General features: G+C 48.5%; 76 protein-coding genes, 1 tRNA gene and 2 pseudogenes. 62 read left to right on the plus strand and 17 right to left on the minus strand.

The genetic code is table 11. The features are described 5' to 3' along the window. From QNM19_RS15605 to QNM19_RS15630, 6 genes are all read left to right on the plus strand, one after another. A partial coding sequence (locus tag QNM19_RS15605) for a non-ribosomal peptide synthetase (RefSeq protein ID WP_284026905.1) occupies window positions 1-8,927 on the plus strand: 8,927 nt, incomplete at its 5' end. A 328-nt stretch (window positions 8,928-9,255) separates the two neighbouring features. Further along, window positions 9,256-16,692 (plus strand): non-ribosomal peptide synthetase, encoded by a 7,437-nt coding sequence (locus QNM19_RS15610; protein ID WP_284026906.1) that lies wholly within the window; start codon window positions 9,256-9,258, stop codon window positions 16,690-16,692. Then, window positions 16,670-17,641 (plus strand): TauD/TfdA family dioxygenase, encoded by a 972-nt coding sequence (locus tag QNM19_RS15615; RefSeq protein ID WP_049863392.1) that lies wholly within the window; start codon window positions 16,670-16,672, stop codon window positions 17,639-17,641. Before QNM19_RS15610 ends, QNM19_RS15615 begins: the two co-directional genes overlap by 23 nt. A gap of 98 nt (window positions 17,642-17,739) precedes the next feature. Then, complete coding sequence (locus tag QNM19_RS15620) at window positions 17,740-18,999, plus strand: efflux RND transporter periplasmic adaptor subunit (protein WP_010386721.1); 1,260 nt, start codon at window positions 17,740-17,742, stop codon at window positions 18,997-18,999. Between the two features lie 9 nt (window positions 19,000-19,008). Then, a complete protein-coding gene (locus QNM19_RS15625; protein WP_049863393.1) occupies window positions 19,009-19,716 on the plus strand; it encodes an ABC transporter ATP-binding protein in 708 nt (235 codons plus the stop codon). A gap of 11 nt (window positions 19,717-19,727) precedes the next feature. Next, the gene (locus QNM19_RS15630; protein WP_049863394.1) at window positions 19,728-22,136 is read left to right on the plus strand and encodes an ABC transporter permease; all 2,409 of its coding nucleotides are present in this window, start codon (window positions 19,728-19,730) and stop codon (window positions 22,134-22,136) included. Window positions 22,137-22,200: 64 nt separating this feature from the next. On the opposite strand, the gene QNM19_RS15635 is transcribed toward QNM19_RS15630, so the two are convergent. The 6 genes from QNM19_RS15635 to pspF all read right to left on the minus strand — a co-directional run bounded on the left by QNM19_RS15635 (window position 22,201) and on the right by pspF (window position 28,605). Next, window positions 22,201-22,962, minus strand: coding sequence for an ATP-binding cassette domain-containing protein (locus QNM19_RS15635; RefSeq protein WP_049863395.1), 762 nt, complete (start codon window positions 22,960-22,962; stop codon window positions 22,201-22,203). Further along, window positions 22,947-23,954 (minus strand): peptide ABC transporter ATP-binding protein, encoded by a 1,008-nt coding sequence (locus tag QNM19_RS15640; protein WP_049863396.1) that lies wholly within the window; start codon window positions 23,952-23,954, stop codon window positions 22,947-22,949. The genes QNM19_RS15635 and QNM19_RS15640 overlap by 16 nt, the downstream gene beginning before the upstream one ends. After that, window positions 23,954-24,847, minus strand: a complete 894-nt coding sequence (locus QNM19_RS15645; protein ID WP_049863397.1) for an ABC transporter permease subunit — start codon at window positions 24,845-24,847, stop codon at window positions 23,954-23,956. The genes QNM19_RS15640 and QNM19_RS15645 overlap by 1 nt, the downstream gene beginning before the upstream one ends. Next, a complete protein-coding gene (locus tag QNM19_RS15650) occupies window positions 24,834-25,868 on the minus strand; it encodes an ABC transporter permease (RefSeq protein ID WP_010386728.1) in 1,035 nt (344 codons plus the stop codon). The genes QNM19_RS15645 and QNM19_RS15650 overlap by 14 nt, the downstream gene beginning before the upstream one ends. A gap of 2 nt (window positions 25,869-25,870) precedes the next feature. Next, window positions 25,871-27,469, minus strand: coding sequence for an ABC transporter substrate-binding protein (locus QNM19_RS15655; protein WP_049863401.1), 1,599 nt, complete (start codon window positions 27,467-27,469; stop codon window positions 25,871-25,873). 71 nt (window positions 27,470-27,540) lie between these two features. Next, a complete protein-coding gene (pspF, locus tag QNM19_RS15660) occupies window positions 27,541-28,605 on the minus strand; it encodes a phage shock protein operon transcriptional activator (RefSeq protein WP_049863398.1) in 1,065 nt (354 codons plus the stop codon). A 181-nt stretch (window positions 28,606-28,786) separates the two neighbouring features. Between pspF and pspA the strand changes: the two genes are divergently transcribed. From pspA to QNM19_RS15700, 8 genes are all read left to right on the plus strand, one after another. Beyond that, a complete protein-coding gene (gene pspA, locus QNM19_RS15665; RefSeq protein ID WP_058797453.1) occupies window positions 28,787-29,446 on the plus strand; it encodes a phage shock protein PspA in 660 nt (219 codons plus the stop codon). A gap of 75 nt (window positions 29,447-29,521) precedes the next feature. After that, entirely contained in the window at window positions 29,522-29,755 is a 234-nt protein-coding gene (gene pspB, locus QNM19_RS15670) for an envelope stress response membrane protein PspB (RefSeq protein WP_010386732.1), read from the plus strand. Beyond that, window positions 29,752-30,168, plus strand: a complete 417-nt coding sequence (gene pspC, locus QNM19_RS15675; protein ID WP_049863399.1) for an envelope stress response membrane protein PspC — start codon at window positions 29,752-29,754, stop codon at window positions 30,166-30,168. Before pspB ends, pspC begins: the two co-directional genes overlap by 4 nt. 74 nt (window positions 30,169-30,242) lie before the next feature. After that, entirely contained in the window at window positions 30,243-31,649 is a 1,407-nt protein-coding gene (locus tag QNM19_RS15680) for a YcjX family GTP-binding protein (RefSeq protein ID WP_284026907.1), read from the plus strand. Beyond that, window positions 31,646-32,722 (plus strand): TIGR01620 family protein, encoded by a 1,077-nt coding sequence (locus QNM19_RS15685; RefSeq protein ID WP_284026908.1) that lies wholly within the window; start codon window positions 31,646-31,648, stop codon window positions 32,720-32,722. The genes QNM19_RS15680 and QNM19_RS15685 overlap by 4 nt, the downstream gene beginning before the upstream one ends. A 200-nt stretch (window positions 32,723-32,922) precedes the next feature. Continuing rightward, window positions 32,923-34,101 carry a trans-sulfuration enzyme family protein gene (locus QNM19_RS15690; RefSeq protein WP_049866506.1) on the plus strand — a complete coding sequence of 393 codons (1,179 nt, stop codon included), beginning with the start codon at window positions 32,923-32,925 and terminating at the stop codon, window positions 34,099-34,101. Window positions 34,102-34,314: 213 nt separating this feature from the next. Then, window positions 34,315-35,112, plus strand: a complete 798-nt coding sequence (gene phhA / locus QNM19_RS15695) for a phenylalanine 4-monooxygenase (protein WP_125562168.1) — start codon at window positions 34,315-34,317, stop codon at window positions 35,110-35,112. Between the two features lie 10 nt (window positions 35,113-35,122). Continuing rightward, window positions 35,123-35,467, plus strand: coding sequence for a 4a-hydroxytetrahydrobiopterin dehydratase (locus tag QNM19_RS15700; RefSeq protein WP_010386740.1), 345 nt, complete (start codon window positions 35,123-35,125; stop codon window positions 35,465-35,467). An 89-nt stretch (window positions 35,468-35,556) separates the two neighbouring features. Here the strand turns inward: QNM19_RS15700 and barA are convergent, their stop codons facing one another. Next, complete coding sequence (barA, locus tag QNM19_RS15705; protein ID WP_284026909.1) at window positions 35,557-38,334, minus strand: two-component sensor histidine kinase BarA; 2,778 nt, start codon at window positions 38,332-38,334, stop codon at window positions 35,557-35,559. Window positions 38,335-38,416: 82 nt separating this feature from the next. On the opposite strand from barA, the gene rlmD reads away from it, so the two are divergent. The 6 genes from rlmD to QNM19_RS15735 all read left to right on the plus strand — a co-directional run bounded on the left by rlmD (window position 38,417) and on the right by QNM19_RS15735 (window position 46,550). Further along, window positions 38,417-39,742 carry a 23S rRNA (uracil(1939)-C(5))-methyltransferase RlmD gene (gene rlmD / locus QNM19_RS15710; RefSeq protein WP_284026910.1) on the plus strand — a complete coding sequence of 442 codons (1,326 nt, stop codon included), beginning with the start codon at window positions 38,417-38,419 and terminating at the stop codon, window positions 39,740-39,742. Between the two features lie 4 nt (window positions 39,743-39,746). Then, on the plus strand, window positions 39,747-41,903 hold the full coding sequence (relA, locus tag QNM19_RS15715; protein WP_049864679.1) for a GTP diphosphokinase: 2,157 nt from the start codon (window positions 39,747-39,749) through the stop codon (window positions 41,901-41,903). Window positions 41,904-41,905: 2 nt separating this feature from the next. Next, window positions 41,906-42,706, plus strand: coding sequence for a nucleoside triphosphate pyrophosphohydrolase (mazG, locus tag QNM19_RS15720; protein WP_049864678.1), 801 nt, complete (start codon window positions 41,906-41,908; stop codon window positions 42,704-42,706). Between the two features lie 103 nt (window positions 42,707-42,809). After that, on the plus strand, window positions 42,810-44,444 hold the full coding sequence (locus tag QNM19_RS15725) for a CTP synthase (protein WP_049864677.1): 1,635 nt from the start codon (window positions 42,810-42,812) through the stop codon (window positions 44,442-44,444). Between the two features lie 185 nt (window positions 44,445-44,629). Next, window positions 44,630-45,922 carry a phosphopyruvate hydratase gene (gene eno / locus QNM19_RS15730; RefSeq protein WP_010386748.1) on the plus strand — a complete coding sequence of 431 codons (1,293 nt, stop codon included), beginning with the start codon at window positions 44,630-44,632 and terminating at the stop codon, window positions 45,920-45,922. A gap of 265 nt (window positions 45,923-46,187) precedes the next feature. After that, window positions 46,188-46,550 carry a hypothetical protein gene (locus QNM19_RS15735; protein WP_049864676.1) on the plus strand — a complete coding sequence of 121 codons (363 nt, stop codon included), beginning with the start codon at window positions 46,188-46,190 and terminating at the stop codon, window positions 46,548-46,550. A 66-nt stretch (window positions 46,551-46,616) separates the two neighbouring features. Here the strand turns inward: QNM19_RS15735 and mutH are convergent, their stop codons facing one another. Continuing rightward, entirely contained in the window at window positions 46,617-47,291 is a 675-nt protein-coding gene (mutH, locus tag QNM19_RS15740; RefSeq protein ID WP_082225445.1) for a DNA mismatch repair endonuclease MutH, read from the minus strand. A 431-nt stretch (window positions 47,292-47,722) separates the two neighbouring features. On the opposite strand from mutH, the gene rppH reads away from it, so the two are divergent. The 15 genes from rppH to QNM19_RS15815 all read left to right on the plus strand — a co-directional run bounded on the left by rppH (window position 47,723) and on the right by QNM19_RS15815 (window position 62,028). After that, complete coding sequence (rppH, locus tag QNM19_RS15745) at window positions 47,723-48,241, plus strand: RNA pyrophosphohydrolase (protein ID WP_010386751.1); 519 nt, start codon at window positions 47,723-47,725, stop codon at window positions 48,239-48,241. 93 nt (window positions 48,242-48,334) lie between these two features. Then, on the plus strand, window positions 48,335-50,614 hold the full coding sequence (ptsP, locus tag QNM19_RS15750; RefSeq protein WP_049864675.1) for a phosphoenolpyruvate--protein phosphotransferase: 2,280 nt from the start codon (window positions 48,335-48,337) through the stop codon (window positions 50,612-50,614). Between the two features lie 66 nt (window positions 50,615-50,680). Then, the gene (locus QNM19_RS15755) at window positions 50,681-51,493 is read left to right on the plus strand and encodes a sulfite exporter TauE/SafE family protein (protein ID WP_284026911.1); all 813 of its coding nucleotides are present in this window, start codon (window positions 50,681-50,683) and stop codon (window positions 51,491-51,493) included. Window positions 51,494-51,502: 9 nt separating this feature from the next. Further along, entirely contained in the window at window positions 51,503-52,297 is a 795-nt protein-coding gene (gene lgt / locus QNM19_RS15760; RefSeq protein WP_010386755.1) for a prolipoprotein diacylglyceryl transferase, read from the plus strand. A gap of 152 nt (window positions 52,298-52,449) precedes the next feature. Further along, a complete protein-coding gene (locus QNM19_RS15765; RefSeq protein WP_049864674.1) occupies window positions 52,450-53,283 on the plus strand; it encodes a thymidylate synthase in 834 nt (277 codons plus the stop codon). 69 nt (window positions 53,284-53,352) lie between these two features. Then, the gene (locus tag QNM19_RS15770) at window positions 53,353-53,967 is read left to right on the plus strand and encodes a hypothetical protein (RefSeq protein ID WP_156202290.1); all 615 of its coding nucleotides are present in this window, start codon (window positions 53,353-53,355) and stop codon (window positions 53,965-53,967) included. Window positions 53,968-54,206: 239 nt separating this feature from the next. Continuing rightward, the gene (locus QNM19_RS15775; protein ID WP_284026912.1) at window positions 54,207-54,779 is read left to right on the plus strand and encodes a DUF4402 domain-containing protein; all 573 of its coding nucleotides are present in this window, start codon (window positions 54,207-54,209) and stop codon (window positions 54,777-54,779) included. A gap of 35 nt (window positions 54,780-54,814) precedes the next feature. After that, window positions 54,815-55,270 (plus strand): DUF4402 domain-containing protein, encoded by a 456-nt coding sequence (locus tag QNM19_RS15780; RefSeq protein WP_156202289.1) that lies wholly within the window; start codon window positions 54,815-54,817, stop codon window positions 55,268-55,270. 62 nt (window positions 55,271-55,332) lie between these two features. Continuing rightward, window positions 55,333-56,145, plus strand: a complete 813-nt coding sequence (locus QNM19_RS15785; protein ID WP_284026913.1) for a fimbrial biogenesis chaperone — start codon at window positions 55,333-55,335, stop codon at window positions 56,143-56,145. A gap of 14 nt (window positions 56,146-56,159) precedes the next feature. Then, window positions 56,160-59,135, plus strand: coding sequence for a carboxypeptidase regulatory-like domain-containing protein (locus QNM19_RS15790; protein ID WP_156202296.1), 2,976 nt, complete (start codon window positions 56,160-56,162; stop codon window positions 59,133-59,135). A 12-nt stretch (window positions 59,136-59,147) separates the two neighbouring features. Beyond that, window positions 59,148-59,831: an SPOR domain-containing protein gene (locus QNM19_RS15795; RefSeq protein ID WP_049864726.1), complete on the plus strand. Its 684-nt coding sequence runs from the start codon at window positions 59,148-59,150 to the stop codon at window positions 59,829-59,831. Between the two features lie 68 nt (window positions 59,832-59,899). Then, on the plus strand, window positions 59,900-60,496 hold the full coding sequence (locus QNM19_RS15800) for a FlgO family outer membrane protein (protein WP_010386762.1): 597 nt from the start codon (window positions 59,900-59,902) through the stop codon (window positions 60,494-60,496). 11 nt (window positions 60,497-60,507) lie between these two features. After that, window positions 60,508-61,161 (plus strand): FlgO family outer membrane protein, encoded by a 654-nt coding sequence (locus QNM19_RS15805; protein ID WP_284026914.1) that lies wholly within the window; start codon window positions 60,508-60,510, stop codon window positions 61,159-61,161. A gap of 2 nt (window positions 61,162-61,163) precedes the next feature. Continuing rightward, entirely contained in the window at window positions 61,164-61,823 is a 660-nt protein-coding gene (locus QNM19_RS15810; RefSeq protein ID WP_049864739.1) for a FlgO family outer membrane protein, read from the plus strand. Between the two features lie 130 nt (window positions 61,824-61,953). After that, a tRNA-Arg gene (locus QNM19_RS15815) sits at window positions 61,954-62,028 on the plus strand. Window positions 62,029-62,057: 29 nt separating this feature from the next. On the opposite strand, the gene QNM19_RS15820 is transcribed toward QNM19_RS15815, so the two are convergent. Beyond that, window positions 62,058-63,248 carry a flagellar assembly protein T N-terminal domain-containing protein gene (locus QNM19_RS15820; protein ID WP_049864727.1) on the minus strand — a complete coding sequence of 397 codons (1,191 nt, stop codon included), beginning with the start codon at window positions 63,246-63,248 and terminating at the stop codon, window positions 62,058-62,060. Between the two features lie 134 nt (window positions 63,249-63,382). Between QNM19_RS15820 and QNM19_RS15825 the strand changes: the two genes are divergently transcribed. From QNM19_RS15825 to QNM19_RS15835, 3 genes are all read left to right on the plus strand, one after another. After that, complete coding sequence (locus QNM19_RS15825; RefSeq protein WP_049864728.1) at window positions 63,383-63,877, plus strand: LPP20 family lipoprotein; 495 nt, start codon at window positions 63,383-63,385, stop codon at window positions 63,875-63,877. Window positions 63,878-64,008: 131 nt separating this feature from the next. After that, window positions 64,009-64,500, plus strand: coding sequence for an ImmA/IrrE family metallo-endopeptidase (locus QNM19_RS15830; protein ID WP_010386771.1), 492 nt, complete (start codon window positions 64,009-64,011; stop codon window positions 64,498-64,500). Next, window positions 64,500-64,844, plus strand: coding sequence for a hypothetical protein (locus tag QNM19_RS15835; RefSeq protein ID WP_049864730.1), 345 nt, complete (start codon window positions 64,500-64,502; stop codon window positions 64,842-64,844). The genes QNM19_RS15830 and QNM19_RS15835 overlap by 1 nt, the downstream gene beginning before the upstream one ends. A gap of 15 nt (window positions 64,845-64,859) precedes the next feature. Here the strand turns inward: QNM19_RS15835 and flgN are convergent, their stop codons facing one another. From flgN to flgA, 3 genes are all read right to left on the minus strand, one after another. Further along, entirely contained in the window at window positions 64,860-65,288 is a 429-nt protein-coding gene (flgN, locus tag QNM19_RS15840) for a flagellar protein FlgN (RefSeq protein ID WP_049864731.1), read from the minus strand. A gap of 7 nt (window positions 65,289-65,295) precedes the next feature. Continuing rightward, window positions 65,296-65,619: a flagellar biosynthesis anti-sigma factor FlgM gene (gene flgM / locus QNM19_RS15845; RefSeq protein WP_049864732.1), complete on the minus strand. Its 324-nt coding sequence runs from the start codon at window positions 65,617-65,619 to the stop codon at window positions 65,296-65,298. A 71-nt stretch (window positions 65,620-65,690) separates the two neighbouring features. Continuing rightward, window positions 65,691-66,404 (minus strand): flagellar basal body P-ring formation chaperone FlgA, encoded by a 714-nt coding sequence (gene flgA / locus QNM19_RS15850; RefSeq protein WP_049864733.1) that lies wholly within the window; start codon window positions 66,402-66,404, stop codon window positions 65,691-65,693. 139 nt (window positions 66,405-66,543) lie between these two features. Between flgA and QNM19_RS15855 the strand changes: the two genes are divergently transcribed. The 14 genes and pseudogenes from QNM19_RS15855 to QNM19_RS15920 all read left to right on the plus strand — a co-directional run bounded on the left by QNM19_RS15855 (window position 66,544) and on the right by QNM19_RS15920 (window position 94,580). Further along, a complete protein-coding gene (locus tag QNM19_RS15855) occupies window positions 66,544-67,476 on the plus strand; it encodes a chemotaxis protein CheV (RefSeq protein ID WP_010386777.1) in 933 nt (310 codons plus the stop codon). A gap of 17 nt (window positions 67,477-67,493) precedes the next feature. Further along, on the plus strand, window positions 67,494-68,327 hold the full coding sequence (locus QNM19_RS15860) for a CheR family methyltransferase (protein ID WP_049864740.1): 834 nt from the start codon (window positions 67,494-67,496) through the stop codon (window positions 68,325-68,327). Window positions 68,328-68,514: 187 nt separating this feature from the next. Next, on the plus strand, window positions 68,515-68,766 hold the full coding sequence (locus tag QNM19_RS15865) for a hypothetical protein (protein ID WP_049864734.1): 252 nt from the start codon (window positions 68,515-68,517) through the stop codon (window positions 68,764-68,766). Window positions 68,767-69,355: 589 nt separating this feature from the next. Continuing rightward, a complete protein-coding gene (locus tag QNM19_RS15870) occupies window positions 69,356-70,804 on the plus strand; it encodes a hypothetical protein (RefSeq protein WP_156202297.1) in 1,449 nt (482 codons plus the stop codon). A 149-nt stretch (window positions 70,805-70,953) separates the two neighbouring features. Further along, window positions 70,954-82,443, plus strand: coding sequence for an RHS repeat-associated core domain-containing protein (locus QNM19_RS15875; RefSeq protein ID WP_284026915.1), 11,490 nt, complete (start codon window positions 70,954-70,956; stop codon window positions 82,441-82,443). 8 nt (window positions 82,444-82,451) lie between these two features. Beyond that, window positions 82,452-82,700, plus strand: a complete 249-nt coding sequence (locus tag QNM19_RS15880; protein ID WP_284026916.1) for a hypothetical protein — start codon at window positions 82,452-82,454, stop codon at window positions 82,698-82,700. 653 nt (window positions 82,701-83,353) lie between these two features. Continuing rightward, window positions 83,354-84,353: pseudogene (locus QNM19_RS15885) on the plus strand (transposase). 27 nt (window positions 84,354-84,380) lie between these two features. Continuing rightward, window positions 84,381-85,352 (plus strand): hypothetical protein, encoded by a 972-nt coding sequence (locus QNM19_RS15890; RefSeq protein WP_049864523.1) that lies wholly within the window; start codon window positions 84,381-84,383, stop codon window positions 85,350-85,352. A 257-nt stretch (window positions 85,353-85,609) separates the two neighbouring features. Beyond that, window positions 85,610-86,272: a hypothetical protein gene (locus QNM19_RS15895; RefSeq protein WP_049864522.1), complete on the plus strand. Its 663-nt coding sequence runs from the start codon at window positions 85,610-85,612 to the stop codon at window positions 86,270-86,272. Next, on the plus strand, window positions 86,265-87,146 hold the full coding sequence (locus QNM19_RS15900) for an SEL1-like repeat protein (protein WP_049864521.1): 882 nt from the start codon (window positions 86,265-86,267) through the stop codon (window positions 87,144-87,146). Before QNM19_RS15895 ends, QNM19_RS15900 begins: the two co-directional genes overlap by 8 nt. Before the next feature lie 370 nt (window positions 87,147-87,516). After that, window positions 87,517-87,729 (plus strand): annotated as a pseudogene (locus QNM19_RS15905) (transposase); the annotation flags it as partial. A gap of 251 nt (window positions 87,730-87,980) precedes the next feature. Further along, complete coding sequence (locus QNM19_RS15910) at window positions 87,981-88,850, plus strand: helix-turn-helix domain-containing protein (protein ID WP_049864520.1); 870 nt, start codon at window positions 87,981-87,983, stop codon at window positions 88,848-88,850. A gap of 78 nt (window positions 88,851-88,928) precedes the next feature. Then, window positions 88,929-90,323, plus strand: coding sequence for a S41 family peptidase (locus QNM19_RS15915; protein ID WP_284026917.1), 1,395 nt, complete (start codon window positions 88,929-88,931; stop codon window positions 90,321-90,323). Window positions 90,324-90,944: 621 nt separating this feature from the next. Continuing rightward, window positions 90,945-94,580: a LamG-like jellyroll fold domain-containing protein gene (locus QNM19_RS15920; protein WP_049864516.1), complete on the plus strand. Its 3,636-nt coding sequence runs from the start codon at window positions 90,945-90,947 to the stop codon at window positions 94,578-94,580. Window positions 94,581-94,629: 49 nt separating this feature from the next. On the opposite strand, the gene QNM19_RS15925 is transcribed toward QNM19_RS15920, so the two are convergent. Together QNM19_RS15925 and QNM19_RS15930 are read right to left on the minus strand one after the other, a co-directional pair. Next, on the minus strand, window positions 94,630-95,514 hold the full coding sequence (locus QNM19_RS15925; RefSeq protein WP_284026918.1) for an ABC transporter substrate-binding protein: 885 nt from the start codon (window positions 95,512-95,514) through the stop codon (window positions 94,630-94,632). Between the two features lie 353 nt (window positions 95,515-95,867). Further along, window positions 95,868-96,830 carry an aspartyl/asparaginyl beta-hydroxylase domain-containing protein gene (locus QNM19_RS15930; RefSeq protein ID WP_049864514.1) on the minus strand — a complete coding sequence of 321 codons (963 nt, stop codon included), beginning with the start codon at window positions 96,828-96,830 and terminating at the stop codon, window positions 95,868-95,870. A 138-nt stretch (window positions 96,831-96,968) separates the two neighbouring features. Between QNM19_RS15930 and QNM19_RS15935 the strand changes: the two genes are divergently transcribed. Genes QNM19_RS15935 through QNM19_RS15945 form a run of 3 tightly spaced genes read left to right on the plus strand, consistent with a single transcriptional unit; the run spans window position 96,969 to window position 99,778 of the window. Further along, on the plus strand, window positions 96,969-97,805 hold the full coding sequence (locus QNM19_RS15935; RefSeq protein ID WP_049864513.1) for a MipA/OmpV family protein: 837 nt from the start codon (window positions 96,969-96,971) through the stop codon (window positions 97,803-97,805). Window positions 97,806-97,827: 22 nt separating this feature from the next. Then, complete coding sequence (locus tag QNM19_RS15940) at window positions 97,828-98,502, plus strand: response regulator transcription factor (protein WP_049864512.1); 675 nt, start codon at window positions 97,828-97,830, stop codon at window positions 98,500-98,502. Continuing rightward, window positions 98,489-99,778 carry a sensor histidine kinase gene (locus tag QNM19_RS15945; RefSeq protein WP_049864511.1) on the plus strand — a complete coding sequence of 430 codons (1,290 nt, stop codon included), beginning with the start codon at window positions 98,489-98,491 and terminating at the stop codon, window positions 99,776-99,778. The genes QNM19_RS15940 and QNM19_RS15945 overlap by 14 nt, the downstream gene beginning before the upstream one ends. 38 nt (window positions 99,779-99,816) lie before the next feature. Here the strand turns inward: QNM19_RS15945 and QNM19_RS15950 are convergent, their stop codons facing one another. Both QNM19_RS15950 and QNM19_RS15955 read right to left on the minus strand, forming a co-directional pair. Next, a complete protein-coding gene (locus QNM19_RS15950; protein WP_049864510.1) occupies window positions 99,817-100,023 on the minus strand; it encodes a hypothetical protein in 207 nt (68 codons plus the stop codon). A gap of 172 nt (window positions 100,024-100,195) precedes the next feature. Beyond that, entirely contained in the window at window positions 100,196-100,651 is a 456-nt protein-coding gene (locus QNM19_RS15955; RefSeq protein ID WP_049864509.1) for a hypothetical protein, read from the minus strand. Between the two features lie 701 nt (window positions 100,652-101,352). Between QNM19_RS15955 and QNM19_RS15960 the strand changes: the two genes are divergently transcribed. Continuing rightward, window positions 101,353-102,930, plus strand: coding sequence for a S8 family serine peptidase (locus QNM19_RS15960; protein WP_284026919.1), 1,578 nt, complete (start codon window positions 101,353-101,355; stop codon window positions 102,928-102,930). A 730-nt stretch (window positions 102,931-103,660) separates the two neighbouring features. Then, a complete protein-coding gene (locus tag QNM19_RS15965) occupies window positions 103,661-104,473 on the plus strand; it encodes an arylamine N-acetyltransferase family protein (protein ID WP_049864450.1) in 813 nt (270 codons plus the stop codon). 189 nt (window positions 104,474-104,662) lie between these two features. On the opposite strand, the gene QNM19_RS15970 is transcribed toward QNM19_RS15965, so the two are convergent. After that, window positions 104,663-105,157 carry a MarR family winged helix-turn-helix transcriptional regulator gene (locus tag QNM19_RS15970; protein ID WP_049864449.1) on the minus strand — a complete coding sequence of 165 codons (495 nt, stop codon included), beginning with the start codon at window positions 105,155-105,157 and terminating at the stop codon, window positions 104,663-104,665. A gap of 250 nt (window positions 105,158-105,407) precedes the next feature. On the opposite strand from QNM19_RS15970, the gene QNM19_RS15975 reads away from it, so the two are divergent. The 5 genes from QNM19_RS15975 to QNM19_RS15995 all read left to right on the plus strand — a co-directional run bounded on the left by QNM19_RS15975 (window position 105,408) and on the right by QNM19_RS15995 (window position 114,856). Next, window positions 105,408-109,283 carry an amino acid adenylation domain-containing protein gene (locus QNM19_RS15975; RefSeq protein WP_049864448.1) on the plus strand — a complete coding sequence of 1,292 codons (3,876 nt, stop codon included), beginning with the start codon at window positions 105,408-105,410 and terminating at the stop codon, window positions 109,281-109,283. A 20-nt stretch (window positions 109,284-109,303) separates the two neighbouring features. Next, entirely contained in the window at window positions 109,304-109,528 is a 225-nt protein-coding gene (locus QNM19_RS15980) for a tautomerase family protein (protein ID WP_010386797.1), read from the plus strand. Window positions 109,529-109,556: 28 nt separating this feature from the next. Next, window positions 109,557-110,504 carry a pseudouridine-5'-phosphate glycosidase gene (locus tag QNM19_RS15985; protein ID WP_010386798.1) on the plus strand — a complete coding sequence of 316 codons (948 nt, stop codon included), beginning with the start codon at window positions 109,557-109,559 and terminating at the stop codon, window positions 110,502-110,504. A gap of 144 nt (window positions 110,505-110,648) precedes the next feature. Then, the gene (locus tag QNM19_RS15990) at window positions 110,649-111,770 is read left to right on the plus strand and encodes an efflux RND transporter periplasmic adaptor subunit (protein ID WP_049864447.1); all 1,122 of its coding nucleotides are present in this window, start codon (window positions 110,649-110,651) and stop codon (window positions 111,768-111,770) included. Further along, complete coding sequence (locus tag QNM19_RS15995; protein WP_049864446.1) at window positions 111,767-114,856, plus strand: efflux RND transporter permease subunit; 3,090 nt, start codon at window positions 111,767-111,769, stop codon at window positions 114,854-114,856. The genes QNM19_RS15990 and QNM19_RS15995 overlap by 4 nt, the downstream gene beginning before the upstream one ends. Window positions 114,857-115,343: the final 487 nt, after the last annotated feature.

The raw sequence follows: 115,343 nt of genomic DNA on the forward strand, positions 1-115,343 counted from the left end.
TCAGTGAGTGGAGCCACCACTGTGACGGTCGCACCTCTTTACGTTATGTACTGGCTGGCGGCGACATAGTTCACGGCGCCGATGTGATGCGGGTGCAGCAGGCATTACCGCAGGCACAAGTTATTAACGGCTATGGTCCGACGGAAAACACCACCTTCAGCTGTTGTTACGCGATACCGACATTACATGAAAGTCAGGACATTGCCATTGGTACGCCGCTGAATGGCGATCAGGCCCTGGTGCTGAGCGATGACCTGAGTCTGGTGCCGTACGGCAGTGTGGGTGAGCTGTGTGTGGGCGGCGACGGTCTGGCACAGGGTTATCTGAATCAGCCTGAGCTGACGGCCGAGCGCTTTATTGACAATCCATTTTACGACCCTGAAGTGGCAGGCAGCTCAAAACGCCTGTATCGCACCGGCGATTTAGTGCGCTACCTGGCCGATGGCAACCTGGCCTTCGTGGGTCGTGCCGATGACCAAATTAAAATTCGTGGTTTCCGGGTTGAGCTGGGCGAGATAGCTCAGCAGCTGAGCCGTCAGAGTAACATAGACAGTGCACTGGTGCTGGCCAAAAACGGCCCGGCAGGCACCTATTTAGTGGCGTACGTCCAGCCAGTTGAGGCTGTTGCGGAACAAGCTCAGCCAGAGTTTATGGCTCAGACGCTGGCCACGCTGGCACAAACCTTACCGGATTACATGGTGCCTAAGCTGGGTGTGGTGATTGACGACTGGCCACTGACCGCCAACGGTAAAGTAAACAAAAAAGCCCTGCCTGAAGCCGATACGTCGGCATTGCAGGGCACTTATGTGGCACCGCAGGGAGAGCGTGAGCAATTAATGGTTACGCTGTGTGGCGAATTGCTGGCACAGCCTGCTGAGCAGCTTAGCGTCACGGCAAACTTTTTCACACTGGGCGGCCATTCCCTGTTGCTTATGCAGCTGGCCAGCCGACTCAGACAACAAGGTTTTGAGGTGGATGCACAGGCGCTGTTCGCCGCCCAGTCCTTACAGGAAATGGCACTGGGACTAAGCCTTGCCACAACAAGCGACGCAGATGAAAGCCGCAGCCTGATCCTGGCTGGTTGCACCGCCATTACGCCGGATATGGTGCCGCTGGCTGCACTGGGCCAGGTCGAGCTGAACGACATCGCCGCCGAGATCTCAGGAGGCATGGCCAACATTCAGGATATCTATCCACTGGCGCCGTTACAGGAAGGGGTGCTGTTCGTGCACAGCATGGACCCGGAGAACGACCCCTATGTCACCAACTATCTTTATGAATTAAAAAGTGATGCGGCACTGACCCAGTTTACTGACAGCCTGAACTTTTTGCTGGCCCGTCATGATGTGCTGCGTACTGCCATTCTCTGGCAGGGCAAGCGTCAGGCATTGCAGGTGGTCCAACGCTCTGTGACGCTGCCGGTGACACAGCTTGCCTGTGCCGGGGGACTGAGTGCACAGCAGACCATCACCGCGCTGGCCGATGGTCCACAGTGGCTGGATCTGGCTCAGGCACCATTGTTACGCCTGCAGGTGTGTCAGGACCCGGACACGGGTTCCCACTATGCACTATTACAGGCACACCACCTGATCATTGACCATGTTGCCATGGCGGTGATCCAGGACGAATTACACAGTTACAGCGCAGGCAAGGCGCAGAGCTTGCCTGCGCCGGCGTCTTATCGTCAGTTTATCAGCGACACTCTGGCACGCATGGAAACGCTCGATATAGAAGGGTTTTTCTCTGAGTCGCTGGGCCATATCAGCGAGCCAACACTGCCTTTTGGGTTGCAGGATACTCAGGGTAACGGTGACACGATTCGAGAGCATAAAGTGGCTCTGAGTGACGCACTGAGTACCGCCATCCGCACTTATGCAAAACAGCATGAAGTCAGTCCGGCTGCGATTTTCCATGCCGCCTGGGCACTGGTGCTGGGGGCTTGCAGTAACCAGCAGGAAGTGGTGTTTGGCACTGTGATGAGCGGTCGGATGAATGGCGGCGCAGGTGTAGAACGCCTGCTGGGAATGTTGATCAACACCTTACCTGTGGCGGTTGAGTTACAGGGGTCTTCGGTCGCAGACTTGATTAAAGATGTGGACAAACGACTGAAAGCGTTGTTGCCTTATGAGCAGGTGTCGCTGGCACAGGCGCAGAAACACAGCGCGGTGGGCTCAGATGGTCCGTTATTCAGCGCGATGCTGAACTATCGTCACACTGAGCGGGACGAAACAGACACGCCAGCACAAGACAGCGATATTCAGGCGCTGAGTGCACAGGAGCGCACCAACTATCCGTTTAACCTATCGGTGAATGATTATGGCGCAGCCCATGTGTTCAGCCTGGACTTACAAATTGATGAGCAGGTGGAGATCAGCCGTATTGCAGAGTATGTGATTACGGCGCTGAGTCAGCTAACGGAAGCAACCCAAACACAGCCTGTGAGTGCGCTGAGCGTACTGCCAGCGGATGAAGTGGCCAGGTTACTGACACAGGGTCAGCGTAGCCTAGGCTACGACGACACGGCCTGTATTCACCATTTATTCGAACAACAGGCAGAGGCAGCGCCCGAAGCAATCGCCCTGGTGTTCCAGAACCAATCCATCAGTTACGGCGAGCTAAATCAGCGGGCCAATCAGCTGGCCCATTACCTGCTGAGTGAGCAACAGATCACACCTGAAACCCTGGTAGGGGTATGCAGCAGCCGCTCGATGGAGATGATGGTGAGCATGCTGGCGATACTCAAAGCCGGTGGCGCGTACGTCCCTCTGGATCCGGATTATCCGGCCAGTCGCCTGAGCTATATGGCAGCCGATGCAGGTCTTAAGCAAGTAATTGGGTATGGCAGTGGCCTGACCGTGGCTCAGAGCCTGATGAGCGAACAAGCGGGCACCGCTATAGATATTGCAGCTCTGGCACTTGATGACTATCCGCAGCATAACCCGGCTCTGGATGAGATCAGCAGTGACAGTCTGGCTTATGTGATTTACACCTCAGGTTCAACTGGCCAGCCCAAGGGCGTGCAGCTTATTCATCAGGGCGCAGTGAACCTGGCTTACAACCAGCAAGCCCGTTTTGCTACCTGTGCCGACAGTAAGGTGTTGCAATTTGCATCCATCAGTTTTGATGCGGCGACCTGGGAGTGGCTGATGGCCTTGATCCCGGGTGGTACCCTGGTGATTGCCGACGAGTTACAACGCACGGATGTACAGCTGCTGTCTGAGCTGTTGAAAACGCAGCAGATCACCCATGCAACTTTGCCACCGGCGTTGTTATCGACCATGACGTTGCAGACAGATCTGGCGCTGCAATGTTTAATTGTGGCAGGGGAAGCCTGTGAAGAAAATGTGGTGGCACGCTGGCGGGCACATTATTCTTTCTATAATGCTTACGGCCCGTCGGAGACCTCAGTCTGTGCGACTGTGGGTGAAATTACTGATGACACCATACATATCGGCACACCTTTGTGTAATGTTCAGACCTATGTGCTGGATCAGCAACAGACCTTATTGCCTCACGGTAGCTTAGGCGAGTTGTATGTCGGTGGCGACGGTCTGGCGCGTGGCTATCTGGGTCAGCCTGAGCTGACGGCCGAGCGCTTTATTGACAATCCATTTTATGACCCTGAGGTGGCAGGCAGCTCGAAACGCCTGTATCGCACCGGCGATCTAGTGCGCTATCTGGCCGATGGCAATCTGGCCTTCGTAGGTCGTGCCGACGACCAAATTAAAATTCGCGGCTTCCGAGTTGAGCTCGGTGAAATTGCTCAGCGACTCAGCCAGCTGACTGAAATTGACTCCGCGGTTGTGGTGGCCAAAAAAGGCGCATCGGGCAATGACCTGGTTGCTTATATACAGCCGACAGAGGTCGTCACAACTGAGGAGCAGAGTGACTTTATCAGTGCGACTTTGGCACAGCTTGCCGCTCAGGTGCCAGAATATATGGTGCCTAAGCTGGCGGTGGTCATCGACGAGTGGCCATTGACGGTGAACGGAAAAATTAACAAAAAGGCGCTGCCTGAGCCGGATAAGGCATTGCTGCAAAACGCATATTGCGCACCGAGAAACAACACCGAAGCCGCGCTGTGTGTAATCTGGCAGGATTTACTGGGCATAGAGCAGGTGGGAATACAGGATAACTTCTTTACGCTGGGTGGCGACTCCATCATTGCCATTCAAATGGTCGGGCGCGCCAGACAACAGGGTCTACACCTGAACGTGAAACAACTGTTTGCGACCCCAAGTATTGCAACCCTGAGTGAACATGTTGAATTCAGCACTCGCATCAATGCGCAGCAGGATGCGGTGACCGGGGAGATGCCATTGCTGCCAATCCAGCAGCGCTTCTTTGCGGCAAACCGGGCTGCGCCAAGTCATTATAATCAGTCGTTGCTGCTCAGCGCGCCGGGTAATTTAACAAGTCACTTTTCTGAGCTGGTAAACGCATTGGTTGAACGCCATGACGCGTTGCGACTGCGGTTTGCTGAGGTCGCTAGCTTTGTACCACTGTGCGACACGCAGTTGGCCAATATGCATCAGGTAGTTGATTTGAGTGACCTGAACGAGGCGGGCTTCAGTGCTGAGGTTGAGCGTCAGTGTGATGCCTTGCAGCGGCAGCTGGATATAGAAAAGGGACCATTGTGCAAGTTTGTGTATTTTTATGCCGGTGATGATAAGCCTGCACGGCTGTTTATGACCATTCATCACCTGGTTGTAGACGGGGTATCCTGGCGTATTTTGCTTCAGGATTTGGAAACCGCGCTGCAGGCAATCGAAACCGCACAGCCTATCCAGTTAGCAGAAAAAACTAGTTCCTATCAGGCCTGGGGCGAAGCGGTGAATGCGCTGGCGCAGTCCGAGGCACTGAGTGAACAACAGACTTACTGGCGTGACAGACTGTCATTGTTCCCGGCTCAGCCTTCAGCCAAAGTAGCGGCCGAGCAGTGGCATAATGTGTCCTTCTCTTTGGATGAATCGGACACCCGGATATTACTGGCAGACTGTCAGCAGGTATTCCATAGTAATGTGGACACGCTGATGCTCAGTGCTTTCCTGCTGGCTTATCAGAATACCTTTGACAGGCCTTTGCTGCGTGTTGATATGGAAAGTCATGGCCGGGAAGAAGCCTTGTTTGACGGGCTGGATGTGACTCAGACAATGGGCTGGTTTACCAATCTTTATCCGCTGATCCTCGGGGGTCAGCAAGCTGACCTGATCGCAACCGTTAAGTCGGTAAAACAGACGCTGCAACAATTGCCTATGCATGGTTTAGGGTATGGGTTATTAAAGTATATCCGGCAGGACGCTGAGATCTGTGCGTTGGATAAGCGTAGTGTCGACCAGGCAATCGTCTTCAACTATCTGGGTAAACTAGACAATGTGACGGGCACGCAGGGCCGTCTGGCAATGGCGCAAGAATCGCGTGGCGCAGAGTCAGCTCCTGAGGCAGCCGACCTGCATCACTTAATGGTCAATGGTCAAAGTCAGGACAATCAGTTGAGATTTGATTTGAGCTTTGCGATGCCAAGTTATTCAGAGGCACAAATTGAGGCATTATCAGCCCGGTTTAAAGCGGTTTTACTTCAGCTGGTAGCCAAGGCCAAAGCCGGTGCTGAGTGCCAGACTTTGATTGTCGAGGATTTCCCGGCAGCGACATTGGAACAGGCTCAGCTGGACTCATTGCAAGCTCAATACTCAGATATTGAAAGAGTGTATGTGGCCACGCCGATGCAACAGGGGATGATTTACCATGACTTACTTCAGCAAGATGCCAGTCTGTATACCACGCTGACACACTTTGAGCTTGATGGTGAGGTGGACACACCTGCCATGCAGCAGGCCTGGCAGAATGTGATTGCACGCCATGCAATCCTGCGCACCAGCTTCAGTGTGTTTGATGATGCCGATATTCATCAGGTGGTACATAACAATGCGCTCATTGAGATGGAAGTGCTTGACTGGCAACATAAGTCCGCTGAGTTAGTGGCAACCCAGCTCAGTGAGTTGCATTACGCCATTAAAGCCAAAGGGTTTGATTTTAATCTGGCCCCGTTGATGAGTCTGACACTGGTGCGTTTGCCCGCGCAAAAAGCCCAGCTTATCTGGTCTCATCACCATGTCTTGACCGATGGCTGGTGTCAGGCCACCTTGTTCTCCGAGGTACTGGGCTATTATCAGAGCCTGACCGGTGGACAGCCTCTGACCTTACCACCTGAGGCGAATTACGAGGATTACATTCAATGGTTATGTAACCAAAATAGGGATGAAGCGCGGGCTTTCTGGGATGCTGAACTGGCAGGAGTTAGTGCACCGACTACATTGCAGTTGCCTGCTGCGGCCAGTGACGTTCCGAGTTATGACGAAATCAAATGGAGTTGTGATGAAACGCTTACCCGCCAGCTGAGTCAATTTGCGCAAAATCAGCAGGTCACTGCGAATGCTGTACTGCAATTAGTTTGGGCTTACACATTGCACCGCTATAGTGCGCAATCGGATGTATGCTTTGGCACCACCTTATCCGGGCGTCCGCCGGAAGTGGCGAATGTGGAGCAAATGATAGGGCTGTTTATTAATACGGTGCCGGTCAGAGTGCAACTGGACCATCAGGCCAGTATTGGGGATCAGCTACAACAAATGCATAAGGCACACAGTCAGCGTGAACAGCATAGTTACCTGCCGTTGCCGGAGATATTAAGTTGTGGCGGGCATGGTATTCAGGGGGCAATGTTCGATAGCTTGTTTGTGTTTGAGAATTTCCCGGCCGATCTGCATGATACCGGAGCTCAGGCGCAGCGCAGCGGGGCAAGTCAGTTACAGGTGAACAGTGCTGCATCGATTGAATACACCAACTACCCGGTTGCTATGACTGCCTCGATGCAGGGAGTATTGAGTTTACGACTGAGCTTCCATGGCCATCAGTATGAGCGCGCCGATATGGAAGGTTTGTTGAGCCACTTTAATACGGCACTGAGCAATCTTATCGCACTCGATGCCACAGCATCGCTTGGCGAGATGGAGATTATGCAGCCTCAGGAGCAGCAAGCACTGCTCGCAGCACCGAAAATGGCTTATGCCGATGCGCAGTTGCACAGCATGATTGCACAGTTTGACCGCCATGTCCGTGCGACGCCTGAGCGTCCGGCACTGGTCATGGATAATCAAACGGTCAGCTATGCGGAACTGGATAAAATGGCAACCACACTGGCCGCTCAATTAGTGCATGAATATGATATACAACAGCGTGACCTGATAGGTTTATGTGTTGAGCGCTCAATCGACACTGTGGTGGGGATTTTGGCAATTCTCAAAGCCGGTGGGGCATATGTACCATTAGATCCAAACAGTCCGGCAGAGCGTCTGAACTATATTATTAATGATGCCCACATTGCACTGTGTCTGGCGCAGCCTCAGTGTGCTGCGGCGCTCGACGAGGCGCAGTGTCAGGTGGTGAACCTGGATGGCAAGGCTCTGCTGAGTCAGGACCTCGGCTTAACACTTGTGTTACCCGAAGTGTTACTGAGTGACCCTGCCTATGTGATCTATACCTCAGGATCGACTGGAGCGCCGAAAGGCGTGGTACAGACTCATCGTAATATGGCACGCTTATTCGCCAGTGCTGCCGAGGACTTTTCATTTAGCAATCAGGACACTTGGTGTTTGTTCCACTCCTATGCATTTGACTTCAGTGTCTGGGAGATCTGGGGTGCGCTCATTCACGGTGGCAAATTGGTGATCCCAACCCATCATCAGACCCGAGATACGGCTGCGTTTGTTGAGTTATGTCAGCAGCACCAGCTCAGTGTATTAAATCAAACTCCGAGCGCCTTTGGGGTGTTTGCTGAGCATGTGGTTGCACACGATATCAGCCTGCCGGCACTGCGCTATGTGGTGTTTGGGGGAGAAGCACTGCAAACACAGCATTTGCAAAGCTGGTGTCAGCATCCGGCAAATGCACAGACCGAATTGATTAACATGTATGGGATCACCGAGACCACAGTGCATGTCACCTTTGCGCCTATTGCGCGCCAGGAGATTGACCAGATCCACATTGGCAGGGCGCTGGCTGATCAGGCTGTCTATATTCTTGATGCACAGTTGCAACCTGTGCCTGTGGGGGTCGCGGGTGAAATGTATGTCACGGGGGCCGGGCTTGCTGATGGCTATCTGGGCCGTGAGGCTTTGAGTGCCGAGCGCTTTATCGACAATCCTCACGGTGTCGGTACAGACTGCGAAAAACTGTATAAAACCGGAGATCTGGGTCGCCACCAGCGGGATGGGCGTATTCAGTTTATCGGGCGCATGGACGATCAGGTGCAGATCCGGGGCTTCAGGATTGAGCTCGGTGAAGTCACGCATCAGTTAAGCAGTATCACCCATGTAGACAGTGCGGTGGTGATTGCCAGACAGAGCCAGGGGACTCAGGTGCTGCATGCTTATCTGAAGCTGGAACACAGTGTTGATGAGCAGCAGCATACGCAGGAGATTGAGCGTATCAAGCGCGAGGCAGCAGCTTTCTTACCCGCTTATATGGTGCCTGAACAAATGACGCTGATGCAGGACTGGCCACTGACGGTGAATGGCAAAATCGACAAAAAGGCACTGCCGCAACCGGGCGAGGGGGTGTCAGGCAGCAAGCAGGTTGCACCGTCCACAGAGACTGAGTGTCAGCTGCGGGATATCTGGGCTGAGCTACTGGATTATGATGGTACGCGGATCAGTGTTAATCAGTCTTTCTTTGAGCTGGGTGGACACTCACTGAGCTTAATGAAGCTGGTACAACGCCTGCATCAGGTCTTTAACGTCTCTGTGTCGATTAAAGAAGCCATTGAGCATGCACAAATCGATCAACTGGCGCAGCTCCTGGATAAGAAAGTACTGGACTTGCAGCTGAGTGAAATTAACGAAGCTGAGCTGGACGAAGTCGAGTTCTAAGCGGTTATTCCCGGTTGCCAATGGCATCGGGATACGTGTTCATGATTGACAGCTTTGATCTCATGCATGAGATCAAAGCTGCTTTACCGTGTTTGCACGGATAAAATGCTGTACAACTCTGTTCGAGCAATGCCGTATGAAAGCGCTCAACCCCGCCTGGTTTACGGGTCTTTTCGCTGTCAAGAGAGGTGGCAGATCTGTGGCCTTGTCAAATCTTACAGGCAGTCATCACCACCCCGGTTCTGTTATAAATAGTCGTATGTAGTGACCACAGAAGTAACATGAAGTCAGTCTCTGGCGCATGTCTCGACTAACAGGACTTGAATGAATGGTTGAAATCAACAAATTATTAGCTGAACTGGTTGCTCAGGGAGTAGCAGTTTACCTGGATAATGGCAAGCTCAAGGCCAAAGCCCAGAAAGGGGCCCTGACCGCAGAGCATAAAGCGCTTATTAGCGCGAACAAGCATGACATTATTGCAACGCTGTCCCAATCAGCCCCCATTGAGCAGGTTGAACGCATTCAGCCGGTGGCAGAGCAAGAAAAACAACATAGTTTGTCGTTTGCTCAGCAGCGTCTGTGGTTTGTCAATCAACTACAAGGCGGTGGCAGTGAGTACAACATGCCGATGGCGTACTCGGTGTATCAGCCGTTTGATGTACCACGTGCCACGCATGCGTTGCGCACCATTATCGCGCGTCATGAAATACTCAGAACGGGCTATGAAGCCAGTGATGAAGGACCCCGGCGTCTGGTACGTGAACAGGTCAGCAATGAGGTGCAGTTTACCGATCTGAGCGCGCTGGCGGAACCTGTGCAACGGGACGAGGTCAAGGCGCTGGCGCTGGCTCATGCCGGACGGGAATTTGATCTGCAACACGATGCACTGCTGGACATTCACTATGTCAAACTAACCGATACGCCATGTGGTACTCAGCCGCATGGTATTTTGCTGTTTAACATGCACCATATCGCGTCCGACGCCTGGTCGATGGACATACTTAAAAATGAATTTATGACGCTGTACAGCAGCGAACAGGGGTTGCCCCCTTTAACGGTGCAGTACAGTGATTTTGCTCACTGGCAGCAAAACTGGGCAAAGTCGCAGGACTATCAGGACCAGTTAGCCTACTGGCGTTCACATCTCACGGGCTTACCAGAATTACACAGCCTGACCCCAGATCATCCCAGACCGGCGAAGAAAAAGTTCAGTGGCAAAAAATGCAATCAGACACTCAGTGCTGAACTGACGGAAAAATTAGTAACCATTGCCCGTCACTATCAGTTATCACCCTTTATGTGTCTGCACAGTGCGCTGGTATTGTTACTCCATACTTTTACAGCCAGCCGGGATATTGTGGTGGGCACCACAGTTGCTAACCGGGCTCAGGCCGAAGTGGCCCAGCTGATAGGGTGTTTCCTAAATCGTCTGGTATTGCGGGTTGAGCTTAAAGCCCAGTCCCTGGACAGTTATCTGCAACATATTCGGCAAGTTCATTTGTCGGCTCAGGCCAATCAGGATGTGCCTTTTGAGCACCTGGTTGAGCAGCTCGATGTAACCCGCTCTAATAGCTATACGCCGCTATTTCAAATTCAGCTGACCTGCAATGACAGTAGGTTAGCTGACAGCCCGCAGGCGCCGAAAAGCACGCCATTCAGACCGTATGTGCCCGAAGATATGACCATGACAATTCGCGGTGATATTGATATCCATGCAGAGCTTGGTCAGCAGGGGACCGTGATTGGCTGGTCATATGATGACGCCTTGTACAGTGAGCAAAGCGTCACGACCATGATGGCACATCTTGAAACCATTTTAGAAAACTATGCCCGTTGTCTGGACACAGAACATGGATTTGACACTTCTATCGATGCTTTGACAGCGCTCAGCGATACGCAGTTTAGTCAGTTACAAACCCAATTGCCAGTCACACACAGCGCTTACGACGCGCGCAGTTTGACAGAGCGCTTTGAGCAGCAGGCGGCGTTGACACCGGATGCGATTGCCGTACACAGTGACACCGAACAGCTTAGCTATGCGCAGCTTAATGCGCAGGCGGCTAAACTGGCTGACTGTTTGCAGGAGCAGGGCGTTGAGCCCGGCGATCTGGTGGGCGTGTGCATGCCACGCAGTGCCTGCCTGATGGTGAGCTTACTGGGCGTGCTCAAAGCCGGGGCAGCCTATATTCCGTTTGAACCCAGCAACACCAAAGCCCGCAACCAGCAAATTATCGCTGATGCCGCTCTGGAGTGGGTGATTGTCAGTGACGCACTGGCCGCCCGTGTTCCGGATGCCGGGGTTGACCTGTTGTTACTGGAGCAGAATGTCACTGATGCAAACTGGCTCAGTGGCTATGACGGCGAGTTTTGCGCGGAAACGGTTGCCCATGACAGCCCCGCGTATGTGATTTACACCTCAGGCTCCACCGGCACCCCCAAAGGCGTGGAGATCAGCCACCGGGCCCTGATGGATTATTTGAACTTTGCCCTCAAAGGCTACTATGCCGACCACCTCAACGGCTCACTGCTGGTGACATCACACGGTTTTGATATTGGTGTTCCGAGTTTGTACTTACCGCTCTTAAGTGGTGGCAGTGTGCAATTGCTGGATAATCAGGAGCTGTTACCGGCTCTGAGTAAAGCCCTGAATAAAGCGGATGAGCCACGACTGGTGCGGATGACGCCGCATCATGTGGAAGGGGTACTGGCCTTGCAGGAGGCGCCGCTTGCAGGTGTGCAGCACGTGTTTGTGATTGGCGGTGAGCGCTTTGAGCGCGATGTGGCACTGGCCTTACAAACCCAGTTCCCGGACAGTCAGGTGTTTAACCACTATGGTCCGTCTGAGGCCACGGTGGGCTGTGTGATGTATGACATCAGTGCCAATCAGGCCGACTTACCGGCGGAGCTGCCCATCGGCCGGGCCATGGACAACACCTATGCCTATGTACTGGATGCGCAGCTTAATGCCCTGCCACAGGGGGCCCGGGGTGAGTTGTTTGTCGGCGGGCCGTGTCTGGCCACAGGTTATGTGAATAACCCGACGCTGAGCGCCGAGCGCTTTATTGAAAACCCGTTTTATGACCCCAGTGATGCGACCAGCCCGGCACGTTTGTATCGCACCGGCGATCAGGTGCGCTATCAAAACAGTGGCGAGCTGATGTTTTTAGGACGCATAGACGAGCAGATTAAGATCCGGGGTTTCCGGGTGGAGCTGGGTGATATCAGCAGCCAGTTGCAGCAAATCTTGGGCGTTGAATCTGCTGAAGTGTTGTGTAAAACCCTGGCCACCGGCCCGGAGCTGGTCGCCTATATTAAGGCGGAAAACTCGGCGCAGCTGGGCGTGCTTTTGAGTGACTGCGAGCGTCTGCTGGGTGAGCAGTTACCGGCCTATATGGTACCGACCCACTTTGTCGGGCTGCAACACTGGCCGCTGACAGCGAACGGTAAACTGGACAAAAAAGCACTGCCGGACCCGCAGGAAAAAGCCGCGGCCCAGCACGTTGCACCACGCACAGCAACAGAGCAGCAGCTGGTTGAGCTGTGGTCCTCATTATTAAAGTTAACGCCGGACCAGATAAGCGTAGACAGCAGCTTCTTTAAGCTGGGTGGACATTCTTTGTTGTCGGTGCGTTTAGTGGCGGCAATCAAACAGGCCTTCGGGGTTGAATTCAGTATCAGCGAGTTGTTCGAACATGCGAGCATCGCCAGCCAGGCGCAACAGGTCGAACTTAAACAGGCGCAGGGAGGGAGCACCGCACAGCGCATAGAAGTGCAGGCTCGTCCGGAAGATGGTCGCATGGCCGCATCCTTTGCGCAGCAAAGACTGTGGTTCATCGACCGCTTACAGGGTGGCTCGGCGCAATACAACATGCCAGCCGCGTTTGAAGTGAGCGGTGAGCTGGACCTGAACGCTGTTGAAGCAGCATTAAACACCATAGTTGCGCGTCACGAAGTACTGCGCAGTGTTTATCGGGACGGCGACTCGGGAACAGAGCAGGTGATCCAGACTGACGTACACTTCACACTGGATTATGAAGACCTCAGGCTGCTGAGCCCGGCAACACAGCAACAGACAATTGCGTCACTGATCCCACGCTTACAATCACAGCCGTTTGACCTGAGCAAGGACCTGATGATCCGGGCTGCGTATATAGATACCGGCGCCGATTCCGAGCATGCGTCTGTGTTACTGTTTAATATCCACCATATCGCTTCTGACGGATGGTCGTTGCAGCTGCTGGTGAAAGAGTTTGTACTGTTGTATCGGGCATACACGCAATGTCAGGACAATCCGCTGACCCCGTTACCGATTCAGTACTCTGATTATGCTCACTGGCAACATAGCTATCTGAGCGGCCCGGTTCTGGAGCGCCAGTTAACCTACTGGAGTGAGCAATTATCTGATCTGCCTCCGGTACACAGCCTGCCGCTGGACCACCCGCGTCCGCAGGTCAAACAGCATGTCGGGGAGCTGGTGCAGGGTAACCTGGATAGTGATGTCGCAGCTGGGCTGGCCGAACTGGCTCAATCGCAGGGACTAACCTCCTTTATGCTATTGCACAGCGCGCTTTCATTATTGCTGAGCAGACACAGTAACAGCAAAGACGTGGTGATAGGCACACCGGTTGCGAATCGCACACAGACTGAACTTGAGTCCCTAATTGGCTTTTTTGTCAATACACTCGTGCTGAGAGTGAACACGGCTCAGCCCGACATAACGCGTTACTTAGAGCATGTTAAAGCGGTGCACCTTGGCGCACAGTCGCATCAGGACGTGCCATTTGAACAGCTGGTTGAGCGATTAAATGTGCCCAGAAGTACAGCACATTCGCCACTATTTCAAATTATGCTCACCACGCAGACCGATTATGGCCTTGATGACCAGGCCACTGAGCAGGGGGAGCTGGACCTGAACGGGGCTGCACTGACCATGCGTGGCGCAGCACAGACGGTGGCCAAATTCGATATTGAAGTCAACATAAGTACGTCAGCGCAGGGGGTTGCGATTAACTGGGTGTATGACAAAGCCTTGTTTACGCACGCGCACATCAGTACGCTCAATCGCCATCTGATGCAGATATTGACTCAGCTATCACAGCTGCGATCCACGTCGGTGCCGTTAAGCAGCATCGCGTTGCTATCCGCACAGGAGCGAACGCATTTACTTGAGACACTCAATCCGGCACCGGTTGATTATGACACTACGCTGACGATGGCGCAGTGGATTGAACGTCAGGTCGCTAAAACCCCGACGCAAACCGCGCTGTGTTACGAAGGTCAAACACTGAGTTATCAGTCTCTCAATGATAAAGCGAACCAGCTGGCCAGGCACCTGCGTGCAGAGCATCAGGTTGCTCCCGGCACTCTGGTGGGCGTATGCATGACTCGTTCTCTGGAAATGGTGATCGGCATACTGGCTATACTGAAAGCCGGTGGTGCCTATGTGCCGCTTGATCCAACACTGCCAGAAACACGCCTGGACTATATGTTGGCACATGCAGGTATATCTACCATCTTGACGCAAAGTGACCATCAGTCTAAGTGTCAGGCAGAAAATACGCCTGCACTGATCCTGATGGATGGGTACGCGCAGGACGCGACACGTTTTGAAGATTATGCAGCCCAGGATCTGAGTCCGCAGGAAACCGGGCTGACTGCTCAGGATATGGCCTATATGATTTATACCTCAGGGTCGACAGGAAAACCCAAGGGGGTATTGGTCAGCCATCAGGCTTTGGTTAACCGGGTTGACTGGATGGATAAGCAGTACGGTTGCGATCATCACGATGTTATTTTGCAAAAAACGCCGTTTGGCTTTGATGTCTCCGTCTGGGAGTTTATGTGGCCGTTGTGTCGCGGTGCCCAGATGGTGCTGGCACGGCCTGAGGGACATAAAGATCCGCAGTATTTGTGTCAGTTAATCCGCCAAAGCAGTGTGACTAAGTTGCACTTTGTTCCTTCCATGCTGGGCATCATGCTGGATTATGGCGCGCTGGCACAGTGCACCAGTATTCGTCAGGTATTTTGTAGTGGGGAGGCGTTACAGGTTAAACAAGTACAGGGCTTCAGAGCCAGTTTGCCTGAAGCACAACTACACAACCTCTATGGGCCAACCGAAGCGGCAATTGATGTCAGTTATTGGGATTGCTCGCAGCCAATCAGCACCACAGTGCCCATAGGTAAACCAATTCAGAACATCCAGCTGTTGATCCTCGATGACGACTTGCAGCTGGTGCCCTTTGGCAGTGCCGGAGAGCTGTTTATTGGTGGAGATGGTCTGGCCTGGGGATACCATAACCAGCCGGAGCTGACTGCTGAGCGGTTCATTAACAATCCTTACCAGAGCGAAATGGGTGCACGGGCCAGTGCCCGACTGTACCGAACCGGAGACTTAGTGCGTTATCTGGATAACGGCGATATTGAGTACCTCGGACGCAGCGATGATCAGATAAAAATCAATGGACTACGCATCGAGTTGGGAGAAATAGAAAGTGCGTTACTGGCGCAACCCGAAGTGGATTCAGCCCTGGTTACCACCATTGAGCTGGACCAGGCAACCCCGACTCTGGTGGCCTATTTTAAAAGCACGCTAAGTGTCACTGAGCTGGATGAAGCACAGCTGACAGAGCAGTTACAAGAGCGACTGAGTCAGAGTTTACCGGCCTATATGGTGCCAACTCTGTTGTGCCATGTTTCACCCTGGCCGGTGACCGCAAATGGCAAAGTTGACCGCCGCGCTCTGCCAACGCCAGCACGTAAAAATGTGGCGGCACACGCGCCACAAACGGACATGGAAAAGCAGCTGGCGACCTTGTGGCAGCAGGTTCTGCAGTGCCCGAGCCAGACGATTTATAAAGAGAGTGACTTTTTTGCGCTCGGAGGCAGCTCGCTGAAGTTGATCACGTTGGCGATGCTGATTGAAAAGTCTTTCGCCTGTGCAGTTTCACTGGAGCAGTTGTTTAAAACGACGCAGTTGGCAGTTCAGGCAGACTTGATTGCAGCGGGCGGCACCGAGCAGGCGACGCCACAGCTGAAACCATTAAACAGCAGCACCGATGCGGCATTCACTGTGCTGTGTTTGCCGGGCGCGGCCGACCTGGCGCGCAGCTTTACGCCGCTAGCTCAAGCCCTGGAGGGAGAAGTGGCGGTCTATGGCTATGAACACTTGCCTGAACACGCTGCTGCTTCAAGCATTCAGGCCTATGCAAATGAATATTGCGCGCACATTCGCAGCCAATTTATGCAGCCACTTAAAGCGGGTCGCCTGGTGCTATTAGGCCACTCTATGGGCGGGCTATTAGCGGCCGAGATCAGCAAGCAACTGGCATCGAATCCGCCTGCGCTGACCATATTGCTGGACAGCTACATAGCCTGTTCGGAAGTCAACGAGACAAACACGGAGCAGGCTTTACAGGCACTGATTAAACAGCTGGCGATCCCTACTGGTTTTGCCGAGCAGTTTGAGCGCCTGATGTTACGTCACACCAATCTGGCCAAAGGCTATCAGCTGACGAGCGAACTGGCACAGCGCTGCTTCCTGATTGGTGCCCGGGCAAATCCCAGCTGGACCGAAACCTATCAGATATTTTTGAGAGATAAATTACAGCTACCTCACAGCAGTGTGGCCGGCGATCACTATTCAATACTGTGGCAGGAAAATATCGAAGAACTGACTGCCCAGATAAAACAGCAGATTGATCAGCGTATTGGCAAACAACAGTTACAACAAGAGAGATTTGAAGATGACAGTGTTAGAGAAGTATAGCGTGGAGGATTTACAGTCAGTTAAGGGCATGCCTCTGCTACTGGAAGTCGCTTTAGAGGGACAAAGAGCCACTCATTGGGCTGCTGAGCATGCCGGGCAAATAGACGCCTTGCTCAACGCCAATGGCGCAGTGATGTTACGTGGCCTCAACATTATGAGCAGTAAACAGTTCGGTCAGGTGCTGAGCACGTTATTTGACGCTGAATTGTTGAATTACTCTTATCGCTCAACACCGCGCACTGAGCTGAAAGGCAATGTGTACACCGCGACGGAATATCACCCGGATGAAGTGATCCCGCAGCACAATGAGCACGCTTATTCAAACAAGTGGGCGATGCGACTGGGGCTATGTTGTTTGCTTCCCCCGCAGGCCGGAGGTGAAACCCCAATCGCCGACAGCCGGGAGGTATTTAAACGTATTCCGCAGGAGATCCGCGAAAAGTTTGCTGCAAAGAAAGTGAAGTATGTACGTAACTACGGTGATATCGATTTGCCCTGGAGCGAGGTATTTCAAACTACGGATAAGCGTGAAGTTGAGCAGTATTGTTTCAATAATCAGCTCGATTTTGAGTGGATTGGCGAGCATCGTTTGCGTACCTCGCAGGTCAACCCTGCCATTGCCAGACACCCTAAAACCGACGAACAGGTGTGGTTCAATCAGGCGCATTTATTCCATGTGTCCTCGCTGGGTGAGGAAACCTGTGCCCAGTTACTCAGTGCCTGTGGGGAAGACGGTCTGCCGCGTAACGCATTCTATGGTGACGGCGAGCCGCTGGAACCTGAAGTGCTGGACATCATTCGTGCCGCTTATGATGACACCACGCTTTACACCCCCTGGCAAAAAGGCGATCTGATGCTGGTTGACAACATGCTGTTTACCCACGGTCGACGACCCTTTAGTGGCGACCGTAAGGTCCTGGTTGGCATGGCCAGAGAATATGGGTGGTAAGTACTTACTTTGTGCTTTTGTTCATAAAAAGCAGACATTACCAAGATAACACATTAATTGAATTGGACAGCGGTTCCAGTCCGCAGTGGAGAACATAGATGGACATTACCATTGAAGAGCAAAAGAAGTTTAACTGGCGGTACGTCAAAATTGCGCTAGCCGCAGTGGTGATTATTTCCGGTGCCTGGTGGCTGAAGAGCTACTTTGGACAGGCAACCGCCCTGGTTGATAGCACAGATGTGCGTACTGCCAAAGTACAAAACGGGCAGTTTCAGGTCAGCGTGAGAGGTATGGGCGTACTGAAACCCAAAGAAGTCATTTGGGTGGCGTCTGAAGTGGCCGGGCGAGTAGAGAAGGTCTTTGTTAAGGCGGGGGCGGTAGTTGAAAAAGGGCAACCCATCGTCAAACTCAATAACCCCAAGCTGTCGTTGGTACTGGCCAATGCACAAGCCAAACTGGAAAAAACGATTGCTGAAAATACCGCGCAGTATGCTCAGTTTGAGTCTGACTTGCTGGATGCGGAAGCCGCGGTAAAGCGCGCAAAAATGACCCACCAGGGCAATGAGCTGGAACTTAACGCTCAGCGTAAACTGCGCGAGATGGGCAACAGTAGCGTGTCGCAAATTAAGTTTAAGCGCACTGAGTTTACTGTGCAAAGCAGCAAGCTGGACCATGAGTTACAAAAGCAACGACTGGAAAAGCTGAAGCTCAATATTGAGGCACAAAAGCTAGCCCATAAAGCACAGCAGCAGACCCTGCAACAGGAGCTGGCTCGAGCACAAGAGCAACTCGACAACCTGTATGTCCGTGCGGCAATGGATGGTGTATTGCAAAGCATGGATCTGGAGTTAGGTCAGGATGTGGCAGAAGGTGGCAGTGTGGGCAAAATTGCCAATCCACGCAGTCTGATCGCAGAAATAGACGTACAGGAACTGCAAATTAAGGATGTGACACCGGGTTTAGGGGTGACCATAGATACCCGTAAATCTCAGATCCAGGGCGTTGTGTCCCGGGTCAGTCCTCAGGTTGAAAAAGGCCTGGTTGCAGTAGAAGTGGATTTGATCGATGCACTGCCCAGTGAAGCCCGTCCGGAACTGTCAATTGAAGGGGTGATCAATATCACCGACAAGCCCAACACTTTGTTCGTTGCGAAACCTGCGTTTGCTGAGGAGTACCAAAGTGCCAAGATTTTCAGAGTCGATAGCAAAGGCAATATTGCACAGGCCGTACAGGTCAGGTTTGGACAAAGTTCAGTGAACTTTATCGAGATTACAGAGGGGCTGAATAACGGCGATACCGTGATTATTTCCGCCACCGACAATTTTGCTAATAACGAAAAAATATTTTTACATAATTAGGACAGCACAATGAGCAATATATTAGAACTTAAGAATATCAGTAAGTATTTTCAGTTCGACGAGATGAAGACGATGGCCCTGTCAGACATCAGCTTTTCGGTGAAAGGAGGAGAATACGTCTCTATTAATGGGCCTTCGGGGTGCGGTAAGTCAACCCTGTTGTCCATTTTGGGCATGCTGGACACGCCTTCTGGTGGCCAGTATTTTCTGTCGGGCAATGATGTCTCAAATCTGAGCCGGGATCAGCGCGCCACGGTGCGCTGTAACCACATCGGTTTTGTATTTCAGTCCTTTAACCTGATCAGTGATCTGACGATAGAAGAAAACGTTATTTTACCGCTGACTTACCAGGATAAATACAACGCCAAAGAGGCCAAAGAAAAAGCCTTGTCAGTGCTGGAGCAGGTTGACATGCTGCATCGGGTGAAACACTTTCCGTCGGCCTTGTCCGGCGGTCAGCAACAACGTATTGCGATAGCCAGAGCACTGGTCAACGACCCCAAATTGATCCTGGCGGATGAACCAACCGGTAACCTGGATTCAAAAAATGCCGACATCGTATTGCAACTATTTGATGATCTGCACCAACAAGGGCGCACCATTTGTATGGTGACGCACGACCCTCGTTCATCAGCCTGCGCCAGTCGCAGAATTGATATTTTTGATGGCAAGCTGGTCAGTGATAAACCGCTGCCTGAGCTGGCAAAAAGCGCCTGAGGTAACGAGTTATGGGTTTCTTAATTGATATTCGCTACGCCCTCAGGCTGTTAGCGAAAGCGCCGAAGTTCACCATGCTGGTGACTTTTATACTGACCGCAGGTTTGACGATCAGTTTGCTGACTTTCAACATGGTTTACACCATTTCATTTAAGCCGTTACAGGGTAAAGATGCCAGCAGCATTGTTACGCCGCACCTGACCGGCAGTACCCGGGTGCTGACGTTTGAAGATGTCACGCAACTGGGTCAGTCGCAATTCAGCGCCGTGTATGATGAATATACTTTGCACTATCGTGAAGAAGTACGCATGGAGAACCAGGGCCAGGGCGTGAGTTTGCTGGGCGAGAAGGTGATGCCAAACTTTTTCTCCTTCACCCGCACCGAACCGTTGCTGGGCAGAGCCTTTAACAATAACGATGGTGCGGCAGGGCAGGCACCGGTCGTTGCGCTGAGCTATCACGTGTGGCAAACCTTATTTGCAGGCCGCGAGTCTGTGCTGGGCGAGCATGTTCGACTTGGCGGCAAGAGCTATGAAGTGGTCGCGGTTATGCCTGAGGGTTACAAGTTCCCTGTGACTTCTGATCTATGGTTGCCGCTGGATACCAAGCAATTCGCTCAGTTTGACTTCAAGGATAAACAGGTGAGTGTGCTGGGTCGATTGCATGCCAGCGTCTCTGAAGCGCAGGCTAACTCCGAGCTGGCCAGCGCACTGACCGCCGTGCGCGAAAGACGTTTATCACAAAGTGACAGAGTGCAGTTTATCGCACCGACTGTCACACACATGAGTCTGCAACAGCAAAACATTGAAGGGATGGGGGCATTTATTTTTGTCGGGTTGCAAAGTTTCGCGCTGGCGATCCTGTTTATGGCCTGTATCAACACAGGTAACCTGCTGTTTTCCCGTTCTATTGAACGTCAAAAAGAAACCGCTATCCGGGGTGCCCTGGGCGCTAAAACCAAGCGTCTGGTACGTCAGCTAGTGTGTGAAGGTGGACTGATCACTTTGCTGGGGGGGGCGCTGGCTATTGTACTGACGGCTGTTCTATTGTCATTGATTAATGGCACCCTGCAGGCGAGTCTGGGTAGTGGCATGCCGTTTTGGTGGAACTGGCACCTAGACTGGCAGACCTTAACGATGGCGGTATTATTTATTCTGTTTACCTTTTTCTTTGCCAGTGTTTTACCGGCAGTGAAAGCCGCTAAGATGGACATTAATACGGTATTGCGTGACGGCACCCGTGGGTCGCTGGGCAGAGGCGCAGGTCGTTTATCCCGGATCATTGTGACCATTCAGGTCGCGATTATTGCGGTCTTAATGTTGTCAGGCAGCCTGGGCAGTTCGGTTATCTTCAATATCACAGATATGGTGACGGCAGAAAAAACCCAGGGGCGTTATTCTGCTTATTTCAATCTGGTGGGGGCTGAGTTTGAAAGCCCGGAACAAAAGGTCAATTTTGTCGAAACCGCAGTACAGGACCTGTCGAAATTAAGCAGTGTCTCAGAGGCTGACATGATGCAAAACATGGGGCTGAAAAATGTCCGTATGGATGCTGAATCGCGCGTGCGTGTCGATGTAATGGGCACACTTGGTAAGCTGGCGTTTTTTGATCAGACCCTGGTTGCCGGACGCGGTATTGATGCCCGTGATAACAGTGAAAACCTGCGTGTGGTGCTCGTCAGCGAATCATTTGCCAAGCGCCACTTTAATGGCCAGTCGGCACTTGGGAAGCAACTTGATATTGAGTTGTCCGATAAATATGTCACCCATACTGTGGTGGGCATCGTCAGTGATCGCAGTGGTAACACTCAGGGCATGTATGCGCCTTTGGCTGAATACGATGAACTGTATGTGTCTTATCTGCAATCGCCTTACGAGTGGGTGCAGCTGATCTTTGAGCAGCAGGCCGGCATGCAGTCTGCACAGCAAGACTTTTACACCTGGCTTGGTCGCAGTGATTATCAGGCACACTTCTCGTTTATTGTTGACCTGGAGAAAAATGCCAATCTTTATGCTGATATGCTGGGGATTATGTCCAACGGGGTGATTTACTCCGGTGTGTTCTCTTTGTTCCTTGCATTGATGGGCGTGTATGGCGTGTCTGCGGCATCGGTGAGTATGCGCAGCCACGAGATAGGCATTCGCCGTGCATTGGGTGCCAAAGATACGGCAATCACCATTTTATTCCTGAAACGTAATATGGGTCCCTTGTTGATTGGTCTGGGCGTCGGTCTGGTCGTGTATGTACTGAGCTGTATGGTATTTGCGTCTATGATAGGCTCTAAGATTGGTCTTAGCACCTATATCGCGATAGCCCTGATCACTAGTACTTTGCTGACCAGCATGTTGTTGTTGTCGGGTTATGTGCCAACGCGCCGTGCCGTTCAAGACGAGCCGGTTGCAGCACTCAGAGCTGAGTAAGTAACCGGGCGGGCCAGGCAGAGGAATGAGGTGTCTGGCCCACCTGCATAATGTTTTTAACCAGTTAAACTGCCAGCAGTTTTTGCATTACCTTAGACTTTGGGGCGCGAAAAATCGCTTCGCTTTGCCCGTATTCCACGCTTTTCCCCCGACTTAACACCAGCAATTTATCACTCATGTGACGCACTAGGCTGAGATGATGGGTGATCAGAATATAACTCAACCCGGAATCGCGTTGCAGTGCCAGGAGTAAGTTTACCGTCTGTGCCCGAACCGATGGATCGAGAGAAGATAGCGCTTCGTCCAGTACCACAACTTTGGGATCGAGGATCAGCGCACGTGCCAGTGCAACCCGTTGTAATTGACCACCACTGAACATATGGGGGTAGTAGTCATAATGTTCAGAGAGCAAGCCAACGCGAGATAAAGTCGCATTGATTTTCTTGTCGCGCTGACGCTGGGTAAGCTGCGTATTTAAGCGCAGACAATCATCCAGCATATCACCTATGGTCAGGCCCGGATTGAGCGAGCGAGTGGGGTCCTGAAAGATAAGCCGGATATGACGACAGTCATGGTTCTGGTGGCCATTGTCTTCAATCATTTCACCATTCAGCAGGATCTGCCCGGAATCAGCGTGTTCAGCCCCCGCCAGCACGCGGGCTAAGGTACTTTTTCCAGAGCTGGTTTCGCCAATCACCGCCAGCGTTTCGCCCGGTGCTACGGCAAAAGAAACATCCTTTAGTACTTTAACCCGCTTGCGTCGAAACAGGCCTGCCCGGGTGTTAAAGGTTTTATTCAGTGATTGTACCTTCAGCACGGGTTGCATTTTTTCTTCTCCTGAAGCAAGGGAAAGTGGCAGGCATAGGCATGCCCGTGCGATTTCACCTGAGCCGGTGTAACAACACACTCACGCTGTGCCTGTGGGCACCTTGGACCCAGTCGGCAACCAATTGGCAAGTGCTGTAAGGGAGGAATGGTGCCTTTGAGTGCAAAGAAAGACGCCTTGTGACCAATCCCATGCGCGTAATCTGGCAGAGATTTCACCAGCGCCTGTGTATAAGGGTGGTAGGGGTGACAAAATACTTTCGTCGTGGGTCCCGCTTCGACCATCTGGCCACAATAAAGTACATGCATGGCATGGGACCAGTCGGCAATTTCTTCCAGCTCATGGGTGATCATCAAGATTGACATGTTTTTAAGCTGGTTGAGACTTTTCAATAAGCGAAAAACCTGTGCCCGGGTGGTGGTTTCGAGTGCGGTGGTTGGCTCATCTGCAATCAGCAGTTTAGGGCTTCTGGCAATGGCCATCGCTATCATCACCTTCTGGCAGACGCCTTCTGACAGCTCATGAGGATAGCTGCTCGACACCCGGCGGTGATCCCGGATCCCCACTTTGTGCAGCAGCGCCTTCACCTTCTCTTTGCGCTCATTACGGCGACTAAAAAAGCCACCCTTAAAACAATTATCAGGCAGCGATTCAGCAACCTGGTCAAATATTTTGGCGGTAGGATCCAAGCTTCGACTCGGCTCCTGGTAGATCATCGCAATATCCCGGCTCACCAGTTTACGGCGCTTTTCCGGACTCAGACGCATCAGGTCCACACCCTGCCAGTGCATCCGGTCAGCGGTAACGCGCCAGCGGTGATTTAATACCCCGACAATGGCTTTGGCTATTAGGCTTTTACCAGACCCGGATTCACCAACCAGGGCGTGTACTTCACCTTCTTTGAGACTTAAACTGACCCGATCAACGGCGCGGATCACGCCATTGTCTGTGGGTAATTCGATGGTGAGGTTTTTGATATCAAGTAATTGCATTAATCCGCCTTTCTTGCCTGCAAAGCGTCACGTAACCCATCACCGACAAGGTTAGTCGCAAGCACCGATAAAAACAACAGTGCTCCGGGTAAGCCGACAGTCCAGGGGGCCAGGTAAATCAGTCCCAGGTTTTCTGCCAGCATAGCGCCCCATTCGGTAGTGGGGGGCTGCGCTCCAAGTTTCAGGAAGCCCAGTGCCGCGATGTCCAGAATTGCGGTGGACAAGGCCAGCGTGAATATCACCACAATGTGCTCATAAATATTAGGCAGTACACCCCGTATGATCAGCTGCCAGCGACTGGCACCATCCAGTCGGAACGCACTGATATAGTCTTTGTTCAGCTCTTCAACCACCAAGTTACGGATTGAGTGAATATACTGCGGAAGCAGCGCGAAAATTATGGCCCACACGGTATTGAATAAGCCGGGGCCCAGGATCGCAATAATGATGATGGCCAGTAACAATGACGGGATCGCCAGAGTGATATCCAGCAGGTGATTCAGCAAGCTGGATTTAAAGCCCTGGCTGCATCCGGCCAGCGTGCCCAGTACCACGCCCATCAGGGTGGTTAATAATGCAGCGACAATCGACAACCCAAAGGTGTAGGTGGCTCCGCGCATCAGGCGGGATAACACGTCACGACCTAAATCATCGGTGCCCAGAATGAAATTCACATTGCCCTCATCGTGCCAGGAAGGTGGCAGTAACAAGGCATCGGCATGTTGCTGGTCAATGCCATAGGGGGCCAGCAAGGGGGCCAGCAACGCGAGCAAGGTGAGCGCAATAAACAACCATAATCCGACCAGAGCCGGGTGATTGGCTTTAAATTTTCGCCACAGCCGCGATAACGGAGAGCGGTTTGACTCTTCTGTAAAGAGATTAAACTTTGCCATGGGCCTGGTTCCTGGCTAGCGGGTCAAGGAGCGTGTGGATCACATCAGCCAGCATGTTGGCGAAAATGACAAAAAAGGAGACCGCAAGCAGGCCGCCCTGAATGGCCGGATAATCACGCTGATAGATACTTTCGATCATCCAGCGGCCAATCCCCGGCCAGGAAAAGATCACTTCCGTCACCATCGCGAGCGTGATGAGCGTACTAAATTGCAGACCTATTTGTTTAATCACCGGCAACAGCGCATTGCGCAGTGCGTGGTCGAGGATTAACTGGCGACGGTTGAGACCCTTAGCGCGTGCTGTTTTGATGTAGTTTTGTTCCAGCACAGTTAACATTGAATCGCGGGTAAAGCGCACTAATACTGTGGTGGGATACATGGCCAGCACCACGGTGGGCAGCGTCAGATGGTGCAGTGCATCAGCAAAAGCCTGGCCACCATATGGGAAGTCGTGCAGCCAGATATCCAGCAGGATAAAGTTGGTGACGGGTGGGATCTCATATAGCAGGCCAATGCGGCCAGACATGGGAAACCAGCCAAAGCTGAGGCAAAAAATCATGATCAATAACAGCGCCAGCCAGAATACCGGAATAGAAAAGCCTAATAAGGTCAGTGAGCTGATCACTTTGTCTGGCCACTTATTATGATAGGCACTGCAAATCACACCGGCCGGGATACCCAGGCAAAGTGCTACTATCAGCGCATAAACACACAGCTCAATGGTCGCGGGAAACAGCTGTTTCACATGGCCGAATACGGCCTGACCGGAAGACAGTGACAGTCCCCAGTCACCCTGAAATAGGCGTACCAGGAAGGCTTGATACTGGATCAACAGGTTGTCGTCGATATGGTACTTTTGTTCCAGAATTTGTGTCTGGCTGTAATTGGCGTTCAGTTCACCACTGAAGTTGGTAAGCAGATCCCCGGGAAATAAATAATTCAGTGCAAAGGTAAATGCTGTGAGCGCAAACAACATAAACAACAGTAGGCTGAGGCGGCGAAACAGAAAGTCAGCAAACATAATTAGTTTTTCCTCGCGTTCGCCAAAGAGATCCCGCCAAAGGGACGCAATTCTATGCCCATGACGCTGGTATTGCTGGCCTGAAAGCGCATGCCATGGGCGATTGGTACCACTGGTAGTTCAGCAATCAGCATTTGCTGGGCCTGCTGATAAAACTGTTTACGCTGTTGCAGATCTGTGGTGTCGAGTGCCTGAGTCAGTAATAAGTCAAACTCCGGATTACACCAGTTCGCGGGGTTTTTACCGCTAAATGTGGCCGTGCAGCTTAATAAAGGGCTGAAAAAATTGTCCGGATCGGGTGTATCCGCAGCCCAGCCAAGCAGTACGCTGTCATGTTCATGTTTGCCCACTCGCTCCAGGAAGGTATTCCATTCGTACTCAACGATGGTGGCCCGGATGCCAATTTCGCGTAGATCGCTTTGGATCAACTCGGCCATTTTACGGGCATTAGGATTATAAATACGGGATACTGGCATGGCCCACAGGTCCATTTCAAAGCCGTCAGGGTAACCTGCTTGTATCAAAAACTCCCGAGCCCGTTCGGGGTCATAGCTGGGCATGGCCTGAGTCTGAAACGCCCACGAAGAAGGCGGCAAAATTGAACGGGCCTGGATCCCGTTACCATAAAACACTGCTTTCATGATTTTTTGAAAATCGATACTGTGCGCCAGTGCTTTACGCACCAGAACATTATCAAACGGCGGTTTTTCAGTGTTAAACGCCCAATAGCCTACATTTAGATTGACAGCCTTATCGACCCGAATATCGCTGCGTGCCGCCAGGGTTTCCAGCTGCGTGGCGCTCGGGTGAGCGGTTATGTCGCATTCTTTGGTCAGCATTTTGGCAATACGGCTGGTGTTATTGGTGGTGATGTCATAGACCAGCTGATCCATGGCCAGGTCGTGTTTCCAGTAACCCGGGTGCTTGTGATAACGGATCAGGTTATCACGCAGGAAGCCTTTGTATTTATACGGGCCTGTGCCTACTGGCAGCATATCGAAATCCTGTTTGTTTTCCTGCTCTACCAGTTGCATGGCGTATTCCTGTGACAAGATCACAGCAAAGTCGGTGGCAATATTAGATAAAAAACTACTTTCACTGCTAAATAGCTCAAATCGTACCGTGTAATCGTCTACTTTGACTATCCTACGGATCAACTGGTCCATGCCGACACTCTGAAAATACGGGTAATTGGCATCACCGACAAAGTGAAAAGGATTGTAGACGTCGAACAGGCGATTGAACGAAAACACCACATCATCCGCATTCATGGTGCGTGTTGGCGTGAAGTAGTCGGTACTGTGGAAGGTAACGTCTTGGCGCAATGTAAAGGTGATTTGTTTTCCATCTTCACTGATCTCCCACGCCGTTGCCAGCTCCGGACGAAATTCAGCGGTGAGAGGATCTATACTGATCAAGGTGTTGTAGAGCTGGTTGGCTATGATATCTATGGTTGAGCCTGTGGTCGTCACCTGTGGGTTAAACGAGACCGGGTTGGCTTCGGCGCAATAGACGATACCCTGGATCTTACGCTGGGCTTGTGCGGTTCTGTCACCACAGCCACTTAGCAGGACGCTGAGCAAAGCGCCGATAGACAGCAGCCAGCGTAGGCCCGGATGCGCTGAGTGGGGCACCCGGGTTGATGTTTTATCAGTTGCTCTGTTAGCCACGGCTAAGCCTCTTGTTGCGAGTCCAGTAGGTTGTATTTTTTCAGGTAGCCTCGTAGCTGGTGATAGGTCAGTCCGAGGTTCTGAGCGGTTTTTTTCTGGTTAAACTGGCTGTGCTCTAAAGCACTACGCAGCAGGTCGATTTCAAATTCATTAGACAGCGTTTTTAAATCGCAAGGAAAAGCGGCCGGTGCGGGCTTGGTTTGCGTTGCTTCTGGCATGACGACAGGAGCAACCGCTGCCGGAGCTGGTGTATCGGCGGCCTTTTTAATTCTCTGTGTGGGTCGATAAGGGCTGGCGAACGGGTCAAATACAATCTGGTGAACGGCCAGCTGTTCGCTGCCATGGCGATATAAACTTCGCTCTACCACATTCTTAAGTTCACGAATATTGCCCGGCCAGGGGTAATCGAGCAGTAATTCTGTGGCACTGCGGGTAAAGCCACTGAACAACGACCAGCCCAGATCCCGGGCCATATTAATGGCGAAATGTTCGGCCAGCAGCAGGATATCTTCTTTACGTTCGCGCAGCGGTGGTAAGGTGATGACGTCAAATGCTAAGCGATCCAGCAAATCGTGACGAAACTCACCATTATCGGCTAGGGTTGGCAGGTCTTCGTTGGTCGCGCAAACAAGGCGGGTGTCTACTTTGACCGTTTGTTTACCGCCCACGCGTTCGAACTCGCCATATTCAATCACCCGCAGCAGTTTTTCCTGCACCATGGCAGATGTATTAGCAAGTTCATCGAGGAACAGCGTACCGCTGTTGGCACGCTCAAAGCGACCTTCGTGGCGTTTACTCGCCCCGGTAAATGCACCACTTTCATGACCAAACAGCTCACTTTCCAGCAAGTTTTCATTCAGTGCGGCACAGTTGAGTTTGACATAGTTCTGGTCCCACCGTTCTGACAAGTAGTGCAAACGGGCTGCGATCAGCTCTTTACCGGTACCACGTTCTCCGATGATCAGCACAGGCTTTTCCAGAGGTGCCAGTTGCGACACCTGATCCAATACCGCTAAAAAGCTATCCGACTGGCCGAGTAAATTATCCTGTTGGCGAAACTGGCTCATATTGCCTAACTCTTAGTATTTTTGACTAACATCTAGTGTATTTTAAAAAATGATGAAGCGAAAGTATTTTTCTATAATTATAACTTGTTGATTTTAATAAAGTAATTTTATTGAAAAGTTGGCAAGCTAATTGATACATCTAACCAGCAAACTAAATTACTAACCAAAGAGGTAATAGATTATGGGAATCTTTTCACGTTTTGCTGATATTGTTAATTCTAATATCAATGCGATTCTGGATAAAGCGGAAGATCCAGAAAAAATGGTCCGGTTGATCATTCAGGAAATGGAAGACACCTTGGTTGAAGTACGTTCGACGTCAGCAAAGACGCTGGCAGAGAAAAAAGAGCTGGAACGTCGTGTTGAACAGCTGCGTACGCAGGCTGATGACTGGCAGCAAAAGGCAGAATTGGCACTGACTAAAGACCGTGAGGATCTGGCACGAGCGGCGCTGTTAGAAAAGCAAAAAGCCACTGATGCAGCAGACAGTGTGACACAGGAATTATCGCACGTTGAGTCACACATTGAGAAGCTGCAACAGGAAGTGACGACCTTGCAGGAAAAGCTGGCCGATGCAAAAGCGCGTCAAAAAGCCATTGTACTGCGTCAGCGCTCTGCCGAATCACGTTTGGATGTGAAAAAGGCGCTGGATAGCAGCAAAGTCGAGGATGCACTGAATCGTTTCGAACGTTATGAGAGCAAAATCGATGGACTGGAGTCTCAGGTCGAATCATACGATTTAGGCAAAAAATCGCTGGCTGATGAGATTGCCGATCTGCAAAAAAATGAAAAAGTAGACGATGAACTCGAGGCGCTGAAGAAAAAGTTAGCCGATAAGTGAATTTGACTGCACCTGCTGTTAAGGTAGGTGCAATAATGAAAACAACAACGTGCCCAGGTTAGACAGGAGAGGAATATGTTTGATGCAGAGATTTTAGTCGCCCCGATCATCATTTTTATGATTGTTGTGGCGCCGCTATGGTTGATCCTGCACTATCGCAGCAAAAAGCAGGTGAGTCAGGGGCTAAGCGAACACGAGCACCGCCAGCTGGTAGAGTTGGCACACAAAGCAGAGAAAATGGCGCAGCGCGTTGAAACGTTGGAGGCCCTGCTTGACCAAGAGTCACCAGAATGGAGACGCAAAGTATGAGTAAACGTAGACGAGAATTATACCGCGACCCGAAAAGGGGTAAGTTAGCGGGCGTATGTGCCGGACTCAGTGATTACTTTGACATGGAACTTTGGCTGGTTCGGATCCTGTTTGTAACCGCTGTGTTGTTATCAGGTGGCCCACTGTTTATCGTAGTTTATATTGCTTGCTGGTTTATTCTGGACAAAAAAGCAGAAACACCACCAACGCCTGGCGTAGACAGTAACTACTCGAGCAAAGATGAAGATCCTGTTTCGGTTAAATTTAAAGTCTGGCAAAAAGGTGAGCCGCCGCGTCAGGCCCTGTTTGACCTGAAAGAACGTTTAACACGCCTGGATGGCCGTATCCAGCATATGGAAACATACGTCACCTCGAGTGAGTACACGGTAAAACGCGAGATCAACAAACTCTGATCAGAGTGCGAAGGGGCGCTGCCTGACATTGGCAGCCCTGCCATCTTTGCCAAAAATAAGGAAAATGTGCCTTTATGAGTGTATCGGGCCTGACTGCCAGGGCGCTGCAAAAGCTACAGCAAACCACCCATAAAACCCTCACCCGAAGCCTGGACAGACATGTCAAACTGGCTGTGACCGGATTCAGCGGGAGTGGTAAAACGGCCTTTATTACGGCGTTAGTGAAACACTTAACCACTCAGGCGACAGCACAGAACCTGCCTTTTTTTGAAGTCGTGCGTGAACAGCGATTGATCGCTTGCAAGCAGGTGCCACAAAGTGCACTGGACATTCCCCGTTTTGAGTACCAACATGCAGTGCAGCATTTACTGGCCGATCCACCCAGCTGGCCACCTTCCACGCAGCGGATCAATACCCTGACGCTGGCGTTGAAGTTCCGCTCGGCGCAGGGGGTCAGACAGCACCTCAGTGAAACTCACACTGTTTACCTGGAGTTGATCGATTATCCGGGTGAATGGCTAATGGACTTGCCGATGTTGAATCAGGATTTTGCATCCTGGAGTGAGCAACAACTCAATCGCTTGAAAAAAACCGACTATGCACAGGTCAGCGCGCCTTTTTTACAGCAATTGGAACAATTTGATGCAGGCGCAACGGTGAATGAAAGCGAGCTTACAACGATAGCCGGTCTCTATGCGGATGTGTTAAAGCAGCTCAAGGCACACACTCAACTGGCGCAGCTACAGCCCGGCCGCATGTTGATCCCCGGTGAGCTCGACGGTGCACCGATTTTGCAATTTTTCCCATTACCAGCCCCACAAAATGCATCTGAGCAGAGCCAGTATTACCACCTCGAACAGCGCTTTGAAGCCTATAAAAAGCAAGTTATCGCCCCGTTTTACCGGGAGCATTTTTGCCGCTTCGACCGTCAGCTGGTGCTGGTGGATTTGCTCAGTGCGCTTAACGATGGACATACCACATTAACTGAAACTCAGGCTGCATTAAGCGATACGCTGGCGATGTTTCGTCATGGTAAAAGTGGTTTACTGGGGCGTTTATTTCGTCCCAGCATAGACAAGGTGCTGTTTGCTGCCAATAAATGTGACAGTGTTGCGCTGGCAGATCAGGATAAGCTGACCCGGTTATTACATGCGTTACTGACCCCCTGCGAAAACGAACTGAAATTCTCAGGTGTCGATATTGATACGATGGCGATTTCTTCAGTGAAGAGTACCCAACCAAAACAGCTCACTGAGCAGGGGAAGCCCCTGTCTTGTATTTACGGTAAGCCGGTTGGTGAATCAAGTTATATCAGTTATTTACCGCCCATTCCGCCTGAGCATCTGCCGACTGAGCAACAGTGGCCAAAACAGGGGTATGAGTTTTTGTCTTTTGAGCCTTACCCGGCTTATCAGGGGCAAATTGAACATATTCGTCTGGACCATGTATTACAGTTTTTATTGGGAGATAAACTTTTATGAGTGAGCCTGCTCAGTCACCCAGAGGACGGCGAGTTCGGGTTGAAGCAGCCCCACAGGCTGCCCAGCCAGCAACAGAATCCGGCGATACGCAACAAGCCCGGCGAATAGACGAAAGCGCGGAGCACATCGAGGTTGGGACATCACACGTCCCGGAAGCGGCGCTGGATACTCAGTTGCAGACGCTCAATGTGGAAACCGTCACACAGCCGGTCAGCACCGGACTGACCTGGCGCAAATTATTGCTGCTGGGGCTGGCGATTCTTATTCCGGTAGAAATGGGCCTGACATTGATTGAGGCGCTCAGCCGAAGCTGGCTGCTGGCCGGGTTGTACGGGGTGGTCATTGTGAGTGCCCTGGCTGTGCTGGGCAAGTTTTGCTGGTCAGAAGTACGCGCGCTTGGCAGGCTGAAAAAGTTGCAACAGCAACGCACCGGGGCGCAAAGATTAATGAGCAGTAACCAGATCGGTGAAGCGCAGGCCTGGTTGAAGCCGCTATTAAAGCAGCATGACCCACATCAGGTTAGCCAGTTTATGGCGACGGTCCAGCCTCATTTTACCGATCAGGAAGTACTTGCCTTATATGACGCAACATTATTAAAAGACCTGGACGAGCAGGCTCGGGCTTTGATAGCTCAGTTTGCCAGTACGTCAGCACTGATGGTGGCGATTAGCCCAATGGCCATTACCGATATGCTGGCCGTGTTATGGCGGGGTGTTACACTGATTGAGCGGCTCAGCCAGTTGTACGGCATTAAACTGGGGTATCGCAGTCGCATCGAACTTTACCGTTTGCTGCTCAAGCAGATCGTTTTTGTCGGTGCCAGTGAGTTGCTGAGCGATCTGGCAGCCACCAGCCTGGGCGCGGAGCTGTTGGGGAAATTGTCTGCGCGGTCAGCGCAGGGACTCAGCGCCGGCGTGTTCACCGCCCGACTGGGTTATAAAGCCATGGATTTATGTCGGCCTATTCCTGCTAAGGCGCCGGCAGCTGGATACTTGTCACAAACGGCACGACAACTCGCAAACCTGTTAATTCGTCAGTCCTCTGACAAGTCGGAGGAGACCAATAAAAAATAGTGTGTAAGTGCATACTTTTTCTTCAGGGTTTAATATGAAAGGAAACCCCGGCTTTTCCTATTTTTCATGACAACTTATGTGTACACCCGAGTGAATTTAACCGGCTCGGGTTAGCCATCTGCGCGTCCGGCACGCTTGTACATTTTTGTGCCATGGAATATCTAATTAGTATTCATCCGAATAACAAAAATAGGCAAGCAATGAAGAAGTTACACGATCAGACCAACTGTATTCATGGTCCACACCACTTTGATGATCCACATGGTGCACTGACGGCACCTTTGTATCAGAGTTCAACGTTCAAGTTTAAAGATGCGGCACAGGGGGCTGCGCGTTTTGCCGGTGAAGAGGCTGGTTATATCTATACCCGCCTTGGCAACCCCACCACCCGAGAGCTGGAAGAAAAACTTGCTCAGCTGGAAGAAATGGAAGATGCTGCGGCCACTGCAACTGGCATGGGCGCTGTATCCGCTTCCGTGCTGAGCTTTTTACAGCAAGGCGATCACCTGATTGCATCCAAAGCCTTGTATGGATGTAGCTTCGCTTTATTTGCGCACATGTTGCCCAAATTCGGTATCGAAGTGACCTTTGTTGATATGACCGATCCACAGGCACTGGCCGACGCGGTGCAGCCAAACAGTAAGATGTTGTTTGCCGAAACACCGATCAATCCAAATATGACGGTATTGGATTTGGCAATGTTGGGGCAGTTTGCTCAGCAGCATAAGCTGGTCAGTGTGGTAGACAACACCTTTATGACGCCATTACTGCAAAAACCTAAGCATTTTGGCATCGACATTGTGATCCACAGTGCCACCAAGTACCTCAACGGACATGGCGACGTAGTAGCAGGCATTGTGTGTGGCAGTGCAGAGCATATCGAACTTATCAAACTGACCGTACTGAAAGACATCGGCGCAACCATCAGTCCACACGATGCCTGGCTTATCAATCGTGGTCTTAAAACCTTACATGTGCGCGTTGCACGTCACTGCGAAAATGCACAGAAAGTGGCTGAGTTCCTTGATGGCCATCCGAAAGTGGACACCGTTTACTACCCGGGTTTGCCGTCTCATCCTGGTTATCGATTCCTTGGTGAGCAAATGAAAGGGGCTGGTGGTGTCATTGCATTTGAGATCAAAGGCGGAGTCAGTGAGGGTGAGAAGTTTATAAATGCCACTGAGCTTTGCACACTGGCCGTGAGTCTGGGCGATCCTGAAACACTGATCCAGCACCCGGCATCGATGACGCACTCTCCCTACACACCAGAAGAGCGTCACGCAGCTGGGATTTCTGATGGTCTGATCCGCATTTCTGTGGGACTGGAAGCGGTGGAAGATATCATCGCTGACCTAGAAAATGCGTTTTTGTGTATATAATTATTTACACATGATCGCTCTGTAGGTCTTATAAAATATGGGCTGTATGTTTTTGTGTCTATTTGTGTAATTTAAAGTGTACAAAAACCACCTTTCTGGCCAGGCCGATTTCAGGCCTGGCTATTAAACTTTTCCTCACTTTTACATAGTATCCGGATAACACTTTGACGCGTTGTTTTTGTTCATACACGACGCATTACCAAGAAGGTTACTATGGCTAAATCGAGTAAATACACGTCTAAGCAGCCCAACGAGCAGGGCCTGATCGAATGGACAGAAGAAGAAAACCAGATCTGGTCTGAGCTGGTTGCCAGACAGCTTGAGTGCATTAAAGGCAAAGCGTGTGATGAGTATCTCGAAGGCCTGCAAAAAATCAATTTACCTCACGATCGTATTCCGCAGTTGCATGAACTGAATGAGGCACTGGAGCGTGAAACAGGCTGGCAGGTTGCGCCAGTCCCCGCGTTGATCGACTTTGATGAGTTTTTCCGTCTTCTTGCCAATAAACAATTTCCGGTTGCAACTTTTATCCGTAGCCGCGAGGAGTTTGATTATCTGCAGGAACCGGATATTTTCCACGAAATTTTCGGCCACTGTGCCATGCTGACTAATCCAGCTTTTGCTGAGTTCACACATAGATACGGCCAGTTAGGTTACGCTGCTGAGAAAAAAGATCGTGTCTATCTGGCTCGTCTTTACTGGTTCACCGTTGAGTTCGGTCTGATGCAAACTGAAGATGGTCTGCGCATTTATGGCGGTGGGATTTTGTCGAGCCCGGGTGAGACTCAGTATGTTTACAGTGGTGAGCCAGAGATTAACCCGTTAGAAGTACTTGATGTACTGCGTACGCCTTATCGAATTGATATTATGCAGCCTTTGTACTACACCATTAACGCCATTGATGATTTGTTTGAGATCTCACAAATGGATATTATGGCGCTTGTACGCAAGGCCAAAGAGCTGGGCCTGTTTGAGCCTAAGTTCCCACCTAAAAACAAACTAGCAAGTTAAGGATTTATTGATGTCTGATTTAAGTGCACAAAAATGTGAAGCGTGTCGTGCGGATGCGCCTAAAGTGTCAGATGCCGAATTAGCTGAACTGATCAAGCTGATCCCGGATTGGGTGCCAGAAGTACGTGATGGCATTATGCAGCTTGAGCGTGTTTATAAGTTCAAGAACTTCAAGCAAGCCATTGCATTCACTAACAAAGTGGGTGATATGGCAGAAGATGAAGGTCATCACCCTGGTCTGCTGACCGAATGGGGCAAAGTGACGGTAACTTGGTGGAGCCACTCTATCAAAGGTCTGCACAAAAATGACTTCATCTGTGCGGCGAAAACCGATGAGATCTTTGCCGCGCTATAAGGTGTCAGGCGAAAAAGAAAAGGCGCTTTATGCGCCTTTTTTAATGCCTGTAAGGTTGTCGAAGCATACGGACAACCTCTTTACGTGCGCTAATGCGTGAGTGTCGGTCCCGATACTGTTTGTGAATCCCGCTCTAAATGTTCCAGCTCATCAATCAACTCCAACAGTTCCGGTTCAATGTAATCAAAATCGCGTGATTGTTTTAATGCCGTTTCCAGCGTTTCGGCCAGGTTTTTGAGCGTGGGGACGCCGGTATAACAGCAGGCACCATGAAACTTGTGGATCACGGTCAGCAAAGTTTGGGTGTCTTCCTGTTGTGCCGAGCCATTCAGCTGCTCTAAGGTTTCGGGGACACTCTGCAACAGCATGTCCAGCATCTCCAGCGCCAGTTCAGGTTTATTGCCTGCACGTTGCAATGCCAGCTCCCAGTCCAGTAAATGGCTCTCAAATGGGGCAATGCTGGCAACCTGAGGTGGTTGCGTTTTTTGTTTTTCCGGTGGCAGCGAGGGGCTGTGATCACAAATGATCTGACGCAACATATCTTCGTCTATGGGCTTGGTCATATAGCCGTTAAAGCCGTCTTTGATCAATTGCTCTTTCTCACCGGTCAACGCATGGGCCGTTACTGCAATGATCGGGGTATCGTCATTGAGTGAGGATTCTTTGATTGTTCGGCATGCCGTGATGCCATCCATAATCGGCATCTGAATATCCATAAATATCAGGTCATACTTTTGTGATTTACATAAGCTCACGGCCTGTGCGCCGTTGTGGGCGGTGTCTATGGTGTCTACTTGTTCTTCCAGCAAAGTATAAAGCAGCTTTAAATTGGCATCATTGTCATCGGCTATCATGACTTTGAGCGGTAAGTGCGCCAAATCCGTATCGTCAATCGACACACTGGGGTGATCTAAGCGGTAAGGTGCTGCGAGCATATCGCACAGTTTACGGTGATGCATGGGCTTGCTGATACAGGCGTCTGCACCACTACCAATTAACGATTCGCGCATGTTGTGAGAGATGGTATTCACCATCAGATACAGGTAATCCGCCATCTCTCTGGCCTGAGTAATATAGGCTTTTACGGTTTGCATATCGTCTACCGTTGCCATATTGCCTATCAGGCAGATGTCATACCTAAACTCTTGCTCTAATGCGGCGAAGAAAGTGTCTTCATTTTTACAGCAAGTAACCTGCATTGCCCAGTCTTCCAGCTGAGCCTGAACGGCATTGCGGGTGTGCTCTTGTGGTTCAAAATACAACACGCGTTTGTTCTCTAGCGGCTTAGTCGGCAGGTCGTCGTCGAACAAGCGGCTTGGCAGATTAAAAATGGCATTAAAGGTAAAGCAGGAGCCATTGCCCGGAGCAGAGTTCAGCGTGATGCGACCACTCATGGCTTCAACAATGTGTTTGGTGATGATTAAGCCAAGCCCCGTGCCGCCGAACTTACGGGTAATACTGGAGTCGGCTTGCGCAAACGGGGTGAAGAGCGTGTCTTGTTTTTCCTGAGCAATGCCCAGACCCGTATCACTGACAGAGATCAGGAGCGATGTCTGGCTATCTCCTTTTAGTCGGTGGCTGATGTCGACTTTGACTGAGCCTTTTTCGGTGAACTTGACGGCATTGCTGATCAGGTTGATCAGCACCTGTTTAAAGCGTGTAGGGTCGCCGACCAGGTTGTCCGGTACCTGGCGATTAATGGCAATCGACAGTTCCAGTTGCTTTTCGTAGGCACTGGGGGCAAGCAGCGTCATGACCTCATTGACCGCATCCCTGAGCTGGAATTGGATACTTTCAAGCTCCATCGCGCCGGCTTCGAGTTTAGAGAAATCCAGAATGTCACTGATGATGGTCAACAAGCTGTTGGCAGACAACTCTATGGTATCCAGATAGTCTTTTTGATGTTTGTTGAGCGGGGTTTTATACAGTTGGCGGGTAAAGCCAATAACGCCGTTAAGCGGGGTTCTTAATTCATGACTCATTTTGGCCAGGAAGTCTGATTTAACCCGGTTGGCAACCTGTGCTTCTTTTTTAGCAATGTTCAGCTGAATGTTCTGAGTTTCATACTGTTCCAGGGTTTCCCGGTAATCGCACGTCGCCTGATCTATGTGCTTTTGCATCTCATCGCGTTGTAGCACCATTTTTTCACTGATGGTGATCAGCCCTTCACGGAGCAAGTCAAACTCGCCCTGCATCGGCTGTTCCACACCGATTTTGGTTTTGCCTTCAAGGAGCTTATCTGTGGCCAGGAGTAAATGGGACAGGGGCGTTGAGAACATCCGACTCAGCCGGGTCGAGACAAAGGCACTGAGCAACAAGGCTACCATAATGATGGCGCCACTGAACAGCAAGGCCTGTTGCTGGCCAATGATGGCCTGATCTTTACTGAGCTCTATCATCAGCACGGCGGTGGTGCGGGTGTGGGCATTTTGCCAATCGGAGGCGGGCTGTTGCTGTAGCTTCACCGGCGCAAAAATAATATACCTGTTGAGATACTGGACAATTTCGGTCGCATGTAACTCAGTCACATTGCCACGATAATGCAGTTGATTAAAATCGTTGTGATAGTTACTGGTCAAAAGCAATTGATTGTCTTCATTGAACAGCGCGATGCTATTGACGAAATTGCCATGCTGATTGTGCGTAGTGGTGATCACCCGATGCAATCTGGCTTTATCTTTGTCGGCCAGCGGTTGTTCCACGGTCATTGCCAGTGTATTGGCCAGACTGGTGCCCTGTTGCTTGAGGATTTGTTCAAGCTCAACGTAACGATTTATAGTAAAATAGCCGCCAAGTACCAGGCCGATTAACACCGTTGGGATCAGGGTCAACACTAATACGCTGTCGCGCAAACTCAATTTAGACATAAATTGGATGTAAAACAGTAAGTAGTCTGAGTCCTAGAGTATCGAGTTAACGGGTGTTTAGCAATCTTATAGGGGCGGCAATATGGCACAAATATTTCGTGCTGGAAAATCTTCTAAACAACGTAGTAAGCAAGTCGAGACGGTTGAGCTACAAATCGACTCGTTAGATCACCAGGGGCGAGGTGTATGCAGACATCAGGGTAAAGTCGGCTTTGTCGATGGCGCATTGAGTTCAGAGCGGGTTAAAGCGCGCATCCATGCCCACAAAAGTCGTGTGTTCGAAGCGCGCACCGTCAAAGTACTTACGCCTAGTGATCAGCGGGTTACGCCATTTTGTGAGTACTATCAACAGTGTGGTGGCTGCTCGTTGCAACACCTGGACGCCAGCGCGCAGCTGGTACACAAACAGCAAGCGGTGAGTGCTTTGTTTGACAAATTTGCCGGTGCAACAGAGCTGCCCTGGATGTCACCTTTGACAGGCCAGACGCGTCATTATCGTCGAGCAGCACGCATCGCCTGTATTTATGATAAGCAAAACGATCAGGTTAAATTGGGTTTTCGGGCAGCAGGGTCAAAGAAGATTATCGAAATTGACCACTGTGGGGTGATGGTCGATGCCTTTGCTGATGGCTTTGATGCGTTACGGCAGGTACTAAATAGTCATCCGGAGTTGCGCAGCGTCAGCCACATCCAGCTGTGTGCGGCCGACAATGGCGCATTTGTGCTGTTTCGTCATACTCGCGTAGTCAGCGAGCAGGCGAAAGCGCATGTTGCTGAGCATCTGGCGGTACATAACTGGCAACTTATCTGGGATGATGGTAAGACTGATCCAAGTTATGACATATTGCCTGCGTATCAAAGTGCCGGCGTGACGTTTGAATTTAAACTCAATAACTTTATTCAGGTTAACCGAGACATTAACGAGTTGATGCTAAAACAGGCACTGGACTGGCTGGCTTTGAGCGGCCAGGCGCGTCTGTTGGATCTGTTTTGTGGCATTGGTAACTTCTCGTTATTGCTGGCAAAACAAGCAAACGAAGTGGTTGCCGTCGAAGGGGTGGCTGAGTCGGTTGCAATGGCACGACAAAATGCGCACACTAACCACATCGACACAGTCACTTTTCATCAGTTTGATCTGACTCAGCCACTGACAGAAGCGACTTGGTTTCATCAAGCGCTGGACGTGCTGGTGTTAGACCCTTCACGCACGGGTGCTTATGAAGTGTTACGCCAGTTGCCGTTGACGCAATTTAAACAGGTATTGTACGTGTCCTGCGATCCGGTGACCATGGCCAGAGATGCGGCACTGCTGCTGGAAGCCGGCTTTGTGGTCGATAAAATAGGCTTAATGAATATGTTTCCGCATACAGGACATATAGAAACCATGGCGTTGTTCCAAAGGAGGTAGTCATATGGTAGCGACTCGCCAGTCTCATCAATCCGGTCTGCCGGCTGATTTTCATGCCCGGCTTGCGTTACTTAATTTAGCGCAGGAAAAACGAGACCGACTGGATCAGGTCTATGCCTTGTGTCCGCAGGATGATTCGACCATTACTCTGGCCAAAGCCATTGAAATGGTTGAGATACTGGCAGAGCTGAATTTTGATTCAGAGTCGCTGGCCGGGGCATTTTTGACCCCCTATTTTCTGTCCGGGCAAGTTGAACTTGATGCCATTGAGCAGGCACAGGGTGAAAATGTCGCCTTGTTGCTTAAAGGTGTTGAACAAATGGCGTCGATCAGTACTTTGGCACACCAAGGCAAAGGCAGCCTGCAAATCGACAAAATTCGTCGCATGTTATTGGCCATGGTGGAAGATGTGCGTGCTGTGGTGATCAAGCTGGCCGAGCAGATCTGCTACCTGCGCGCCGTAAAAAATGCGCCTGAAGAAGAACGTGTGGTGGCTGCAAAGGCCACGGCTAATATCTTTGCGCCGTTGGCAAATAGGTTGGGAATAGGGCAACTCAAGTGGGAGCTTGAAGACCTCTCATTTCGCTATTTGCATCCATCAACCTATAAAAACATTGCCAAGCAGCTGTCAGACAAACGTCTTGACCGCGAAGCCTACATGGCCAGTATGGTGGAGTTGGTTCAGAATAAGCTTAAAGACGCCGGGATAGAGGCTGAAGTGTACGGCCGCCCTAAGCATATTTACAGCATCTATAAGAAAATGATGCAAAAGAATTATGAGTTTGATCAGCTGTTTGATATTCGCGCCATGCGGGTGGTGGTCAATGAAATTCAGGATTGCTATGGTGCGCTGGGCATAGTGCACACCAATTGGCGACATCTGCACAAAGAGTTTGATGACTATGTCGCCACCCCGAAACAGAATGGTTACCAGTCTATCCACACGGTGGTTTTCGGCCCTGAGGGTAAAACCGTTGAGATCCAGATCCGTACCCAGGCCATGCATCAGGATGCTGAGCTGGGGGTTGCAGCGCACTGGATGTACAAAGAAGGTGCTCTGCCGGGTCGTGGCTCGGGGTACGAGCAAAAGATCAGCTGGCTGAGAAAACTGCTGCAATGGCAAGAGGAAGTGGTTGACGGCAGTGAGCTGGCTGAAGAGTTAAAAAACCAGGTTGTGGAAGACAGAGTATATGTCTTTACCCCCAAAGGCGATATTTTTGATCTGCCACTGGGTGCTACGCCACTGGATTTTGCTTACTATATTCATTCCAATGTCGGGCACCGCTGCATTGGTGCCAAGGTATTTGGTAAAATCGTCCCGTTTACCCATAAGTTATCGACTGGCGATCAGGTTGAGATACTGACCCAGAAAAACCCCTCGCCAAGCCGGGACTGGCTCAGTCCGTCTCTGGGGTATGTGCACTCATCCAGAGCGCGCAGTAAGATACATCACTGGTTTAAGCAACAAGACAGAGACAAAAACCTCCAGGCTGGTAAAGAGATCCTGGATGGTCATCTGCAAAAGCTGGATTTGACTTATAAGGATCTGGACTCAGCCATTGAACGGTTTAATTTTAAAGAGCTCGACGATTTAATGGTGGCCATTGGCGCCGGTGATATTCGCATTAATCAATTCCTGAATTACGTGCAGGACAAACCCGAGCCAATGCCAAAGCTCAAAATGAGCGCGCCGAAGAAACACAAAGGCGATAGCAATGGCATTGTGGTGGAGGGCGTTGGTAACTTGATGAGCCATGTTGCCAAATGCTGTCAGCCCGTGCCCGGTGATGAAATTGTAGGTTATATTACTCAGGGTCGGGGCATTGCGGTGCATCGCGCCGACTGTGACTCTTTTGCCCATATTTGTGAGCAGCATCCCGAGCGGGAAATTGCCGTTAGCTGGGCAGACGAAGTTCGTTCCAGTTATGCCGTCACCTTACATATTGAAGCCAATGATCGTCATGGCCTGATCCGCGACATCAGCTCGGTACTGGCCAACGAAAAACTCAATGTGATGAATATGAACGTCAATACCCTGGATGACAAAGATGTTGCGATTTTCACGATGAAACTGGAAGTTGGCGATCTGGGAGCAATGAATCGCTTACTCACTAAGTTGATGCAGATTGAGGGCGTGTTTGAAGCCAGGAGACAACACTGAGTATGAGTGCCTCGTTACAGCAGTTACTGGATATTATGACGACCCTGCGCGACCCACAAAAGGGCTGCGCCTGGGACCAACAACAGACCTTCGAAAGCATAGTGCCACATACGCTGGAAGAGGCCTATGAAGTGGCCGATAGTATAGAGAAGCAAGATTTTGCCGGGCTTAAAGATGAGCTCGGTGATTTACTGTTTCAGGTAATATTTTATGCCCAGTTAGGCAAAGAAGCCGGCTTGTTTGAGTTTGAAGACATAGTGAAGGGACTGAACGAAAAGCTGATACGCCGTCACCCGCATGTGTTTGACACACCGGATGCGTCATTGAGTGACGCCGAATTACAGGCTCAGTGGCAGACCATTAAAGACACTGAACGTGGTGCTCAGTCAGCGCGCTTTGGTGACGATGTGCCGCTGAACCTGCCCGCCTTGTCGCGGGCGGTGAAAATTCAAAAGCGCGCGGCTTCTTTGGGGTTCGACTGGCCCACATATCAGGGGGCTTTGGATAAAGTGGCTGAAGAGGTCACTGAGGTGAATGAAGCACTGAGTCAGGACCCACTTTCTGAACACAGTGCTGAGGAGCTGGGAGATCTGTTGTTTGCCACCGTGAATGTTGTGCGTCATGTAAAACGAGACCCGGAACAGCTACTACGTCGCGCGAGCGACAAATTTATTGGTCGTTTTAGCGCCATTGAGGGTATTCTGGCAGAACAGCAGATTGCCTTATCTGACGCCAGTTTGGCGCAAATGGATGATGCCTGGGAAGAGGTCAAGCGACGTCAGCGTTCAGGTGAGAATAATTAAAGGGGGTGATTTTTCGCTGGATTGCCCCTAGCGTTTTTGCTATACTATTGCCCCGTCTTGATTCTTATTTAAATTCCATTTTTCCTGATATTCTAGGGTTCGCATGAGTACAAAATTTATCTTCGTAACGGGCGGAGTTGTTTCCTCCTTGGGTAAAGGTATTGCTGCTGCTTCATTAGCTGCAATATTAGAAGCGCGTGGTTTAAACGTCACTATCCTTAAGCTGGATCCTTATATCAATGTCGACCCTGGCACAATGAGCCCGATCCAACATGGTGAAGTCTTCGTGACAGAAGACGGCGCAGAAACTGACCTGGATTTAGGTCACTACGAGCGTTTCATTCGCACCAAAATGACCAGCCGCAACAACTTCACGCAAGGTCGTGTTTTTGAGGATGTACTGCGTCGCGAGCGTAAGGGCGAATACCTGGGCGCGACTATCCAGGTGATCCCACACATCACCAACGACATTAAGCGTCGTGTACTGGAAGGGGCTGAAGGCCACGATATCGCCATTGTTGAAATTGGTGGTACTGTGGGTGACATCGAGTCACAACCATTCCTTGAAGCGATCCGTCAGCTCGGTACTGAGCTGGGCCGTGAGCATGCTTTATTTATGCATCTGACCTTGGTGCCTTTCCTGGGCGCAGCAGGCGAGGTGAAAACCAAGCCAACTCAGCACTCGGTTAAAGAACTGCGTTCAATTGGTATTCAGCCGGATATTCTGGTTTGTCGCTCAAACTGCAAACTGCCAGCGAACGAGCGTGCTAAGATTGCACTGTTCACTAACGTAGAAGAAAAAGCCGTTATCTCTTTGCAGGACGTAGATAGCATCTACAAGATCCCTGCGCTGCTGAAATCTCAGGAATTGGATAACCTGGTATGTCGTCGTTTCTATTTGGATGTACCAGAAGCGGATCTGTCAGAGTGGGAACAAGTACTGTATCAGGAGTCTAACCCGACTGGTGAAGTCACCATTGGTATGGTTGGTAAATACATTGAACTGCCAGATGCCTACAAATCAGTCAATGAAGCGCTGAAACATGCGGGCCTTAAGAATCGAGTAACTGTTAATATCGAATATGTCGACTCACAGGACATCGAGAGCAAAGGTACTGAACTACTCGAACATCTGGATGCGATTTTGGTACCCGGTGGTTTCGGTAACCGCGGTGTTGAAGGAAAGATACTGGCGGCCAAATACGCCCGTGAAAACAAAGTGCCTTACCTGGGCATTTGTTTGGGGATGCAGGTTGCACTGATTGAATACGCGCGTAATGTGGCGGGTCTGGAAGGTGCTAACTCGACTGAGTTCGATGCTAAATCACCTCATCCGGTAGTTGGCCTGATCACTGAATGGCTAGATGCCGATGGTAAGGTTGAAACCCGTACTGAAGAGTCGGATTTGGGCGGCACAATGCGCTTAGGCGCCCAGCTATGTCACCTGAAAGAAGGCTCAAAGGTTCGCGACGTATATGGCAATGCGGAGATCACAGAGCGTCACCGCCATCGCTATGAAGTGAACAACCATTATGTTGAGCGCCTTGAGCAGGCTGGTCTGGCGTTCACAGGCCTTTCGGAAGACAAAAAACTGGTTGAGATCATCGAAAATAAAGATCACCCTTGGTTTATTGCCGCTCAGTTCCACCCTGAGTTTACTTCCACGCCACGCGACGGCCACCCGTTATTTGAGGGTTTCGTTGCAGCTGCGTTCAGCTACCAAAAAGCTGATTCTTAATAATAGAAAGCCGTGCCTTAGTGCACGGCTTTTTTAATTACCGAATGCGTTAAGTAACCCAGCGCATTGCTATATAACTGCCAGGCTTCGCTTTTCATGGGCCATCATTAGACACAGCGCGGTTATATAGCAATGCGAAAGCAGACACACAACACACTCACCACTTTGGGAAAAGAGGAATCAAGATGTCAAAAATCGTAAAAGTGATTGGCCGTGAAGTTATGGACTCACGTGGTAACCCTACCGTTGAAGCCGATGTTCATTTAGAGTCGGGCGCATGGGGCCGCGCATGTGCACCATCAGGTGCATCAACAGGAACTCGCGAAGCACTTGAATTACGTGACGGAGATAAAGCTCGTTACCTGGGTAAAGGTGTACTGACTGCGGTAAACTATGTGAACAATGAAATTGCAGCAGCCCTGAACGGACACAATGCCCTGGAACAACGTGCAATCGATCAGCTAATGCTGGACCTGGACGGCACTGAAAACAAAGAAAAGCTGGGTGCAAACGCGATTCTGGCAGTGTCTTTGGCAACTGCTAAGGCAGCAGCACAGGAAAAAGGTGTTGCACTGTACGAACACATTGCAGACATCAATGGTACTGCGGGTCAGTACTCTATGCCTGTACCTATGATGAACATTCTGAACGGCGGTGAGCACGCAGACAACAACGTTGATATTCAGGAGTTCATGGTTCAGCCGGTTGGCGCGAAAAGCTTCCGTGAAGCACTGCGCATGGGTGCAGAAATCTTCCATAGCCTGAAGAAAGTACTTAAGTCACGTGGCCTGAATACTGCGGTAGGTGATGAAGGTGGTTTTGCACCTGACCTTAAATCAAATGAAGAAGCACTGGAAGTGATCGTTGAAGCGGTTGCAGCTGCCGGTTATGAAATGAACCAGGATGTGACGCTGGCGTTGGATTGTGCTGCATCTGAGTTCTACAGAGACGGCAAATATGACCTACAGGGCGAAGGCAAAGCATTCGACTCTGAAGGCTTTGCAGGCTTCCTGGCTGATCTGGCAGCACGTTACCCAATCGTTTCTATTGAAGACGGTCTGGACGAAAGTGACTGGGCTGGCTGGAAGATCCTGACAGATAAGATCGGTGATAAAGTACAGCTGGTCGGTGACGACTTGTTCGTAACCAACACGAAGATCCTTAAGCGTGGTATCGATGAGCAGATCGGTAACTCTATCCTGATTAAGTTTAACCAAATTGGTTCACTGTCTGAAACACTGGATGCAATCAAGATGGCACAGGATGCAGGCTTCACAGCGGTTATCTCTCACCGTTCAGGCGAAACAGAAGATGCAACCATTGCTGATTTAGCAGTGGGTACCGCGGCAGGTCAAATCAAGACAGGTTCTCTGTGCCGCTCAGACCGTGTTGCTAAGTACAACCAGTTGCTACGTATTGAAGAAGCGCTGGGTGACAAGGCTATCTACAAAGGTCGTAGCGAGATCAAAGGTCAGTAATTTATATTCACTGACTGAAAAAGCCGCGCTTATTTAAGCGCGGCTTTTTTATTGGGGTAGTACAGGGTTCATGCTGAATATTCAAAAAGAAATTAAAAAGCATTTACCTTAGTGATACAATAATTAAAAGTACCTACTTTGGGTTCTTTTTGGTTTAAAGCTTTAAATATCTATCCGAATAGTAGCCCCCTTTTTGAATTTCAAATAGGCAACACTGATCGGTTTGTGGATGTCGTTTTTATATGGAAAATTCTGGAATATTGATATGAAAAAAATGCTTGGGTTGTTGTTATTGGCAGCTTCTTTAAATGCAGCAGCTGGTAATGCAACTTGTCGCGCTAAAGTCACTGACGTACAGTTAAACACAGCTAACCGCTTGGTCGCTTCTTTTGTTGGTGTGAGTGATCCATATTCACAGCCTATGACTGTTAAAAATTCTGGACTTTGTACGCTCAATGGGAATGCAAGTGAATATTGTCAGGCATTATACAGTGCTATGCTAGTTGCATTAACTACCCAAAATGAAGTCACAATATGGTTTAATAATACAGATAAGGAAAATGAATGCCCAAGTGGCAACTATCAATCTTTGGATAAAAAAGGAATGTATAATTTTAGGTTGCAGTAATAGTTCAAAGCATAACGGGCGATATACTAGTTCTGCATTTGCGAAAGATAGTAACTAGCGGGATCGCTATCCTACAAACTTTTCAGCCAATATGGCCTGCGTAAACTGCATTTTTAGATAAAACCCGCGTGGCAGGGTTTTTATGAGCTTGCCCTGTGGGCCAATGGCGTCGGTCAGCGCTTTACTGTTGGCGGCTTTTGGCCTTATCTGCATCACCTCACCGAGTTTGCCACTGATCTCATCTACACGTCCCAGTGCAATCAATTCAATTTGTTCCTCCCAGTCTCGTTGAAGCAGATGCTCCTGAATCGCATTTGGTTGCCATAAAAAACCGGTCCCTATGGTGCGATCAACCGGCGCAATGTCCCGCTCCGCTAAAATGGGCAGCCACAATACATGATTGAGCTTTTTCTTTACGGTACTGTCTTGCCAGCGTAACCCAGTCAGATTGGTGAGGGGAACCACAGACACATAGGTGGTTTCGAGTGGTTTGCCGTGATAGCCAATGGGCAGGGTTTTTAATTCGACACCGATAAATTCAAAGTCAGGCACAGGTTTAGAGCCTGCGCTGGCACCCAATACATATTCAATGAGCTGACCTGGCCAGCCCTTTTCCCGGGTCAGGTCTTGTGGAGTTTTGAAATGAAACTGCGCAGCCAGTTCTCCCAGGGTTTGCCCGGCGATGGCATCCACACGGGTCATGAGTTCAGCAATGGATTGGGGTGGGGTGGGCTTTTGCACAGTCTGGCTCGTTACTATCTGATTGACTGCGTATGGTAACAAAAATAAATAGAAAATGTGGATGAAAACAGTTTTGTGTGTTTTTTGAACGCCTTGTCTGTGGGTTACTCTTTAAGCTGTGACTTTCTTACTCTTTAGGTTTAATCTTATGATTTGTATAAACTTTTTAAATCTAACTCAACATCATTCAGAGTCAAAAATAGCCAGTCATTGGATAAATACAAGTATATAAACATAATTATCCACAGATTCTGTGGAGAAAATGCAAATTTGACTAGGTTATTGTGGATTTGTTTGTAAAATCATCATGAATAGTTAAACTTATGCACAAGTTGTGGGTAAGTTGCGTAAAAGCAGGAATTAAATTTGCCCAGTGCTCTGAGTTGTGGAACAATCAAAATCATATCAAACAAATATACGAGGCACTTAAGGTGATTGATGCCGAAGGATTTCGTGCCAATGTAGGAATTGTTATTTGTAACAATCAGGGGCAGGTATTTTGGGCGCGGCGCTATGGCCAGCATTCATGGCAGTTTCCGCAAGGGGGTGTGGATGAAGGTGAAACGCCCGAGCAGACCATGTACCGTGAACTGCATGAAGAGGTTGGACTACGACCGGAAGATGTGGAAATCGTTGCCAGCTCAAAACATTGGTTACGTTATAAATTGCCAAAGCGACTGATCCGTAAAGACTCAAGTCCGGTGTGTATTGGCCAGAAGCAAAAATGGTTTCTGCTGAAACTCAAGTGCAAAGATGAAGATGTAGACTTAATGCGCACTCATCACCCTGAATTTGATGATTGGCGTTGGGTCAGTTACTGGTATCCCGTGCGCCAGGTTGTGTCGTTTAAACGCGATGTATACCGCAGGGTGATGAAAGAGTTTGCCCCCTTTGCGATGCCTTTTAATCGTAAAGAACATGCACATAAAGACCACTGGCGACGTCGTTAAGTGGCGTAGCGTATCGTCACCAGTGTTGGTTATGCTTAACAGAAAGAGTAAATGAGCAGTACAGAGCGATTTCTACCAATTTAGGAGTCAGGTGTGTTAGCAACATTACGAACCATCGCGGAGGTAGTCTCACAGCAAGATAACCTCGAAACGGCCTTATCTCGCTTTGTGATGATGGTTAAGGAAGCAATGCACACTGAGTGTTGTTCCGTTTACTTTGCCGATTATAGTCAGGACAACTTTGTACTGATGGCCAGTGACGGCCTCAATCCGGACGCCGTTGGCCAGTTTCGGGTCGGCTTCACAGAGGGTCTGGTTGGGTTGGTTGCCCAGCGTGAAGAGCCCATCAATATCGCGCATGCACAGAGTCACCCCAGATTCAAATTACACGACGAAGTGCACGAAGAGGGCTACAATGCCTTTTTGTCAGTGCCTGTCGTGCATCAACGAAAAGTGTTGGGCGTAATTGTTGTGCAGCAACGAGAAGAGCGCGTCTTCAGTCATGATGAGGAGTCCTTCTTAATTACGCTGTCTGCTCAGCTGGCCTCACAACTTGCACAGGTGGAATTGCAATCTGTCCTGAAGCAGGATGCCTCCAGTCATAAAACATCAGTGCTCAAAGGGGTGGCAAGCGCACCCGGTATTGCCCTTGGTGAAGCGTTTGTGGTCATCCCTAAACTCGACTTTGCCAGTATTGAATCTCAGCAATGTGAACAGATACACCAGCAGCGGCAGCTATTCCAACAGGCGGTTGCCGCGACCCGACAAGAATTTCATGTGCTGAAAAACACCCTTAGTGACTCGCTACCCAAAGAAGCTCTGGCTGTGTTTGAAGTGTATCAACAGCTGCTGGATGCCCGCAGCCTGGGCCAGCGTGTTGAACAGCAGCTGGAGCAGGGGTGGAATGCTAAATCTGCGTTGAAGCATGTGATTATCGAACTGGTGACGCAGTTTGAAGCCATGTCTGATCCTTATATACGTGAGCGGGCGGTCGATGTTCGAGATCTGGGGCTCAGGGTTTTACATCATCTGGTTAGCACTGAGAGCATGGTAAAGCGTTATCCGGATAACACCATTTTAATTGCCAATGAACTGACACCTGCGATGCTGGCCGAGGTCCCTAAAAACAAACTCAAAGGGGTCATCAGTGTGCACGGCTCGGCAAATTCGCATGCCTCTATTTTGACCCGGGCAATGGGGATCCCCGCTATCTGGGGGATTGAGGACATTCCCTTGTTGCAGTTTGATGGCAAAGACATGATCCTCGATGCTTACGCCGGGCGTGTCTATATTTCGCCCTCCGACGTGTTGCGTAATGAATATTCAGCACTGAAGCTTAAAGAGGGCCAGCTACACGACAAATTTGAAGCTGAGCATCATTTATCTTCTGTCACCGCGGACGGTGAACGGATCAGCCTGTTGCTCAATGCAGGCCTGGACTTATCTACCGAGCACCTCAGTGCCAAATATTGTGATGGTGTAGGATTGTATCGTACTGAAGCTTGGTTTATGCAGCGTGGGCAGTTTCCTTCTCAGGCTGAGCAGGAGAGCTGGTATCGCGATGTGCTGGCACGTTATCATCCTGAACCTGTCATTATGCGTACGCTGGACATTGGCGGTGATAAAGTGCTGGACTACTTTAACATCAGTGAGGACAACCCCTTTCTTGGCTGGCGCGGGATCCGGGTTACGCTTGATCACCCTGAGCTGTTTTTAGATCAACTTAAGGCTATGCTTAAAGCCAATGCAGGTCTGGGCAATTTACGTATTATGCTACCTATGGTCAGCCATACCGAGGAAGTGGATGAAGCTTTAGGATTACTGGAGCAGGCCTACTTTGAACTACAGGAAGAGTGGGCAGACCAATTTTATACCATAGATAAGCCCGACATCGGCGTGATGCTTGAAGTACCATCGAGCATCTTTTTATTGCCTGAATGGGCTGAAAAAGTCGATTTCTGCTCAGTAGGCAGTAATGATTTAACGCAATATCTGCTGGCAGTAGACAGGGCCAATGCACAGGTTGCAGAGCTATTTGAGCCGTATCATCCCAGCGTGCTGCGGGTGTTGAAAAAAATTGCTGATGACTGTCAGCAACTGGAGCTACCATTCAGTTTATGTGGTGAACTCGGTGGTGAGCCAGAAGGTGCCATTTTACTCGTGGCGATGGGGTTTCGCCGCCTCAGTATGAATATTTCCTCTCTGAACAAAATAAAGTGGACACTGCGTCGGCTTGCCGTCAAAGATATGGAGGCCTTGCTTACTCAGTGCCTCACGGCATCCAGTGCCAAACAGGTTCACCGGCTACTACGTGAATTTCTGATAGCGCATGGATTAAGCGAGTTACTTTATACCAAAAGTGATACAGCCTGATCCGCGACTGGAGGCGTCTGTTCAGATAAGTTACTATAACGCGCCCATAATAATAAGAGTGTCTTTATGACAATCAGTGTGTTACTCATTTTGAGCTGCGCCTTGCTTGGCTGTGTGGTTGGTTTTCTCGCAGGGTTACTTGGCATTGGCGGCGGCTTGATCATTGTTCCGGTACTGTCGGCAATTTTATTGTATTTCGAGGTGCTGGCTGATGAATATGTCATTGTCGTTGCCATTGCCACCTCTTTGGCGTCGATATTATTTACGTCAACTTCCTCCGCACTGGCACACCACCGAAATCACAACGTGCCCTGGGAGATAGCGCCTTGGGTGATGACTGGCGTGGCTCTGGGCGCTTTAATCAGTGGCTTTATGGTTTCACTGATCCCGGTGCACTGGGTAAAGTGGACGTTTGTCATTTCTGTGTTGCTTATTGCCATTAAAATGGTGTTCAGTTCTCAATCATCGGCCTCCGACAAGTCGCGCAATTTACCGTCAGGCCCGGTTTTAACCGCCATCACCACCCTGATGGGGGCTTTGTCTGCGATGATAGGCATTGGCGGTGGCGTACTGATTGTGCCACTGTTGAGCTATTTTTCTGTGGATATGCGCAGAGCGATAGGGTGCGGGGCGGTCAGTGGCATTGTGATCGCCTTATTTGGCTCCGTAGGTTACATAGTGTCGGGTGGGCAGGCATTGAAATTAGCAGACGGTTTTGCCGGTTTTGTGTATTTACCGGCATTATTTGGTATTGTGCTGACATCCTGGTTTGTCGCGCCAATGGGCGCTAAAGCAACGCACTATCTGCCGGTGCCAGTGATTAAGAAAGTGTTCGCGTTACTGCTCGTGGTGATTGCGGGAAAAATGTTATTTTATTGAGGGAAAGCGATGGCTTTGCAGTTTCCAGAAATCGATCCAATTATTTTTTCGATTGGACCCCTAAGTGTGCGCTGGTATGGCGTGATGTATTTAATCGGTTTTGCGTTTGCCATGTGGTGGGCGAATAAAGAAGCTGATAAGCCCAATTCGGGGTGGACCAAAGATGAAGTCAGTGACTTGCTATTTTATGGCATGTTGGGGGTCATCCTGGGCGGACGAATTGGCTACGTCTTATTTTACCAGTTCAATCTCTTCCTTGAAAACCCGATGTATCTGCTTCGTATCGATCAGGGCGGCATGTCCTTCCATGGCGGCGCATTGGGTGTCATTGCAGGTATATTTATCTTTGCATGGCGATTTAAGAAATCACCGTTGGCAGTGGGTGACTTTGTAGTACCTATGGTTCCTGTGGGCCTGTTGGCAGGGCGTATTGGTAACTTCATTAATGGTGAATTATGGGGTCGCCCCACAGATGTGCCCTGGGCGGTGGTTTTCCCGACTGGAGGCCCGCTTGCCCGTCACCCGTCACAACTTTACGAAGCCTTTTTAGAAGGTTTGGTGTTATTCATCATGCTGATCTGGTATCGCAAGCAGCCACGCCCGGCTGGCAGTATTGCCGGTTTGTTCCTGGTTGGCTACGGGACTTTCCGCTTTATCGTTGAGTACTTCCGTGAGCCGGATGCGCATATCGGTCTGTATGCCGGCATGATTTCTCAGGGCCAAATTTTGTCCTTACCTATGATGATTGGTGGCCTTGGCTTGATGCTTTGGAGCCACAAGCGTACCTCGACAGCGAGCGCCTAAACTACATTGGGACCCCGCGCTTGGGGTCCCAGTCTGCCTTGCAATAAATCCCATCGTGAATTAGTTACCCCGGCGTGCGAACGTAGTATACTTTTGTACCAGACAAACCCCTTGTGTAGGGTCAATAGAGAGATCATTTTGAGGAGTAAAGCATGAAAGTGTATTTGGAGTTGTTGCGAGACGTATTAGAAAACGGCACCCAGAAAGGGGACCGCACTGGTACAGGTACGCGCTCCGTATTTGGCCGTCAGATCCGTCATAACCTCCAGGATGGTTTTCCGCTGCTGACCACCAAAAAGTTGCACTTTAAAAGTATTGCCAATGAGTTGATCTGGTTCTTAAAAGGGGATACCAATAAAACCTGGCTAAATGAAAACGGCGTTAAAATCTGGGATGAATGGGCGCTGGAAAACGGAGATCTGGGTCCGATTTATGGTAAGCAGTGGACGGCGTGGCCGACTAAAGAAGGCGGTGAGATTAATCAGATTGACTACGTTGTTGATACATTGAAAAACAATCCTAATAGCCGTCGTATTTTATTTCATGGCTGGAATGTTGAGTATCTGCCTGATGAGTCCATGAGTCCACAGGAGAACGTAGAGGCTGGTCGTATGGCGTTGCCACCTTGCCACTTGCTTTATCAGTTCTATGTAGCAGATGGCAAATTATCCGGCCAACTGTATATCCGCAGCTCAGATATCTTCCTGGGACTGCCGTATAACATCGCCAGTTTGTCTCTGCTGGTGCATATGCTGGCACAGCAGTGCGACCTAGAACCTGGAGAAGTGATTGTGAGTTTTGGTGATTTGCATGCCTACTCAAACCATATGGCGCAAATTGAGCAACAGTTACAGAGAGAGCCGAAAGGCCTGCCGACACTCAATATTCTGCGTAAGCCAGAGTCTATTTATGATTATCGTTTCGAAGATTTTGCAATAGAGGGGTATGATGCCGACCCCAACATTAAAGCGCCTGTTGCGATTTAATGTACAAAAGACGTAATATGTTGTTGGCGGCCAGTGAAGGCCGCTTGTTATAAAAGGAGCACGACAACGATGTTGATCCATTCCAGCATGTGCCATCAACGCACCAGAACACCTGCGATAACGCATGTGATATTACTTGCAGGCACTGTGCTCTTATCTGCTTGCAGTTCAAATCCATCACCGGATGAAGAGGCTGAGGCGCTTGCCCGGGCTGAATTAATCAAAACCTACAATCAGCACAAAGCCAATATTGAACGAGTCGCTAAGATGGAGCAGGACCTGTCTCAGCTGCTGACTTTGTTGTCTGAATCCAGTGGGATTAAGCCAATTGAAGAGCAGCTGGCTCAGTCAGAAAAACCCGTTACTACCCACCGGGCAGAGCAGACTGCGGTCACCAATGCCTTTACTACGCCAGGACAAAGTCTGTTTGTGGTGCAATTTGGTCGTCATCTGTTAGGTACGCGTGCACAGGCACAGAATCAACGGATCAAAGCATCTCTATCACTCATACAAAGTTATTATCCTGAGATATTTAATTCTGTTTCAATTTATTCACAAACGCCGGCGCAAAATGGGTCCCAATTCTTCCTTACACAGGCTTCAGGGTTTGGTTCTGAGCAGGAAAGCACCTTGTTTTGTCGTTTAATTAAGGCCAGTGGTCAACCCTGTAAATTAGTTAACTGACTAAAAACACTTGAAATAAAATTAAAGGTTTTATATCTAGGTACGATATATTAGACATCTATTTAGTGTTTTTATTCAAAGTCGAGCACCTTTCTACCCAAGGGCACTCGAATAATGATAGAAAACAACTATAAAGTTGTAGTTTTACGTGTGCATTGATGATGCGATGCACATGGAGTTTGTTGGCCGACTACGGATACGGCTATTTGATAAAAAAGGACCTACTGATGGAAAAGTTAATGAAAAAGTACTCTCTACTCTCAATTCTGGCTGCAATGCCGGTACTGACTACTGCACAGCCTGCAGAGTTCAAAGCGTCAGTTACAGTAAAAAATGTCTTCACTTTTGAAAATACTGAGCCGCTGAGCTTTGGTACAATCCGTGCCAGTGGTGACACTGGTGGTGTAGAAACCGCCACCCTGATTATTTCTGCAAACCCAAATACGGCACCACGAGCTGCTTCTACGGATGTGGCTAAAGCCGAAATTGCGATTCTTGAGCCAGGCAGTCCCGCTAAGTTTACGGTTGATGGCGTCGCACCTTATGCATCGCTAACCATTACTGACCCAACAGAAACGGATGTGCTACCACAAAGCCTGCCACCCGGCACGCCGAGCTTCAAGCTGAGCGCTTTTACATATTATGTGACCTCCGGCACTACCCCTGCCGCTGCAACAACGACACTTCAGGCAGATGCTGAAGGTAAAATTGCCTTTAATGTGGGCGCGACACTCACCACGGAGAGCGCGGATAAGGGCAACTACCTTGATGGTGAATATGAAGGTACGTTTAACGTAGAGCTAAGCTACTAGTGTACAGAGGCGGGCAAGGTGCCCGCTGGTCACCCATGAAAGTGCTGTTTGTGCTTTTGGGCTTGTTCTTCAGCTGGTGCTGTCAGGCTAATATTGTACGTAATGCGGACCTGAATTTCGGCACCATTATTGTGGCGGACCCCAGTGTTGCGAGCAGTGTTGTGGTGTCACCAGGCGGTGGCACAAGCTCGTCGGGCAGCATTCATGTGATCAAAAAAGGGCACCCGGCTGAACTCCTGCTGGAATCGTTTCCTGCGGGTGTTTATCTGAATATATCGACTGATTTGCTCAATGACCAATTAGCGCATAGTAACCTCATCACAGAGGGGAAGCTGAGTGTGACTAAGTTGCATCATTCTGCCAGGGTATTCACTGACCGGGATGGCCGCGCCCGTCTGTTAATTGGCGGTACGTTACAAAGTCAGGCTTCAGCAGCGCTTTATGTAGATGGTCAATATGCAACGACAGTCAGTGTCGAAGTAAGCTATTAACTTAGCTTTTAGCCGGTAACACCGGCACTCGCCTCCATGAGCAGTAAAATAGGCAAAATTCAATGAAGTATATTACCCACATCGTGTTGTTCGCACTGCTGTCATGTACAGCACACGTGTACGCGAACTTACTGATTTCCCCCACCCGGGTTGTCTTTGATGAGCGTCAGCGCAGTGCCAAGGTGTTTCTGATCAACAGTAGTCAGGAATATAAAACCTATCGTCTGAGCTTTAAAGAAAAACGGGCATTGCCAGAGGGTGGCTACACAGATGTGTCTGAGCAGGAAAACCCTATGCGTCTGAGTGGGTTGCTCAGAATGACACCAAAACAAGTTCGTCTTGCGCCTGGTGAGCGTCAGGTCGTGAAGCTGGCGTTGCGTCGTCAAAGAAACATGGCAGCGGGAGAGTACCGCTCGCACCTGTTCTTTCAGGCATTACCTGAGAAAAAAGATCTGGATCAGGCTGGGGTGGGGATCAGGCTCAATATGATCATGAGCTACAGTATCCCGCTGATCTACCGTCAGTCTGCATCCTCACCTCAGGTGTCCATTGATGCAGCCACTCTGAATCGCGGTCAGGCGGGGCAACTAGAAACGGTTAACCTGATTTTGTCGCGCAAAGGGGATGCCAGTCCTTTTGGTGGTGTGCGCGTTTTCTGGCGCGCTCAAAACGGGGTAAACTGGGAGGAGGCGGCACTGGTTAACAGCTTCAGCATTTATCCGGAACTCAGTCAGGCGCAGTTGCAGCTGAAGCTGCTGGCACCAGAGATGTTTCAGGGAGCGCGTTCCGGGCAGCTAAAAGTGGTTTATACAGGCAGCGGTGAATATAAAGGACAGTCATTTGCTGAGCGTATTTTCTCCGTTACTGTGCCCTGAATGCAGGCTCGTTAATGGCTAGAATCGTACCATGCGTGGTATTCGCTGTGATTTGCGCAAGTACAATGCCAGCACATGGGACCTCACAACAGGATTTCTCTGAGGTTCTCAGTACGCTGCAACGCATACAGGCAAAACTGTCGCAGTCACAAGCCAGTCTGACGGTGAATAATCAGCCTGCGCAGTCAGGGATCCCGGAAGGTGAAGACCTGTTCTTATCTGTTTATGCTGACGGGGTGTATCTGGGTGAGGTGTTTGCGGTTAAAAGTAAGCGCGATGCGCAAGTTGAATTGCGCAGCTTGTTTGCGGTGCTGGACTTTGCCATCAGCGATGATGATAAGCCTGACTATTACACCGGCTGGTATCTGAGTCCTGAGCGTACTTTTTTACTTGATAGTGGGCAAAAACGAGCGCTGGTCAATGACCAGGAATATCGGCTTTCAGAGCAGGATATCTCCCATGCACAGGGCGAAGTCTTCGTTGAGTCTGCGTTGGTAGCAGACTGGTTTGGGTTGAATCTCCAGTTTAACTATACCGATCAAAGCTTACTGGTGCAGTCTCCAGTGCCGCTGCCAGCATTGGAACGTCAGGCACGTGCTAATCGTAAGATTGCTCAGCATAGCGCCGGCTCAGCTTCTAAACTGGCCTGGAAGCCCAATCCTTATCAATTTTTATCTTCTCCCTTGATGGATATGCAGTTTGGTTATCGTCGTGACAATGATGAAGATGCTTTTTACTATTCGGCGCTGGGCGCACATGATCTCGCATTCTGGAATGTAGAGTATTTTGTGGCGGGCACAGAGGGAGATGCGTTTGATCAGGGTCGCTTTAAGGGGAAAAGAGAGGATAGCCAGGGGCGGTTGTTGGGCCAGATGCAGGCCACACAGTTAGAAGTCGGTGATATTCAGGCAACCCATATTGGTGCCGGGCAGTCTGCCGGGCAAGGTGTGGGGATGCGGGTGTCGGATAAGCCGCTGCATGCTGAAATACAGGAACAGAGTGTCCAGATCAGTGGCTCAGTGCAGGCTGGCTGGGATGTCGAACTGTATCACAATGGCTTGTTGGTTGCGCAGCAGCTCCAGGTCCAAACGGGGCGTTATGATTTTGATCGTATCCCTTTGTATTTTGGTAGTAATCAGTTTGAACTGGTTAAGTATGGGCCACAAGGGCAGGTTGAGCGTGAGCAGCGTAGCTATTTTGTTGAGGGGACCGGGCTGAAAACTGGTCAGGGTTATTTCGATGTGTCCATCACCGACAGCGGTAGCGCAATCTTAGGTAATGATCTTGCCTATACAACGCAGTCAGGCTGGCATGTTCACGGTCGTTATGACCTCGGTATCTCTGACACTATGTCAGTCTATGCGGGTATCGCTGAGGCGCTGTCGAATGAAGCGCTTATTGAGCGCACCGTCACAACTGGCGGTACATTAAGTTTGTGGAAAAAAATGCTCCTTAATTTGGATTTATCCCACGACAGCGAGTCGCAGCACCGGGCCAGACTTAGTGCCAGAACTGAATGGGCAGGGCAGGCTATCAGTGCGGGCTGGCAGACACAGCGTCGATTGCTCAACACCTCACAGGTGAGCGATGATTATCGAGATACCCGGGGCGTGTACCTGCGTATGTCGGGCATGTTTGATGTCCTGAATAGGCAGTTATCCTATCAAAATCAGGCGCAATGGAATCGCACTGATCAGGATACTGAATATACTTTGCTGACCAATCGATTAAGTCTCTCTTTGGGTCGCGTGACTGTCAGCAATCAGGTGCAATGGCAATCTAATAATGCCGCTGGCGACCACTCAATGTCGGGTCAGGTGAGATTTCAGACTCGTTTGGGGCGTATATTTGGTCGCTTGATTTTTGATTATGATTTGCACCCACACAGTGAATTGATTGCCTACGAAACGCGTTTTTATCGCAGTTTAAACGAGCAGTTTAACGTTGAGTTGAGTTTCAGAGAGACGCTTGAAACTGACTATCAAAAAGGTGAGCTGGGTTTGAACTGGCGGGGCGACAAAATTCGCCTGAATAGTCAGCTCAGTTATGACAGTTACGATGAATGGGAAGTGGGGATAAACGGGCAGTTTAGCTTTGGTTATCACCCTCAAAGCGAACAGCTGTTGTTTAGTCAGCGGCGATTGGCCAGTAATGGCGCGGTGCTGGTCAAGGTCTATGTAGATCATAATGCCAATGGGGTGTTTGACGAATCAGATGAAGTGGTACCCGAAGTCAGAGTGCGGGCATTGCAAAATTATATGCAAGGTACCACCGATGAGCAGGGGCTGGTGCTACTCAGTGGGATGCCGGTGAATCAAAAAACCGATATGGTGATTGATACTGACAGTCTTGAGATGCCTTTTGTCATCCCTGCGATTGAAGGGCTGGCGATTACACCACGGCGCGGTTTCGTTGAATATTTGGAGCTGCCTTTGGTCAATACCAGTGAAATAGAGGGGGTTGTTTACCAACAAACCGAGATTGAAAACGCCCCCATACCATACGCCGATGTGACTTTGCTGGATGAACACGGCGCACAGGTTGCACGCACCCAGGCTGCGTATGACGGCTATTATGTATTTACAGACATTAAACCAGGTCGCTATCGGGCGCAGGTTGCCAATGCCGCCAGGCGTGGACTGACACACAGTGAGCAAGTGGAAGTGGCGTTATCACAGCAAGGAGATGTGCTGGTGGAAGTTGACTTGCAGCTGGCACCCCAGTCAATCCAGGATATCACGGTGCTCTCTGTCGGGCGCTTTACCTCGCTGCCGATATTGAAAACCTACGCTATGCTACTGCGTCAGCGACATCGTCAATTGATCACTGACCCCCCGTTTTATCTCTTTGACGACAAGGCACAGGCTTACATGCTGGGTATTGCGTTCACGCAAAATGATGCGGATACAACGCAACTGAAACAACGTTGTAATGCATTACAAACAGCGGGCGTGCCGTGTCAGCTTGAACACACAGAATTAAAACATTAAAGGGAACGAGTTATGAAGTTAGTACCTTACCTGGTATGGCCTTTGCTGGCCTTGATCAGTGGGTGTGCCAGTAATAGTCAGGATGACCAGCGACTGGCCAAATTAGAGCAGCAACTCACCCAGTTGAATGCAGAAGTACAACAGATTAAGCACAGTATTGAGCAGTGGCAGCAGGTGGCGCCACAGGTTAATGAGTTGCTGACCATTGAACAGGACCTTGACTTGTTAAGCACACAGTTGCAGCTGGCACTGACCCCAAATCAGCCACAGTCTGAGGTGATGGTCGCCCAGGTGAACAAGCCGCCGGGTATTGTCGAGCAGCGCCTGACTGCCCAGACATTGCGCGTAGAAGCAACAGAAGTCACCGCGCCCGATCAAGCACCTCAGGAGGAATCTTCCACTGAACAGCGGTTAGTCGTGGCTGATAAAAAGGCTGAGTTTGCAGTACAACTGGCTGCTACCAGAAAGCAAAGTCAGCTAAAAACCGTTCACCAGCGTCTGCTAAAAGACTATCCACCGTTGCGCCAGCATCCGGTTAATGTTGAGCAAGTGGAGGTTCGTGGGCAACGGTATTTCCGGCTGAAACTTGGTGCGTTTGAAAATAAGGCGCAAGGACAGGCGCTGTGTGCTGAACTCAGACCATTTCATCCACAGTGTTTGTTAAGTCACTATACAGACAACCCAATCACGTTATAGCATGTGCGTAAACTGCATTATGGATCGCTTCTTGCATTTGTTTCGTCAAATAGAGAGAGGTGATCATTATGCAACTTCCTGCCGTGATAGTCGCACTGGCCCTGTCGGTGCTGCTCAGTGGCTGCGCTGGAATAATGAAAGCGCAGGAACAAGACAAGGTGGAGCAAGCGCCCCCCTTGCCGACATTACATCAGTATATGGGGCAACTTGCTGCCGCTTTGGGGGAACACAGTCGCCCGCTTAAGCCCGGCGCAACAGTCGCGGTGACGAGTTTTTATCTTGCTGACCAGTTGGGTAATGCGCTCGCGAGCAACCAGGGGAGTGGCCTAAGCACACAGGTTCAGGAAAGTCTGATCAGCTATGTAACGCAAATGGGACTGGAAGTAGTAGAGTTTCGGTTACAACGGACTTTAACTTTGTCGGACAGTGCCGATAACCTATTAAACCGTGATATAGCGTTATTGCGAGAACGTCATAAATTTGACCTCGCGCTAACGGGCACCATCAGTGAAAGCCATGACCATTACACGATCAATGCGCGATTGATCACTATGCTTGATAGCCGCACGGCATCCGCTGCGACCATCTCTGTGCCCAAAGCGGTATTGTGGGGAGATGAAAAAGCCCAAATGCGAGACGGCAAGTTACATCGCGGCCAGTATTAGTGGAGACAAAGATGAAAAAATCTGTGATAGCACTTGTGTTACCTACCCTTACCTTGTTTGGGTGTGCACAGCTGGGCATGACCAAACACCAGGAAACCACGGTGGCACCTGGCAAGTTTAGTGCTGCGGAGCAGTTTCAGGCGCACCCCAGAGGGGTGCAGCAAATGACAGTATCACAACGTATGGCGGCCAAAAATGTGACGCATTACGTACAAAAGCTGATGCAAGACATGGTCAGTAATGTGAAATACATTAATGGGCAGACACCGGTAGCGGTATCGAGCTTTGTCTTTTTAGATGAAGATTTTAATCATGCTACCTTGCTGGGTAATCAGATTGCTGAAAGCTTCATACACGAGCTGCACAACTTTGGCGTGCCGGTCATCGACTTTAAAACAACGGACTTTATGCGAGTCACCAAACATGGTGATTTCATTTTCAGCCGTGATTTTTTAGAGCTGTCTGATGAATTACCGTTTAAATACGTGATGGCAGGCACACTGTCGCATCACCAGGGCGGGATCTTAGTCAACGCCCGGATAGTGGGCATGCAAAGCAAAATGGTGGTCGGTACAGCACAAGGGTTTTTACCTCAAGCAGTGGTGAATGCGCTGAGAGACGGTGCGATCCACGACGGGATCCGGTTACAAAGAGCGGGTGAGTGATCATGAAAACACGCATTCTGAGTGGCTTAACGCTGTCGGTCGTGATGTTGAGTGGCTGCCAGATGATGGGCAGTCAACCTGCCTCGTCAACAGTGACGACCACTGCCATGACGCCTAAAGTGGCAAAATTTCGTGAAATAGAAGTACTGTACGAGGCTTTGGAAGAACAGGCGCCTGAAGCTGAGCACCCGGTTGATCCGGGGTTTGTGAGTGAGCGACATCGTAAACAGGTTGCCAATTATGCATCTCAGATAGCGCTGGAGTTATCCGACTCTTTGCTGGGCGTGCACCCACATTCAGTGGCGGTGACGAGCTTTGTGAGTTTTGACGATACGCTGCGAAGCAGCAACCAGTTGGGTAATCAACTTTCAGAAAACCTGATCCATGCTTTTCAGAAGCTCGGCTATGCGGCACTGGATTTTAAGTCCCAGCAACAGATCCAGGTCACGCGTAGCGGTGATTTCGTTTTTTCACGGGATAGCAGAGCCTTACCGGGTAAACCTGACCCCAGTCATGTGCTCTCTGGCACGATGATCTATCGTGATCGGGGTGTTGAGGTCAATGCGCGTTTGCTGGACTTTGAAAGCCGCCTTGTGGTTGCCAGCTGCATGGTGACTATTCCTTATTTTGTGCTGGGCCACGGTGCCACAGCCGCCAGATAATCTCGATCCGGCAGGGCGCGTATTACGTCACTGCCGCCCTCACTACTCATAAAAGCGTATTTAATTTTTATTAAGAATCAATCGGTTGACCAACAAGCTGAAAAGGCTTACTATTTTGACACCGCGCTGTGGCCTCTTAGTTAAATGGATATAACAGTCCCCTCCTAAGGGATAGTTGCAGGTTCGATTCCTGCAGGGGCCGCCACGTCATAGTTGATGAAGCTATACGCCTGTTTACAGTGCAAAATCTTCCTGTTTTTGTACCATGACTTCCACCAAATCATTGATCTGAATATTATTCAGCGGACGTTTTGAGATGTTTTCGGCGATCGCATTTTGTGCATTCACCTGAGTGACACGCACCTGATTAAGTGTTTTGATACTCTGTGCAAAAAACTGGTTGGTCGCGCTTTGCATATCCCGGCGATGAGAAATCGTCAGTAACTGGCCTATCTCAATACCATGGTTGCTGCCCAGGTTGATCACCAACTTGCCCTGTTCACGATGTAAAATTTTGCCTCGGCTGGGCAGACAGGACAGGGCTGAGTCCAGATCCTGGGCCACGCTGTTAAAAACGCTCTGGATCTGTTTGGCATAATTGGTACGCCAGAAGGTGTCGCTATAGACGTCAACAATCTTGGTCTTTTCGTAAGGCCAGACACCACTGACGGCATAGTGCTTTTGCCACACTTTATCCCGGGTAAGGGCATCGAATGCGACAAAATCGATTTTAAAGCTGCGCACGTATTCCTCATCCTGCCAGAATGCGTAATCATCATTCATTTGTTCCCCGGCAGCGACGTCTGTGATCTGGCTCATCAGCACATACTGACTATTACTTAGCGTGGTCAAAGAGTCGATCAGTTGTTCATCATATTCGAAGCGTTGAGTGAAAAAGGGTCGGGCATTGATCGCATGATCCAGATAAGGAATCGGCTTCACCGTCAGTTTGCGTTGTGCCAGGGTATGATACAGTCGTTCGCTGGTGGCCTTGGCAATGTCAAAAATTTGACCCAGGCGTGCCTGATGTGGCTGAATGAGCTGGCTTTGCGTGATGGTTACTTGTTTCGCAACGGCGGCCTGAGTGCATTGTTCCAGCTTGGGGAAAATATCCAGGTGCAACGTCACACTGACGATACCATCTTGTTTTTGCTCTGATACCAGGTTGATCTGCTGGATCTCGCCATGACTTTTAATCTTGATCTGATCTTGTGTTAACACCCCGTCAGCCAGTGTCTGGATACTGGATACGGTCGCACCGGAGAAGATCAGCGCCTGCGTAATGGCGTCTTGCACGGCTTCTTGTCGTGCTTCGGCCATATCTTCGGTGTGGGCATTGGCATAACCGGTGACTTCAAACCACTCTGCACTGGCCCCAAAACTGGCGGTAGCCAGTAACACACTCATAATACGCGACAATTTCATGACTTATTACCGAACTGATTGCAAATCTCTGTTCTAACTGAGCAAGTCCCGTGCCAATGGTGTTGGCAAGGTTTGTGCATACAGATTGCTTACTTGATGATATGGCCAATGGGCCACACAGAGGAGTTACCCCTATGAATCAGTTTAGAGCGCTTTGGCATCAACGGGTAGTCAGCTTGGTCAAGTCCTGTGCTGTTGTAACGGTACTGGGGCTGGCAGGATGTAGCTCTATCATAGACAAACATGTGGAATACAGTTATGTGAAACCCGACTCTTACCCGGTCCTCAAAGCCGTCGGCTATGCCCCCTTGAGTTCACAGCCAGGCGGCAGTGACAGTGAAAAAATGCTGATGGCCATTAAAGTATCCAAACTGGAAGCTTACCGTGAGTTGGCTGAACAGGTATATGGTCACAGATTAAGTGCCAGTACAACGGTACAGGGGGCTGTGGCGCAAAATGATGGTCTACGCAGCCAGGTGCAGGGTCTTATTCGTGGCGCTAAGGTTATGAAGAGCTATGCGGTTGGGGATATTTACACCACTGAGCTGGAGCTGGATATGAAGCGTGTTTACGATTTGTATATTGGCGAGGTTAAGCCACGCAAGGTGGAGCGGGTAACGTATTACTGAGCACAGCTTAGTCAATAAAACCGGCAAATTATGTCCTTTGCTTTCAGTGTGCCTTCAATTTATACTGTTTAAATATACACACTACCTCAGCGAGACTGGGGTGGATGGTCAGGTCAATAGGAGGTTTGTCGGTGCTGGACCCGAGAAATGAAGCTCAAAAAGTGCTTAGTCGTTTATGGTGTGACAGCCAGTTTCCGGTTGATCCTGTCACTATCTGTAAGTCACTAGGGCTGGAAGTTGTTGAGATGGCGTTGCCGGATAAAGTGTCCGGGGCGTTGATTAAAGAAGCCGGCGTCGATCCTGTTATCGTGTTGCATCAGGACGATCATTTAAATCGTAAGCGGTTTAGCTGTGCCCATGAGCTGGGTCATTATATTTCTCGCATAGAGTCTGACAACACAGATAAAGAATACGAATATATTGACCTCAGAGGGCCGAGTGCGTCTACCGGCGAAGACGAGGAAGAAGTGTTTGCCAATCAGTTTGCTGCAAACTTGCTGATGCCCAATGAAGAAGTGAAAAGACTGCATCGTAAGAAAGTTGCCCATTTTGAGATGGCCATTCATTTTGGTGTGTCTGTTGAAGCCCTTAAATATAAGCTCAATGCGCTGGAGCTGTTGTAATGACACAAAGCAGGGAAGCGCAAAAGGCAGAGCAGTCATCGTTTGCTGCGCAAATTAAGCATAACTTCAAAGAAAACAAGTTCACCAATGTAGATCCCATGCAAGTTCAGAAGGTCAAAGATGCTGAGTCAGATCGAGGCCTGAAGCAGAAATATGCCTGGTGGTTTATCGGGATTTTGGTTGTTCAGTTATTCATTATGAATTTAGTGCTGGTGCTGGTTGGTATGGATAAGTTGCACTTTGAGGAGTGGACACTTAATTTATATATGGCCGGTACTCTGGCTGAAGTATTTGGTGTGATCCTGGTGATCACCAAAAACTTGTTTCCCACCAAAGCTGAGTAGATATAGCCTGAACACTCAGGCTTTGAGGTTTTTAACCAACTCACCCATGTTAGACACCACACTGCCATCCTGACCATAGGTCATTGAGGTTGGCGCACCAATCAAAATGTCTTTAAGTTCACGCACAGTGAGTTGTGCCTGATGTGCCGCTTGTGCGTTTACGTCGTTTTGTTTCTTACAGTGGTACAATAACTCTTTAACCTGGTCGGTTAAGGGGACAATCTCGTCATGGCTGAACGTGCTTTGCGGGTATTTGGAGAGGTCTTTGTCCAATTTTTGAAGCTGATTTAAGGTCGTGAGCTTAGTGCGCGCGATGTCCTTGAGGTTGTCTCCGTTGCGAGAAGCAAGCGCCTCCAATTCATCATCCAGAAGCTGGGTCAGAGCTTCCAGAAGATTGATTTGCGCTGTTAGCTGATGGGCACACAGTGCCGTTTGGTCGTCCACTTATATTCTATCCAAATAAATCGAACTCAAAGGCGGCAATATTTTTAGCCAGTTTTTCGCCATCCACCTGATATTTGCCTTCGGCAATGGCTTTTTTCAGCTCATCGACTTTTTTGCTGTCGAAAGAAGGTGCTTGCTGCGCTTTTTCTTGCAGCCCCTTGAGTTGTTGTGCTTGTGGCGTCAGACTCACTGAGTCGGCAGCCGCTTTTACCTGTGCTTGCGGTTTAGCTGCGGTATTACTTGCTTCATTTCTTTGTAATTCAGCACGTTGTTGCTTTGCATTTGTTGCAACATTGTTCGGCTGATTTTGACCGTTAATGTTGTTTACCATGATGATGACCCGTTTGTTAAATTGCTTCAGCCTTTATATCGGCAAGCCATACGCTTACTTTAGCAAAAAAATCAGATTTTGACTGCTACTGAATCAACATCTTTCACCCTTGCAAGCACCGTTTTTCCTGATCTTGCATTTTTGACCCGGATTTGTTCTCCTAAGTTCCCATCCTGCAAGGCAATACCACTGGTTTTAATCATCAGTGTGCCATCACTGGCCAGGATTGTCACGTTATCTCCCTTGCAAATCATGCAAATTTGAAACATGCTGATCGGCTTACCCTGTTGGATACGGCGTTTGGTTTTACTGCCAACAAGCAAGGCCATATCGTCAATATTGGCAGCACGGACAAAGTGCTTGGGCCGCATCTCGATTGTTACATCGTCTGCAGTTAACAGTACCCCTTTGTCTAACATTCGCGTACTGACAATAACGGGTAACAGTGTTTCGATTTTTACATGAACAAACTGAACCCAGGACTCGAGGTCATCACAGCGCACCATGACCGTGACCTGCCGATTAAATGGCGGACTGGATTTACTGCTAATTTGCAATGGACGCAGGCATTGACGCTCAGGGATGCGTGTATCCAGCGGCAGTGCAGACACCTGTTGTTGCTCTTCTGCCTGAGTTGGTGTTGGGAGCTGCTCCGAGATAAATTCTATTGCTAATTTCTCAATGCCTTTTGACTCATAGGTTTGACCATAAGCAAATGACGTGGCTAAAAAATATGCCACTATGGGAAAGAAATAAGCGGATAATGTAATTTTTAACAAACTCATGATGTTTCGACTATGCTTATGGGGTGAAACAAGGTATAAAGATTTTGCGTGATTTGCCTCACCGCTTCAAGGGCGACTTTGAATGGTAGAGTACAAGCAAACATTGTTCCGATAAGCAGTTTTATAGCAGGAGAATGACATGGCAGGTATTTTGGACTCAGTAAACCAACGAACGCAGTTGGTGGGTCAAAACCGACTTGAACTTTTACTATTTCGCCTCAGAGGGCGTCAACGCTTTGGGATCAATGTATTCAAAGTAAGAGAAGTACTACAGTGCCCACCCCTGACGGCAATGCCTAAGTCCAATGCTTTCATTCGAGGTGTTGCACACATTCGGGGACAAACTATTTCCGTGATAGACATGTCGTTGGCTGTCGGCGGACCACCTATTGAGAATATCAAAGACTGCTTCATTATTATCGCTGAATACAACCGTTCGGTGCAGGGCTTTTTGGTCGGTGCAGTTGAACGAATAGTGAACATGAACTGGGAAAAAATAATGCCACCGCCTTCCGGCGCGGGTCGTTATTCCTATCTGACAGCTGTGACTGAAATCGAAAATGAACTGGTAGAGATCCTGGATGTAGAAAAGATCCTTAACGAGATCTGCCCGATCAATACCGAAGTCAGTCAGGAAATTGTCGCTGATGGGGAGATGCAACGTGACCTTGGTGAGCGTATCGTCTTTATTGCCGATGATTCTGCGGTAGCACGTAATCAGGTTAAACGCGCATTAGAGCCTTTGGGCGTTCAGACTGAGCTGGCCAAAAATGGCAAAGAAGCCCTGATCCGGTTAAAAGAGATTGCGGAGATGGACTGTCAGAATGACGTCACAGAGCGTGTAGGCTTACTGATCTCGGACGTTGAAATGCCTGAAATGGATGGTTATACCCTCACCGCCGAGATAAAAGCGGATCCTAAGCTGGCGCCTTTGCATGTTATTTTACATACTTCATTGAGTGGCGTATTTAACCACGCAATGATCGAAAAGGTCGGTGCTGACGACTTTATTGCTAAATTTAACCCCGATGAATTGGCAACAGCCGTGAAGAAATGGGTTCATTGCGATTAATTAGTGGCGGTAATACTTTGGAAAATAAACACTTAGAACAAAGCGAGTATGATCAGTTTCGCACTTTTTTAGAACAACAGTGTGGGATTGTACTGGGTGACAATAAACTGTATTTAGTGAAAAGCAGACTGGCGCCTCTGATGTCTCGTTTTAGCGTTGACTCTCTGTCAGCTTTGGTGAGTAAAACGCTCAGTCCCCACGAGCGGCAATTGCGTGCCGCCGTTGTGGATGCGATGACCACCAACGAAACCTTGTGGTTCCGCGATCAATATCCTTTTGAACTGCTCAAGACCAAGATATTTCCTGAGTTTAAGGACCTGCGTCGTCCTGTTAAAATTTGGTCTGCTGCGAGCTCTTCCGGGCAAGAGCCTTATTCAATAGCCATGTCTGCCAATGAATATCAGACCTCTAATCCCGGTGCGCTCAAAATGGGTGTACAGATTGTTGGTACTGATATCTCAAATACCATGCTGGATATGTGTAAGAATGCAGAATATGACGCATTGGCACTGGCACGTGGCCTGTCACCGGAACGCAAGAAAAAGTTTTTTGCAGACAGTGGTAATGGTATGGCCAAAGTCAACGAGCCTATCCGCCGCATGGTTAACTTCAGGCATTTAAATTTGCTTGATTCCTATGCCTTACTGGGTAAGTTTGACGTGATTTTTTGTCGTAACGTACTCATCTATTTTTCGCCAGATGTAAAGGCAAAGATCATCAGTCAGTTCGCTCAGGCACTTAACCCAAATGGGTATTTGTTCCTGGGGGCCTCTGAATCTATGGCCGGTCTTAATAACGACTTTGATATGCTGCGTTGCAACCCCGGCATCATCTATCAGAAAAAATCGTAGCACTTTCGGCAGGTCGCGCAGAGCGGCCTGCTTATTTCTGTAACCTCATTCAAACCTCTCCAAACGATCTTACTACAGCCTATAAGCTGCGATAGTGAACATCACCGACATGCTCGCCCGCTGTCTTGCTGAAATTAAAGCAGATATACTTGAGTACATGATGTATTGCCTCTGTGATCCCTGAACTATGGCGAAGCCAAATAAAAAAGGCCCGACTAAAACGGTCGATATTTTCTGTGCTAAATGTAAAGCACCGCTGTATAAATACCGCAAAGGTGGAAAAGGCGCACTGGTTAAGTGCTTTAAAGAGCGGATTGTGACGGATCATACCGAGCAAGGCGGCCAGTGCCCGGGTTGCGGCACTGAGTTTGCCCGGGACACGCTGGTCCGAGGCACCCCTGCATTTAAAATGATTGGTGGCAAAGTCTTTTTTAAATAATTATAGGTCGTGGCACTTGCATGTTTTGCTATCTATGGGTAACTAAGCAGCCAGCCACTACCGGTGTCAATTTTCTGGAGTTTTCATAAAAAGGTCGGAGCAGCCGAAACAAATCGCACCATTTCCAGAGCGAGAATACCTGCCTGGCCTGCTCAAAATAGAGGAAGGCACTCGCTGTTACCACAGATAACACCCTCACGCTATGCCCAGGCATTCCCTGAGATCAGAACAAGCGATAATAACACGTTGTTTGTTTTCATTGATGCGATTGTATTTCCATGATCACAAACTCGGTCCTCTACTGTGCTGGTGATCAGACAGTTTTAGTGTTTGGTTTTGATGGGCAATTCAGCGATGTTTCCCAGCTCTCTGTATGTTGTCGTATCTTTAACAGCGGTTACATGGTCAACACGCCAGTTTCACTTTGTTAGACGTATTAGCGGTATTTAACTTGTACAAAAGGTGACTTTATTTATCAAAGGGTAGCCATTTGTTGTTTTTGGTGTGTTTTGTTTATTGTTTGTGAGTTTTTGTTCCTTTTTTTGTGTGTACAATTAACATAATTACCTTTTATGGAATTTGCACAAAGATGATAAGAGTGGTTTTGTTTCTATGGATGTCCAGCCCTTTATTGGCTATCGCGGCCAACAGCTTACAAAATGGGTGTAGTGATGTGTTTTCAATGCAAAGCTTGGAGGCAATATCTCCAGGGTGCGATACGTCACGTCCTGCAACACCGCAATGGGCCTTACATGCCTATATCAGTGGTCAGACTCAGCTGAAGTGGCAGCCGGTTAGCGGCGCTACCTTTTATAGGGTAAACGCAGGGGTATCATACGTTAACTCTTCAGCAGCGAACATGACTCTGCCTGGCCATGTTAACCAGGTTAAAGTAATGGCATGCAGAGGCAGTAATTTTGGCGATACTTGCTCTTTCCCAATAACAGCAAAATTTATTGACGATTTGGCTAAGCCTGAATTTGATTTTCCCAGTGCCGAGCAATACACATTTATGCCAGATGATACGCCAGTACTACAGTGGCAAGTACGTGGCGCTTACCAGGTTATTTTGCAACATGGTAGTCAAGTTATAGCCGGGTCCTTACCCAGTATTGGAGAGAAAGTACTTTCTGCTGACACAGGTCTGCCCTACACTCTCATCGCCAAAGGGCTCTCTGGCGACACTGTCAAAACAGTTTGGCTGAAGAGTAAAGTACTGCTCACCAGCAATGAGCCAGCGTCCTCCCGTAAGATAGATTTAACGGCGTTGGGTATTAACATTGTGACCAGAACTTTATTGCCCATTGGCAATGAGCAGGTGGTGTTTGTCGATGAATCAAACATGCTTCATAAAATTGAAGTGCAAAATGGCGACCCTCGATTGATACAGTCTGAACCTTTGTTAGGTAAGACTGTAAACCGGCCATTATTATTCAGGAACAAGATATATTTTGGCTCAAGCAACATTGACGGCACGGGGGCAGCGTGCGTACTTAATGTCTCAGAGCCAAGCTCGATGATATGTCACCCTACACAATTTGCAATCATTGCAAGCCCTGTTGCTATCAGTAGCTATCGTCTTGGTGATGACGATACGTATGGGGCATCTCAGGATCGAACTTTGGGCGTCGAGAGCAGCATCGTATATGTGGATTTTAAAGGGAATACCATTGAGTATAGCGAAGGGCTTACCCGTGTGCGTCAACGAGGCCGGCTTCCTGGGGTATTACTTAATCAGCCAATTATTTCAACACCAGCTGTTAATTATCGTGACAGGTCTCTGTTTTTTAATCACTTAAGCTCGGTAACGTCAGGTAATAGACTGTTGATTTCCAAAATCTCACTCGCAAGTAGCAGCAATGGAAATGCTTCTTTACTCACGGCCGCACTCCGGGTGGAGGAGGATAAAGTCCTCTTTACCGAGCAACCAAACCGAGCTCTCAAGGGGAGGCTATCTTCCATAGCCAATGCAGAGTCGTCAGTTCCCACTGCGCATATTACGCTTCAGTGGACTAAAGAGCAGGGTGAAGGGCTATGAGTAGTATGATCTTGCGAACTATTGTCCTGTTTTGGTGTTTGTTATCAATGGCTTGGTGTTCACCAGCACTGGCCGATGGTTATAAGAAAAATACCGGCCTGCTTATGCTCTTCCTGAACAAAAAACGGCAGCTTTGTACCGGAGGGGGAATGGCTGTCCAAGAAGGGTACGATGAGGCTGATTTAACATTTATTGAACAATCTGACTGGGATAAGGTCCAGGCTGACTATTTTAGCTTAACCATGCGTAAACCCGGCGCGGATAAGTATACGACGATTCAACATGCTAAGGACAATAATTATCTTTTTAAAGAAAAAGCCCTTGGCACCTACCTTCTCAGAGCCGGGTACGGGTATCAAGTCGCCCCTGACGTGGCAAGTGAAGTTGAGCCCTGGTTCTACTGTTATTATGTTATTGATGTTGTTAAAAAAACAGTGCCGGCAGTCAGTGTTTCGGTACTCCGGCAGGATGACTATGACGGCACTGTTGATTTGGAGTATTCGGTAAAGGATGAGGGCAGTGATGTTAAAACACTGACAGTTTGTGAATTCGAGTCGCCCAGGGTGTGTGACCATTTAAAGACTGAGACTGATCCAGAAATGAATACGCTTTATAAGCTGGGAGCGCAGTCTGTTTCAGTTAGTAATAGTAAACGGTTCAGGGTCAGCGCCGTTGATAGCTTCGGCAATGTTGATAGTGAAATAGTAGAAGTCGCGGCCACGGTAGAGCGTGACCATAACTCTGAAGTATCAGTCAACCTGTATCACCCTGACGGTACTGAACTGGATTACACCGCTTTCTACAAAGACAGCGTAACGGTCAATGCGAAAGTGACGATATCAGATCCGGATTCACAAAGTTACAACTGGCCGAAGGCGGCTGAATTGATTACTGGCGGTACCAGCAAAACTTTAGGGGCTGGAAAAATAAAAATCGGTAGTAGCCTTAAACAATACGATTGCAATTTTCCATCATCCTCTGTTACTTGTGTTTCCACGGGTCTGAAAATACAGGAGAGTAAAACGCTAAAGGCAGAAGCCGGGGGAGGGACTGCCAGCCGTACAATAAAGATTGCTAAACGTCCAGTTATCTCTGGTTTGCGATTAGATAAAGTTTACGCTTTTCAGGGAGAGCAAGTACAGGTTGACTTTCGACTGGCTGACCGGGTATTGAATATCAGTGATCTTAAGGTATGTGTTGTAACCCGAAGTTCGCAAACATTAGAGCATTGCCCACAATCAGACCTGACCTTGTCCCCGTTATGTGATAAAAATATCGTCCAGGGCGGTGAAGTGATGACCTGTCGTGCAACCTTTGAGGCGCCAGCCAGCAATGCTGCGGGGTATCAGGTTTATGTGTCTCTTTCCGATAGTGATATTACAGATTGGTACGCAACGAGTAAGTTGGATTTCATCGTGGTGCCCTTTGCGGGTATCATGATTAAAACACTGTCAAATAACATCGAACACCCATTTGCACGCAACTCTACTCAGACCATAAAGGTTGGTGTTGGCCGCCTGAGCGCAAGTTCTGCAAGATTACAAAAAATTGCGCTGCTGTTTAATGATACTGAGGTGGCCACAAAACAACTGAATTGTGAGAGTATCCTGCCACAAGCGAGCGACCAGCAGCAGATGACAGAATTTTCTGTCGACTGGCCAATCGATAGTGTTCTTCCGGAGCAAATTGACCTAAAAGCAAAAGCCTGGGACTGTGCGCCAGAGCCAAATACAGTAACAACAGCAACGTCAAAGCCATTCTATATTGCACCAGTCGTACTGGAAGTGCCTCAGGTTGACAGTGTCAGCTCTGATGGAGAATACGTGAAAGTGAAGCTTAAACGTATTGAGCACGCTGCGTCTTATGAAGTCCTACAGAACGGTAATAACAAAAAGGCTACAATCAGTGCTTCAGCGCTTAACCTGGAGGCCAGGTTTGAACCCGGAGCGGGCTACGCATTTACATACTGTGCAAAGGCGTTTGGTACGGGCAGTGTTGAACCTGTAACTGGCACCGGGGAGCATTGTAAGAGCCTCCTTCATAATTATCCTGCGCCGACATTTAAGGCCATTTCAACAAATCAGTTTAATGCATATACATTGTCGTGGTCAGACCGTAAAGGAAATGAGACCTTCCATCTACTACGGAGGAAAAAAAGCGAGTCGCAATGGGGCGAGTGGCGAGAGATCGTATCGCAATCAGCAGTCAGCTTTGCTGTTAACGACTTAGAGCAAGGTGTCTATGAATACAAAGTACGTGCGTGTTTTTCTGTCACCGGAGCACAAGAAAGCCTTTGCGCAGAATCCAATTCAAAAGAGATCCGCCATATGCAAGCGGCTCCCAGCTCTGCGCGCGTTGGTTTTAACTGTACTAGCTGTCCTATAACAATCAATGGCTTGTACTTTAGTAAACAAGCAAAGGTTGAGCTCAAGCCTAATAAGAATGGTGGCGTTTGGCGCTCATTGAATCAGCCAATCATTGTATGTAAAGAAACAAGTTGTGAGATTAAGGCATCGATCTCAGGTGAACTGCTGCAAAGTTATTACAACGGTAATGAAGGACTTCTGGTACGGATTAGCAATTTTCCTCCCAATTCTTCACAAAACACGCTCACCGTCTCAGTTAATGATGGCGAGTTACCTATACCAGCTGTACCCAATGTTACTGTAGAAGACATAGGTGACGGGCAACTACAACTAACAGTGGCACCCGGCACTGACGATGTTGATGTGGTTTCTTACAATATTTTTGAAAACGGGGCCGACCAGGTACTCGTGAGTATTAGTCATAGTGCAGACTCTTTGACCACCAATATTTCTAAAACACATGATCATCATGGACATGACTATAGCTACTGCGCTCAGGCTGTGAACAAGTTCGGTAAGGTAAGTTCTATTGGTGATAAGGAACAGTGCTCCGGCGTAACGCTTCACTATCCTGACCCAGCACCTGGTGTCGTGTTATTTGAAGACATGAATCGCATTCAACTTAAACCTTATAAACTTAAGTTGAAAGTGCCTTCGGATGGCCTAAAAAATAAAAAGTACCAGATTCAGTATTTTGACAGAAGAGCATTTCGTGCCGAATGGCAAGATTTAATGCCTTTAACAGACTCAACTCAGTTTGAAATATCAGCGCCGCGCTTAGGGGTAATGGATTATCGAGCGCGTACATGTAATAGACATAATATATGTACAGATGGTGCAAATATCACCATTGAGCACCCTAAAGTGATTATTAGCAGTGTTGAAATCAATGGCTCTTGTGGTAGTAGTTGTGTGCGTATTCGGGGTCTGAATTTTTCCAATCCTTCTACCGTATCAATGCAGCACAATGTTACCGCTGTGCCATTTGAACATGGTGAAGACAAGGGTATTCACACGGTTAGGTACATCAGTGATCGCGAACTTCATGTCGATGTGGGTGACGAAGTAATTAAAGCTTATACCAATGGCGGTATTGTAGTTTCGGTTGCCAATGGTATCAAAATCGGCGCTTCACGACCTTATCTTGCTGACAACACACACCAGGATGACAACGATCATAAGTTTACTAGTCCAGTCTATAGTGCATCAGGCGTGCTCTATGCTGCCTATGACAATAAACTGTGTGCACATGATCAATACGGGTTTGCTGAGTGGTGCAGAAGCGCAGGTGCAAAGATCAGTGCGAAAGCGGTTTTATCTTATGACAGTGCGGACCGGGATGTGATTATGGTGGGGGCACATGATAACTTCGTGTATGCCTGGAATCACCAGGGTGAACAAATATGGAAAACTGAAACGCGCGCGCCGATTTCGGCTGAAGGACTTGTTGTAGGGCGTCCGTTTAATAATGCCGACCTGTTTGTTGGCGCTTTAGACGGTGCGTTATATTCAATGACTGCTGAAACCGGGCAAGTTAATTACCTTTATAAGCTTGGTACCGGCATAGAAGATAAGCCCTTTTTGGTTGGTAATAGTGAAATCTGGGTTAAAACCAAAGACGGTAACATTACCATTATTGATCGTAATGAAGCAGGGCCAGGCGCTCTCAAATGGTCAGACTTACAAAGTTCACCGCTTTTAAATGCCTTTAACTTGGTGCAGGCAGCTGGCTGGGCACCGTCAAGCAGACAGCCACATTTACATTCGCTGCTTAGATTGGGGTATGTGATTCTGGGGCGCGATCTGAGTCGCGAAGAATTATCTTTTCTTGCCTACGCATTGACGAACAATGTGACCTTAATAGAAATTGCCAATGCGATGCTCGACACCGCTGAGGGGCTTTCCCGGCTCCCGGAATCTAGCACTACAGATACGTTTTATCGTTCTGTAAGTGAGTTTTTGTATCAGGAAAATCAAGATTTTCTTGCGGGCAAACCACGTCAAAAATGGTTGAGTGAGTTGAACACACACCTAACCCGGGGTGAGTTTATTGTCAATGTTGTGAGTGAACTGAACGCAGCAGCTCGTTTTCATCAGGTAACCAGCAGTACTCTTTATTATTACTATGGGTTTTGCCACTTACACAATCGTTGTGAAGAGCCAGTTGACAGTGATGGCGATGGGATCAGCGATGAGGCAGAGCGTATTTTAAAGAGTAGTCCGATAGATCCTCGTGATGGACTGCTTGAGGCCCCGGCATTGTCTGGCAGAGCTATAGGCGGCGATATCGTTTTTAGCATGTCTTACGGGCGCGACATTACAGTGTTTGAGTTATCGGATTTTGCCAGCAACACTGGACCCATCACCATTAACGCAACGGGCAAAACGGCTGAGCATAGCCTGGTCCGGCGAAATGGTAGTCATACTTTTAATGTACGTGCGTGCTTGGATATTGAACTGAGTGCTGGACAAGTTGAGCGTGCCTGCTCTGCGCCATCAGCAGATGAAACGGTCGTTGTCAATGATAGCCTCCTGGAAGTGCCAGTAAATCCAATCGCTGCGAGTGTAACCAGGGCTGGTTATTCGGTACCGACAACAGAACAGTTGCAAGCGCACGAAAGTTATGCCGTGACGCCGGGCAGCTTTAGGGTGAATGAACAGGGAGCGTCCACGTATTCGGTGCCCATTAGTCTGCCAGAAGGGGTGGCGGGTGTTACACCTGAGGTCGCACTGAACTATAACAGTCAGCTGCCAGAAACCATGGTTGCAACAGGCTGGTCGTTGTCTGCGGGGTCTGAAATCAGTCGTTGTCGACAGACACAGGCACAGGATGGCCAGTTTAAAGCAATTAACCCCTTCGATCAGGGCAGTGATCGTTATTGTCTGGATGGTCAGCGCCTGATTATGACCTCGGGCGAAACGTCGGACCAATATGATGGCGTTGTTGGCTCAACCTATCGAACTGAGATTGATAGCCAGCTCAGAGTAACCATAGAGGAAGGTGTAGAACCCTATACTAAACAGTTTGTTGTACAGGGGAAAGATGGCAGTAAACGGATTTATGGTGGTACTAAAAATAGTCAGGCTGGGGGCAAGGTGACGCCGTCCCGCTGGTTACTACGTAAAAGCATGGACAGTGTCGCTGCCAACCGCACTTTAGATAGCTCGAACGTAGTGCACTACGAATATATGCACAATACCCAAGAGTCAGATATACCCGGTCAGCTGGAGGTGGTGCTGAGCAAAATTAGCTACAGTAACAACGAAGTGCGCTTTGGTTATCAGGCCGGTCCGGCGAGGCGAAATAACTATAGCATCGAGGCTAACTCAGTTGCGAGTGTGGAGCGGGCCCAGCTAACGGCAATTGATGTGTATAACCACAACAAATCACAGCTCAGGCACTATGATTTGGATTTCTCTCTGGCGCAAAACGGCACACGTCAGTTAATGTCAGTCAGAGAGTGTACGGATGATTCGGCACAAACGTGTAAGCGCCCTGTGACCTTTACTTACAACGACAGCCCGGGTGGTCAAAGGTTTGTAAGCTACACCGAAGTTGCTTCGGGCAGTCGCATTGTAGCGACAACTCTGATGGATTTAGACGGTAATGGCTTGCCGTCTACGGTTGTGCTTAAACGCAATCACAATTCAAACGGCAGCCATGCACTTTGTGTGATTGAGTACAGCACAGGAGAGCTATGTCAGGACATAGCAACCGATAATTCATCTGACCATGTACAAATTCAGCCCTTTGATCCGGATGGAGATGGTACCCAGTCATTATTGATCAATACCCGCGCGCATGACTCTGCACTGGGGTCTGCTGTTTGGCGTGTGTTTGACTATGATAGCTTAAATAGCCAGTGGAGCTACCGCACCATTAATGGAATGAATGGCGCTCGTAAAGTCAGGGCTGCTGACATCAATGGCGACGGGTTTGATGATTTTATTTATCTGAGTCGTTACGGCAGTACCGGTAGTGGTGGCGGTGGTGGCATACAGCCTAATACTGCTGAACCCAGCGCTATGTCGACGGCACCGTTGCAGCTGTGGGTACGATATAATAACAGTGCTAGTCTGTTAATGGCACAATCGCGTGAAGTTGATGTGGCAATGGGTTTTCAGTATCCCCAGCAATTGGATGCCAACACCCCCTGGTATCTGGCAGATGTGAATTTTGATGGTCTGGCCGATATTGTCACTTCAGCCTGCCCCACCAGCGGTTGTGAGCAACAGGGTAAGTGGGACACCATTTACGTGTTATACAACGAAATCGACGCTTCAACGGGTGAGCAGGGTTTCACTGTGGGTGGTTCGCAACGTGTGACACACAGCGCATTACAGCTCATTGATATTAATCAGGATGGTTTGTCTGATTTTCTTTATAAAAACGAAGACAACAAGTGGACGGTTGCCGTCGTAAGGCCTTCTTCATTCAGTGGACTGCGCTTTGATGGAGCACCCCAGGTTTTGCCAAAACCACAGCATGGTTCTATCTCAGGTGATAGCTTTCATGTGTCTCCCATTATAGGTGATGTCGATCAAAATGGCATATCAGAACTTTATGTCGTGGGGACCGAAATGGACAGGCATCAGAAGTATGCTTTGTATCGCTATGAGTGGCAGCCTGAAAGCCAAACACTGACGCATAGTAATAGTTCAACAGACATCTTCTCGCTGGATTTTGTGCCCCGATTTCAGGCTTACGGATACTTCAGTGATTATGATCTGGATGGTGCGGCAGATCTGATCCTCGCCGAACCGGGCCAGATACGAGCTTTTCACCAAACTACCCGTTCGGCTTTCCCCGGTTTATTGAGTACTGTTACGCAAGGGTTTGGCACGAAAACCAAGGTCCAGTATGGGCGGATGACAGATCCAAGCCTGTATACCAAAGGGGAACCAGAAAGGACCCGCGCGCTAGAGCAACAAAGCGGCCAGCGGATCATTGACCTGATTGGCCCGTCTGTGTTGGTTGAGCGGGTGGAAACTGAGGCAGAAGATACCCGCAGTAATGTGGGTGATCACACAATTTCTGTGCGTTACAAGTACGCTGGTGCACGCATGCAGTTCGGTGGTCGGGGTATGCTTGGTTTTGAGTCTTTGACTACCAGCACCTATAAAGGGGGGCATACGTTTAAGACGACGACTGAGTACCAACAGGCGTTTCCGTATATTGGCATGCCAGAACGTACGACCAAAACAATGCACAGTAGCAGTGGTAGCTACTTACTCAGCAAAGCCAGGAATCAGTACGCGAAAATATCCACGCCAGCTGCTAACGGTTTGAGGTATTACGCAATATACAATGGCACTGCGCGAGAGTGCAGTGCCCGGGTTGATGCACAATACAATGGGGATATTAGTTATGGTGTGGCGGGCTATACCTGTAGTGAAACAGACATGGAACAGGATAAGTACGGTAATGTGCTTAATTCGACTACCTCAACCTACAACAGTGCGGATGCTGAAGCGTTTGTTAGCAGCGGCCCTGCAAGTAAGTCGGTTCAGAGTAAGCACATAGTCAATCAATATTATACTGGTCTGGCGCTTCAGTTGGGTCGCTTAAAGAGCACAGAAGTGACCACCAGGCGCAATGAAAGCGAGCAGGGAAAAATTGTTCGCAATAGCGCATTTACCTATTACACCTCTGGTGAACACATAGGCTTGCTGAAAGAAGAGGTTGTGGCACCTGAGGGCGGATGTGACGCATACCTCAAAACCACCTACAGCTACAACAGTTGGGGCAGTATCACAGAAAAATCGACTGGTGGGAAAAAGTGCTCAAATTCGGACGATGAGCCTCAAACGCGTACAACGAAAACGAAATATACCATCGATGGGCGATATGCTACGAGTACGCAAAACAGTCTGTTCACTGTACAGACGGTACTGAGTCGCAATAAATTTGGCCAGGTTACGCGCAGTCAGAACACCGATGATGTGATCACCACCTCTTACTACGACGCATATGGTCAACAGGTTGGCCAGCATCAGGGGAGTGGATCGCAACAGAGCACGCTGATGCAGCACTGTCCGTCAGATGCGCCTTTGCAGTGTTTTGTGATGCAGGAAAAACGAGTGAATGCAGAGCTGTTATCCAGAACCTACCTGGATAAGTATGGCCGGACACTGGCTAGTGAGCGCCTCTCACCAGCCGGGATATGGCTACGTGCAACCTCAGAGTATGACAAGTTTGGCCGAGTGGTAGAGGTAAAACCAGCGGGTCTGGAAGCACAGCTGAGCACTTATGATGCCTTTGACCGTATCGTGTACAGTCAGGATACCCAGAGCAATTTGAACACTTTCGTCAGCTTTGATGGCCTGGCCACGACCACTTTGGTGAATGGAGATATTGCTGGTGGTAATCAGAGTAAAACAGTGACACGTAATGCGCTCGCAGAAGTGGTGTCGGTAACGGATAGCAACGGCCAGACACTGACCTATACGCACAATGCAACTGGTCAGCTACTCAAGGTGCGCTCTTCGGCAGACGGTGGCAGTGAATTGATCCTTAATACCTACGATCCAGTCACGGGCCGTAAAACGAAAACAGAGGATAAAGATCGGGGAACCTGGTCCTATACTTACACCCCATTTGGTGAACTGCAAACTCAGACCGATGCCAATGGCGTGGTATCGACCTTTAGCTACGACGAACTTGGCCGCAAAGTCGGGTTGTCGACGAGCAAGGGGGAGACTGCCAGCTGGCACTATGATGATCAGAAACCCCACCGCCTTGACCGTGAGGAAAGCGGCAACTGGTCTCGCCACTATGTTTACGACGCGTTGGGTCGGGGGGTTGCCTCAGTCACAGACCTTACTGGCGCCAGTCAATGTGCCAACAAGGTAACTTATTCTTCATCGACTAGTGATATCAGATTCACAGACGGTAGTCTGGCCAACCCGGTTGAATCCGGTTGTGTGATGCAGTTGACCCAGTTCGACCAGTACGGCAGGGTGTGGCAACAGTTTGATGATTACCGCCGCAGTACCTCGGGTCAGTGGGTTGAAGCTCGCGGCCAGCGTCTGGTCTATATGGCGGGACAGGTGACCGAGAAGTACGAAGCCCGGGAGGGCCAGAATGGCAAGCGCTACTATGCACTGGGCCAGCAGGACAGTGCTGGGCGCACGACCAGCTATTTCAAGGGTCACTTCAGCATGCAGTTGGGTTACGCACAAAATGGCAGCCTGAAAACACTGGGCACGGGTGGTGTTCACAGCCATATTCAGCAGCATACCTATACCTTTGATGGCATGGGCAACCTGACCAGCAGACAGCTAACAGGAGAGAATGAAGCCACAAAGTTTGAATATGATAAGTTGAACCGGGTTACCTCGGTGAATGGCTCCTTACACTATCAATATGATGACAACGGCAATCTCACTCATAAAGATGGCTGGACGCAAGTCTATGGTCAGGATGGAGATCCTTTGCATGCACTCAGTGAGCGCAGTAAAGGCACTCAGACGGAAACCTTTAGCTACGATGCCAATGGCAACGAGACCAGTGCCACTATTTACCTGCATAGTGTAGGCACCACGCGTGATATCACCTATAGCGGGCGCAATAAAGCCACTCGTATTAAGGTGGGTAATGCCACCACAGACTTTGCGTATGATGCAAACAACCAGAGGTTTAAGCGCACCGAAGGCAGTAAAACCATCTTTTATGTTGGCAATCTGGAGTTGGTAAAAGATACCAGTCAACCCGAAGCTGAAAAATATCTTATCCGTCGCAGTATTAATGGAGATGCCGTTCAGACTTACTATCCGGGAGGTAAGGCATCATTGCAGTGGTTGTTTACCGACCATCAGGGATCAGTGGTGGCAATCGTAAACGGAGATGGTAAATTCCTGAAAAGGTACCGTTATGATGTTTTTGGCAAGCAGTCGGAGATAGTCAGAGAGCCAGATAATGTAACGGATACACTTTATTGGGCAGAAGAAACCGGTTTGTTGCTTCATGAGGTGCCGGCCAACATGAGAAGCTACACCGGCCACGAACCGGTCACCTTTGGGGGGGACAATCGCATCATTCATATGAATGGTCGGATCTACGATGCAGATACTGGTCGATTTATGCAGGCGGATCCGTTTATTCAGGCGCCTTCGAACTTGCAAAATTACAATGCTTATTCTTATGTGTTGAATAATCCGCTGTCTTATACGGATCCGAGTGGGTATTTGTTTAGTGCACTGAAAAACGTTAATAAGAAATTAAAACCTTTCACTAGCCTTATCGTTGGTGTTGGCCTTATTTACATTACGGGTGGGGCTGCAAGTTGGTTTGCTTCTTCCTGGTATGGCGCGGCGACAGCTGGAGCCATATCCGGCGCCGCTGGGGCGGCAGCCAATGGCGGGAATATCCTCAAAGGAGCGCTCACCGGGGCGGCCAGTGCAGCAGCATTTTATGGTGTGGGCACAGCATTTGGTAAAGTTGAGTTTGGCAGTATGCTCCATGCTGGGAAAATTGCAGCGCATGGCCTGGTCGGTGGTGTAATGGCCGAATTACAGGGCGGTAATTTTGGTCATGGCTTCGTTGCAGCGGGCGTGACACAGGCATTTGCACCGGGTATCGATGCCATTGATGCTGGTTCTAGCTTTAGCATCGCCCGAGTGGTTGTGTCTGCTATTGTTGGTGGTACAGCTTCTAAACTCTCTGGTGGTAAATTTGCCAATGGTGCGGTGACTGGCGGATTTTCAAGGATGTTTAATGATGAGATGCATCAGCAAAAAAAGGAGATTTCTTTTGCAAAGAAGATGCGACAGCATGCTTTGAGAATTGTTTCTAACTATCTAGCACCTAAGACATATAAATTAGGTTTTAGTGCGACAGTTCCTTCTAGCGTACTCGACTTTATAGGTGCAGATTCGGGTGGCTATGATGTAGGGTTTGAGTTTGGTATAGTTGCTGCTACTGGTGCCGGAGAGAATGATTTAGGCCTCTATTTGACACGAAACGCTTCCAGCTCTCTAAGTGTTCCATTTGCAGGTCAAAATGAACGGCCCTTTGGTCGGGCGGGGGCATTTATTAACTTAGGGAATCAAGAAGGTACAATGCGTGATTTTGCAGGGGAAGCAAGCTTTGCGAGTGCAGGCATAGGTCCGCTAATGTTAGAAGGTTCACTCTCGGACTCTGGTAAGTATGGTTTTAATACAAACTTTGGAGCGGGTTACTCTATGTCAGGGGGGCGGTCAACAACATCAGTTCTTAGTTTACGGTATGGTTTGTTGTCGAGTGGTTGTGGTTCTGATGAATTAGTTTGTTAGGAGGTAATATGGGGAACCCTCTGGGAGTCGTTCTTTTAATTGTTGCAGTTGGATTTGTTTTGTATGGTGCAAAATGTATGCTGCTTTTTTTCACGGGGCTTTGGGGAGAAAAAAAAATAATAGGAGGCTCCTTGTTAAAAGGTATTGTTTCAATAGTAGCCGCATTTTTTATATTCATTGTTATAACCAATAATTCGGAATACTTTGAATTGAAGCATACTGAGCCCAATTCAGTAAGGCTCAAGACGGGAGGTTGAATGGTTGAATAGACACCCGCCCTAAACTGGCATAGTTGCAACGGAGTTAAGGAGTTAAGGTGACACCCATTCAAAATCGGCGCTCAGTGAGCGCCTTTTTTCAGTGCAATCACGCCGGCGCGGTGTGCAGTGGAAATCAGCGCGGGCATGCACAGCTGACCAGGGCAGTTATAAGGACACCCACCCTAAACTGGCGTACGGAATGTACGCCGTCTACCTTTAGGTGATACTCAATGGATTGAGGATGACAAATTATGCCAACTGCAATTGCAGTTATAAGGACACCCACCCTAAACTGGCGTACGGAATGTACGCCGTCTACCTTTAGGTGATACTCAATGGATTGAGGATGACAAATTATGCCAACTGCAAGGAAGAAGCAGGTCAGCCTATCATGACTGAAAGTTATAAGGACACCCACCCTAAACTGGCGTAGGGAATGTACGCCGTCTACCTTTAGGTAATGCTCAATGGATTGAGGATGCTAGATTATGCCAATGGCAAGGAAGAAGCAGGTCAGCTTATCAGAGACTAAGTACTACCACTGTATATCCCGGTGCACGAAAGTTATAAGGACACCCACCCTAAACTGGCGTACGGAATGTACGCCGTCTACCTTTAGGTAATGCTCAATGGATTGAGGATGCTAGATTATGCCAATGGCAAGGAAGAAGCAGGTCAGCTTATCAGACACTAAGTACTACCACTGTATATCCCGGTGTGTTCGCCGGGCATTTCTGTGCGGCAAAGACCGTCTCACGGGCAAGTCTTATGAACATCGGCGAGACTGGGTTGAGGAAAAATTGCTGACCCTTGGGAAGGTGTTTTGCATTGATGTGTGTGGCTATGCCGTTATGAGCAATCATACGCATATTGTGTTGTATGTGGATGATAAGAAAGCACAAAGGTTATCAGATAAAGCGATAGTGCTTCGCTGGCATAAACTGTTTAAAGGTAACTGGCTGACGCACAAATTCATTAATGGAGATGAGCTGAGTGCATCCGAGTACAGTATGCTGGCAGCTGATATTACTGAATTCAGAATCCGCCTTGCGAGCATCAGCTGGTTCATGCGAGTGCTTAATGAAGGCATTGCCCGCAGGGCCAATAAAGAAGATGGTTGCACAGGCCGGTTTTGGGAAGGGCGATTTAAGTCACAGGCCTTACTGGATGAAGCAGCACTGGCAGCGTGCCTGGCTTATGTTGACCTGAACCCAGTCAGAGCCAAAATGGCAGATACACCGGAAACGTCAGATTACACCAGCATTAAAAATGCGTATTGAGCATGCACAACAAGGCAAGCAACCCAAAAGCCTACTGCGTTTTGCGGGCAATCCAAGAAAACACATGCCTAAAGGGTTGCCGTTTGAGCTGACCTATTACATACAGCTAGTTGAATTAACAGGTCGATATATGCGTGCAGATAAGCGGGGTTATATCAGCGATAGCCAGCCGTTGCTGACACGATTGCAAATAGAGCCAGACAACTGGCTCAAGCTTACGACGCAATTTACGAAGGTCTTTCATGGCGCGGTAGGGCGAAAGCAAGCAATGACGAATTACTGTGAGCATCTTCATAAAGTTATAAGTAAAGTTATAAGGACACCCACCCTAAACTGGCGTACGGAATGTACGCCGTCTACCTTTAGGTAATGCTCAATGGATTGAGGATGCTAGATTATGCCAATGGCAAGGAAGAAGCAGGTCAGCTTATCAGACACTAAGTACTACCACTGTATATCCCGGTGTGTTCGCCGGGCATTTCTGTGCGGCAAAGACCGTCTCACGGGCAAGTCTTATGAACATCGGCGAGACTGGGTTGAGGAAAAATTGCTGACCCTTGGGAAGGTGTTTTGCATTGATGTGTGTGGCTATGCCGTTATGAGCAATCATACGCATATTGTGTTGTATGTGGATGATAAGAAAGCACAAAAGTTATCAGATAAAGCGATAGTGCTTCGCTGGCATAAGCTGTTTAAAGGTAGCTGGCTGACGCACAAGTTCATTAATGGTGATGAGCTGAGCGAGTCAGAGCGCAATATGCTTGATGCAGACATCAGTGAATTCAGAATACGCCTTGCGAGCATCAGCTGGTTCATGCGAGTGCTTAATGAAGGCATTGCCCGCAGGGCCAATAAAGAAGATGGTTGCACAGGCCGGTTTTGGGAAGGGCGATTTAAGTCACAGGCCTTACTGGATGAAGCGGCACTGGCAGCGTGCCTGGCGTATGTTGACCTGAACCCAGTCAGAGCCAAAATGGCAGATACACCGGAAACGTCAGACTACACCAGCATTAAAAAACGTATTGATTATGCGCGGCAAGGAAAGCAACCTAAGAGCTTACTGCGCTTTGCAGGTAACCCAAGAAAACACATGCCTAAAGGGTTGCCGTTTGAGCTGACCTATTACATACAGCTAGTTGAATTAACAGGCCGATGCATGCGAGCAGATAAGCGGGGTTATATCAGCGATAGCCAGCCATTGCTGACACGGTTGCAAATAGAGCCAGACAAATGGCTCAAACTCACTATGAAATTTACGAAGGTCTTTCATGGAGCGGTAGGGCGAAAGCAAGCGATGACGGATTACTGTGAGCATCTTCATAAAAGGCGACGCGCCAACTTGACTCAGTGCGAGCGTTTACTGGGTTAACACCTTTTTTTTATTCACCAATTCAACTTACCTAAGTTCAGGGCTGGATGCGCATTCGTATTGTCCGAATCTAATTATTCTTCAAGATTTCGTGCTTAAACATACGACTTTCATTACTCTGAGCTTATAGGAAGCGCAACATTTGTTAGTCTTGCATTTCGACTTTGAAACTGCCCACAATTGGTCTGTGAATTTACGGGTGGGTGTCTCATGAAAACCTTGGCAAGGTTGCGGCACATGGCCTGGTAGGTGGTACCATGTCTGTGATGCAGGGAGGTAAGTTTGGTCATGGCTTTGCCGCGGCAGGATTTACACAGGCGTTTGCCCCTGCGATAGGTCGCATTCAACCTGGTGTTAAACATAGCCCATTAAGAATAGCTGCTGCGGCCATGGTTGGTGGTACTGCTTCGAAAATCAGTGGTGGAAAGTTTGCTAATGGTGCAGTGACAGCGGCATTTTCTAGGATGTTTAATGATGGTTTGCATTTTGAAAGCGTAACAGATAAAGATATTCTTTCCTTTACAGACTCAAAAGCTGAAATATCAGTTGAAGTACTTGGGAGTAAATTAGCTGGAGTTGATACCAACAATACTCAGTCTGCTCCGAGTATCGAAATAAGACGGACAACTATTAGTGAATCTGAAATTGATGTAACAGCCATAGCTAAAGGCCCAGTGGCTGTGAAACTTACTGAGAAAGGAGTTATGTTAGAGCTTAAAGGATGTAGTCTTGGGGGATATGGAGGGGCGTGTCTAGGTGTATCCTCCATAGTCGACAGCCCAGCAGCAAATGCAGCTAGCAGAAATATAATTAAGGCGACTACGCCCCAAACAACGGTGGTTGATGGAGATGTTTTTATATATATACAAGATATGCTGGGGATACCTAAGTCTTTTGTGAAGAGTAAAAGATATGAATAGATTTTTATTATTTTTGTTTTTTTCTTTGTGTTCTAATTTCTCTTTTTCTAATCCCTCTTTAGAAGGTGATGTCGAAAAGATTAAAGCACATTTGGATGGATTGGTTAAAGGTGGGGGGAAATTGTCAGATGAACGTATTCAATTGCGCTTAAAGGAAATGGCTTCCTCTCTTGAAGTAGGTACAAGGGAGTATTATGATATTTTCAATTTGATCGGAGTGTCATACCTTCTGTCAAAAGATGAAAGTATGGTAATTAAATCTGAAAGTTTTTTTAAAATTGCGCTTGAAGGTGGAGTTGAAGCGGCCGCTCAGAACTTGGCGGAGTTAGAGTTTTATCGAGATAGATATAAGGAAAGTCTGTATTACTTGAGTCTTATATCTGACGGATATATAAAAGATGAAAGAAACAGAGTTAGGTACTATAGGTTAAAAGGTCAGATATTATTTCTAAGTGGTGAGGTGAGTGTTAATCGCCATAAGGCTGTTGATATATTTAAAGAAATAGAGGGGTTGGATGAGAGTGGTATATCAAGTTATTTTATTGGTTTTGATCTTTTTTATAAAGGAAAGTTGAACTTGGCTCTCGAAAAGTTCAATAGCTCGATTAGTCTCGGCAACGAGAATTCTATGATGTTTTTGGGTGACTTATACTATCAGGGTGAGTATGTTGAAAGAAATATAGGTAAAGCAAGTGAGTATTATAAAATGGCTGTTTCACTTGATAATGCAAGGGCTGCTTTTAATTTGGCTATGATCTATAGGGAAAAGCAGGATGTCGAAAAACTTAAAGATTATATAAGAAGAGCTGCGGAGTTAGGGCATGAGAAAGCGCTTCATATTTTTGAAAAAATACAACAGAGCAAACCTAGATAGTTACTGAAAGTTATAAGGATACCCACGGCAGGTTCAACTTGGAAGTGAGAGTTATAGGGAAGTTACATGGACAGCCACCTAAAACTGGCGTACGGAATGTACGCCGTCTACCTTTATGTGATGCTCAATGGATTGAGGATGACAAGTTATGCGGTCAAGGGGAGTTAAGGTGACACCCATTCAAAATTGGCGCTCAGTGAGCGCCTTTTTTCTGTGCAATCACGCCAGCGCGGTGTGCAGTGGAAATCAGCGCTGGCATGCACAACAGACCAGCGGAGGAGAAGTTATAAGGACACCCACCCTAAACTGGCGTACGGAATGTACGCCGTCTACCTTTAGGTAATGCTCAATGGATTGAGGATGCTAGATTATGCCAATGGCAAGGAAGAAGCAGGTCAGCTTATCAGACACTAAGTACTACCACTGTATATCCCGGTGTGTTCGCCGGGCATTTCTGTGCGGCGAAGACCGCGTTACGGGCAAGTCTTATGAACATCGGCGAGACTGGGTTGAGGAAACATTGCTGACCCTTGCGAAGGTGTTTTGCATTGATGTGTGTGGCTATGCCGTTATGAGCAATCATGAGCTGCATGGACACCCACCCTAAAGTGGCGTATGTATGGTAGGCAGGTTCAACTTGGAAGCGCACTGCATATCCCGGCGTGTCCGCCGGGCATTTCTGTGCAGCGTAGACCGCATAACGGGCAAGTCTTTGAACATCGTTGACAGAGATGCTGAGGTCTATACTGCCACCTATAAAAATACAGGCTGGTATACAGGCGCTTTAGTCTATTAAGATAGCAGACAACAAGAATGTATTGATGCTGTAAAATAATGGAACAGTCAGATTATAAAGAACGCTTGCCACCCGGCTGGTTATCTCCTTTTGTTGAGCCTTTTTGGGTCCGGCGGGTATCTGGTTCTGTCTCATTCTTTCCACAAGGCGTGTTTGAACTATTGTTTCATAGTAAGCCATTGACCTACTCATCCGCTTTTCATAAGCCAAAAACAGTCCCCGCTGGGGTCAGTCTTGTCGGGCAACAGCTATCAGCTTATGAGATTTCGAGCGTGCAGCCACAGTGGGTGCTAGGCGTGAGACTCAAACCTTTTGCGTACTTTCAGCCACAGCAGTTAGCGGCTTCAGAGGTTAAAAATACCATTGAAAGTATGCAATATGTGTTTGTCGCCAGTCGGGAGCTAGAATCATTACTTTTGATCTTAAATGCCTGGCCAGAGCAGTTGCTGGAAGGGCAGTTTCAGAGTGCCTTGAACAAGTTAATGCCCTGGCTCAAAAGGCTGTTCTATAACCATGATTTTGTTTTTCCTGAGTTGCTGAGAGCGAAAACAAACACCATTCTTGATGCGCGTGGCAATATACAAGTTGCAGATATTTGCCAACAGTTTGAGATCAGCAAAGTCACTTTACGTAATCACTTTGTGTCAAAAATTGGGATGTCACCTAAAGAGTTATGTAAAGTGTGGCGGATGAACAGCTTTTTACTCAACGCATCGCACTATCCGGGTGATCTCACAAGTTCAGCGCTGATATCTGGATATTTTGATCAGGCTCATTTAAACCGAGAGTTTAAGACGGTAATTGGTCAGACTCCGAAAGCTTATTTAACTGCTCAAAGCGGCTACGACAAACATCAGTCATCTCAGGTGGTTTACAGTCGTTTTATTGGCCACTATGACCCTTTTTAAGCCCTTTACTTTTTTACAATTCTTTTTCGTCAATAAAGTTAAAAATAGGGAAAACAAACAGCACAGTGAGTTTAACCTATGAGTCTAAAACACCTATCAACAAAAGCGCTCGCATTATTTTTGGGGTTGGTCGTTGCACCATCACAGGCAAGTGCGATAACACAAACCGAAAAACAAGCTGCGATAGAAAAAATAACGCAGTTGATGACTGAGCATTATGTTTTTCCAGAGGTCGCAACACAAACCAATGATAAGCTATACAAGGCATTTCAGGCAGGTCATTTCGCGTCTGCACAAGACCTTACATCATTCTCCAAAGCCCTGACCGAGTGGTTAAGAGCAACAGCAAAAGACCGTCATTTAAGAGTGCGCGCTAACCCTGTGGGTGAAGAGGTAAGCGGAATTGAGTCTTCAATACGAGATAACTTACTCAAACCGACACGCCACAAGTTTTTAAATTACGGCGTTCTTTCCGCGAGTGTATTAGAGAACAATATTGGCTATATAGATTTGCGTTCTTTTTATCGACTGGCCGATAGTAAACCTTATATTGATGCGGCAATGAAGCTGATGGCAAAAACCGACGCTGTGATCATTGATTTGCGAAAAAATGGTGGGGGCTCACCGCGAACTGTCCAGTACCTATGCAGTTACTTTTTTGATGAAAAGCTGCTGCTGAACAGCCTGTATTTTCGAGAGGACGACGAAACAACCGATTTCTATGTGTTGGATGAAGTTGGTGGCACGAAAATGCCTGACGTGCCTTTGTATGTGTTGACCAGTAGTAAGACCTACTCTGGCGCAGAAGAATTTAGTTATAACATGCTGACCAGAAAGCGGGCGACGCTCGTAGGTGAAACAACAGGAGGCGCCGCTAACCCGGGGGGGATGTTTTCAATAAATGATGAGCTGCGTATGTTCATTGCCACAGGCACAGCCATCAACCCGGTCACCCAAACAAATTGGGAAACTGTAGGCGTGAAACCTGATGTAGCGATTGGTGCTGATGAAGCACTGGAAAAGGCGGTTGAAATGGCAAATAAAGTAGTTGAGACCAACTGGTTAACTGAAAAGTCCAGAAGAGAAGTTGAGGTAGACAGGTTGCTTACTTTACTGCAAAAAGTAAGGCTGAGCGATAAACCTCTGTCAGACGTCAAGTCTACTTATGCCGCTAAGGTTTCAGAGCTGGTAAAGCAATTACCTGAACCCGATCGGGTGATTGCTGAAATGGCTTACGAATATTGGGATAAAGAACCAAAGTACGCTGTGTTTCTATTTGATATAGCCGTGCAACTAAATAATCAAAATATGTACTTTTTTGCCTATTGGGCCAGAGCGCTCGCCGAGCTTAACAATATGCAACAGGCAAAAAACGTTATTGAGCAAGGATTAAAGCTGGCGTCTGACAAGGAAGACAAAGACATGTTGCAAGACACGTTAGCTGATCTTGAGCAACCCGTTGTCGGGCTTTAGCTGTCACTCAGTCCCTGTCAGTAAGAGGGGGCTTTAGTTAAATTGCTAAAGATATCGCTATACAGATAAGTGGCTGGTATTTCCCGCATCCCGCAAAGACAATTGTGATGTATCAGGTTTCGGGCGGAAGCCTGGGCCACGTATCTGTTGGACACCAGCAGGAGGTCTTGCTGAGTAATCTTATCCATATCTAATCCACTTTGCCGCTGCCGCCTATGGTAGCGGCGTTATTCTGATCTTTATTGCGACTTAACTGGATACTGTTATTTTCGGTGTTTTTTTGGTATGCACCAATTTACTAGGTTTAAGTCTCTTTGCCCTGGCATGAGCTTAAAATATGGTACTGAACTAAGATAGATAACTTGGTCATTAAGCAATGTTTAAGGGGGTTTTATTGCTCAAATAAAACGGACAAGAACCAATGACTGTTCTAGTTTAAAAGGATTGTTAACGGTGGTGTTTTTACGTCTTTTTTATCAATAAATGGCGCTCTTTAAACCACTTTTCCACAAAGTGTGTGGTAACCTGCTTCCTTTGGAATAGAAAATTCCAAAATTGAATAACTTGACACTACATACTGTCATCCCTCGTGAAACCCACTAGTTTAAGGGTAAATTAAACATGATTAAACATCATATTGGCACAGCAATGATGCTGGTCACTGTATGGTTTATTGGCGTATTCTCGCAAACGATTGCTGCAAGTGAGTATCGGGTGCTCGAGCGCTCAACTGCGTCGTCTTTGGTATTTGACGGTCAAGATGACTATGCTGAGCTGACCACAGAAAAGAATCTGGACGTATCTGGCAGCTTCACTATTGAGGCATGGGTAAAGGTAAATAAGGTCACCCATTATGCGCGTTTGCTGGATTTCTTCAATCAAACTGGCGGAGACAACATTATTTTTGCGACGTCGATCGCAAAAACAGGTAAGCCGCGTTTTAGTATATATCGCGATGGCTATGAAACGGCGGTTGATTCACCTAAAGCGCTTCCGGTTGGTCACTGGACGCACCTTGCTGCCACTTTTGAGCGCAATGAGCGGACTGCTAAATTGTACATAAATGGCAATCTGGTTGCGACCAATAGCAATATGAATGTGCCTGATAGTGACGTACGCCGTCACCGGTATATCGGGCGAAGTGCGTGGAACGGAGACGGTTTGTTTCAGGGAGCTATACATGATTTTCGGATCTGGAATGTGGCACGTACACAGAAACAGATCGTGGCCAATAATCGTGCGGTATTTAGTTATCAGCCCAACTTGATTGCCAACTATCCTGCCAACCAGGATGATATTCACGGCGGTAATGTGCGCGACCATGCTAGCGGGGGGGATTATATGCACCTTCATGGTGTGCAAGTCGGTACGGCTCGTTCTACTTCAGCCGACTATCCATTTTCGGTGCCTCAGCTGACTGTGCCGAGCGACTTTCGTGCTGTCACTGTTTCCGGGTTGCCTAAAGGCGTAACAGTGAAAGGCAATGCGTTAATCCCCAAAAAGAACAAAGATGGGTTTTATATGCAGGTAATAGATCTGCATGCACTGCAGAACCAGTCTCTACTTCTCAATGTCCCGCAGGGGTTCTTTGGTAAATTTGCATTAAAAGTTGAGGTGCATGCTGGTACTGTGTCTCCCTATACAGTCAAGCCGGTCGAAACTTATGAGTTTGTTTACGTAGTGCCGCCTAAAGATGACGATTTGTTGTTTGCGAAAAGCGGCAGTATTGACTTTGGTGAGCCCATAGAGCAGGTAACCCATCACAGTGATATTTACTGGGGTATCAATAAGCGAGGGGTTGTATATAGCCGTTCAAAAAATACGGAGTGGAAAGTCGACACCGATGCTGATCAGGGCATGCGCTTCGTCAGTATCGGCAGTGACAGGCTGGGTGGCGTTTGGGCTGGCACGGATGACGGCAGAGTTTACTATCGGGATAGATTTGACTCGCCATGGGAGCAGGTTGATGGCTTTTTCCCGCAATTAGCGGTTCAGCCAAACGGCTATGTATGGGCAGCTGCAACGAATCAAAACGGTGAAGTGTATGTCAGAAATGGGCTAAAAGGTGAAATTAAGTTACATGGCAAGAAGTCATCAGGCGATTGGCTGACGCAGGACGGCTTTATGAAAAAACTGGCTGTTGGAGCTGACGGTCAGGTTTGGGGTATTGATCAGGATGGCTATGTGAAAAACCGCTTTGGTATAGCGGCGCCTTGGTATTTTACTCCGTCTGATGCTTTTGACCCAAATGCTGCGAAAACGGATGAGAGTAATATGCCGTTTGATCCGACAACGGATGTCTTTTCGCAAGGAGTTAAAGAAGTCCCGGTCAATGACCCGACTTATATTCCCAGTTACGGTGGCCCGAATGAGCTAAGCGCCAAAGCCAAAGAAATAGCCGTTGATAATGATGGCCGAGTTTGGGTCGTTACAGAGAAAAATGACCGCTATGTGCGTGGTAATGCTGAGCAACCCTGGTACTTGGTTAAAGGAAAATACCGCGATATAAAAAGCAGCTTTGGTGTGGGTAAAGGGGTTCCGCTCAATATCATTGTCAATCCAAAGGTTGAGGAAAGTGCAACGGTTACCGTATCGGGTCTGCCACACGATGTTGTTTTGTTAGACAAACATAACCAGTTTTTAATCCAGGGAGGCAGCATTGAACTCACCGCAGAGCAGGCAAAAGGGCTAAAACTAGATGTGACGTTAACGCATCACGATTTTTACGTCAGTGTCGCCGTAAGCTCCATGTATGACGGGAACCCAGTATTTGTAGAGCAAAAGATTTTTATTGATGATGCGGAACTGGAACGCAGCGTCAGTGGCGGCACGGTATTTCAAGTTGCTGATTCCAGAGAAAACTATGATGTTGAGCGAATTGGTAACTCTTTGGTATTGACCTATCGATTTGATCAATCCCGAGTAACCCGATTGCTGATGACGGATGTCGATTACATTCGTTTTACAGATAACGTTGTTGCCATTGCCGACTACTATAAAACATATCAGTTGCCTCAAAGTGTAAATACTAGCCCGGGAAACATTGTCATGATAGCAGGTGTCCCAAAAGGCGCTGTTGTCAATAACTCTGTGGCGCTGGGTAACGGTGTCTTTGCGTTAGTAGCAGATGAGATTCAGCATAATACTTTTTCCATAGACTTTCCTACTATTGAGTTAGATCAGGCTGTTGAGCTCAAAGTGGGTGTAACGGCAGAAACTTCGGTCAGTAAAGAGCTGATGAGCGGCGCCAGAATTAATGGCTATGCCAACGCAGAAGCTTACGCTGAAGCCGATGCTGAGTTGTCGTTTTCTGTAGGTCCGGATGGGGTGAATGCCGAGGCAAGGAGTTACATCGGGGCGGGGGCTGTTGCAACTGCTGGTGGGTCAGTTGAAGTCGATGGTGTCGGTTCTGCATCCCAGGAGTATTCTGCTGAGGTGACGGTTGATGCAGAAATTGAAGCCCAGTTAACCGTAGATAAAACACAGATAGCACAACATGTTAAACTGGGTACGCAAGCAACTCTATCTGCCACCAGTACATTGGAAGTGGAAGTAGATTTTGTACCAGGTACCAATGCAACGACAGAGGGCACGGCATCACTGACGGCTTATGCCAATGTAGAAGGAGATAGCCAGCTATGTTATGGAGATGGTTGCTATGGCTTGTCAGGATCTGCGGGTGCTGAGGCGGGTATTATGGCCACGGCATCGGGCTATGCAAGTGGCTCGCTGGCCGGTGTTGGTGGTAATGCTGAAGGGGGAGTAGAAGCAGGCCTGGGGGTTGGTATCAATGCTGGTGCAACGGCCGGTTATGAAGATGGTGAATTGACAGTCGGTGTGTCGGGTGAGCTAGCTGTTCTGATTGGCCTGGACGTGGATGTAAATGTGGTAATTGATACCAATGCTGTTGCAGATACTGCCGAGCTGGTAGGTAATGGGGTCATTGGTGGGCTGGAGGCGGTTAACTCAAACATGCTTACGATCAATCAGGCTGTCACTATTTACTACGTCCCGGCAATCAGGTTTGTCCAGACTAATATGTTGCCACTGGATGATGCTATAAACCAATACGGTGTGACGGCTCAGGATGCCGTATTCAGCGGTATTATTAGTGTGGACGATGCCGTGAATAATTATGGCGCCCAAGCTGGTGATTTTGCTGGAACGGCATTTGATACTGCAAAAGACAAGGCGGAAGATACTGCAAAAGATGCTTACAATGGTGCCAAGCACTTTATTTGTCATATATTTTGCTAACGCGAATTAGAGGACGTTTATTATAGCGCGGTTATTGCCGCGCTGATTGCTAGTTTAAACAAGTTGGGTCCAGCCAGTTTGCAATTTCCGGGGCGTATTTGGTTTGCCATAGCTGGGCAGCCTGCAATTCCGAATGCCCCTCGATAATGGACAGAGCCGACGCGTCAGCAATCATGTTTTGCGAAAAGTTGACTTGCTTTAGCAGGTTATAAATACAAGGATAAGTCTTCTCCAGACCCGGCCAGCCTGCTTTTCTTAACCAGCCTTGTTGCGGATTACCACAGTCATTGACCAGGTTGCGGTTGATACCCCAGCTGGCTTCGGTCTCACAGGCTTTTTCATATGCAGGAAACTCGACAAACTGTCCAGGTCGGTAAAAGTCTGTCCAGTTAGGAGTCCAGTTTATGAGCACAATTGGCTGGTTGCGATCACTGGCTTGTTCCAGTTTCTGCCAAAGCTCTGCTTCATTACTGAGGCGTTCTATTGTGAAATTAAGTCCTAATGCGCGTATTAAATCTGCGTCCTGATAATCCCAGTCAATTGTATAGAAGGTGCCTTTTGTCCCTTCAGGTTTGGCTGAAAACAAGTGTGCACATGCATTGAGTGCTTTCCAGTCGGGCAATCCTGGGCAAAGTGCTGCGACATATTCGGGGTACCACCACTCCTCGCGGACCATAGCATCGTGCATGCCTAAATCAACAATATACTGGTTATCCAGCATTCTGTTAAATGACCCAGCCATGGATTGCTGCCAGATTTCAATCTGAAAGTGAATTAACCCTTTTTGCAAAGCCCCCCATTGGTCGCGCGCAGGCATATCGCGGTAGCTGACGGCAAAGCCATAGTGCTTGATCATGTCACCGACGGCATATGACAGCACGCGTTGACTTGCCCAGTTGTTCAGTGGAATAACAATCTCGGCTGATTTGTTCATTGCCAACGTGGGACCGGGAAGTAAACAAATGATGAAACCAAATACCCAATGGATAAATGCCCTGCTTAGACCTGCTAGTGCAGGCTGAACAGCGGGTTTTTCAGTGCGCATTATTGATAAACAACTTTTCTAACATGAAATAAGTATAGAAGTGATTAACTTAATGACCAAAGCAACGCATCTTTAGGGCGCTACCTTCTCACATAAAGGTACCGAACTGTTTTTCACTTGCATGGTACTTAGCAGCGACCTACGGCATGAGTGATATTATTCGTACCCCTAAAGCGCGAAATATTCCAGGAGGGACTTGCGGACACCCACATAAATCAGGGATCCGCATCTGGTAAAGGCATCTAATTAACCACTGCAATTAGCAACCTAAAAACCAAGGTAAGTACCAGCAGTAGGGTACTGATCAGGCTAAGGTTGACCAGCCACTTCAGCGGGTAATAGAGCCTGGGGTTGGTTTTTTTTAGCCTTTTCGCCCGGTTTAACGTGGGCATGAGGCGAGCAAATAGTCGGTTAAATGGCCCGGATTGATCGCCCGGTAAGTTCGGCACGAGTAACAAGCGTACAAACTTTTTATAGAGCCAGTTAACCGGGCGGCCCAGTATATTCACTGGCCGGTCGATATCGCACATCAGTATCAGGCGGTATTGCCTGGTGTCGTTTTTCACGTAGTGCAGGTAGGTTTCATCAAACATAAATGCGTGACCATTGCGCCAGAACGCCCTTTTTCCGTCGACAGAAATAAAACAATCGGGATCGTTCGGCGTGTCCAGTCCCAGGTGATAGCGTAAAGAGCAGGCAACCGGATCCAGGTGACGGGTCAGCTGGGCATTCGGGGGCAACAGGGTAAACATGGCACCGTTCACACTGGGGATCGATTTTAAGAGTGCAACGGTATTGGGACACAACGCTTTAGCGGAGTGGAGTGTTTCGCCGTACCAGGTGCAGTAGAACTTACTCCAGCCATATTTGTAAAATGTACGAAATCCGACATCATAATAGCTGGCGTTCTCCTGCGCAGTCGTCTGAATAAACTGGCCGCTGGCCATTAACTGTGACGCTTCGGCGGCAATGACTTGCCAGTTATCCTGTAGCAGCTTCAGCTCCGGGTAATCATCCACACTGGTAAAAGGGGCACGCGCCCGTCGGCGGGATGTCATATAGAGAAAAACATTTAACGGCGCAAAAATAGGCCAGCCTTTGCGCAAATATTCATGCACAGTGGCAAATCGCGCACAACCCCGGAAACGGTAGACGTAAATCATGGCACAGACACTCAGGAACAGCAGAAATAAAATAGGCATCATAGGTTTTAGCCTGAACAGTTAAAGGAAGTCTCAGCGTACCCATTTAATTGTCGACGAAGTGTCAATATCAGGTTCGACATTTCATTGACATTCTTTCTGTCACAGTGGCCAGTAACCGTATTAGAGGATGACTGACCAATGAAACGCCACGCTATTTTAATATTATCTGCTTTGTACACTTTACCTGTATTGGCAAACTCAGAACCCGAAGTGATGTCTATGCCACTCGACATCGCCGGACCTGTCGCAGCGTTTGATGCGCCGGCGGGCTGGCGATATGCCTTTGGACTTGGCATTGAATCTGAACCTGAATATCACGGCTCGGGCGAGACAGCGACAGAGGCCGACCCCTATATCGAAGTTGCTTATCGCGCCGAACGTTGGGAGCTTCAATCCAACCTGATGAGCAACGCGGTGTTCTATCAAGTTCGGTCTGATCTTGCGCTGCGTGGTTGGCTTAACTTTGAAGAGGGGCGGGAGCAAAACGAAGCCAGTGATAAGAGTTTAGATGGACTGGGTGACATTGATGAAATGATGGAGTGGGGCGTGGGGGCTGCATGGCAAATTCATGGACCACTGACTTTGGGGGTGTTTGCGCAAACTTATACAGGAGGAGAGCCCAAAAAGGGCAGTGTGGGGTTTGTGACAGTCCACTACCGAATTCTCAACGAGCCTGATTTAAAACTCGAGCTGGGCGCTGATATCAGTTTGGCAAACAGTGACCACATGCAAACTGAGTTTGGTATTACGGCTGCGCAGGCCAGGGAGAGTGTTTATTCATCTTATCAGCTCGGTGGAGGGGTAAAGTCTTATGGGATAAGTGCAAACGGGGTATACGCGTTTAATAAAAGCTGGTTATTATCGTTTGCAGTGGATTATGAGGTGTATGCCTCAAAAGTGGCAGACAGTCCATTAGTTAGAGCGGGCAGTGACAGTGAAGTCGAGGCCAGCCTTGGTCTGATCTATCGCTTTTAATTGAGAGTTGAGGTGTAATACGGTGTTGCGAATATTAATAGCAGAAGATCATCTGGATATTGCTGAGAATATCGGAGATTACTTAACAGCCAAAGGTCATCAGGTTGACTTTGCCTATGACGGGGCAATGGCTGTGAGTTTGGCACAAACGCAAACGTTTGACGCGATTGTGATGGACATTATGATGCCCAAACTGGACGGGTTAAAAGCCACGGCTCAGATACGCCAGGGGCAGCAGGCCCAGGTGCCCATTTTAATGCTGACAGCAAAAGACCGGCTGGATGATAAGCTGAACGGATTTGATTCCGGGGCAGATGATTATATTCTTAAGCCCTTCGCCATTGCTGAATTGTATGCAAGGCTGCTTGCCCATATCCGTAAGGCACAAAATGGCTACCACTCTGTGATGGTCGTTAACGGCCTGGAGTTAGATCAGAAGAACAAAACGGCGCGTTTCAATGGCCAGCCACTGAAGTTAAATCCAACTACCTTTAAGATTTTGACTTTACTATGTAAAAACCACCCAAATCTGGTGGATAAAGCAGAGCTGGAGTTTCAACTATGGGGCGATCTGCTGCCAGAGAATGATGTACTGAGGAGTCATATTTATAATCTGAGAAAGTCATTGGCGGGCTGCGCGGACCACTTTAAGATCCAGTCAAAACATGGCCAGGGGTACCAGCTTGTTTTTATCTGATTGTCAGTCAAAGTTGGCTCGCTTTGCCCGTACCCTGAGCCTGAGTCAGCGTGTAAAAGCGACGTTTATTGCCAGCTTTAGTGTGTTTTGCTTGCTGAGTTTATTAGTGATATTTGCCGCAACCAAAGGCACAGAAGATTATATTTTTGAAAAGCAGCTGAGCCGGGTTGTGACTCAGTTTAGTCAAAACTATGCGCAGAGGCACACGTTTTTATTCCCTGAAGGGATAGTGGCCTATGCCCGGTTTGCTGATATTCCGCCATTGCTGGCTGAGTATATCGACAGCAGCACACCTGGTGTGTTTGAGCTGGCGCACCCCGACGAACAGGACTTTCATTATGCCGTGGCCAGAATGCCGGATAACACCTTGTATTACTTCATTTATGATGTCAATGAGGTAGAAATTTCCGAAAATCTTGAGCGCATGATGATGCAGATTATTTTTTCCAGTTTTACGTTGTTTATCTTGCTGTTTTTTTTGATTTTTCATCTTGTTTTGAAACGCTCGCTTGCGCCGATGTTTACTTTGATTGAGCAGGTTAAAAAAAGTGATGGGTCGTCGGATACGCGATTTATCAATGAATACAAATATGAAGATGATGAAATCGGGCTGCTGAATAAAACACTGGCTGACTATGCACAACGTATTGAGGCGTTTGTTCAGCGGGAGCGCGAATTTACCAGTTTTGCCAGCCATGAATTACGCACCCCGGTGACGGTGATCAAAGGCGCCAATGAGCTTTTAAAACTGCACAGTGAAAGGGATCCGGCGCTGGCAAAGCCGCTGGCACGGCTGGAGCGTGCAGTTAATAGTATGGAAGACATGATCACCGTACTGCTTGAATTGGCAAGAGAAGATAAAACAGGGCAAACCGCGCAGGCTAAGTTGGCTGCAGTAGTTGAAGAAGTCTTGTTAGCGTTTCAGTGCCAGGCGGATAAAAATGGCAAAACGCTGTCTTTGATCGCATCGTCGCCAAATAGCTTGAGCATCACACGCGTGAATGGATTGATTGTGATCAGCAATCTGGTCAGGAATGCCATTCAGCACTCAACAGAAGCGGACATAGAGCTGTGTGTAACAGACAGCACTTTTAGCGTGAGTAATACATTACAACCCGAACAATCGGCACATGTCAGCGAGTTTTTCTCTGGCACAGAGCAAGGGTATGGACTCGGGAAAATCATTGTTGAACGGGTTTGTCGTCAACAAAACTGGCAATACACGCAACGCATACAGGGGAGTCGGATCTGTGTTACGGTCGATTTCTCCACGTGAGTATAAGTGCAATGGACAGGGCATGAGTCTGTGCCTGTTTATTTATGCCACTTCTCCATGACTTTAATAAAAAGGTAAAGGACTAAAAACACAAACAGCGCAATTTCCAATGCCAGTATGCCCGTGTTGCCTCCTGAGATTGTGCGAAGAAAGTCGCCACACTCGCCATTGCACTGGCCAGTTCGCCAGGCCCAGGCGTTGCCCGATATCAGCACAAGCATTAAGAAGAAAAATGGATATCTCATTGAGTTAACACCTGTAGAGACAATCAGCCCCTTATTATGTCAGGTCGTCGGGGCTGACTACATCTGATATGAACCTGTCCGCATCGGTGAAAGCTAGGCTCCGGTGATGTCAGGCCGGTAAGATATAGACCTAGCCTGTTCACATGTCAGCAGCAGAGCGGGCTAACACTCATCATTGCATCAACCTGTCTGCCAAAAAATTAATATGCTGAACCTGGACGCCGTCCTCTTCAGTGTGCACCAGAATAACCCTGGCATGTGCAGGGCCCGTACTGAACTGCAATGAGAGCAGATAAACCGCGGTGGTTGTCGTGTTGCCCGTAAAAGGCGTTCTGGCACTCATATTTTCAAGCTGTACCGCGTCAATACGCTCAAGTTTACCCAGTGTCGAGACTTTCTCTATGTACATTTGCCATTGTTCCGGGGTTGCGGATGATACGGCTTGTTCAATCATAAGGCTCTGAATAAAATCAAGATCCCAGTTCGTGACGCGTGGCATTTGTTGTTCTAAAAAGGGAATAAAGGTCTCTTTTGGATCTGCTTTGTTTAAACCTGTAATAACGGCGATCCCGATAAAGAAGACAAAAATGCTAGTAATCCCAATACCCAAAATCTTTAGTACTTTCATGTGGTGACTGCCTGTAAACCAAATCGATTGATTGCAAAGCCAGGGAAAACTACAGGTCCTGGTTACGCAATTTATAGTAAGTTCCTAGTTTATCATCAGGTACAATTTGAGTGTACTGTGAAAATATTAGCTATGGTCGGTTACCGGTAAACGCTGCGTGAGTTTCGGAGCCTGTAAGTTCGTGGTTTAGGTGTTATGAGGGGCTGAGCTTTATGCAGATGATAGCCATATCTACTCCAAGTGCAATACAGTGCCAAGTTTACTGAGTTTGTGCCGGTTTACGTGGACAAGTTGGTTTATCCCCGTCATTTTTCTGGCTGAATAATATTCATCACGAGCGTAGCATTTTTCACTTTTGCGCGTTCAGCATTGTTATATCCCTTCAGTTTACCTCAAGTTGAGATACATAAAATTCAATAATTTTACATTAAATATCAATCTTTATGTCATTTTTAACAGTCTACTGGATGAAATATTATAACAGTTTTTTTGAATGTATGTTGCAATTGGACCGTTCCAGTTGCTACCTTTGTTAACAGTTTAACAACACAGTACTGACATGTTTATCGCAGTAAGTGACCTTGTTGTATAGGTACAAGTAGTTAAACCACTTGTTTGCCCGATGTCGATGGGCGGTTGTTTAAGTGCATTGTCAGTTAGAAAAAGAGTAACAATACAACAAGGTACAACAAGGAGAAGACATGAGTATCACGCGTTTCAAACTATCAACCTTATCCACCCTAATGCTTACTGCAATGAGCTTGCCTGCGTTAGCACAAGAGCCTGTTTTTCAGGGGCATACAGAAGAAGCAAAACTACAAAGCAAGTCTAAAAAGAGCGCCAGCAATCGCTATATAGTGCGCTTTAAAGAGACCTTGTCAGGCGGTAAAAATAGTTTCAATAATTATATTGCACTCAATTATCTGTTTACTGCGGGCGCAGAGCCACTGTTTGCACTTAATGGCCAGCAAGCAATGGTGGCAGAGCTAGATGAGTACAGCCTTGAAACACTGCGAGGCTTTTCGTCCGTTGACTCAATCGAAATAGACCCCAAGCGTTATGTATTACCCTTAGCCAAGTCCGCGAATCAAATCGTACCGTTTGCACAGAGTACACCGTATGGGATCACTATGGTGCAGGGTCACCTATTGCCTCAGTCCAACACTTCTGCAAGAAAAGTCTGCGTCATTGATACAGGATACAACCTTGGCCACCCTGATTTACCTTATGGCAATGTCAGCGGGGTTGCGAACAACAATGCGGTGGGTCGTTGGAACAATGACGGCAACGGCCATGGTACACACGTTGCGGGTACCATCGCGGCAGAGGATAATAATCAGGGCGTTGTCGGTGTGTACCCCGGTGTGGATCTGCACATTGTCAAAATTTTTGATGACAACGGACAATGGACTTATGCCTCCAACCTGGTGAATGCAATTCAGCAATGTAAAGATGGCGGTGCACAGGTTGTGAATATGAGCCTGGGTGGTGGTAATTACTCCAGCAGTGAAAATACTGCGATGCAGAACTTCGTTGATGGGGGCATGATATTAGTCGCTGCTGCCGGTAACGGTGGTAATAGCTCTAAATCTTATCCGGCATCATACAATTCAGTTATTTCTGTGGCATCTGTTACTTCAAGTGAAAGTCGTTCGTCGTTTTCTCAGTACAATGATCAGGTTGAGCTTGCGGGCCCCGGTTCTAGTGTTAACTCGACCTACCCGACTAATACTTATCGGAGCTTGAGTGGTACATCCATGGCCTCACCTCATGTTGCTGGTGTAGCGGCGTTGGTGTGGAGCCACAACAGCCAGTGTAATAACCAGCAGATCCGGGCTGCTCTGAACGCAACTGCCAAAGATAAAGGCGCCGCGGGTCGTGACAATTATTACGGTCATGGTATCGTCCAGGCAAAAGCTGCATCGGATTACATCGCAGCTAATGGCTGTCAGGGTGGAGGCGATCCGGGTGGTGTAACGCCTGTGAATGGTTCATTGCCAAATTTACAGGGCAATCAGAATGGCTGGACGCACTACACCTGGGATATTCCGCAGGGAGTTAAAGAGATGGCTCTGACTATCACCGGTGGTACCGGAGACGCGGATCTGTATGTAAGATACAACGCTCAGCCTGATGCAAATAATTACACTTGCCGTCCCTGGAAGAATGGCAATGAAGAACAGTGTTTATTTACTAACCCAAGCTCGGGTGTATGGCACATCAGCCTCTATGGCTACAACAATTACAGTGGTGTAACGTTGAATTATTCTTATAAATAATTGCCTGTTAGACCAGGTTTACCCATAAAAATCCAAGGCGCTCATTGAGCGCCTTTTTACAAGCTCAGATTATCGAATCTAAAGGAATCCCGGCAAGTTGACGTTGCCAATGTTAGTGCCACTATATCGAGGCAAGTTTGGTGATGCAGTGCCTTATTCGTCACGTACTTTTTATCAGGGGCCAAGCGGCGTTCCACGGCAATTGAATTAAAGGGGACATGTCTAAAGTGAATTGCTGGTGGCAAATGTAATACCTAAATGTGTATCACTACCATGCTCACACAGTGAAGTGGGCGTGAGATAAAAAGTAGGGCTGATGAGCGCGCGTGTCTTTAATTTAGTCACGAACAATCACTATCCTTATTTTGGTTATAATGTTTTGTTTAGGCACAATCGGCATTAGGCGCAATAATCAGTACTTTTATGATGACTGAAGTGTGAGTGGAGTGTGATTTATATCAAGTGATTGGCTGGTTCATTAAAAAAAGTGTCGTGATGAGCAGACAGTTACCGTGAAAGCGTTCAAAATTCTGTGTTAGCAGGAAGTGATAGGTCACCTGGGGAGTTGACGTTGTCCAGGATAACCGTGTGTAGGGTGAGATAACTCAGGTAAAATCCAGGCAGAGTCACTTTTTCGCGACTGCTGGTAAAAAATTTAGTTTGTTTTCTTGACCTTAACTTAAGTTGAGGTTCTAGCCTTAAGTTAATCTCAAAGAAAAGGAAAATGATCATGATGATTCAAGATTATATTAAATCGCTTCAGTTGACTCAGCAGCATGCCTGTTTGGCACAGCTCAAGGAAATCCAGGAAAAACATCTTGAAATGTATAGCTTTTCAAGCATTAGTGCACTGGGCGCAGAGATAATATCGCTTCAGGAGGAAGCCTTGCTGGATCGTCTGGTACTCAGGAAAAAGGGAGGCTACTGCTTTGAGCAGAACAAGCTGGCTTACCTGGCACTGGAACACTTAGGCTATGAGGTTCAGCCATTGCTGGCCAAGGTATTATTAAACGGCAAAGAAGACAATGCCAGAACGCACCGAGTTACTTTGGTAAAAATTGAGGATGAAAGTTACTTATTTGATGTAGGTTTTGGTTCAAAATCACCGAAAGAGCCATTGTGTATTTCTCGGTCCGGGACCATTGAGGTCGGAAACTATCATTATAAAATAACCCGAACAGCGTCAGACGTGCGTATTGAGTTGTTACAACCTGAGCAGATCAGCCTCTATAGTGTGTCGCTGGTTCCCGTCACGGAGAAAGACTTTGATGTGGTGCATTTTTACAGCCACCAGCATCCTGAGTCTAATTTTGTGAATAACCTTGTACTTTCACGGGTGACGGGAGGACAACGCTTTACTTTACGTAACTTGCTCTACAGGGAGCTGCACGAAGTAAGTCAATTTAGTACAGTCATCGAAGTCACGTCAGCACAGCAGCTGTTGTCTCTAATGCGGCAAAAGTTTTTGCTTAATGTTTGTACCTCTGAAGCTGAACGTCTATTTGCCCGCGCACAGAAAAGCATGAGAATGCAAAGCGCATAACCATATTGAATGGCCATCGCAGCGTAGTGTTTAGGGTTTAACTATGCCGCTGTGATGGCAGATTTTTTTTGAGAGATTGGGCACGGGTAATGTGTCTACTAAGCCATTATCACAGCCAAAAAAAGAGGTAACGTTAAACGTTACCTCTTTTTTATTTGTTTCCGGGTAGCGCCATCATGCGCAACCCGATTAGTGATGTAAATTGACAAGCAGTTTCTTTAACAGATTGGCCAGCTGCTGTTTTTCGTCCTCTTCAAGTGGTGATAACAAGTAATGCCCTTTGGCAACGTGCTCAGTGACCACTTCATTAATCAGCGCCAGCCCTTGTTCTGTCAAACTGACCATGACTCCACGGCGATCATTGGGATCCGGGTTACGTTTAACTAAATCCTTTGCTTCAAGCTTATCAATGCGGTTGGTCATGGAACCAGAGGTCAGCATTAATGTCTGTAATAACTGGTTAGGCGTTAATGTGTATGGTTCACCTGAGCGACGCAATGTTGCCAGCACATCGAACTCACCCCCATTTAGGCCAAACCGGCTGAATACACCATGCAGCTCTTTGCTGAATATAGCATCCGTTCTGACCAGGCGGCCCATTATGGCCATCGGTGAGGGGTCGATATCGGGCCTTTCTTTCTCCCATTGAGCAATTACGGTGTCTACTAAATCATGTTTCTGCATAAAAACTACTTCTCTGTTTTCTTTGATGAGTTAAAGATACTTCAAAACAAACTTTGTGGCAAGAGTTATCACATCAAATATCTTCACAAAAAGTATGTTGACATTAAGATATATTTATTTATCTTAGTATGGAACTTGTTGCATAGGATTTAGCTACTAGGCTTTAAAGCTAAAGTTGGGAAGTGGCATCAAGTGGATTTGTGAAGACTTAGAAACTTAGATGAACGAAATTTAATTAAGGGATTTAAAAATGAACTTACTAAACTCACCGAACACGCATCAGTCAGCCAGTGGTGTTGCGCTTGCTGAAGCGGAAATAAAAGCAATAAATCTAATTGAATTAATGCGTCATCAGGTTGCAACACAACCTGAAGCGACCGCCGTTGTTGGTCATCATGAGAGCATGACTTTTGCGCAGCTGGATCTGCGAGCACAGCAGATTGCTGCGACATTACAGCAACTTGATGCTAAACCCGACGACTATATAGGCCTATTTGTTGAGCCTTCCGACGACTTGGTAGTTGGCGTGTGGGGCAGCTTATATGCCGGCTGTGGTTATTTACCTCTGTCACCTGAATACCCTGATAAGCGGGTATTACACATGATCACTGACTCAAAAACCCAGTTGATACTGACGCAATCACACCTGAAAGAAAAAATCACCTCGCTTGTTGGACCATCTGTTACGGTCATTTGCCTGGAAGAGCTGAGTAATGAACTGACATACTGTGCAGAGGTTGCCCCTGAAAATCTGGCATACATGATTTATACCTCAGGCAGCACCGGAACTCCGAAAGGCGTCATGATTGAGCACGGAAATATCGTTAATCAGATGCGCTGGCTGCGTCAGCAGTTTGGATTTGATAACAGCACACGCATTATTCAGAAAACGCCATTTAGCTTCGATGCGGCACAATGGGAAATCCTGGCATGTGCCATGGGGGCTTGCGTGGTGGCGAGTGAGCCAGGCATGTACCGTGACCCGATGGCATTGATTGATGCCATGATTGAAAACGAAGTCACCGTTTTACAGTGTGTACCGACCTTGTTGCAGGCTTTGCTGGACACACCTGGGATCCAGCTTTGTAGCTCGCTACAGCACGTCTTTAGTGGTGGTGAAACCCTGACAAAACAGCTTGCTGCACAGTTTTTTGAAGAGCTTCCGGGCCTTAAGTTAACCAACCTGTATGGCCCGACTGAGTGCACTATTAATTCATCCAGTTATACGGTGACTCAAAGCACACTGGAGCAGGATTTTGAGGCCATTTCAATTGGTCAGGCCGTTGCAAATACGCACTATTATGTGCTGGATGATGAGCTACAACCGGTTGCAGCCGGTGAATCTGGTGAGTTGTACATCAGTGGTGCGCAGATCGCCCGCGGTTACTTTGACAGAGCTGATATCACCAAGGAGCGTTTTATCTCTAACCCACACTCTGATGAATCGCAGCACAGTGTGCTTTATCGAAGTGGTGATGTTGTTAAGCTGGATGATCAGGGTAATGCACACTTCCTGGGTCGCGTTGACAATCAGGTCAAGCTGCGTGGTTATCGGGTTGAGCTGGATGAGATCCGCCTGGCAATAGAAAAGCACGACTGGGTCAAAAACGCCGCTATGGTGATTAAAAATGATGAGCGAACCGGATTTCAGAACCTGATTGCCTGTATTGAGCTGAACAAACGTGAAGCCGCAGTGATGGACCAGGGCAATCACGGTGAGCACCATCAGTCGAAGAAAAACAAACTTCAGGTAAAAGCGCAGCTCTCTAATGCGGGTTTCCGCTCAGAGGCGGTACTCAAAGATGAGCCATCTTTTGAATTACCAAATAAACAACCAACACAAGGTCAGTCAGAAACGGTGTTTGCACGTAAAACCTATCGTTTCTTTGAAGGCGGAGAGCTGACGCAGCAGGATATCGTTGAGTTACTCGCAGCACCAGAGCGTGCAGGTAAGAGTGTCGATGTGGCCCAGTTAAGCTATGGACAGTTTGGCCAGATCATGCGCTACTTTGGTCAATTCAAAAGTGAAGAGCGTTTGTTACCTAAATATGGTTATGCTTCACCAGGTGCGCTATACGCAACTCAGTTATTTGTTGAAATACATCAGCTTTTTGACCTGGATGCCGGTATTTACTACTACCAGCCAGAGCAACACACACTGCATTTAGTACGCCCGGTTGCCGAGCACAGTGAAGCTCAGCTGAAAGTTCATTTCCTGGGTAAACAGCAGGCAATCGAGCCGGTGTACAAAAACAACATTCTGGAAGTGTTGGAGATGGAAACTGGACACATGCTCGGGCTGTTTGATCAGGTACTGCCTTTATTCGGGCTGGCTGTTGGTAAAGGGGAGTTCACTGAGTCACTGCAAGAATGTCTCGCAGTTGAGCACGATGACCAATACCTGGGCAGTTATGAAATTACCCCGGCGGCGCAAGGTGTGCCACTGCAAGAAGTCGAGTCAATCGTGCAGATCCAAGGTGTTGAGGGTCTGGAGAATGGCCAGTATTCGCTGCAAGACGGTGAATTTGTGCCCCTGTCTGAAAAACTCATAGAGAAGAAAAGCGTTATCGCGATTAACCAGCAGGTCTATGAGCGTTCCAGCTTTGGTGTATCTATGCTCAGCCACACGACTGAAGCATGGCGACACTATGTCGACCTGGGCAGACGCTTGCAGCAGCTACAAATGAACAAACTGAATATTGGCTTGATGTCATCCGGTTACAGCTCGAAAAGTGGTAACAACCTGCCATCAGCGGATCGCTTCGGCGCTATCCTGGCTGAGCAAGGCAAAGAGATGAAGCCGTTCTACTTCTGTATCGGCGGTAAGGTGTCTGACGAACAGATGCGCAGCGAAGGAATGAAAGAAGATGCCATCCACATGCGGGGTCCGGTAGAAATCCTGAAGGATGACCTGCAAAGTCGCTTACCGACTTACATGGTGCCGAATCAAATCGTGGCATTTGATGCATTCCCGCAAACTGCCAACGGCAAAGTAGATTATATCGCCTTACGTGATAACGAGAAGCTGTCGCAACTGGGTAATGACGTGCCTTATATTGAGCCACGCAACCCGCTTGAAGAGCACATTGCAGAAATCTGGAAGCAAACACTGAAATGGGATAAAGCGTCAGTTAAAGACAACTTCTTCGAAAGCGGCGGTAACTCACTGACAGCGGTGACCCTACTTAACCGCATTAATAAGGAGCTCAGCCTTAACCTGCCTATGCAGACGTTGTTCCAGGCCCCCAGTATTGAGGATTTGGCTCAGCATATTCAGGAAAGTGATCACGACACAGGCAACCGACTGATCCCATTAAATAATTCATCAAAAGACAGCAAAGTATTCTGCTGGCCGGGTCTGGGGGGCTATCCGATGAGCCTGAAGCCTCTGGCAGAGAAAGTGGCTGATCAGGCTGAATTTATTGGTGTCCAGGCACATGGTATCAATGAACAGGAAGTACCGTACCAGACTATCAGTGAGATGGCGCGTGCAGACATTAAATTGCTAAAAGAAGCACAACCTGAAGGTCCTTACACATTGTGGGGGTATTCATTCGGTGCCAGAGTGGCGTTTGAAGTAGCACACCAGCTTGAGCAGGCAGGGGATGAAGTGAAGGATCTTTACCTGATTGCACCTGGATCGCCGGAGCTGCCGCAGTTTGCCAGCCGTGCCCGCGTGCCATGTTTCAGCTCAGGGGCATTTGTCACCATCTTGTACTCGGTGTTCTTCCAGAAGATCAGTGGTCCGGTGCTCGAAAAGTGCCTGGAAGTCGTGACCGACAAAGCCAGCTTTATCGACTTTGTGTGCACCAACCACAGAGCACTCAATCAGGACATGGTGAAACGCATTGTTGATATCGTGGTGCAAACCTACGAATTCAAATACACCTTTAACGAATTACTGGAGCGTAATGTGAAGGCACCTAAGGTGATATTCAAAGCGCAAGGAGATGATTATTCATTCCTGGAAAACATTCCGGGATATGCAGAAGACGAAACTCGCACAATCCATCTGGAGGCAGACCACTATGCCTTGCTTAAACACCCAGGTGTTGAAGAGTTGTTTGACTGTATTGTTGATTACCAGAGCGAGGCAGAAGCTTTTAACCGCTTGCTGACCGCCTAACGCATTTAAGGAGAAAAACCATGCCACATGTAGATATTCATTATTTTGCGTGCCCGGTTTCTGACATAGCAAAAGAAGCCATTGCACAAACCATTACGGCAATTTTGAGCAAAGAGCTCAATTGCGGTGAAGAAGTGATTTCAGTTGCCTTGTGTCCTCAAGTGCCTGAGGACTGGCAGCAAAACGTATACCAGCCGTTAATTACGGCGCAAAAAGATAAACTGATTAAATTTCCGAATTACTAAATTTACGAATTATGAAAAGGACAAAATTATGAACAACTTATCAATCCCATTAGTTATTAAGCCAGAAGTTCAAGCGGCCCTGAGACAAGGCAAACCTGTTGTCGCACTGGAATCTAATGTTATTACACATGGACTGGATTATCCGGATAACCGCCTGACTGCATTAAAAGTTGAAGCCGCGGTGCGCGAATCGGGTGCTGTGCCTGCCACTATAGGTATTGCAGACGGTAAATTCCTGATAGGCATGAACGAGGAAGAAATTGAGCTGTTCGCAACAACGGCCAATATTCCTAAAGTAAGTACTCGTGATTTACCTGTGGTACTGGCCAAGAAACAGCTGGGTGCAACCACCGTAGCCTCATCGCTAATCGCGGCAGAGATTGCGGGCATTGACTTCTTCTCTTCGGCAGGGATTGGCGGGGTACACCGTGGTGCACAGGAAACTATGGATATTTCTTCGGATCTAATCCAGTTCACTCAATCGCGTGTTGCAGTGGTGTGTGCCGGTGCTAAGAATATCCTGGATTTAGGCCTGACGCTGGAGTTCCTGGAAACCCATAACGTCCCCGTGATCTCTTATCAGTTTGATGATTTTCCTGCTTTTTACTGCCGTTCAAGTGGCTTTAAAGCACCACAACGTATCGATGATGCTGATTTGCTGGCCGAAATTATTGAAACGCAATGGCGCTTAGATGAAGGACGCAGCGTGGTGATCACAACGCCTACCCGCGAGGAAGATGCGATTGACAGTGAAGAAGTCAATGAAGCGATTAATGATGCTGTGCGTGCCGCTGAGGCCGAAGGTGTAAGTGGTAATGCGGTCACTAAATACATCATGAAAGCCATTGATAAAGTCACCAATGGTCGTTCAGCACAAGCCAACTCCGCGGTTTTGATTAACACGGCACGTGTGGCTGGCTATCTGGCTGTAGCACATGCAAATCAAAAGCAGCGTGAGCACGATAGCGCAGCATAAGGAAATACGCACAAAAGACATTGACAAATTTTTTTGGTCATATATCTTTATATAAAGATTCTTTGCTTGATGTATCTTTTTGCAAAGTTTGATTCAGGAGCAGCCTTCGGGCTGTTCCCCAAGGTAAAGGAAAAGGAGAAAGTCATGAATATTAAACCCTGGATTTCAACAGCAAGTGTTGTTGCCACTTTGGTAGTAGGCAGTATTGCCCTTAAAGGGCGCATGATCGAAGCACGTAATACCGAGTTTTCAGAGCAAGCCGCGACGGTAGAAGCGATGCGTGTAGAGACAGTACCGTATCAGTCATACATAGATATCAGTGGCGTGATTAAAGCACCACAAACCATCAATCTGGTGAATGAGGTATCGGGTAAAATCACTCAGTTGCACTTTAAGTCGGGCGACTTAGTCAAAGCAGGTGAGCCCCTGTTAGAGATTGATCATGCAGAAGAGCTGGCACAACTGGCCGCGGCCAGGGCGCGCGTCACGCAGCAGGAAAGCACGCTGGTCCGTTATCGTAACCTGCACGAGCGCAAAAAGTTCAGCGACCAGCAACTGGAAGAAGCCATTACGCAGCTGGCTGAGTTCCGCGCACAGGTCGATTTACTCACAGCGCGTATTGATAAAAAAGTCATCAAGGCACCGTTTACCGCATATGTTGGGATACACGACCTGCAAGTCGGCCAATATTTGGCACCTAACACTGTACTGACCAACATGGTTGGATTGCAGGAGCACATGTGGGTGGACTTCTCGGTACCACAAACGTATCAGGCACTGGCGATCAATACGCCGATTCGCGTGTCTCTGGTTGGCGACAACGCAGCTCCGCAAGTGGCTTACGTTGAATCGGTAGAGCCAGGTATGACAGCAGCGTCCAGACAACTGAAATACCGTGCGCGCATCGAGCGTACTGAGCAGCTAAACACGAACCAGCTGGTTAAGATCAGCTTGCCGATAGGCACTAATCAGGAAGTCATTGCGGTCCCTTATCTGGCCATCGTTAAGGACCAACTGGGTGACTATGTTTATCTGCTGGAAAAAGACGAGCAGGGCACACTCAGAGCAACACGTCAGCAGGTCGAGCTGGGTGAGCGTCTGGGCGACATGGTCATGATCACGGATGGCCTTGAGGAAGACCGCCTGATCGCCAGCGCGGGTGCATTCAAACTGCGCAGCGGCCTGAAAACGTTTGTCTCAGAGCCTCAGCAACCCGAACAGTCTGTTGCAATGGAAGACACTCAGAAAGAAGGAGTTTCGCTATGAAAAATAAAGCCCACTTTATGGATAGATTTGTAACTATGCCGGTGCTGGCCGTGGTGTTATCTGCCATGATTTGCATCGGTGGGCTATGGTCTGTGTTGAAGATCACCGTCCTGCAATTTCCGAAAATTGAAAGTTCGTCTTTGGTGGTTTCGACCACTTACATCGGCGCATCGGCAGATACAGTAAAAGGATTTGTGACCGAACCCATAGAGCGTGTAACAGCCACGGTCCCTGGCATTGACTATGTGGAATCCACCACAACGGCAGGGGTCAGTACGGTAACTGCGTATCTGAATCTGAATGAAGACAGTTCCAAGGCGCTGGCTGAGCTGACTGCTCGGCTGGGCCAGGTCAGCTACATGTTGCCGTCAGAATCCGAAGATCCGGTTGTGACTGTGCAACGCGCTGACAGACCCCATGCCTTGTTCTATCTGAATATTGAAAATGAAGGCGTGTCGCTTATTCAGCTAACGGATTATTTATCACGTCAGGTTACACCAGTGCTTAATGGCATTGAGGGTGTACAACGTGTCGCGATAGAAGGTAGCCGTACCCCGGCGCTGCGAGTTGACCTGGACTCAGCGAAACTGGATGCATTTGGCCTGAGCGCTGACGAAGTCTACAGCGCACTGGCTGCAAACAACACGATTGCCACTCTGGGCTTTACCGAGACCAGCAAGCAACGCATTGACCTGGTCGCCAACACCCAGCTGAAAGACTTAAATGAATTCAAGCGCATGGTTATCAGACAGTCGAACAACGAAACCATTTATCTGCGCGATGTCGCCACTGTCAGACTGGGTTCTGAGCAGCCAACTATTAGTGCACGTTTAAGCCAGCAAGATACCGTGTATATCTCGGTCTGGCCGCTGCCAGGCGCAAACGAAATTGCCATTGGTGATGCCTTATATGCGATGACCGACGAAATCAATGAAACCCTGCCTGATGGCATCCGCATCAATTATGCCTACGACGGCACCTTATATATGCGTGATGCACTGAACGAAATCTTTAAGACGCTGGTTGAAACGGTTGTGTTGGTGGGTGCTGTGGTCTTGTTCATGATGGGCTCATTCAGAAGTGCCGCTGTGCCGCTAGTGACCATTCCAATTTCAATTCTTGGCGCGGTTGCAGCCATGTATGTGGTCGGTTTCTCAATGAACCTGCTTACGGTACTGGCCATCGTGCTCTCAGTTGGCCTGGTGGTGGATGATGCCATCGTCGTAGTCGAAAATGTTTCGCGTTACATTCGTGAAGGTAAGCCTAAGTTACAGGCTGCACTGGAAAGCTCCAGACAACTGTTTGTGCCCATTGTTTCGATGACGCTGACACTGGCGATGGTATACCTGCCAATTGGCTTCCTTTCAGGGCTGACCGGGATCTTATTTAAAGAGTTTGCCTTTACACTGGCCATTGCTGTTGTGATTTCCGGATTTGTTGCTGTGACCTTGTCGCCTATCATGAGTGCTTATGTAACGCCTCCGGGTGGTAAAGAAACTAAGCTGACACGCAAAGTAAACGGTGGGTTCGACTGGCTACGTAAAAAGTATAAATCGGTATTGAGTGCTTCATTGAACTGGCGTAATCAAATTTTGCTGGGCGCCATGGTATTAAGCCTGATGGTCGTGCCATTTTTCACCGGCTCGAAAAAAGAGTTAGCCCCGGTTGAAGATCAAAGCCAGATTTATGTACTGGTACAGTCTCCGCCTGAGTCATCACTGACCTATAACGAAGACAATATGCATGGTGTGGTTGATACTTTACTGGAAATGCCGGGCACAACGCAGATGTGGCAAAACATCTTCACTAACAGTGCGTTTGGTGGGGTAGAGTTTATCAGCGCATCGGAGCGTGACTATACAACGATGTCACTCATCCCCCAGGTATATGGTCGTCTGGCACAATTACCGGGTATTAATCCGCTGCCAATTTTGCCATCCCCTTTACCGACTGCGGGTCAGTTTGATGTGGAAATGGTGGTCAAGTCGTCAGCCAGTTATGAAGAAATGAAACAGTATGCCGATCAGCTGATAGGCAGAGCGTTTGGCAGTGGTCACTTCCTGTATGCAGACACAGACCTGAAGATTGACTTGCCACAAATTGAAGTAACCCTGAAGCGTGAACAAATTGCAGATTTAGGTATGGACCTGGCCCATGTCAGCCGTCAGCTGGGTATCCTGCTTTCGAACAACTATGTAAACCGCTTTGATGCCAGAGGTAAGGCCTACCAGGTCATCCCTGTGGTGGACAGCCAGATAAAAACGGATCCGTCGAAATTACTGAGCCTGCAAATTAAGGCACACAACGGCACTATGGTTCCTTTGTCTGCCATTGCTGAAATCAACTGGACCACGGTACCGCGTCAGCTGAGCAGCTTTGGTCAACAGAATGCGTTTCGTATTTTCGGTGGTGTGCTGCCAAGCTCAACCAAAGAAGCGGCACTAACGGCGCTGGAAGAAGCGGCTAAAGAAGTGCTGCCTCCTTCTTACATGATTGATTACGCGGGTGAATCAAGACAGATTAGACAGCAAGGCAACAGCCTGCTGGGTGTCATGGCAGTGTCTTTGGTGATTGTTTATCTGCTACTGAGCATTCAGTTCAACAGCTTCAGAGATCCGCTGGTGGTCTTGCTGGGCAGCGTACCGCTGGCAATGATGGGCGCACTGGCACTGTCTTACTTTGAGCTGACAACGATGAATATTTACTCTCAGATTGGTTTAATCACTTTGATAGGCTTGATTGCGAAAAACGGTATCTTGATTGTGGAATTCGCGAATCATTTACAAGAGGAAGGGCGCAGTAAACTGGATGCTGTGGTTGAATCAGCAGCAACCCGGTTACGTCCTATCCTGATGACTACTGCAGCAACGGTGTTGGGTCACTTCCCATTGATGCTGGTAACCGGAGCAGGTGCTGGGGCACGTAACAGCATAGGTATTATTCTGGTTGCAGGCATGATGGTAGGCACTTTATTTACCTTGTTTGTATTACCTGCCTTCTACGTAAAACTTGCGACACGTCGCAAGTCACGTAAGGCTAAAGCTAGGGCAACTGCGAAAGCAACACCCGCACTTGCCATGAGCTAATCAGAACACCCAGTAACATGCCGCAGAATTCGGGCTTCTAAGGCCCTAAGTCGCAGCAAAGCGCCAGCATCGCCTGGCGCTTTTTTGCGTTAGCGGATAACGCAGAATTTGTTCAGGGTGCAATCAAAGCTGACAAACAACTCAGTCATCCCGGATGCGTGCGAGCCGGGATCTACTTAAACACCACGTTGAAGCAAACTGATGAAAAGGTGAGACAGATCTAAAGTTGATGTCTATACAAAGCCCCCGCAACTTTTACGAACCACAATTCTCGCTTTCTCCGAACTTTTAAGTCTCGTTTATGCCATAACTATTTTTAAGTTTATGAAATTTATCGCATTAGCAGTTTTGCATAGCGAGGCCGTTAGTCTCGCAAATACCAGGTCTCGTTTTCTGCAGACAGCTATAGACTTGTAGATAAGGGGTTTAGGTGGTAGGTTATTGTTATTAATAAGAATAAACTGTTTTAGTAGTAGGCTGTAAGGAC

Origin of the sequence: Pseudoalteromonas ardens (genome assembly GCF_030125445.1) — a bacterium.
GTDB lineage: Bacteria > Pseudomonadota > Gammaproteobacteria > Enterobacterales > Alteromonadaceae > Pseudoalteromonas > Pseudoalteromonas ardens.

Coding starts and splice junctions, on each gene's coding strand:
- QNM19_RS15610 (WP_284026906.1), top strand. CDS start 9,256: ATGGTTGAAATCAACAAATTATTAGCTGAACTGGTTGCTCAGGGAGTA.
- QNM19_RS15615 (WP_049863392.1), top strand. CDS start 16,670: ATGACAGTGTTAGAGAAGTATAGCGTGGAGGATTTACAGTCAGTTAAG.
- QNM19_RS15620 (WP_010386721.1), top strand. CDS start 17,740: ATGGACATTACCATTGAAGAGCAAAAGAAGTTTAACTGGCGGTACGTC.
- QNM19_RS15625 (WP_049863393.1), top strand. CDS start 19,009: ATGAGCAATATATTAGAACTTAAGAATATCAGTAAGTATTTTCAGTTC.
- QNM19_RS15630 (WP_049863394.1), top strand. CDS start 19,728: ATGGGTTTCTTAATTGATATTCGCTACGCCCTCAGGCTGTTAGCGAAA.
- QNM19_RS15635 (WP_049863395.1), bottom strand. CDS start 22,962: ATGCAACCCGTGCTGAAGGTACAATCACTGAATAAAACCTTTAACACC.
- QNM19_RS15640 (WP_049863396.1), bottom strand. CDS start 23,954: ATGCAATTACTTGATATCAAAAACCTCACCATCGAATTACCCACAGAC.
- QNM19_RS15645 (WP_049863397.1), bottom strand. CDS start 24,847: ATGGCAAAGTTTAATCTCTTTACAGAAGAGTCAAACCGCTCTCCGTTA.
- QNM19_RS15650 (WP_010386728.1), bottom strand. CDS start 25,868: ATGTTTGCTGACTTTCTGTTTCGCCGCCTCAGCCTACTGTTGTTTATG.
- pspF (WP_049863398.1), bottom strand. CDS start 28,605: ATGAGCCAGTTTCGCCAACAGGATAATTTACTCGGCCAGTCGGATAGC.
- pspA (WP_058797453.1), top strand. CDS start 28,787: ATGGGAATCTTTTCACGTTTTGCTGATATTGTTAATTCTAATATCAAT.
- pspB (WP_010386732.1), top strand. CDS start 29,522: ATGTTTGATGCAGAGATTTTAGTCGCCCCGATCATCATTTTTATGATT.
- pspC (WP_049863399.1), top strand. CDS start 29,752: ATGAGTAAACGTAGACGAGAATTATACCGCGACCCGAAAAGGGGTAAG.
- QNM19_RS15680 (WP_284026907.1), top strand. CDS start 30,243: ATGAGTGTATCGGGCCTGACTGCCAGGGCGCTGCAAAAGCTACAGCAA.
- QNM19_RS15685 (WP_284026908.1), top strand. CDS start 31,646: ATGAGTGAGCCTGCTCAGTCACCCAGAGGACGGCGAGTTCGGGTTGAA.
- QNM19_RS15690 (WP_049866506.1), top strand. CDS start 32,923: ATGAAGAAGTTACACGATCAGACCAACTGTATTCATGGTCCACACCAC.
- phhA (WP_125562168.1), top strand. CDS start 34,315: ATGGCTAAATCGAGTAAATACACGTCTAAGCAGCCCAACGAGCAGGGC.
- QNM19_RS15700 (WP_010386740.1), top strand. CDS start 35,123: ATGTCTGATTTAAGTGCACAAAAATGTGAAGCGTGTCGTGCGGATGCG.
- barA (WP_284026909.1), bottom strand. CDS start 38,334: ATGTCTAAATTGAGTTTGCGCGACAGCGTATTAGTGTTGACCCTGATC.
- rlmD (WP_284026910.1), top strand. CDS start 38,417: ATGGCACAAATATTTCGTGCTGGAAAATCTTCTAAACAACGTAGTAAG.
- relA (WP_049864679.1), top strand. CDS start 39,747: ATGGTAGCGACTCGCCAGTCTCATCAATCCGGTCTGCCGGCTGATTTT.
- mazG (WP_049864678.1), top strand. CDS start 41,906: ATGAGTGCCTCGTTACAGCAGTTACTGGATATTATGACGACCCTGCGC.
- QNM19_RS15725 (WP_049864677.1), top strand. CDS start 42,810: ATGAGTACAAAATTTATCTTCGTAACGGGCGGAGTTGTTTCCTCCTTG.
- eno (WP_010386748.1), top strand. CDS start 44,630: ATGTCAAAAATCGTAAAAGTGATTGGCCGTGAAGTTATGGACTCACGT.
- QNM19_RS15735 (WP_049864676.1), top strand. CDS start 46,188: ATGAAAAAAATGCTTGGGTTGTTGTTATTGGCAGCTTCTTTAAATGCA.
- QNM19_RS15755 (WP_284026911.1), top strand. CDS start 50,681: ATGACAATCAGTGTGTTACTCATTTTGAGCTGCGCCTTGCTTGGCTGT.
- lgt (WP_010386755.1), top strand. CDS start 51,503: ATGGCTTTGCAGTTTCCAGAAATCGATCCAATTATTTTTTCGATTGGA.
- QNM19_RS15765 (WP_049864674.1), top strand. CDS start 52,450: ATGAAAGTGTATTTGGAGTTGTTGCGAGACGTATTAGAAAACGGCACC.
- QNM19_RS15770 (WP_156202290.1), top strand. CDS start 53,353: ATGTTGATCCATTCCAGCATGTGCCATCAACGCACCAGAACACCTGCG.
- QNM19_RS15775 (WP_284026912.1), top strand. CDS start 54,207: ATGAAAAAGTACTCTCTACTCTCAATTCTGGCTGCAATGCCGGTACTG.
- QNM19_RS15780 (WP_156202289.1), top strand. CDS start 54,815: ATGAAAGTGCTGTTTGTGCTTTTGGGCTTGTTCTTCAGCTGGTGCTGT.
- QNM19_RS15785 (WP_284026913.1), top strand. CDS start 55,333: ATGAAGTATATTACCCACATCGTGTTGTTCGCACTGCTGTCATGTACA.
- QNM19_RS15790 (WP_156202296.1), top strand. CDS start 56,160: ATGGCTAGAATCGTACCATGCGTGGTATTCGCTGTGATTTGCGCAAGT.
- QNM19_RS15795 (WP_049864726.1), top strand. CDS start 59,148: ATGAAGTTAGTACCTTACCTGGTATGGCCTTTGCTGGCCTTGATCAGT.
- QNM19_RS15800 (WP_010386762.1), top strand. CDS start 59,900: ATGCAACTTCCTGCCGTGATAGTCGCACTGGCCCTGTCGGTGCTGCTC.
- QNM19_RS15805 (WP_284026914.1), top strand. CDS start 60,508: ATGAAAAAATCTGTGATAGCACTTGTGTTACCTACCCTTACCTTGTTT.
- QNM19_RS15810 (WP_049864739.1), top strand. CDS start 61,164: ATGAAAACACGCATTCTGAGTGGCTTAACGCTGTCGGTCGTGATGTTG.
- QNM19_RS15820 (WP_049864727.1), bottom strand. CDS start 63,248: ATGAAATTGTCGCGTATTATGAGTGTGTTACTGGCTACCGCCAGTTTT.
- QNM19_RS15825 (WP_049864728.1), top strand. CDS start 63,383: ATGAATCAGTTTAGAGCGCTTTGGCATCAACGGGTAGTCAGCTTGGTC.
- QNM19_RS15835 (WP_049864730.1), top strand. CDS start 64,500: ATGACACAAAGCAGGGAAGCGCAAAAGGCAGAGCAGTCATCGTTTGCT.
- flgM (WP_049864732.1), bottom strand. CDS start 65,619: ATGGTAAACAACATTAACGGTCAAAATCAGCCGAACAATGTTGCAACA.
- flgA (WP_049864733.1), bottom strand. CDS start 66,404: ATGAGTTTGTTAAAAATTACATTATCCGCTTATTTCTTTCCCATAGTG.
- QNM19_RS15855 (WP_010386777.1), top strand. CDS start 66,544: ATGGCAGGTATTTTGGACTCAGTAAACCAACGAACGCAGTTGGTGGGT.
- QNM19_RS15865 (WP_049864734.1), top strand. CDS start 68,515: ATGGCGAAGCCAAATAAAAAAGGCCCGACTAAAACGGTCGATATTTTC.
- QNM19_RS15870 (WP_156202297.1), top strand. CDS start 69,356: ATGATAAGAGTGGTTTTGTTTCTATGGATGTCCAGCCCTTTATTGGCT.
- QNM19_RS15875 (WP_284026915.1), top strand. CDS start 70,954: ATGGCTGTCCAAGAAGGGTACGATGAGGCTGATTTAACATTTATTGAA.
- QNM19_RS15880 (WP_284026916.1), top strand. CDS start 82,452: ATGGGGAACCCTCTGGGAGTCGTTCTTTTAATTGTTGCAGTTGGATTT.
- QNM19_RS15890 (WP_049864523.1), top strand. CDS start 84,381: ATGCCAATGGCAAGGAAGAAGCAGGTCAGCTTATCAGACACTAAGTAC.
- QNM19_RS15895 (WP_049864522.1), top strand. CDS start 85,610: ATGTCTGTGATGCAGGGAGGTAAGTTTGGTCATGGCTTTGCCGCGGCA.
- QNM19_RS15900 (WP_049864521.1), top strand. CDS start 86,265: ATGAATAGATTTTTATTATTTTTGTTTTTTTCTTTGTGTTCTAATTTC.
- QNM19_RS15910 (WP_049864520.1), top strand. CDS start 87,981: ATGGAACAGTCAGATTATAAAGAACGCTTGCCACCCGGCTGGTTATCT.
- QNM19_RS15915 (WP_284026917.1), top strand. CDS start 88,929: ATGAGTCTAAAACACCTATCAACAAAAGCGCTCGCATTATTTTTGGGG.
- QNM19_RS15920 (WP_049864516.1), top strand. CDS start 90,945: ATGATTAAACATCATATTGGCACAGCAATGATGCTGGTCACTGTATGG.
- QNM19_RS15925 (WP_284026918.1), bottom strand. CDS start 95,514: ATGAACAAATCAGCCGAGATTGTTATTCCACTGAACAACTGGGCAAGT.
- QNM19_RS15930 (WP_049864514.1), bottom strand. CDS start 96,830: ATGATGCCTATTTTATTTCTGCTGTTCCTGAGTGTCTGTGCCATGATT.
- QNM19_RS15935 (WP_049864513.1), top strand. CDS start 96,969: ATGAAACGCCACGCTATTTTAATATTATCTGCTTTGTACACTTTACCT.
- QNM19_RS15950 (WP_049864510.1), bottom strand. CDS start 100,023: ATGAGATATCCATTTTTCTTCTTAATGCTTGTGCTGATATCGGGCAAC.
- QNM19_RS15955 (WP_049864509.1), bottom strand. CDS start 100,651: ATGAAAGTACTAAAGATTTTGGGTATTGGGATTACTAGCATTTTTGTC.
- QNM19_RS15960 (WP_284026919.1), top strand. CDS start 101,353: ATGAGTATCACGCGTTTCAAACTATCAACCTTATCCACCCTAATGCTT.
- QNM19_RS15965 (WP_049864450.1), top strand. CDS start 103,661: ATGATGATTCAAGATTATATTAAATCGCTTCAGTTGACTCAGCAGCAT.
- QNM19_RS15970 (WP_049864449.1), bottom strand. CDS start 105,157: ATGCAGAAACATGATTTAGTAGACACCGTAATTGCTCAATGGGAGAAA.
- QNM19_RS15975 (WP_049864448.1), top strand. CDS start 105,408: ATGAACTTACTAAACTCACCGAACACGCATCAGTCAGCCAGTGGTGTT.
- QNM19_RS15980 (WP_010386797.1), top strand. CDS start 109,304: ATGCCACATGTAGATATTCATTATTTTGCGTGCCCGGTTTCTGACATA.
- QNM19_RS15985 (WP_010386798.1), top strand. CDS start 109,557: ATGAACAACTTATCAATCCCATTAGTTATTAAGCCAGAAGTTCAAGCG.
- QNM19_RS15990 (WP_049864447.1), top strand. CDS start 110,649: ATGAATATTAAACCCTGGATTTCAACAGCAAGTGTTGTTGCCACTTTG.
- QNM19_RS15995 (WP_049864446.1), top strand. CDS start 111,767: ATGAAAAATAAAGCCCACTTTATGGATAGATTTGTAACTATGCCGGTG.